The 115,343-nt window shown below is 53.0% G+C and carries 104 protein-coding genes, 12 tRNA genes, 1 other RNA gene and 1 pseudogene (1 of these 118 only partly in view); 55 read left to right on the forward strand and 63 right to left on the reverse strand.

What is annotated here, in order from left to right; all coding sequences use genetic code 11:
* Positions 1–315: 315 nt before the first annotated feature.
* On the forward strand, positions 316–1,038 hold the full coding sequence (locus HV261_RS18440) for an ABC transporter ATP-binding protein (RefSeq protein WP_202039085.1): 723 nt from the start codon (positions 316–318) through the stop codon (positions 1,036–1,038).
* On the opposite strand, the gene bioD is transcribed toward HV261_RS18440, so the two are convergent.
* The 4 genes from bioD to bioB are packed head-to-tail and all read right to left on the reverse strand — an operon-like array spanning position 1,004 to position 4,628.
* Positions 1,004–1,702: a dethiobiotin synthase gene (gene bioD / locus HV261_RS18445; protein WP_202039086.1), complete on the reverse strand. Its 699-nt coding sequence runs from the start codon at positions 1,700–1,702 to the stop codon at positions 1,004–1,006. The genes HV261_RS18440 and bioD overlap by 35 nt on opposite strands.
* Positions 1,665–2,450, reverse strand: coding sequence for a malonyl-ACP O-methyltransferase BioC (gene bioC / locus HV261_RS18450; protein ID WP_202039087.1), 786 nt, complete (start codon positions 2,448–2,450; stop codon positions 1,665–1,667). The genes bioD and bioC overlap by 38 nt, the downstream gene beginning before the upstream one ends.
* The gene (bioF, locus tag HV261_RS18455) at positions 2,434–3,591 is read right to left on the reverse strand and encodes an 8-amino-7-oxononanoate synthase (protein WP_202039088.1); all 1,158 of its coding nucleotides are present in this window, start codon (positions 3,589–3,591) and stop codon (positions 2,434–2,436) included. The genes bioC and bioF overlap by 17 nt, the downstream gene beginning before the upstream one ends.
* Positions 3,588–4,628, reverse strand: coding sequence for a biotin synthase BioB (gene bioB, locus HV261_RS18460; RefSeq protein ID WP_202039089.1), 1,041 nt, complete (start codon positions 4,626–4,628; stop codon positions 3,588–3,590). Before bioB ends, bioF begins: the two co-directional genes overlap by 4 nt.
* 76 nt (positions 4,629–4,704) lie before the next feature.
* On the opposite strand from bioB, the gene bioA reads away from it, so the two are divergent.
* Both bioA and HV261_RS18470 read left to right on the forward strand, forming a co-directional pair.
* Entirely contained in the window at positions 4,705–5,994 is a 1,290-nt protein-coding gene (gene bioA, locus HV261_RS18465; RefSeq protein WP_202039090.1) for an adenosylmethionine--8-amino-7-oxononanoate transaminase, read from the forward strand.
* Positions 5,995–6,051: 57 nt separating this feature from the next.
* Positions 6,052–6,528: a kinase inhibitor gene (locus HV261_RS18470; protein ID WP_202039091.1), complete on the forward strand. Its 477-nt coding sequence runs from the start codon at positions 6,052–6,054 to the stop codon at positions 6,526–6,528.
* Positions 6,529–6,620: 92 nt separating this feature from the next.
* On the opposite strand, the gene hutH is transcribed toward HV261_RS18470, so the two are convergent.
* The 5 genes from hutH to hutI all read right to left on the reverse strand — a co-directional run bounded on the left by hutH (position 6,621) and on the right by hutI (position 12,939).
* A complete protein-coding gene (hutH, locus tag HV261_RS18475; RefSeq protein ID WP_202039092.1) occupies positions 6,621–8,141 on the reverse strand; it encodes a histidine ammonia-lyase in 1,521 nt (506 codons plus the stop codon).
* A 1-nt stretch (position 8,142) separates the two neighbouring features.
* Positions 8,143–9,828 (reverse strand): urocanate hydratase, encoded by a 1,686-nt coding sequence (gene hutU / locus HV261_RS18480; RefSeq protein WP_202039093.1) that lies wholly within the window; start codon positions 9,826–9,828, stop codon positions 8,143–8,145.
* 136 nt (positions 9,829–9,964) lie between these two features.
* A complete protein-coding gene (locus HV261_RS18485) occupies positions 9,965–10,690 on the reverse strand; it encodes a histidine utilization repressor (protein ID WP_137384354.1) in 726 nt (241 codons plus the stop codon).
* Positions 10,691–10,777: 87 nt separating this feature from the next.
* The gene (gene hutG / locus HV261_RS18490) at positions 10,778–11,719 is read right to left on the reverse strand and encodes a formimidoylglutamase (protein WP_202039094.1); all 942 of its coding nucleotides are present in this window, start codon (positions 11,717–11,719) and stop codon (positions 10,778–10,780) included.
* On the reverse strand, positions 11,716–12,939 hold the full coding sequence (gene hutI / locus HV261_RS18495) for an imidazolonepropionase (protein ID WP_202039095.1): 1,224 nt from the start codon (positions 12,937–12,939) through the stop codon (positions 11,716–11,718). Before hutI ends, hutG begins: the two co-directional genes overlap by 4 nt.
* Positions 12,940–13,163: 224 nt before the next feature.
* Here hutI and HV261_RS18500 point away from each other — a divergent pair, with 224 nt between their 5' ends.
* A complete protein-coding gene (locus HV261_RS18500) occupies positions 13,164–14,447 on the forward strand; it encodes a putative acyl-CoA thioester hydrolase (protein ID WP_202039096.1) in 1,284 nt (427 codons plus the stop codon).
* Positions 14,448–14,542: 95 nt separating this feature from the next.
* On the opposite strand, the gene pgl is transcribed toward HV261_RS18500, so the two are convergent.
* Positions 14,543–15,538, reverse strand: a complete 996-nt coding sequence (gene pgl, locus HV261_RS18505; protein ID WP_202039097.1) for a 6-phosphogluconolactonase — start codon at positions 15,536–15,538, stop codon at positions 14,543–14,545.
* Between the two features lie 164 nt (positions 15,539–15,702).
* Here pgl and HV261_RS18510 point away from each other — a divergent pair, with 164 nt between their 5' ends.
* Complete coding sequence (locus HV261_RS18510; protein ID WP_137384360.1) at positions 15,703–16,521, forward strand: pyridoxal phosphatase; 819 nt, start codon at positions 15,703–15,705, stop codon at positions 16,519–16,521.
* On the opposite strand, the gene modC is transcribed toward HV261_RS18510, so the two are convergent.
* The 4 genes from modC to HV261_RS18530 form a co-directional block, all read right to left on the reverse strand.
* Positions 16,522–17,580: a molybdenum ABC transporter ATP-binding protein ModC gene (gene modC, locus HV261_RS18515; RefSeq protein ID WP_202039098.1), complete on the reverse strand. Its 1,059-nt coding sequence runs from the start codon at positions 17,578–17,580 to the stop codon at positions 16,522–16,524.
* Between the two features lie 2 nt (positions 17,581–17,582).
* A complete protein-coding gene (gene modB, locus HV261_RS18520; RefSeq protein WP_008784169.1) occupies positions 17,583–18,272 on the reverse strand; it encodes a molybdate ABC transporter permease subunit in 690 nt (229 codons plus the stop codon).
* Positions 18,272–19,045: a molybdate ABC transporter substrate-binding protein gene (gene modA, locus HV261_RS18525; protein ID WP_202039099.1), complete on the reverse strand. Its 774-nt coding sequence runs from the start codon at positions 19,043–19,045 to the stop codon at positions 18,272–18,274. The genes modB and modA overlap by 1 nt, the downstream gene beginning before the upstream one ends.
* Positions 19,046–19,234: 189 nt before the next feature.
* Positions 19,235–19,384 (reverse strand): AcrZ family multidrug efflux pump-associated protein, encoded by a 150-nt coding sequence (locus HV261_RS18530; RefSeq protein ID WP_003023026.1) that lies wholly within the window; start codon positions 19,382–19,384, stop codon positions 19,235–19,237.
* A 130-nt stretch (positions 19,385–19,514) separates the two neighbouring features.
* Here HV261_RS18530 and modE point away from each other — a divergent pair, with 130 nt between their 5' ends.
* The 7 genes from modE to gpmA all read left to right on the forward strand — a co-directional run bounded on the left by modE (position 19,515) and on the right by gpmA (position 27,384).
* Positions 19,515–20,303, forward strand: coding sequence for a molybdenum-dependent transcriptional regulator ModE (gene modE, locus HV261_RS18535; protein ID WP_137384363.1), 789 nt, complete (start codon positions 19,515–19,517; stop codon positions 20,301–20,303).
* A 157-nt stretch (positions 20,304–20,460) separates the two neighbouring features.
* Positions 20,461–21,933 carry a molybdate ABC transporter ATP-binding protein ModF gene (modF, locus tag HV261_RS18540; protein WP_202039100.1) on the forward strand — a complete coding sequence of 491 codons (1,473 nt, stop codon included), beginning with the start codon at positions 20,461–20,463 and terminating at the stop codon, positions 21,931–21,933.
* 219 nt (positions 21,934–22,152) lie between these two features.
* The gene (gene galE, locus HV261_RS18545; RefSeq protein WP_040232497.1) at positions 22,153–23,169 is read left to right on the forward strand and encodes a UDP-glucose 4-epimerase GalE; all 1,017 of its coding nucleotides are present in this window, start codon (positions 22,153–22,155) and stop codon (positions 23,167–23,169) included.
* A gap of 9 nt (positions 23,170–23,178) precedes the next feature.
* Entirely contained in the window at positions 23,179–24,225 is a 1,047-nt protein-coding gene (gene galT, locus HV261_RS18550) for a galactose-1-phosphate uridylyltransferase (protein WP_202039101.1), read from the forward strand.
* A gap of 3 nt (positions 24,226–24,228) precedes the next feature.
* Positions 24,229–25,377: a galactokinase gene (gene galK, locus HV261_RS18555; protein ID WP_202039102.1), complete on the forward strand. Its 1,149-nt coding sequence runs from the start codon at positions 24,229–24,231 to the stop codon at positions 25,375–25,377.
* Positions 25,371–26,411 (forward strand): galactose-1-epimerase, encoded by a 1,041-nt coding sequence (galM, locus tag HV261_RS18560; RefSeq protein WP_202039103.1) that lies wholly within the window; start codon positions 25,371–25,373, stop codon positions 26,409–26,411. The genes galK and galM overlap by 7 nt, the downstream gene beginning before the upstream one ends.
* 220 nt (positions 26,412–26,631) lie before the next feature.
* Complete coding sequence (gene gpmA, locus HV261_RS18565; RefSeq protein ID WP_003022999.1) at positions 26,632–27,384, forward strand: 2,3-diphosphoglycerate-dependent phosphoglycerate mutase; 753 nt, start codon at positions 26,632–26,634, stop codon at positions 27,382–27,384.
* 112 nt (positions 27,385–27,496) lie between these two features.
* On the opposite strand, the gene aroG is transcribed toward gpmA, so the two are convergent.
* The gene (aroG, locus tag HV261_RS18570; RefSeq protein ID WP_202039104.1) at positions 27,497–28,549 is read right to left on the reverse strand and encodes a 3-deoxy-7-phosphoheptulonate synthase AroG; all 1,053 of its coding nucleotides are present in this window, start codon (positions 28,547–28,549) and stop codon (positions 27,497–27,499) included.
* Positions 28,550–28,924: 375 nt separating this feature from the next.
* On the opposite strand from aroG, the gene zitB reads away from it, so the two are divergent.
* Complete coding sequence (zitB, locus tag HV261_RS18575; RefSeq protein WP_202039105.1) at positions 28,925–29,866, forward strand: CDF family zinc transporter ZitB; 942 nt, start codon at positions 28,925–28,927, stop codon at positions 29,864–29,866.
* On the opposite strand, the gene pnuC is transcribed toward zitB, so the two are convergent.
* From pnuC to cydA, 19 genes are all read right to left on the reverse strand, one after another.
* Positions 29,863–30,582, reverse strand: a complete 720-nt coding sequence (gene pnuC / locus HV261_RS18580) for a nicotinamide riboside transporter PnuC (RefSeq protein WP_137383136.1) — start codon at positions 30,580–30,582, stop codon at positions 29,863–29,865. The genes zitB and pnuC overlap by 4 nt on opposite strands.
* 27 nt (positions 30,583–30,609) lie before the next feature.
* Complete coding sequence (gene nadA, locus HV261_RS18585; RefSeq protein ID WP_202039106.1) at positions 30,610–31,653, reverse strand: quinolinate synthase NadA; 1,044 nt, start codon at positions 31,651–31,653, stop codon at positions 30,610–30,612.
* Between the two features lie 280 nt (positions 31,654–31,933).
* A non-coding RNA gene (locus HV261_RS18590) (RtT sRNA) lies at positions 31,934–32,059 on the reverse strand.
* Positions 32,060–32,088: 29 nt separating this feature from the next.
* A tRNA-Lys gene (locus HV261_RS18595) sits at positions 32,089–32,164 on the reverse strand.
* A 47-nt stretch (positions 32,165–32,211) separates the two neighbouring features.
* Positions 32,212–32,287 (reverse strand) — tRNA-Lys (locus HV261_RS18600).
* Between the two features lie 47 nt (positions 32,288–32,334).
* A tRNA-Lys gene (locus tag HV261_RS18605) sits at positions 32,335–32,410 on the reverse strand.
* A 3-nt stretch (positions 32,411–32,413) separates the two neighbouring features.
* Positions 32,414–32,489: transfer RNA gene (locus HV261_RS18610), tRNA-Val, on the reverse strand.
* Positions 32,490–32,534: 45 nt separating this feature from the next.
* A tRNA-Lys gene (locus tag HV261_RS18615) sits at positions 32,535–32,610 on the reverse strand.
* A gap of 167 nt (positions 32,611–32,777) precedes the next feature.
* Complete coding sequence (gene cpoB, locus HV261_RS18620; RefSeq protein ID WP_048212240.1) at positions 32,778–33,566, reverse strand: cell division protein CpoB; 789 nt, start codon at positions 33,564–33,566, stop codon at positions 32,778–32,780.
* Positions 33,567–33,575: 9 nt separating this feature from the next.
* On the reverse strand, positions 33,576–34,094 hold the full coding sequence (gene pal, locus HV261_RS18625) for a peptidoglycan-associated lipoprotein Pal (protein WP_003022983.1): 519 nt from the start codon (positions 34,092–34,094) through the stop codon (positions 33,576–33,578).
* A 34-nt stretch (positions 34,095–34,128) separates the two neighbouring features.
* Positions 34,129–35,421 carry a Tol-Pal system beta propeller repeat protein TolB gene (gene tolB, locus HV261_RS18630; protein ID WP_003022981.1) on the reverse strand — a complete coding sequence of 431 codons (1,293 nt, stop codon included), beginning with the start codon at positions 35,419–35,421 and terminating at the stop codon, positions 34,129–34,131.
* A gap of 128 nt (positions 35,422–35,549) precedes the next feature.
* Entirely contained in the window at positions 35,550–36,818 is a 1,269-nt protein-coding gene (gene tolA / locus HV261_RS18635) for a cell envelope integrity protein TolA (protein ID WP_202039107.1), read from the reverse strand.
* Between the two features lie 64 nt (positions 36,819–36,882).
* Positions 36,883–37,311, reverse strand: coding sequence for a colicin uptake protein TolR (tolR, locus tag HV261_RS18640; RefSeq protein ID WP_137381327.1), 429 nt, complete (start codon positions 37,309–37,311; stop codon positions 36,883–36,885).
* A 3-nt stretch (positions 37,312–37,314) separates the two neighbouring features.
* Positions 37,315–38,007: a Tol-Pal system protein TolQ gene (tolQ, locus tag HV261_RS18645; protein ID WP_166514889.1), complete on the reverse strand. Its 693-nt coding sequence runs from the start codon at positions 38,005–38,007 to the stop codon at positions 37,315–37,317.
* Positions 38,004–38,408, reverse strand: coding sequence for a tol-pal system-associated acyl-CoA thioesterase (gene ybgC, locus HV261_RS18650; RefSeq protein ID WP_005125439.1), 405 nt, complete (start codon positions 38,406–38,408; stop codon positions 38,004–38,006). Before ybgC ends, tolQ begins: the two co-directional genes overlap by 4 nt.
* 265 nt (positions 38,409–38,673) lie before the next feature.
* Entirely contained in the window at positions 38,674–38,967 is a 294-nt protein-coding gene (gene ybgE, locus HV261_RS18655) for a cyd operon protein YbgE (RefSeq protein WP_202039108.1), read from the reverse strand.
* Complete coding sequence (gene cydX, locus HV261_RS18660; RefSeq protein ID WP_003022970.1) at positions 38,967–39,080, reverse strand: cytochrome bd-I oxidase subunit CydX; 114 nt, start codon at positions 39,078–39,080, stop codon at positions 38,967–38,969. The genes ybgE and cydX overlap by 1 nt, the downstream gene beginning before the upstream one ends.
* A gap of 14 nt (positions 39,081–39,094) precedes the next feature.
* A complete protein-coding gene (cydB, locus tag HV261_RS18665; RefSeq protein WP_202039109.1) occupies positions 39,095–40,234 on the reverse strand; it encodes a cytochrome d ubiquinol oxidase subunit II in 1,140 nt (379 codons plus the stop codon).
* 15 nt (positions 40,235–40,249) lie between these two features.
* Positions 40,250–41,818, reverse strand: coding sequence for a cytochrome ubiquinol oxidase subunit I (gene cydA / locus HV261_RS18670; RefSeq protein WP_137381347.1), 1,569 nt, complete (start codon positions 41,816–41,818; stop codon positions 40,250–40,252).
* 1,218 nt (positions 41,819–43,036) lie between these two features.
* Between cydA and glmS the strand changes: the two genes are divergently transcribed.
* The 10 genes from glmS to cobO all read left to right on the forward strand — a co-directional run bounded on the left by glmS (position 43,037) and on the right by cobO (position 54,225).
* Positions 43,037–43,486 carry a methylaspartate mutase subunit S gene (glmS, locus tag HV261_RS18675; protein WP_137381330.1) on the forward strand — a complete coding sequence of 150 codons (450 nt, stop codon included), beginning with the start codon at positions 43,037–43,039 and terminating at the stop codon, positions 43,484–43,486.
* Positions 43,486–44,880, forward strand: a complete 1,395-nt coding sequence (gene glmL / locus HV261_RS18680; protein WP_202039110.1) for a methylaspartate mutase accessory protein GlmL — start codon at positions 43,486–43,488, stop codon at positions 44,878–44,880. Before glmS ends, glmL begins: the two co-directional genes overlap by 1 nt.
* 12 nt (positions 44,881–44,892) lie before the next feature.
* The gene (locus HV261_RS18685; protein ID WP_137381332.1) at positions 44,893–46,338 is read left to right on the forward strand and encodes a methylaspartate mutase subunit E; all 1,446 of its coding nucleotides are present in this window, start codon (positions 44,893–44,895) and stop codon (positions 46,336–46,338) included.
* Positions 46,338–47,579 carry a methylaspartate ammonia-lyase gene (locus tag HV261_RS18690; RefSeq protein ID WP_202039111.1) on the forward strand — a complete coding sequence of 414 codons (1,242 nt, stop codon included), beginning with the start codon at positions 46,338–46,340 and terminating at the stop codon, positions 47,577–47,579. Before HV261_RS18685 ends, HV261_RS18690 begins: the two co-directional genes overlap by 1 nt.
* A gap of 3 nt (positions 47,580–47,582) precedes the next feature.
* On the forward strand, positions 47,583–48,953 hold the full coding sequence (locus HV261_RS18695) for an acyclic terpene utilization AtuA family protein (RefSeq protein WP_202039112.1): 1,371 nt from the start codon (positions 47,583–47,585) through the stop codon (positions 48,951–48,953).
* Complete coding sequence (locus tag HV261_RS18700) at positions 48,950–49,267, forward strand: DUF4387 domain-containing protein (RefSeq protein WP_005122536.1); 318 nt, start codon at positions 48,950–48,952, stop codon at positions 49,265–49,267. Before HV261_RS18695 ends, HV261_RS18700 begins: the two co-directional genes overlap by 4 nt.
* 168 nt (positions 49,268–49,435) lie before the next feature.
* Positions 49,436–50,740: a dicarboxylate/amino acid:cation symporter gene (locus HV261_RS18705; protein WP_137381335.1), complete on the forward strand. Its 1,305-nt coding sequence runs from the start codon at positions 49,436–49,438 to the stop codon at positions 50,738–50,740.
* 125 nt (positions 50,741–50,865) lie between these two features.
* A complete protein-coding gene (gene glsA, locus HV261_RS18710; RefSeq protein ID WP_137381336.1) occupies positions 50,866–51,867 on the forward strand; it encodes a glutaminase A in 1,002 nt (333 codons plus the stop codon).
* Positions 51,868–51,960: 93 nt separating this feature from the next.
* Positions 51,961–53,613 (forward strand): class I fumarate hydratase, encoded by a 1,653-nt coding sequence (locus HV261_RS18715; RefSeq protein WP_202039113.1) that lies wholly within the window; start codon positions 51,961–51,963, stop codon positions 53,611–53,613.
* Between the two features lie 9 nt (positions 53,614–53,622).
* Positions 53,623–54,225: a cob(I)yrinic acid a,c-diamide adenosyltransferase gene (gene cobO / locus HV261_RS18720; protein WP_202039114.1), complete on the forward strand. Its 603-nt coding sequence runs from the start codon at positions 53,623–53,625 to the stop codon at positions 54,223–54,225.
* A 70-nt stretch (positions 54,226–54,295) separates the two neighbouring features.
* On the opposite strand, the gene HV261_RS18725 is transcribed toward cobO, so the two are convergent.
* Positions 54,296–55,198 carry a LysR family transcriptional regulator gene (locus HV261_RS18725; protein WP_137381339.1) on the reverse strand — a complete coding sequence of 301 codons (903 nt, stop codon included), beginning with the start codon at positions 55,196–55,198 and terminating at the stop codon, positions 54,296–54,298.
* A 404-nt stretch (positions 55,199–55,602) separates the two neighbouring features.
* Between HV261_RS18725 and cobA the strand changes: the two genes are divergently transcribed.
* A complete protein-coding gene (gene cobA, locus HV261_RS18730) occupies positions 55,603–56,391 on the forward strand; it encodes a uroporphyrinogen-III C-methyltransferase (protein ID WP_202039115.1) in 789 nt (262 codons plus the stop codon).
* Here cobA and HV261_RS18735 read toward each other — a convergent pair.
* From HV261_RS18735 to sdhC, 9 genes are all read right to left on the reverse strand, one after another.
* Positions 56,370–57,263 carry a PocR ligand-binding domain-containing protein gene (locus tag HV261_RS18735; RefSeq protein ID WP_202039116.1) on the reverse strand — a complete coding sequence of 298 codons (894 nt, stop codon included), beginning with the start codon at positions 57,261–57,263 and terminating at the stop codon, positions 56,370–56,372. The two genes, cobA and HV261_RS18735, sit on opposite strands and share 22 nt — an antisense overlap.
* A gap of 257 nt (positions 57,264–57,520) precedes the next feature.
* Positions 57,521–58,390 carry a succinate--CoA ligase subunit alpha gene (sucD, locus tag HV261_RS18740; RefSeq protein WP_005122544.1) on the reverse strand — a complete coding sequence of 290 codons (870 nt, stop codon included), beginning with the start codon at positions 58,388–58,390 and terminating at the stop codon, positions 57,521–57,523.
* Entirely contained in the window at positions 58,390–59,556 is a 1,167-nt protein-coding gene (gene sucC / locus HV261_RS18745) for an ADP-forming succinate--CoA ligase subunit beta (protein WP_202039117.1), read from the reverse strand. The genes sucD and sucC overlap by 1 nt, the downstream gene beginning before the upstream one ends.
* Positions 59,557–59,647: 91 nt before the next feature.
* Positions 59,648–60,871: a 2-oxoglutarate dehydrogenase complex dihydrolipoyllysine-residue succinyltransferase gene (odhB, locus tag HV261_RS18750; protein ID WP_003022925.1), complete on the reverse strand. Its 1,224-nt coding sequence runs from the start codon at positions 60,869–60,871 to the stop codon at positions 59,648–59,650.
* A gap of 14 nt (positions 60,872–60,885) precedes the next feature.
* Entirely contained in the window at positions 60,886–63,687 is a 2,802-nt protein-coding gene (gene sucA / locus HV261_RS18755) for a 2-oxoglutarate dehydrogenase E1 component (RefSeq protein ID WP_202039118.1), read from the reverse strand.
* 328 nt (positions 63,688–64,015) lie between these two features.
* A complete protein-coding gene (gene sdhB / locus HV261_RS18760) occupies positions 64,016–64,732 on the reverse strand; it encodes a succinate dehydrogenase iron-sulfur subunit SdhB (RefSeq protein WP_202039119.1) in 717 nt (238 codons plus the stop codon).
* Between the two features lie 15 nt (positions 64,733–64,747).
* Positions 64,748–66,514 (reverse strand): succinate dehydrogenase flavoprotein subunit, encoded by a 1,767-nt coding sequence (gene sdhA / locus HV261_RS18765; protein WP_202039120.1) that lies wholly within the window; start codon positions 66,512–66,514, stop codon positions 64,748–64,750.
* Positions 66,514–66,861 (reverse strand): succinate dehydrogenase membrane anchor subunit, encoded by a 348-nt coding sequence (gene sdhD / locus HV261_RS18770; RefSeq protein ID WP_005122550.1) that lies wholly within the window; start codon positions 66,859–66,861, stop codon positions 66,514–66,516. The genes sdhA and sdhD overlap by 1 nt, the downstream gene beginning before the upstream one ends.
* Complete coding sequence (gene sdhC, locus HV261_RS18775; RefSeq protein ID WP_016152282.1) at positions 66,855–67,259, reverse strand: succinate dehydrogenase cytochrome b556 subunit; 405 nt, start codon at positions 67,257–67,259, stop codon at positions 66,855–66,857. Before sdhC ends, sdhD begins: the two co-directional genes overlap by 7 nt.
* Positions 67,260–67,684: 425 nt before the next feature.
* Here sdhC and HV261_RS28015 point away from each other — a divergent pair.
* From HV261_RS28015 to HV261_RS18785, 3 genes and pseudogenes are all read left to right on the forward strand, one after another.
* Positions 67,685–67,765: pseudogene (locus HV261_RS28015) on the forward strand (hypothetical protein); the annotation flags it as partial.
* A 188-nt stretch (positions 67,766–67,953) separates the two neighbouring features.
* On the forward strand, positions 67,954–69,237 hold the full coding sequence (locus HV261_RS18780; RefSeq protein ID WP_043015622.1) for a citrate synthase: 1,284 nt from the start codon (positions 67,954–67,956) through the stop codon (positions 69,235–69,237).
* Between the two features lie 184 nt (positions 69,238–69,421).
* The gene (locus tag HV261_RS18785) at positions 69,422–70,468 is read left to right on the forward strand and encodes an AbrB family protein (protein WP_202039121.1); all 1,047 of its coding nucleotides are present in this window, start codon (positions 69,422–69,424) and stop codon (positions 70,466–70,468) included.
* Here the strand turns inward: HV261_RS18785 and nei are convergent.
* The 8 genes from nei to ybgI are packed head-to-tail and all read right to left on the reverse strand — an operon-like array spanning position 70,465 to position 76,758.
* Positions 70,465–71,256, reverse strand: coding sequence for an endonuclease VIII (gene nei, locus HV261_RS18790; protein WP_137384470.1), 792 nt, complete (start codon positions 71,254–71,256; stop codon positions 70,465–70,467). The two genes, HV261_RS18785 and nei, sit on opposite strands and share 4 nt — an antisense overlap.
* A 14-nt stretch (positions 71,257–71,270) precedes the next feature.
* Positions 71,271–71,915 (reverse strand): pyroglutamyl-peptidase I, encoded by a 645-nt coding sequence (gene pcp / locus HV261_RS18795; protein ID WP_202039122.1) that lies wholly within the window; start codon positions 71,913–71,915, stop codon positions 71,271–71,273.
* Positions 71,916–71,924: 9 nt separating this feature from the next.
* Positions 71,925–72,920 carry a DUF979 domain-containing protein gene (locus tag HV261_RS18800; RefSeq protein WP_202039123.1) on the reverse strand — a complete coding sequence of 332 codons (996 nt, stop codon included), beginning with the start codon at positions 72,918–72,920 and terminating at the stop codon, positions 71,925–71,927.
* Entirely contained in the window at positions 72,917–73,639 is a 723-nt protein-coding gene (locus tag HV261_RS18805; protein WP_005122560.1) for a DUF969 domain-containing protein, read from the reverse strand. The genes HV261_RS18800 and HV261_RS18805 overlap by 4 nt, the downstream gene beginning before the upstream one ends.
* Before the next feature lie 53 nt (positions 73,640–73,692).
* Positions 73,693–74,427: a 5-oxoprolinase subunit PxpA gene (gene pxpA, locus HV261_RS18810; protein WP_202039124.1), complete on the reverse strand. Its 735-nt coding sequence runs from the start codon at positions 74,425–74,427 to the stop codon at positions 73,693–73,695.
* Positions 74,417–75,349, reverse strand: a complete 933-nt coding sequence (gene pxpC, locus HV261_RS18815; protein WP_202039125.1) for a 5-oxoprolinase subunit PxpC — start codon at positions 75,347–75,349, stop codon at positions 74,417–74,419. The genes pxpA and pxpC overlap by 11 nt, the downstream gene beginning before the upstream one ends.
* On the reverse strand, positions 75,343–75,999 hold the full coding sequence (pxpB, locus tag HV261_RS18820) for a 5-oxoprolinase subunit PxpB (RefSeq protein WP_061067534.1): 657 nt from the start codon (positions 75,997–75,999) through the stop codon (positions 75,343–75,345). Before pxpB ends, pxpC begins: the two co-directional genes overlap by 7 nt.
* Before the next feature lie 15 nt (positions 76,000–76,014).
* The gene (gene ybgI / locus HV261_RS18825) at positions 76,015–76,758 is read right to left on the reverse strand and encodes a radiation resistance protein YbgI (RefSeq protein ID WP_101742420.1); all 744 of its coding nucleotides are present in this window, start codon (positions 76,756–76,758) and stop codon (positions 76,015–76,017) included.
* Positions 76,759–77,047: 289 nt separating this feature from the next.
* Between ybgI and HV261_RS18830 the strand changes: the two genes are divergently transcribed.
* Positions 77,048–78,529: a dipeptide permease DtpD gene (locus HV261_RS18830; RefSeq protein ID WP_202039126.1), complete on the forward strand. Its 1,482-nt coding sequence runs from the start codon at positions 77,048–77,050 to the stop codon at positions 78,527–78,529.
* Positions 78,530–78,581: 52 nt separating this feature from the next.
* Here HV261_RS18830 and HV261_RS18835 read toward each other — a convergent pair whose 3' ends face one another.
* The 4 genes from HV261_RS18835 to HV261_RS18850 form a co-directional block, all read right to left on the reverse strand.
* Positions 78,582–79,496: an Rpn family recombination-promoting nuclease/putative transposase gene (locus HV261_RS18835; protein WP_202039127.1), complete on the reverse strand. Its 915-nt coding sequence runs from the start codon at positions 79,494–79,496 to the stop codon at positions 78,582–78,584.
* 161 nt (positions 79,497–79,657) lie between these two features.
* Positions 79,658–81,076 (reverse strand): deoxyribodipyrimidine photo-lyase, encoded by a 1,419-nt coding sequence (phrB, locus tag HV261_RS18840; protein ID WP_202039128.1) that lies wholly within the window; start codon positions 81,074–81,076, stop codon positions 79,658–79,660.
* Positions 81,077–81,094: 18 nt separating this feature from the next.
* Complete coding sequence (locus tag HV261_RS18845; RefSeq protein ID WP_202039129.1) at positions 81,095–81,649, reverse strand: DUF1722 domain-containing protein; 555 nt, start codon at positions 81,647–81,649, stop codon at positions 81,095–81,097.
* 837 nt (positions 81,650–82,486) lie between these two features.
* On the reverse strand, positions 82,487–82,693 hold the full coding sequence (locus HV261_RS18850) for a YbfA family protein (protein WP_003022870.1): 207 nt from the start codon (positions 82,691–82,693) through the stop codon (positions 82,487–82,489).
* Positions 82,694–83,001: 308 nt separating this feature from the next.
* On the opposite strand from HV261_RS18850, the gene kdpF reads away from it, so the two are divergent.
* The 6 genes from kdpF to kdpE are packed head-to-tail and all read left to right on the forward strand — an operon-like array spanning position 83,002 to position 90,783.
* The gene (gene kdpF, locus HV261_RS18855; RefSeq protein WP_001670793.1) at positions 83,002–83,091 is read left to right on the forward strand and encodes a K(+)-transporting ATPase subunit F; all 90 of its coding nucleotides are present in this window, start codon (positions 83,002–83,004) and stop codon (positions 83,089–83,091) included.
* On the forward strand, positions 83,091–84,770 hold the full coding sequence (kdpA, locus tag HV261_RS18860; protein WP_202039130.1) for a potassium-transporting ATPase subunit KdpA: 1,680 nt from the start codon (positions 83,091–83,093) through the stop codon (positions 84,768–84,770). Before kdpF ends, kdpA begins: the two co-directional genes overlap by 1 nt.
* Before the next feature lie 20 nt (positions 84,771–84,790).
* Complete coding sequence (gene kdpB / locus HV261_RS18865) at positions 84,791–86,839, forward strand: potassium-transporting ATPase subunit KdpB (protein ID WP_202039131.1); 2,049 nt, start codon at positions 84,791–84,793, stop codon at positions 86,837–86,839.
* Between the two features lie 8 nt (positions 86,840–86,847).
* A complete protein-coding gene (kdpC, locus tag HV261_RS18870) occupies positions 86,848–87,414 on the forward strand; it encodes a potassium-transporting ATPase subunit KdpC (protein WP_202039132.1) in 567 nt (188 codons plus the stop codon).
* Between the two features lie 10 nt (positions 87,415–87,424).
* The gene (kdpD, locus tag HV261_RS18875; RefSeq protein ID WP_202039133.1) at positions 87,425–90,109 is read left to right on the forward strand and encodes a two-component system sensor histidine kinase KdpD; all 2,685 of its coding nucleotides are present in this window, start codon (positions 87,425–87,427) and stop codon (positions 90,107–90,109) included.
* A complete protein-coding gene (gene kdpE / locus HV261_RS18880; RefSeq protein WP_202039134.1) occupies positions 90,106–90,783 on the forward strand; it encodes a two-component system response regulator KdpE in 678 nt (225 codons plus the stop codon). Before kdpD ends, kdpE begins: the two co-directional genes overlap by 4 nt.
* A gap of 99 nt (positions 90,784–90,882) precedes the next feature.
* Here kdpE and pgm read toward each other — a convergent pair whose 3' ends face one another.
* A complete protein-coding gene (pgm, locus tag HV261_RS18885; protein WP_101742411.1) occupies positions 90,883–92,523 on the reverse strand; it encodes a phosphoglucomutase (alpha-D-glucose-1,6-bisphosphate-dependent) in 1,641 nt (546 codons plus the stop codon).
* A 24-nt stretch (positions 92,524–92,547) separates the two neighbouring features.
* Positions 92,548–93,090, reverse strand: coding sequence for a replication initiation negative regulator SeqA (gene seqA / locus HV261_RS18890; protein ID WP_137384485.1), 543 nt, complete (start codon positions 93,088–93,090; stop codon positions 92,548–92,550).
* A 196-nt stretch (positions 93,091–93,286) separates the two neighbouring features.
* Here seqA and ybfF point away from each other — a divergent pair, with 196 nt between their 5' ends.
* The 8 genes from ybfF (at position 93,287) to tcuB (ending at position 99,685) form a co-directional block, all read left to right on the forward strand.
* Positions 93,287–94,060 (forward strand): esterase, encoded by a 774-nt coding sequence (gene ybfF, locus HV261_RS18895; protein ID WP_202039135.1) that lies wholly within the window; start codon positions 93,287–93,289, stop codon positions 94,058–94,060.
* 128 nt (positions 94,061–94,188) lie between these two features.
* Positions 94,189–94,476 (forward strand): LexA regulated protein, encoded by a 288-nt coding sequence (ybfE, locus tag HV261_RS18900; protein WP_005121400.1) that lies wholly within the window; start codon positions 94,189–94,191, stop codon positions 94,474–94,476.
* Positions 94,477–94,756: 280 nt separating this feature from the next.
* Positions 94,757–95,287 (forward strand): flavodoxin FldA, encoded by a 531-nt coding sequence (gene fldA, locus HV261_RS18905; protein WP_003022839.1) that lies wholly within the window; start codon positions 94,757–94,759, stop codon positions 95,285–95,287.
* A gap of 210 nt (positions 95,288–95,497) precedes the next feature.
* Entirely contained in the window at positions 95,498–95,584 is an 87-nt protein-coding gene (locus HV261_RS18910) for a ryhB-regulated fur leader peptide (protein WP_100247215.1), read from the forward strand.
* Positions 95,577–96,023, forward strand: coding sequence for a ferric iron uptake transcriptional regulator (gene fur, locus HV261_RS18915; protein ID WP_003022836.1), 447 nt, complete (start codon positions 95,577–95,579; stop codon positions 96,021–96,023). Before HV261_RS18910 ends, fur begins: the two co-directional genes overlap by 8 nt.
* Before the next feature lie 135 nt (positions 96,024–96,158).
* Positions 96,159–97,085 carry a tricarballylate utilization LysR family transcriptional regulator TcuR gene (gene tcuR, locus HV261_RS18920; protein ID WP_202039136.1) on the forward strand — a complete coding sequence of 309 codons (927 nt, stop codon included), beginning with the start codon at positions 96,159–96,161 and terminating at the stop codon, positions 97,083–97,085.
* 97 nt (positions 97,086–97,182) lie between these two features.
* Positions 97,183–98,586 carry an FAD-dependent tricarballylate dehydrogenase TcuA gene (gene tcuA / locus HV261_RS18925; protein WP_202039137.1) on the forward strand — a complete coding sequence of 468 codons (1,404 nt, stop codon included), beginning with the start codon at positions 97,183–97,185 and terminating at the stop codon, positions 98,584–98,586.
* A complete protein-coding gene (gene tcuB / locus HV261_RS18930; RefSeq protein ID WP_202039138.1) occupies positions 98,573–99,685 on the forward strand; it encodes a tricarballylate utilization 4Fe-4S protein TcuB in 1,113 nt (370 codons plus the stop codon). The genes tcuA and tcuB overlap by 14 nt, the downstream gene beginning before the upstream one ends.
* A gap of 51 nt (positions 99,686–99,736) precedes the next feature.
* Here tcuB and chiQ read toward each other — a convergent pair whose 3' ends face one another.
* The 4 genes from chiQ to nagE all read right to left on the reverse strand — a co-directional run bounded on the left by chiQ (position 99,737) and on the right by nagE (position 105,916).
* Positions 99,737–100,069, reverse strand: a complete 333-nt coding sequence (gene chiQ, locus HV261_RS18935; RefSeq protein WP_005121405.1) for a ChiQ/YbfN family lipoprotein — start codon at positions 100,067–100,069, stop codon at positions 99,737–99,739.
* A gap of 49 nt (positions 100,070–100,118) precedes the next feature.
* Positions 100,119–101,525 (reverse strand): chitoporin ChiP, encoded by a 1,407-nt coding sequence (gene chiP, locus HV261_RS18940; protein ID WP_137384491.1) that lies wholly within the window; start codon positions 101,523–101,525, stop codon positions 100,119–100,121.
* A 560-nt stretch (positions 101,526–102,085) separates the two neighbouring features.
* Positions 102,086–103,753, reverse strand: coding sequence for a glutamine--tRNA ligase (glnS, locus tag HV261_RS18945; RefSeq protein ID WP_202039139.1), 1,668 nt, complete (start codon positions 103,751–103,753; stop codon positions 102,086–102,088).
* 213 nt (positions 103,754–103,966) lie between these two features.
* The gene (gene nagE, locus HV261_RS18950) at positions 103,967–105,916 is read right to left on the reverse strand and encodes a PTS N-acetyl glucosamine transporter subunit IIABC (protein ID WP_202039140.1); all 1,950 of its coding nucleotides are present in this window, start codon (positions 105,914–105,916) and stop codon (positions 103,967–103,969) included.
* A gap of 350 nt (positions 105,917–106,266) precedes the next feature.
* Between nagE and nagB the strand changes: the two genes are divergently transcribed.
* From nagB to HV261_RS19010, 12 genes are all read left to right on the forward strand, one after another.
* Positions 106,267–107,067 (forward strand): glucosamine-6-phosphate deaminase, encoded by an 801-nt coding sequence (nagB, locus tag HV261_RS18955; RefSeq protein WP_003022803.1) that lies wholly within the window; start codon positions 106,267–106,269, stop codon positions 107,065–107,067.
* 61 nt (positions 107,068–107,128) lie between these two features.
* Positions 107,129–108,277: an N-acetylglucosamine-6-phosphate deacetylase gene (nagA, locus tag HV261_RS18960; protein ID WP_202039141.1), complete on the forward strand. Its 1,149-nt coding sequence runs from the start codon at positions 107,129–107,131 to the stop codon at positions 108,275–108,277.
* A gap of 8 nt (positions 108,278–108,285) precedes the next feature.
* A complete protein-coding gene (gene nagC, locus HV261_RS18965; RefSeq protein WP_137384495.1) occupies positions 108,286–109,506 on the forward strand; it encodes a DNA-binding transcriptional regulator NagC in 1,221 nt (406 codons plus the stop codon).
* Positions 109,507–109,688: 182 nt separating this feature from the next.
* The gene (gene nagD / locus HV261_RS18970) at positions 109,689–110,441 is read left to right on the forward strand and encodes a ribonucleotide monophosphatase NagD (protein WP_137345352.1); all 753 of its coding nucleotides are present in this window, start codon (positions 109,689–109,691) and stop codon (positions 110,439–110,441) included.
* Positions 110,442–110,741: 300 nt separating this feature from the next.
* Complete coding sequence (gene asnB, locus HV261_RS18975; protein ID WP_202039142.1) at positions 110,742–112,406, forward strand: asparagine synthase B; 1,665 nt, start codon at positions 110,742–110,744, stop codon at positions 112,404–112,406.
* A 223-nt stretch (positions 112,407–112,629) separates the two neighbouring features.
* Positions 112,630–112,706: transfer RNA gene (locus HV261_RS18980), tRNA-Met, on the forward strand.
* A gap of 8 nt (positions 112,707–112,714) precedes the next feature.
* Positions 112,715–112,799: transfer RNA gene (locus HV261_RS18985), tRNA-Leu, on the forward strand.
* A 23-nt stretch (positions 112,800–112,822) separates the two neighbouring features.
* A tRNA-Gln gene (locus HV261_RS18990) sits at positions 112,823–112,897 on the forward strand.
* A gap of 37 nt (positions 112,898–112,934) precedes the next feature.
* Positions 112,935–113,009: transfer RNA gene (locus HV261_RS18995), tRNA-Gln, on the forward strand.
* Positions 113,010–113,030: 21 nt separating this feature from the next.
* Positions 113,031–113,107: transfer RNA gene (locus tag HV261_RS19000), tRNA-Met, on the forward strand.
* Positions 113,108–113,150: 43 nt separating this feature from the next.
* Positions 113,151–113,225, forward strand: a tRNA-Gln gene (locus tag HV261_RS19005).
* Between the two features lie 36 nt (positions 113,226–113,261).
* A tRNA-Gln gene (locus HV261_RS19010) sits at positions 113,262–113,336 on the forward strand.
* Between the two features lie 120 nt (positions 113,337–113,456).
* Here HV261_RS19010 and ubiF read toward each other — a convergent pair.
* Entirely contained in the window at positions 113,457–114,632 is a 1,176-nt protein-coding gene (ubiF, locus tag HV261_RS19015; RefSeq protein ID WP_202039143.1) for a 3-demethoxyubiquinol 3-hydroxylase, read from the reverse strand.
* A gap of 145 nt (positions 114,633–114,777) precedes the next feature.
* On the opposite strand from ubiF, the gene miaB reads away from it, so the two are divergent.
* Positions 114,778–115,343, forward strand: the 5' portion of a protein-coding gene (miaB, locus tag HV261_RS19020) for a tRNA (N6-isopentenyl adenosine(37)-C2)-methylthiotransferase MiaB (RefSeq protein ID WP_202039144.1). The gene runs 865 nt beyond the window's last position; only the first 566 of its 1,431 coding nucleotides appear in the window; its start codon is at positions 114,778–114,780; its stop codon lies beyond the right edge, outside the window.

Consider the following 115,343-nt stretch of genomic DNA (forward strand, 5'->3'; position numbering starts at 1 on the left):
AACACCGACTTGCCCTTTTCAGGTGGGATAAAAAAAAATTATCGCCATTTTTTTATATTTATCAGCCAACGAAGCCCGGGAGGCGGTCGAGATCTTGCTCGCATTTTCACCATTTACCTGCCTGCACCATCCCGACGCGACCAGGCACTGGCAGTGTGCGCAAAATTAACCCGGATCGTTAAAATCCAGACATCGTTGCCGGTGGATCACGCTATCCCGCTGTTTTTCGCGTACTTCCCTTTTCTGGCAAGAGATTTGCAATTTTCTTCTGCTCCCCGGCCAGTCGGGCGAATAACTTCATGATGGAGAAAATCTATGTTGAGTCTTCGCGCAGTGAATCACTATTACGGTAACCAGCACACGCTATGGGATGTGGATCTCGACCTGCAGCCCGGCAAGTGTACCGGCGTGCTGGGACTTCCGGGGATGGGGAAAACGACGCTGGCCAATTGCATCATCGGCAATTTGCCTATCGAAAGCGGTACGATGGTCTGGCATCAGGCTGGCGCGCCACCGTGCGATCTGGGTCCGATCCCGGCGGCAAATCGCATTGCGCTGGGTATTAACGCCGTTTCACAAGAGAGACGGATTTTTTCGCAGCTGACGGTCGAGGAAAATCTGCATATTGCGCGCCAGGCGGTTGAAGAAAGCGAAACGATGAACAGCAGCGATATATACCGCCTCTTCCCACAGTTATACAGTCTGCGTCAGACTAAAGGGGGCGTCTTATCAGAGGATGATCAGCACCAGCTCGCGCTCGCCAGCGCGCTGGTGACACGCCCACGCCTGCTGATCCTCGATGAGCCTACGCGAGGCACGGGCCAGGCGTATATCCACAAGCTGGGGAACCTGATTGTGAGGCTAAGCCAGGAGTTGGGTATCGCCATTATGCTCGCAGAGCAAAGCCTGCCGTTTATTCGTCGGGTCGCTGATTGCTATTGCCTGTTACATCGCGGACGCAATGTGGCTCAGGGACAACTGGCGCAGCGCAACGACCCGTTTCTTAACGACTGGATGGCGCCAGAGGCAAAACGCTAAGGTCGAGATAGTGCCCTGTCGTTGCGCGTTCTGGCTCGTCTTCTAGCCAGGGGATCTCCCCCAGTAGCGGGGCCGGAATCGCGCGCTTCAGCGTTGCCATATATTCAGCATGGCGTTTTCCTGGCGGGGTCACATCATTGGCGACCCACCCCGCCAGCGTCAACCCAGCCTGTTGTACCGCTTGCGCAGTCAGAATGGCATGGTTGATGCAGCCAAGCTTGACGCCAACCACCAGAATCACCGGCAGTTGTTCCGTTTGTACCCAGTCAGAATAACTCAGCGTGGGAGAAAGCGGCGTAAACCAACCGCCAGCACCTTCCACCAGCACCCAGTCGGCCTGCATTCGCAGCGACTGTAAACCCGCAGACATCACTGAAGCCAGAATCGGTCGCCCTTCATCAGCGCTGATGATATGCGGTGACGTGGGTTCGGCAAAGGTATAGGGATTAATTGCCGTATAGCTCACTGCCACAGCGCTGTTGCGCTGCAGGGCAAGGGCGTCGGAGTTTCTCAGACCATCTGCCGTCATTTCACTCCCAGAGGCGACGGGCTTATAGCCGACCGTTCGATAACCTAATTGCCCCGCAGCCTGCAGGAGCGCACAGCTGGCAATGGTTTTACCGACCTCAGTGTCCGTCCCGGTGACAAAATATGTTCTGGTCACGTTGAATTACTCCTAAAAAAAGTTGATACGTTAGCGGGTATTTTCCCTGCACAGAGGGCCAGGCTAACTGTAACTGCTGCAGCTGTGAACGGGTCAGTACGCGCTGCTCGCGTCCATCATGAAGATGCGTCGCACCGATCCCTTTGAGCGAGCGCATGGCGCTCAACGCATCGTCAAACCACAGTGTCACCGTATGAAGCTGATACTCGACGTCCCAGCCATGCAGCGCCTTTTCAAGTTGCTCCACGGGCAAAAAACGGTTGGTGTGCTCCCGGTCATCTACCGCTTGCCACGCCTGACGAAGTTCCGGCATCGACCCTTGCGCCAGCGTACTAAACGCCACCGCCCCGCCAGGACGCACCACCCGGTAAAGTTCGTTTAACGCACCACGGAGATCGCTGCACCACTGTACGGCCAGATTGCTCCAGGCCAGGTCAAAAGTGGCGGCGTTTTGTGGGATGGCTTCAATATCCGCCAGCAGATAGTGGTGGGCGGCATTTTGCCGCTGTGCCTCTGCCAGCATTTGTTCAGAAAGATCCAGTGCGCTGACTTCGCTTCCCTGCTCACGCCAGTAGCGACTCATGCGCCCAGGGCCGCACCCCGCATCCAGTACCCGTGCATAATCCCGTTCACCAAGCAGCGCCAGCAAAGCGTCGGCGCTTTGCCACTGTAGCCCGGCATGTTGTTCATAGTGGGAAGCGGCGCGTCCAAATGCGGCAGCAATGGCCTGTTTATTGACCTGCGCCATGCAGCACCTCCAGTAAACGGTCGATATCCTGGCATTCATGCGCCTGCGTCAGCGTCAGCCGTAATCTGGCTGTGCCGACCGGTACCGTAGGAGGCCGGATGGCGGTCACCCAACAACCCTGAGCGCGTAAAGCCTCCGCCAGTTGCAACGCTTTATGGTTATCGCCCACGATCAATGGCTGGATGGCACTGTCTGAATTTGCCAGCGTGAAATCCGGAATATCCAGGCCAGCACGAAAACGTTGGATCAACATAGCCAGTTTTTCCCGGCGTTCATCACCCTCACGACTGCGGATCACTGCCAGCGCAGCACGCAAGGCCTGCGCCTGCGCTGGCGGCATACTGGTGCTGTAAATCAGATGGCGGGCAAACTGCAGCAAATAATCGGCCACGCTGTCAGAACACAGGATTGCCGCACCGCTGACGCCAAATCCTTTACCAAACGTCACCACCAGCAGTTCAGGTTTGACCTGCGAGTGCCAGCACGACCCGCGACCTTCTTCACCAGTGACACCGATACCGTGCGCATCATCCACCAGCAACCAGGCTCCCTGACGTTGCGCTGCGGCATGGATATCCGCCAGCGGCGCGCTGTCGCCATCCATGCTGAACACGCCTTCGGTAACCACTAACTGCTGCCCCGGACAGGGGGCAGACAGCAGACGAGCCAGATGTTGCGGGTCGTTATGGGTAAAACGGCGTAACACGGCGGGACTCAGGCTGGCCGCTTCCAGCAACGACGCATGGCTGAGACGGTCGGCGACAATCCGATCCTCTTTTCCCATCAACGCGGTGATCACCGCCTGGTTGGCAGCAAAGCCGGAGATGAACAGCAATGCTCGTGAATAACCCAGCCATTGCGCCAGTTCGTCTTCCAGCGCCTGATGCGCGATGGAATAGCCGCTAACATGGCCAGATCCCCCGCTACCGACGCCAAAACGTTCAGCCCCCTGCTGCCAGGCGCAGACTATCTGCGGATGGTGACTCAACCCCAGATAATCATTGCTGGAAAAATTCAGATACTGACGCCCCTCGGCCAACAACCAGCGCCCAGCCCCCTGCGTCACCGCATAACGGCGGCGCAGGGCATCAGCACAACGACGCGCCGTTAGCGCATCGTCAATTTTTTGCTGCCAGGTCATACGGTTGCCGCGTTGTAGTAGTCGTCGGTATCCGGGGTGCGCAACGCCTGCTCCAGACGTTGCTGCTGTTCGTTATCCCCCGCCAGCACCGCCGTTTGCTGCGGATTCAGACCGAGTTTGCGGAATAAAAGCAGATCTTTATCTTCGTTCGGGTTCGGCGTGGTCAGCAGTTTGCAGCCGTAGAAAATCGAGTTGGCCCCGGCCATAAAACACATTGCCTGGGTCTGTTCGTTCATCTGCTCGCGCCCGGCGGACAGACGCACGTACGAGGTCGGCATCATGATGCGCGCCACGGCGATGGTGCGAATAAAATCAAACGCATCGACATCGTCGTTATCCGCCAGCGGCGTGCCTTTTACTTTCACCAGCATGTTGATCGGCACGCTTTCCGGCGGCGTTGGCAGATTCGCCAACTGCAGCAATAAACCAGCGCGATCGGTCACCGTTTCACCTAACCCGACGATACCGCCAGAGCAGACTTTAATCCCCGCCTCGCGCACTTTGTCCAGCGTATCAAGTCGCTCCTGGTAGGAACGGGTGGTGATGATATTGCCGTAGAACTCCGGCGAGGTGTCGAGGTTATGGTTGTAGTAGTCGAGTCCCGCACTGGCCAGACGCTGAGCCTGCGTTTCATCCAGCGTGCCCAGCGTCATACAGGCTTCCAGGCCCAGCGCTTTTACACCCTGGACCATCTGTTCCAGATAAGGCATATCACGCTCATGCGGATTCTTCCACGCCGCCCCCATGCAAAACCGCGTTGAACCGGCCTGTTTCGCCTTACGCGCAGAATCCAGAACCTGCTCAACTTCCATCAGACGCTCGGTTTCCAGACCGGTTTTATAGCGTGAACTTTGCGGGCAGTATTTGCAGTCTTCCGGACAGGCACCGGTTTTAATCGACAGCAGCGTACTCACCTGTACCTGCCGCGGATCAAAATGCTGACGGTGCACTTGTTGCGCTTCAAACAGCAGATCCAGCAGGGGTATTTCAAATAATTCGGTGACTTGCGACATTGTCCAGCGAGAAGTGTGAGCCATATTGATATACGTTTCGTTGTAAGTTTGGTGTAGACTCGTAAACCTAAATCTTTTTAATTTGGTTTACAAGTCGATTATGACAACGGACGATCTTGCTTTTGACCAACGCCATATCTGGCATCCATACACCTCTATGACTTCCCCTTTGCCGGTTTACCCGGTGGCGCGCGCCGAAGGTTGCGAACTGATTTTAGCCAGCGGCGAGAGGCTGATTGACGGCATGTCATCCTGGTGGGCGGCGATCCACGGCTACAATCACCCGCAGTTGAACGCCGCGATGAAAACGCAGATTGATGCCATGTCGCATGTGATGTTTGGCGGTATTACCCATGCCCCGGCCATTACATTGTGTCGCCAGTTGGTGGACATGACACCCAAGGCGCTGGAGTGCGTTTTTCTCGCGGATTCAGGTTCGGTTGCTGTCGAAGTGGCAATGAAAATGGCGCTGCAATACTGGCAGGCAAAAGGCGAAGCGCGTCAGCGTTTCCTGACGTTTCGTAACGGCTATCACGGTGACACCTTCGGCGCCATGTCGGTCTGCGATCCCGACAACTCAATGCACAGCCTGTGGAAGGGTTATCTGCCAGAAAACCTGTTTGCGCCCGCCCCGCAAAGCCGCATGGGCGGCGAGTGGGACGAACTGGATATGGTACCGTTCGCCCGCCTGATGGCCGCGCATCGTCACGAGATAGCGGCGGTGATCCTTGAGCCAATCGTACAGGGCGCTGGCGGTATGCGCATGTATCATCCCGAATGGCTGAAGCGTATTCGTAAGATGTGTGACCGTGAAGGTATCCTGTTGATTGCCGATGAAATTGCCACCGGATTTGGTCGTACAGGTAAACTGTTTGCCTGTGAACATGCGGGTATTACGCCGGATATACTGTGCCTCGGCAAAGCGTTAACCGGCGGCACGATGACCCTTTCCGCGACCTTGACCACCCGCCTGGTCGCAGAAACCATCAGCAACGGTGATGCTGGCTGCTTTATGCACGGCCCGACCTTTATGGGTAATCCGCTGGCCTGTGCCGTCGCCTCGGCCAGCCTGTCGCTACTCAACACCGGCGAGTGGCGCTCGCAGGTCGCGGCCATTGAAGCGCAGTTGCGTGAAGAACTGGCACCTGCGGCGGATTCCGACTATGTCGCCGACGTGCGCGTACTTGGCGCCATTGGCGTGATAGAAACCACCCAGCCGGTAAATATGGCGGCACTACAGAAGTTCTTCGTTGAACGGGGCGTATGGGTAAGACCGTTCGGCAAACTCATTTATCTGATGCCGCCGTACATCATCCAGCCCGATCAATTGCAACGTCTGACACAGGCTGTGAACGATGCTGTGCGCGATGCAACATTTTTTAGCGAATAATCAGCGGTAAGCTCTACGGTTTCTGGCTACACTTTTTGGCTAACGAGAGGAGTCAGCATGAAACTAATCAGTAACGATCTGCGCGATGGGGAAAAGCTACCACATCGCCACGTCTTTAACGGTATAGGGTATGACGGGGATAATCTTTCGCCACATCTGGCATGGGATGATGTGCCCGCCGGAGCTAAAAGTTTTGTCGTGACCTGCTATGATCCTGATGCGCCAACCGGCTCCGGCTGGTGGCATTGGGTGGTGGTCAATCTGCCGGCTAATACCCGCGCACTACCGCAAGGGTATGGCTCCGGACGGGTTGCCCTGCCGGATGGGGTCATTCAAACCCGAACAGATTTCGGCAAAGCGGGCTACGGCGGTGCGGCGCCACCGAAAGGCGAAACCCATCGCTATATCTTTACGGTTCACGCGCTGGATGTCGAACGTCTTGATGTCGATGAGAGCGCCAGCGGCGCAATGGTTGGATTTAACGTCCATTTTCATTCGCTCGCCAGCGCATCGATTACTGCGATGTTCAGTTAAGCGCAGCGCCGGATGTCGGCTTCGCCTCATCCGGCCTACAAAGCAGACCGTAGGCCTGATAAGACGCGTCAGCGTCGCCATCAGGCAATTTTCTACAGAAACTCAGGCAACAATTTTAACAACGCACCCTGCGCTAACAGTTCGGTCGCACATTCAATATCCGGGGCGAAAAAACGGTCCTGCGTATAGTGCGCAACCTGCTCACGCAGCGTCTGGCGCGCCTGCTCCAGTAGCGGGCTTGAGGTTAAGCCTTCACGCAGGTCGATCCCCTGACAGGCCGCCAGCCACTCTACAGCAATCACGCCACGCGTATTCGCCGCCATCTCCCACAATCTACGACCTGCTGCCGGTGCCATTGAGACATGATCTTCCTGATTTGCCGACGTCGGTAAACTGTCCACGCTGTGCGGGTGCGCGAGTGCTTTATTCTCGCTCGCCAGCGCAGCTGCAGTCACCTGGGCAATCATAAAACCGGAGTTAACCCCGCCATTTTTCACCAGGAAAGGCGGCAGTTGCGACATATGTTTATCCATCATCAACGCAATACGTCGCTCGGATAACGCCCCGATTTCGGCAATCGCCAGCGCCAGATTATCCGCGGCCATTGCCACCGGTTCCGCATGGAAGTTACCACCAGAAATCACATCGCCTTCTTCGGCAAACACCAGCGGGTTGTCCGAAACGGCATTGGCTTCCACCAGCAACACCTCCATGACCTGACGCATTTGTGTCAGACAGGCTCCCATAACCTGAGGCTGGCAGCGCAGAGAATAGGGGTCCTGCACTTTTTCACAGTTATGATGCGACTGTGCAAGTGCGCTGGAATCGGTCAGCACATGGCGATACAGCGTCGCGGCATCAATCTGCCCGCGCTGTCCTCGTGCCGCATGAATACGGGCATCAAACGGACGACGCGAGCCTAATACCGCTTCAGTGGTCAGCGCCCCGCACACCGTCGCGGAAGCAAACAGCTCCTGCGCCTCAATCAACCCACGTAATGCAAAGGCGGTGGAAGCCTGGGTGCCGTTGAGCAGCGCCAGCCCTTCCTTCGCTTCCAGAGTAATTGGCTCCAGTCCGGCCTTCTTCAGCGCGTCTGTCGCTGGGAGCCATTCTCCCTGCCAGCGCGCCTTGCCTTCTCCCAACAGCGTCAGGGACATATGCGCCAGCGGCGCCAGGTCGCCCGATGCCCCTACCGATCCTTTCGCCGGAATGCGCGGATATACCCCGGCGTTGACCAGCGCAATCAGCGCTTCAATGACGCTCAGGCGAATACCGGAAAAACCACGCGCCAGGCTGTTAATTTTCAGCACCATAATCAGGCGCACCATCGCATCATCTAACGCTTCGCCTACGCCTGCAGCATGAGACAATACCAGCGAACGCTGTAAATTTTGCAGATCGTCAGTCGCGATACGTGTCTGAGCCAGCAGCCCAAACCCGGTATTAATGCCATACGCCGTGCGGCCTTCCGCGACAATGCTATTGACGCAGGCGACGCTGGCATTGATAGCGTCAATCGCACTGGCATCGAGGCTCAGTTGAACCGGCTGCTGCCAGATATCGTGCAACTGCGCAAAGCTAAGGTGGCCAGGCGTTAAGGTAATCGTGTTCATATCAGCGTTTCCCCTGCGTGGCGGCAATCATCGGCAAATTCAGCCCTTCTTCGACGGCGCATTCCACAGCAATGTCATACCCGGCATCAGCATGGCGCATCACGCCTGTCGCCGGATCGTTATGCAATACCCGGGCAATACGTGCAGCTGCTTCATCAGAGCCATCACAAACAATCACCATTCCGGCGTGTTGAGAGAATCCCATCCCAACGCCACCACCGTGGTGCAGTGATACCCAGGTCGCACCGCTGGCGGTATTAAGCAGCGCATTCAGCAACGGCCAGTCGGATACGGCGTCAGACCCGTCGCGCATCGCTTCGGTTTCACGGTTCGGGCTGGCAACAGAGCCTGAATCCAGATGGTCACGACCGATGACGATAGGTGCAGACACTTCACCGCTGCGCACCATCTCATTAAATGCCAGCCCCAGCTTTTGTCGCCATTCCAGACCAACCCAACAGATACGCGCCGGTAAGCCCTGGAAATTGATCCGCTCACGAGCCATGTCCAGCCAGTGGTGCAGATGCTTATCATCAGCCACGATCTCTTTCACTTTGGCATCGGTTTTATAAATATCCTGCGGATCGCCGGAAAGCGCCACCCAGCGGAACGGACCAATGCCGCGGCAGAACAACGGACGAATATAAGCCGGCACAAACCCTGGGAAATCAAAGGCGTTTTCCACGCCCATCTCTTTGGCCATCTGGCGAATGTTATTGCCGTAATCAAACGTCGGTACGCCCATTTTGCTAAACGCCAGCATCGCTTCGACATGCGTTGCCATTGAACGTTTCGCCGCCTGCACCGTGCCCTGCGGATCGGATACCGCTTTCGCCTGATACTCTTCCCAGCTCCAGCCGGACGGCAGATAACCGTGCAGCGGATCGTGGGCGCTGGTCTGGTCAGTGACCATATCCGGGCGTACGCCGCGCTTAACCAGCTCCAGCACAACATCGGCGGCGTTCGCGCACAGCGCAATGGACACCGCTTTACCTTCGCGGGTGTATTTGTCGATACGCGCCAGCGCATCGTCCAGTGAGGTGGCCTGCTCGTCCACGTAACGGGTACGCAGGCGGAAATCAATGCGGCTTTGCTGGCATTCAATATTCAGAGAACACGCGCCCGCAAGCGTTGCAGCGAGCGGTTGCGCACCGCCCATGCCGCCCAGCCCGGCGGTCAGAACCCAGCGTCCACTCAGGTTGCCCTGATAATGCTGACGTCCGGCCTCAACGAAGGTTTCATACGTCCCCTGCACGATGCCCTGACTGCCGATGTAGATCCAGCTCCCGGCGGTCATCTGGCCATACATCGCCAGACCTTTGGCGTCCAGCTCGTTAAAGTGTTCCCAGGTCGCCCAGTGCGGCACCAGGTTGGAGTTGGCAATCAGCACGCGGGGCGCATTGTCATGAGTTTTGAACACGCCGACCGGTTTCCCGGACTGAACCAGCAGGGTTTCATCGGATTCAAGTTCGGTCAGTGCCTTGACGATGGCGTCATAGCACTCCCAGTCCCGCGCTGCGCGGCCAATCCCACCGTACACCACCAACTCATGCGGATTTTCCGCCACATCAGGGTCCAGATTGTTCATTAACATGCGCAGCGGCGCTTCGGTCAGCCAGCTTTTGGCCGTTAAGGTGGTACCGCGTGGGGCACGAATATCCTGCTGACGATATTTGCTATGGGACATGACAGAAAACTCCTCGCGAACGTCGGATAGATAAGTAACATATACTTGTCTATACAAGCTGCCGCAAGGGTGATTTTAACAATTAAGATACATTTTTATTATATTGCGTCAGCAATCACGGTTTTCATATCCTGTATCAGGACATGAACCGCCCTTGCAGACGATAGCGGGAGCCTGGGAAAAGTAAGCGGGCATGAGAGACAATAGAAGACGCCGACCAGGTTTTGCGGCGGATCAACAGGCAGGGATCGTGCTCTTTGATATGCAACAGCGCACACTCTTCCGCGCTGGCGCGTACCGCTTCGACAATATGTTCTCCTTCCGTCAAAGGGGCGATGAGCGACAGATAAGCGTGCGGTGTGGTCTGGCTGTAATCCTGCAACAGATACTCCGGCACAATCTCCGCATTCACGCAGCGATCTTCAATCTGCACCGGCAGCTCGTTCTCGTAGTGCACCATGATGGAGTGAAAAATGGGGGTGCCTTCTTTGACGTTTAACACCAAAGCCTGCTGCGCGCTTGCCCGGGTTCTTTCCAGCGTCAGGACCTCACAGCGGTGCTGATGCTGGCGCGCATTAATTTCATCCGCGATGCTACGAATTTCAAACAGCGCGGACTGGCCTTTCGGTTCGGCGACAAACGTCCCCACCCCCTGTAAACGCACCAGTAAACCTTCATCCGCTAATTCACGCAGCGCCCGGTTGATGGTCATACGGCTAAAACCATACTGCGCCACCAGCTCCGCCTCCGATGGGATACGATCGTGAGGTTGCCAGATACCGCTGGCAATCTTTTCACTGATCTCCTGTTTGACCTTTTCGTAAAAAGGAGCCGGAGCAGTTTGGGGGCGGGTTCGGTGCATTCGTGAGCCTTCCTTAAGCTGAGAATTTTAATAGGTGCAGTTTACAGATATAACCTGGACCTGATAAGCGCAATTCCCTCAGGCCTGTCAGTGCCACCAGTGTGCAATTTGCCAGCCTAAACGCGCCGCAACGCGTGCTGCCCTGCCATCGTCATCAAAACGCGGGTTAAACTCAACCATATCCACCGCCTGGAGTTTACCGCTGCGACAAAGGGGTTCAATCAGCCCCAACAACGTCGCCAGCGGGACCCCCAACGCGGCAGGCGCGGATACGGCCGGCATTTCCCAAACCGGCAGCACGTCAAGATCGATAGTCAGATAGATGACGTCCATGTTGGCAACAAATTGCGCCAGCTGCGCCTGCGCCGTATGACAATGCAGATCTTCCACCACGGTCACCCCCAGCCGTTGCGCCTCATCCCACAGCGCCTGGGTATTCGCTGCCCGACTGACGCCCACGCAGGCGTAATGAAATTCACGCTGCTGTTGCTCACAGAGGTGCGCCAGTTGACGAAACGGCGTACCGGAAGTGGGTTGTTCGGCGTAGCGTAGGTCCAGGTGCGCATCGAGGTTAACAATCCCCACTTTTGCCTGCGGGAAGGCATCCAACACCCCTGCACCATGCGCAAATGCCGTTTCGTGTCCCCCGCCCAACACGAAGGTACGCATATCCGCCTGCAGGCAACGCTGCACCGCCGTGCGCAGCGCCTGCTGAGCACCTTCAAGGTCGGGCGCCTGGGCCACAATGTTTCCCAAATCGACCAACCGTTGATGGCCCGCGTGACTGGCTAAATTGGCCAGTGCTTTACGCAGCGCGTCCGGCGCTCCGGCGGCTCCCGTGCGTCCCTGATTACGTTTAACGCCTTCATCACAGGCAAAACCAAGCAGTGCAATCTGCTCAGAGTACATTTCCGGTGTAAATGCCGGGCTAAGCGAAATGGTCTGAAACAGGCGCAGCGCCGTCGGCGACTCGGCGCGGTCATCTCGCCCCTGCCAGAGCGCAGGAGAAGCAGGTTGCCAGTTAGTCATGCTGGTTGTCCTTTTAATACACGTTGGTAGAGCGGGTTACGCCCTGGCTCATAGAGGATTTCGACCGGGAGCTCGGCATCCCACACCACAAAATCGGCCACAAATCCGGCTTTCAGTTGTCCGTGAGTGGTATGACGCCCCAGCGCCCGGGCCGCATGACGGGTTACGCCCGCCCATGCCTCTTCCGGCGTTAAGCCAAACTGTACACAGGCCATATTCATCGCCCAGTGCAGGCTAATAAACGGGCTGGTGCCTGGATTGTAGTCGGTCGCCACCGCCATCGGAACCTGATACTGACGTAACAATTCGACTGGCGGACGCTGTTTCTCTTTGAGGAAATAAAAAGCGCCGGGCAATAGCACACCGACCGTACCGTTTTGGCTCATCGCCGCTACGCCCGCTTCATCCAGATATTCAATGTGATCGGCTGATAATCCGTGGTAGCGGCTAACCAGTTGCGCCCCGCCCAGTAATGACAGTTGTTCGACATGACCTTTAACCGGGATGCCCAACGCCTGCGCGGCCTGAAATACGCGTTCGCTCTGCGCCAGCGTAAAGCCCACGGTTTCACAGAACAGGTCTACGGTTTCAAACAAACCCTGTTCCCACAACTGCGGCAAAATCGTCTCGCACACCAGCGTAATATAGCTATCGGGATCATCGCGATACTGCGCCGGTGTGGCATGTGCAGCTAACAGCGTTGGGCTTATTTCGACGGTGTTTTCTGCCGCCAGCGCAACCACGACGCGTAAAATTTTCTCTTCTGTCGTCAAATCCAGGCCGTAGCCCGATTTGATTTCCAGCAACGTAACACCTTCTTTTATTAGCCGCTCCATTCGCTGATGCGCTATATGAAGAAGTTGTTCATCAGTGGCGCTACGGGTCGCCGACACGGTGGCATTAATACCGCCTCCCTGAGCACTGATCTGTTGGTAGGAAACGCCGTTTAGCCGCTGTTCCCATTCACCTGCACGATTGCCCCCAAACACCAGGTGCGTATGGCAGTCAATCAGACCCGGCGTAATCAATCGTCCTTGCATATCAAGGGTATTATCGTGTGTAAGGTATAACGACGACTCAGGCACAATGTCCCGAATCTTACCCTGACGGACGATCAGCGCATGGCCATCCACCAGCCCATACGGAGTATCACGTTCAGGATCCATGGTCGCCAGGCGGACATTACGCCAGATAGCATCATCAGGAAAAAATTGCTGCATTCGACTCACCACTTGTCATAGGTTGTATAGACATTTATTTTGCATCCTGTGGATGTTGTCAACCTGAAGGACCAAAATTGTTATCTAATTGTGATATAAGGACTCTCTACACCCGACATTGCTGCTATAAAAAACAACTTTTTACCTTTTCGCCTTCCCGTTTCGCTCAACTTAGTATAAAAAAGCAGGCTTCAATGGATAACTTTCAAAGCCCGGAGCAACCTGTGAACATTTCATCAGTTTCCCGTCTGGCGCTGGCAATGGCTTTTGGCGTGACGCTGACAGCCTGTAGCTCTACACCGCCCGATCAACGTCCTTCCGATCAGACCGCGCCTGGCACGTCTATGCGCCCGATTCTGTCGGCCAATGAAGCGAAAAATTTTGTCGCTGCACACTATTTCTCAGCTCTGACGCCAAACACTGCGCCATGGAGTCCTTCCGCTATTTCTCTGCCCGCCCAGCCTGACTTTGTCGTCGGCCCGGCAGGAACTCAAGGCGTTACCCATACCAGTATTCAGGCAGCAGTTGATGCGGCAATCATTAAACGCACCAATAAACGTCAGTACATCGCGATCATGCCTGGCGAGTATCAGGGTACTGTCTATATCCCGGCGGCGACAGGAAGCCTGACGCTCTACGGTACTGGCGAAAAACCGCTGGATGTGAAAATTGGCCAGGCTATTGATGGCGAAATGAGCACCGCAGACTGGCGTCGTACGGTGAACCCGGGCGGTAAATATATGCCGGGTAAACCTGCGTGGTATATGTATGATAATTGCCAGAATAAACGCGGCACAAACATCGGCGTGATGTGTTCTGCGGTTGTCTGGTCACAAAACAATGGTCTGCAGTTGCAGAACCTGACCATCGAAAACAACCTCGGTGACAGCGTGGATGCGGGTAACCACCCGGCCGTCGCACTGCGTACCGATGGCGATAAAGTGCAGATCGACAAGGTGAACATTCTGGGACGTCAGAACACCTTCTTCGTGACCAACAGCGGCGTACAAAACCGTCTGGAAAACGATCGTCAGCCGCGTACGCTGGTGACGAACAGCTACATTGAAGGTGATGTGGATATGGTTTCTGGTCGTGGCGCGGTGGTATTCGATAACACCGATTTCCGCGTAGTGAACTCCCGCACCCAGCAGGAAGCCTACGTTTTTGCACCGGCAACCCTGTCGAACATTTACTACGGTTTCCTCGCCACCAATAGCCGCTTTACCGCAGCAGGCGATGGCGTCGCGCAGTTGGGCCGCTCGCTGGATGTCGATTCCAACACCAATGGTCAGGTGGTTATTCGCGACAGCGTGATCAACGAAGGCTTTAACATGGCAAAGCCCTGGGCTGACAGCGTTATCTCAAAACGCCCGTTTGCCGGGAACACCGGTGCGGAAGATGACAAAGGTGAAATTCAGCGCAACCTGAACGACACCAACTTCAACCGCATGTGGGAATACAACAACCGCGGTGTAGGTAGCAAAGTGGTTGCAGTACCTAAGCAGTAAACGTCATTCACTTAGGTAGGCCCGGTAAGCGCATGCGCCGACCAGGCAGTGTGCCGGACAGTGGTTTACATGCCCTGTCCGGCCTGCAAAACGAATTAGTACGCGTTAACCACCACCCACATTGGGCCCTGACCTACCGCATAGCGGCCTTTTTCAGTCAGCAGTCCTTGGGCGCCTGCTATCTCGTACACCGCGATGTGATGAGATTTTTGCCCGGCGGCAATCAGGTATTTCCCACTGTGGTCGATATTAAAACCGCGCGGCTGTGTTTCAGTAGGCTGGAAGCCTTCTTTCGTCAGCACACTGCCATCTTCTGATACGCTGAATACTGTAATCAGGCTGGCAGTACGGTCACAGGCATACAGATGGCGACCATCCGGCGTAATATGGATATCTGCCGCCCAGCGGGTATCAGAGAAATCAGCAGGCATCATATCCAGCGTCTGTACACACTCAATTTTGCCGTACGGATCTTTCAGTTCCCAAACATCGACTGAACTGTTCAACTCATTCACGCAGTAGGTATATTGCTGATTCGGATGGAACACCATATGACGCGGACCCGCACCTTCAACGGTAGTCACTTCCGCGGGTTCCTGTGCAACCAAATGGCCATCATCACTGACGGTGAACAGGCAGATACGATCCTGTTTCAACGCCGGAACCCACAGGGTCCGGTTATCCGGAGAGATGTTGGCTGAGTGGCAACCATCCAGACCGTCAACCACGTCAACCAGTTCCACCGGCAGGCCATCTTCCAGACGCGTGACGCTCACACTACCCGCGTTATAAGAGCCGACGAATACGAAACGCCCTTGATGATCGGTCGAAATATGCGTCGGACTCCCCGGCAGTGCAGATTCCGCAGCGAATGTCAGTGCACCGTCATCAGGTGCGATACGGTATGCCAGCACGCGAAACTCCGGGCGCACGCCAACATAGAGGTAACGCTTATCCGGGCTGACGACCATCGGCTGTACCTGACCCGGTACATCAACCACCTGCGTCAGCGTCAGAGAACCATCGTGATTCAGGCCCCAGACGTGAATTTGCTGACTCTCAGGGCTGGCGGTATAAACGGTTTGCTTCATGAAAACTCCTTTGCTTTTGGCAGGTGGCTGCAATGGCCTGACACACGCCTAAGGTAGACGCTTTTAACGGTGAATGCTTAATTAAGGCTCAGAATTTTGTCCGGCCCCCGACTCGGTGTACCATTCTGACAGACAAAATTCTCAACCTTCATCTGGAAAAACCTATGACCGCACGCGTGATTGCCCTGGATTTAGACGGTACGTTGCTGACCCCGAAAAAAACCTTGCTGCCATCCTCTCTCGAGGCGCTCTCTCGCGCCAGAGAAGCAGGCTACCAACTTATCATTGTCACGGGTCGCCATCACGTTGCTATTCATCCTTTTTATCAGGCACTGGCGCTGGATACACCTGCAATTTGCTGCAACGGCACCTATTTGTATGATTATCAGGCGAAAAAGGTACTGGAATCCGATCCCCTTCCGGTTAACCAGGCGTTGCAGTTGATTGATATGCTGAATGAACATCAGATCCACGGGCTGATGTATGTTGACGAGGCCATGCTGTATGAACGCCCGACCGGGCATGTCGTGCGTACCGCAAACTGGGCGCAAACGCTGCCGCCGGAACAGCGCCCGACCTTCACCCAGGTTCCTTCGCTGGCACAGGCCGCACATGACGTTAATGCCGTGTGGAAATTTGCCCTGACTGACGAAGATATTCCAAAGCTGCAGCAGTTTGGTAAACATGTTGAACAGCAGCTGGGGCTGGAGTGTGAGTGGTCCTGGCACGATCAGGTTGACGTGGCCCGTAAAGGCAATAGCAAAGGAAGACGCCTTGCCCAGTGGATTGAAGCGCAGGGTGGCTCAATGGAAAACGTGATCGCTTTTGGCGACAACTTCAATGATATCAGTATGCTGGAAGCCGCGGGTACCGGCGTGGCGATGGGCAATGCCGATGATGCAGTCAAAGCCCGCGCCAACATCGTGATAGGTGACAACACCACCGACAGCATCGCCAAATTTATCTATTCTCAGTTGCTGTAATCAGGCGGTAATCGACACGCTCTTAATTTGTGCGTACAGCCACAGGCCAGGTTTGATGCCCAGCTCATCCCTGGCCCACGGGCTGATCCTTGCCCACAGCGTTTTCCCGCCGACCTCAAGCTGCACTTCCACCTGCCCGTTGTCGTCATAGCACTGCGCAACCTTGGCGCGCAACACGTTACGAATACTGGTCTGCTGCGGCGGTTGTAATACCAGTGAAACATCCGACGCCTGAATACGAATGCGCAGTGCAGTTTGCAGCGGTTGATCCAGCTTATTGACCCACAGATGCTGATCGCCCAGCGCCAGCGCTGTCATCGCATAATGCGGGTGATGTTCCAGTACGTTAACTTTCAGTATGCTGCTCTGCTGCTCTTTCGGTAGCCAGGGATGCATCACACTGCTCCCCCAGACATCCTCCAGTGAGCCAAACGCTTTGACCTGCCCGTTTTCCAACACCATCACTTTATCGGCCAGATGCAAAATCTCATCAAGCGAGTGGCTGACATACAACATGGGAATATTAATTTCACGCGCCAGCCGTTGCAGATAAGGCAGCAGTTCGCGTTTGCGCGGAATATCCAGTGAGGCTAACGGTTCATCAAGCAGCAATAACTCTGGTGCGGTAAGTAGCGCCCGACCAATAGCAACACGCTGCTTTTCACCACCGGAAAGGCCGCCGGGTAGACGGTCAAGCAAAGGCTCAATGCCCAGCAATGCCACCAGCTTATCAAACTGCCCGGCCATGCTTTTCGCCATACCATAGCGCAGATTACCGCGCACTTTGTAATGCGGGAACAGACGCGCATCCTGAAAAACATAGCCCACCCGGCGTTTTTCAGGCGTCAGGCAGATACCGTTTTCAACGTCATTCAATACCCGACCGTTGAGCACAATGCGCCCGGACTGGGGTTGGGTCAGACCACTGATAGCATTAATCAGCGACGTTTTGCCCGCGCCAGAGACACCAAAAATAGCGGTAATACCGCTGGCTGGCAGCGTTTCGTTGAGCGTCAGACAGTGGGTTCCCAGCGTCTGGGAGAAATTAAGTTCCAGCATAATTATCGCCCCGTCCGTTCACGGCTAATACGCGCCAGCCATTCAGAAATCAGTAGCGAAATCAGCGCTAACACAATAGAGATGATACATAACCTTGCCGCCGCGCTTTCGCCGCCGGGGGTCTGGATGAGGGTGTACATTGCCGAAGGAATGGTGCGGGTTTCACCCGGAATATTGGAGACAAAAGTAATGGTTGCGCCGAATTCACCGAGGGAACGCGCGAACGCCAGCACCGTGCCGACAATAATGCCAGGCAGCATCAACGGTAAGGTAATGGTCATAAATACGCGCCAACGCCCGGCCCCCAGCGTGCGGGCCGCTTGCTCCAGCTTGACGTCAACACCTTCCAGCGCCAGACGAATAGCCCTTACCATCAGAGGAAAAGACATCACCGCCGCGGCCAGCACCGCACCACGCCAGCTAAACGCAAACGTGATACCGAACCAGTCATATAGCCACTCGCCAATAAATCCGCGCCGCCCCATGGCGACTAACAGCAGATACCCCACCACCACCGGTGGCAGCACCAGCGGCAAATGCAGTACGCTGTCGAGCAGCGCTTTGCCTGGGAACTTACAGCGTACCAGTAGCCAGGCAAAGAAGATCCCAAACGGCAGGCTAAACAACACGGCCAGGGAAGAAACTTTCAGGCTCAGTATGACGGCCTGCCATTCAGGATCGGTCAGTATCATTACTTGGTCGTAAATCCATAACGTTTGAAGATTTCAGAGGCCTGCGGTCCTTTCAGGTAATCATAGAACGCGCTGACCGTTGCGTTGGCGTGCCCATCAACAACCGCGATGGGGTATTCCACTTTTTTATGTGAGTCTTCCGGGAAGGTCGCCACAACTTTTACGCCTTTGCTGGCGACGGCATCAGAACCATAGACAATGCCCAGCGGGGCTTCGTTACGTTCAACCAGCGCCAATGCGCCACGAACATCTTCAGCCGGAGCCAGTTTCGGCGCCAGGGTATCCCATGCTCCCAGTTTTTGCAGCGCTTCTTTCGCGTAAATACCCGCCGGAACATGTTCAGGATCGCCGACAGCCAGACGACCACCGTTCAACAGGCTGGTCCAGTTGGTTTTGCTGTCGATGGTGAAGTCTTTCTGTGCGCTGGCTTTCGGCGCGACAACGACCAGACTGTTACCGAGCAGCGTTTTGCGCGTTGCGGTATCGATAGACTTTTTGTCTACCGCGTAATCCATCCATTTCTGATCGGCAGAAATAAACAGATCGGCCGGTGCACCGGCTTCAATCTGGCGTGCCAGCGTAGAAGAAGAGGCAAAAGAGGAGACAACATCAACATTCTTCTCTTTTTTATATTCTGCGGCAATGTCCTGCATCGCGTTCGTTAACGACGCCGCTGCAAACACTGTGATTTTACCGTCATCCGCCAGTGCATGTCCGGCAACAGAAAGAGAAAGTGTTGCCCCTGCAAACAAGCGTAACCATGTACGTGCCATCTGTAACTCCTTTGAGTTTCGTTATGTAGGCGCAAATATAACGATTAAATCAGGATTTTCCCAGTGGTTATTACTACCAATTAGAGGTTACACAAAGAAAATATCGGCAGGGAAAGCGGGATCTTGAGGAACTAACGCAGTTGGATAATGAGCAATAAAAAACGCCCGGCTAAGCGGGCGTTCGGGGAATCAATGGTTCTGTCTGGATTGGTCTTTCTGACCGATACCGGAAAAAATGTTGAACACTTCACCCAGTCCGTAAATCAGTCCCAGAATGATGGCCATTACCACAGGTACCATGATTACGGCGAATACCAGACTTTTCAATAACTCTAACATGGTCAACTCCAGATATAGTCCTTAGTTGTATTCTAACCACATAACACAGAAAAGCACTCCCCTTTTGTGCGGTCGGCTTTGCTCAGGCGCTGTTTTCCGTCACAATACCCTTTTTTGCCAGGAGCTTGTTATGCAGGCCGAAATCCTTCTTACACTGAAACTTCAGCAAAAACTGTTTGCCGATCCCCGCCGCATTTCTCTGCTTAAGCACATTGCGCTTTCCGGCTCCATCAGTCAGGGCGCGAAGGATGCAGGTATCAGTTATAAAAGCGCCTGGGACGCGATTAACGAAATGAACCAGCTGAGTGAGCAGACGCTGGTAGAGCGCGCCACCGGTGGCAAAGGCGGCGGCGGTGCAGTGTTAACCCGCTACGGCCAGCGCCTGATTCAGTTATACGATCTGCTGGCGCAAATTCAGCAAAAAGCCTTCGATGTCCTGAGCGATGACGATGCGGTTCCACTTAATAGCCTGCTGGCGGCCATCTCCCGCTTCTCACTGCAAACCAGTGCGCGTAACCAATGGTTTGGCACCATCACCGCACGCGACCACGACCAGGTTCAACAGCATGTTGACGTCCTGCTGGCCGATGGCGAAACACGGTTGAAAGTGGCGATTACCGCGCAGAGCGGTGAACGTCTGGGGCTTGATGAAGGCAAAGAAGTCTTGATCCTGTTGAAAGCGCCGTGGGTGGGGATCACCCAGGATGATGCTATCGCTCAGGCCGCCGATAACCAATTGCAAGGCACCATCAGCCATATTGAACGTGGAAGCGAGCAGTGTGAAGTGTTAATGACCTTGCCGGATGGACAGACGCTGTGCGCCACCGTTCCGACTGACGATGCGTTATCACTGCAAGAAGGCGCGAATGTCACTGCCTATTTCAACGCGGACAGAGTGATTATCGCCACGTTGTGCTAAATCTTTAAGCCCGCTTCGCCTGATGGCGCTGCGCTTATCAGGCCTACGTTCAGGCCGGATAAGGTACCCGCGCCGCCATCCGGCAACAAACTGCATTGACATTCCCGCCCGGACAACGTATCCCTGTCATTCATCGCTGCAAAAAATGGGATGCAAAATGTCATCATTGCAAATTTCGCAAGGCACGTTTCGTCTGAGTGATACCAAAACGCTTCAGTTGAATTCGTTGACGTTGAACGCGGGTGATAGCTGGGCGTTTGTGGGGTCTAACGGCAGCGGAAAATCCGCACTGGCGCGTGCGCTGGCCGGAGAATTGCCGTTACTCAAAGGCGAACGCCACAGCCAGTTCATGCGTATCACCCGTCTCTCCTTTGAGCAGCTACAAAAGCTGGTCAGCGACGAATGGCAGCGTAACAACACCGATCTTCTGAGCCCAGGCGAAGACGATACCGGGCGCACCACCGCGGAAATTATTCAGGATGAGGTCAGCGATCCTGCTCGCTGTGCCGCCCTGGCGCAGCAGTTTGGCATTTCTGCCCTACTCAACAGGCGTTTCAAATACCTTTCCACTGGTGAAACGCGGAAAACGCTGCTCTGTCAGGCGCTGATGTCTGAACCCGATTTGCTGATCCTTGATGAACCGTTTGACGGGCTGGATGTGGCTTCACGTCGCCAGTTGGCAGAGCTGCTCGCGGCGTTACATCAGGCCGGTTTTACGTTAGTGCTGGTGCTAAACCGCTTTGATGAGATCCCCGATTTTGTGCAATATGCTGGCGTACTCGCCGATTGCACATTGACAGAAACCGGTGAAAAAACGGCCCTTCTGCAACAAGCGTTAATCGCCCAACTTGCGCATAGTGAACGGCTTGATGGTATTACCCTCCCCGAACCGGATGAACCTTCCGTACGCCGCATTTTGTCTGAGAACGAGCCGCGGATTGTGCTCAACAACGGGGTCGTTTCCTATAACGATCGCCCCATTCTTCATCATCTGAGCTGGCGGGTAAACACAGGGGAACACTGGCAGATTGTCGGTCCCAACGGGGCGGGAAAATCAACGCTACTCAGTTTAATCACCGGCGATCATCCGCAGGGTTATAGCAATGATTTGACGCTGTTTGGCCGTCGTCGGGGTAGCGGCGAAACCATCTGGGATATTAAAATGCACATTGGCTACGTCAGCAGCAGCCTGCATCTGGACTACCGGGTGAGCACCACGGTGCGTAACGTTATTCTTTCCGGCTACTTCGATTCAATCGGTATTTATCAGGCCGTATCAGACAGACAACACAAGCTGGTGCAACAGTGGCTGGATATTCTGGGAATGGATAAACGCACTGCAGACGCCCCTTTCCACAGCCTTTCCTGGGGGCAGCAGCGCCTGGCGCTGATCGTCCGCGCGTTAGTGAAACACCCTACGCTATTGATCCTTGATGAACCCTTGCAAGGCCTGGACCCGCTAAACCGCCAGTTGATCCGCCGCTTCGTTGATGTTCTGATCGGTGAAGGTGAAACCCAATTACTGTTTGTTTCTCACCATGCTGAAGATGCCCCCGCCTGCATTACCCACCGACTGGAGTTCGTACCAGAAAACGATATCTACACCTATCGGCAATCATCCCTGCGTTAGTTTTCATACCGGGGCGCGCTAATGCGCCCTTTTTTAGGCCTGATTTTTCAGATAAAATCCGCAATCATTAAATAACATAATGATTTAAAATCAAAAAACACAGTTCAGGCATTAAGAATCCGCACGTGTAAACGATTCCACTAATTTATTCCATGTCACACTTTTCACAACTTTGTTATGCTATCTTCATTACATGATATAGGCATAACGGAGCGAATTATGAGAGTATTGGTTACAGGTGGTAGCGGTTACATTGGGAGCCACACTTGTGTGCAGTTGCTTAAGAATGGCCACGACGTCGTGATCCTTGATAACCTCTGCAACAGTAAGCGCAGCGTACTGCCCGTTATTGAGCGTTTAGGTGGAAAACATCCGACCTTCGTCGAAGGTGATATCCGTAACGAAGCGCTGATCACCGAAATCCTGCACGATCATGCCATCGATACGGTCATCCACTTTGCCGGTCTGAAGGCCGTCGGCGAATCCGTTGCTAAGCCGCTGGAGTACTATGACAACAACGTCAACGGCACTCTGCGTCTGGTCAATGCGATGCGCGCCGCCAACGTGAAAAACTTCATATTCAGCTCCTCCGCCACAGTCTACGGCGATCAGCCGCAAATTCCTTACGTTGAAAGCTTCCCCACCGGCACACCACAAAGTCCGTACGGCAAAAGTAAGCTGATGGTCGAGCAGATCCTGACCGATCTGCAAAAAGCACAACCTGAGTGGAGCATCGCGTTGCTGCGCTATTTCAATCCGGTTGGCGCACATCCGTCAGGAGACATGGGCGAAGACCCGCAAGGCATCCCTAACAATCTGATGCCTTACATCGCGCAGGTTGCCGTGGGCCGCCGTGAGTCTCTGGCCATATTTGGTAATGACTACCCGACCGAAGACGGTACCGGTGTTCGCGATTACATCCACGTGATGGATCTTGCCGACGGCCACGTTGTCGCCATGGAAAAACTGGCAGGCAAGCAAGGGGTACATATTTACAACCTTGGCGCTGGCGTTGGTAGCAGCGTACTCGATGTGGTCAATGCCTTCAGCAAAGCCTGTGGTAAGCCAGTGAACTACCATTTTGCTCCGCGCCGCGACGGCGATCTGCCTGCCTACTGGGCCGATGCCAGCAAAGCAGACCGCGAACTTAACTGGCGCGTGACGCGTACACTGGATGAAATGGCACAAGATACCTGGCACTGGCAATCACGCCATCCACAGGGATATTCGGATTAAGGACACGTTATGACGCAATTCAACCCTGTCGATCATCCACACCGCCGCTTTAATCCGCTCACCGGACAGTGGATCCTCGTTTCGCCACATCGTGCAAAACGCCCCTGGCAGGGGGCGCAGGAAACGCCATCTAAACAGGTACTGCCCGCGCATGATCCGGACTGCTTCCTGTGTGCAGGCAATACACGCGTTACCGGTGATAAAAACCCCGATTACACGGGAACCTACGTTTTTACCAACGATTTTGCCGCGCTGATGTCTGATACCCCGGATGCTCCCGACAGCCACGACCCATTAATGCGTTGCCAGAGCGCACGCGGTACCAGCCGCGTGATCTGCTTCTCGCCCGATCACAGCAAAACGCTGCCGGAACTCAGCGTACCCGCGCTGACCGAAATCGTGAAAACGTGGCAGGAACAAACCGCAGATTTAGAGAAAACCTATCCCTGGGTGCAGGTATTTGAAAATAAAGGCGCGGCGATGGGGTGCTCGAATCCACACCCACACGGTCAAATTTGGGCCAACAGCTTTTTGCCCAACGAAGCCGAACGTGAAGATCGCCTGCAGAAAGCGTACTTCGCTGAACAGGGCACGCCGATGCTCGTTGATTACGTCCAGCGCGAACAGGCAGACGGCAGCCGTACGGTTGTAGAAACCGAGCACTGGCTGGCAGTCGTGCCCTATTGGGCGGCATGGCCGTTCGAAACGCTGCTGCTGCCAAAAGCACATGTGCTGCGAATTACCGATTTGACCGACGAACAGCGAACTGACCTGGCGCTGGCGTTGAAAAAACTGACCAGTCGTTATGACAACCTGTTCCAGTGCTCTTTCCCCTACTCTATGGGCTGGCACGGCGCACCGTTTAACGGCGAAGAGAATGATCACTGGCAGTTGCACGCACACTTTTATCCACCGCTGCTACGTTCCGCGACCGTACGTAAGTTTATGGTTGGTTACGAAATGCTGGCGGAAACCCAACGCGATCTGACAGCAGAACAAGCGGCAGACCGTCTGCGTGCGGTCAGCGACACCCATTTTCGCGAATCCGGAGTTTAAATAATGAGTCTGAAAGAAAAAACACAATCTCTGTTTGCTGAAACGTTTGGCTACCCTGCCACCCATACCATTCAGGCACCCGGCCGTGTAAACCTGATCGGCGAACACACTGATTATAATGACGGCTTCGTCCTGCCGTGCGCCATCGACTATCAAACGGTTATCAGCTGCGCGGCCCGCGATGATCGCACCGTTCGTGTGATTGCGGCGGATTACGACAATCAAATAGATGAGTTCTCTCTTGATGCGCCGATTATCGCCCACGAAACCCAACAGTGGTCAAACTACGTGCGCGGCGTCGTGAAGCATCTGCAAAAGCGCAATAACGCCTTTGGCGGCGTGGATCTGGTGATTAGCGGTAACGTCCCACAGGGTGCGGGATTAAGCTCTTCCGCCTCGCTGGAAGTCGCCGTTGGTACCGTGTTCCAGCAACTCTATCATCTGCCGCTCGACGGCGCGCAGATTGCCCTGAATGGCCAGGAAGCGGAAAACCAGTTTGTCGGCTGCAACTGCGGCATTATGGACCAGCTCATCTCGGCGCTGGGCAAGAAAGATCATGCGCTACTGATCGACTGCCGTACGCTGGGCACCAAAGCGGTTTCCATGCCGGAAGGTGTGGCGGTGGTGATCATCAACAGCAATTTTAAACGTACGCTGGTTGGTAGTGAGTACAACACCCGTCGCGAACAGTGCGAAACCGGTGCGCGCTTCTTCCAACAACCCGCGCTGCGTGATGTCAGCCTTGAGGCCTTTAACGCAGTCGCCCACGAGCTGGATCCGATTGTCGCCAAACGCGTTCGTCACGTGATCACGGAAAATGCGCGTACCGTTGAAGCCGCGCAGGCGCTGGAAAAAGGCGACCTGCTACGTATGGGCCAACTGATGGCGGAATCTCACGTTTCAATGCGCGATGACTTCGAAATCACCGTGCCGCAAATTGATACGCTGGTCGAGATTGTTAAAGCGACCATTGGCGATAAAGGCGGTGTACGTATGACCGGCGGCGGCTTCGGCGGCTGCATCGTGGCGCTGATCCCACAAGATTTGGTTCCTGCCGTACAGCAGGCTGTCGCTGAACAGTACGAAGCGAAAACCGGTATCAAGGAAACCTTTTACGTCTGCAAACCGTCACAAGGAGCCGGACAGTGCTAAACGAAATTCCCGTAATGGCGCCCGACAGCCAGCCGTTTCGCCTGCTCACCCTGCGTAATGACGCGGGGATGGTAGTCACGCTGATGGACTGGGGCGCGACGCTGCTGTCTGCCCGTATCCCGCTTAGCGATGGTAGCGTGCGCGAAGCATTACTCGGCTGCGCCAGCCCGGAGCAGTACCCACACCAGGCCGCATTTTTAGGCGCATCCATCGGCCGCTACGCTAACCGTATCGCCGACAGCCGTTATACCTTTGCCGGTGAGACCGTCGAATTAATACCCAGTCAGGGTGACAACCAACTGCACGGTGGGCCGGACGGCTTCGACAAACGCCGCTGGCAGATAGTCAATCAGAATGACCGTCAGGTGCTGTTTGCCTTAACCTCTGACGATGGCGACCAGGGTTTTCCGGGTCACCTCTGCGCCACCGCGCAATATCGCCTGACCGATGATAACCGTATTTCGATTACCTACCGTGCGACGGTGGATAAGCCCTGCCCGGTAAATTTGACAAATCACGTCTACTTTAATCTCGACGGCGATAAAACGGATGTGCGCCAGCACAAGCTGCAAATTCTGGCGGACGAGTATTTACCCGTAGACGAAATGGGCATCCCGCATGACGGGCTGAAATCCGTCGCCGGAAGCACTTTTGACTTCCGTTCCCCGAAAATCATCGCCAGCGAATTTCTGGCCGATGACGATCAGCGCAAGGTGAAAGGTTACGATCACGCTTTCTTGTTGCAGGCGCAAGGCGATGCCCGCAAACCGGTCGCTATGGTCTGGTCCCAGGATGAAAAACTGCAAATGGAGGTCTATACATCGGCCCCGGCTTTGCAGTTCTATTCCGGTAACTTCCTCGGCGGTACGCCATCCCGTGGGCCTGAAGTCTATGCCGACTGGCAAGGACTGGCGCTGGAAAGTGAATTTCTGCCTGACAGCCCAAATCATCCGGAATGGCCGCAGCCAGACTGCTTCCTGCGACCGGGTGAAGAGTATTCCAGCCTGACCGAATACCGGTTTATTCCTGCCTGACAGTTAGCCGTGACGAGCCGATACCCGGCTCGTCATTTATTCCCATGCGGAATCCGCGCAAAACCACACCACTCAAAGACAAAATCGCAACCTTGAGTTCACAAGAACCTTACACTGCGCCGCTATTTTCGCTATGGTTATGCGTAAGCATTGCCGCTGGTGCATTACGGCAATATAATGATAATTATTATCATTCAATATGATTTATAGGAGTGAGTGTATGGCTGTAACTAAGCTGGTTCTGGTACGTCACGGTGAAAGTCAGTGGAACAACGAAAACCGTTTTACCGGTTGGTATGATGTTGACCTGTCTGAAAAAGGCGTGGGCGAAGCAAAAGCGGCAGGTAAACTGCTGAAAGAGGAAGGCTACAGCTTCGATTTTGCTTATACCTCTGTGCTGAAACGTGCCATCCACACCCTGTGGAATGTCCTGGACGAACTGGATCAGGCCTGGCTGCCGGTTGAGAAATCCTGGAAACTGAACGAACGTCATTACGGCGCGCTGCAGGGGCTGAACAAAGCCGAAACGGCTGAGAAATACGGTGACGAGCAGGTTAAGCAATGGCGTCGCGGCTTTGCGGTCACCCCGCCGGAACTGACTAAAGATGACGAGCGTTATCCGGGTCACGATCCACGTTATGCCAAACTGACGGACAAAGAACTGCCGGTTACCGAAAGCCTGGCGCTGACTATCGATCGCGTTATCCCTTACTGGAATGAAACCATTCTGCCGCGCATGAAAAGCGGTGAGCGTGTGATTATCGCCGCTCACGGTAACTCCCTGCGTGCGCTGGTGAAATACCTGGATAACATGGGCGAAGATGAAATTCTTGAACTGAACATCCCGACCGGCGTCCCGCTGGTGTATGAGTTCGACGAAAACTTCAAGCCGATCAAACATTACTATCTGGGTAATGCTGACGAGATCGCAGCAAAAGCGGCAGCGGTAGCCAACCAGGGTAAAGCGAAATAATTTTCATCCCGGGTTAAACGAAAAAAGCGTGGAATGCTCCACGCTTTTTTTATTGCCGGATGGCTGCGTTGCCTTATCCGGCGGCCTACCGAGCGTAGCCCGGATAAGTTTTTTACCCGCGACGCGCTTTAACCGCATTCGCTAGCTGGCGCAGTACCGCATCGGTATCTTCCCAACCAATGCAGGCATCAGTGATGCTCTTGCCGTAGGTCAGCGGTTCACCGCTATCCGGATTCTGATTACCTTCCACCAGATGACTTTCGATCATCGCGCCAATAATCGCTTTCTCACCACCGGCTACCTGCCCGCAAACGTCTGTAGCTACATCCATCTGCTTTTTGAACTGCTTGCTGGAGTTAGCATGGCTGAAGTCGATCATCACCTGTGGAGACAGACCCGCTTTGACCAGACCTTCTTTTACGTCTGCGACGTGCTGGGCGCTGTAGTTCGGCTCTTTGCCGCCACGCAGAATGATATGGCAGTCGCCATTACCGCTGGTATTCACAATGGCGGAGTGACCCCATTTAGTCACCGACAGGAAACAGTGCGGCGCGCCTGCGGCGTTAATGGCATCAATGGCAACTTTGATGGTGCCATCGGTACCGTTTTTAAAGCCAACCGGACAGGAAAGACCAGACGCCAGCTCACGGTGCACCTGAGACTCAGTGGTCCGCGCGCCAATCGCCCCCCAGCTCATCAGATCCGCAAGATATTGCGGGGTGATCATATCGAGGAATTCACCCGCTGCCGGCAATCCGCTGTCATTAATATCCAGCAGCAGTTTACGTGCAATGCGCAGGCCGTCGTTGATCTGGAAACTGTTGTCCATATGCGGATCGTTGATAAGCCCTTTCCAGCCAACCGTGGTACGCGGTTTTTCAAAGTAAACGCGCATGACAATTTCAAGCTCGCCTTTTAACTCTTCGCGTAGCGCCAGCAGGCGAGCGGCATACTCTTTGGCGGCAGCCGGATCATGAATTGAGCACGGTCCAATAACGACTAACAGGCGATCGTCATTCCCTTTCAGAATTTTATGAATCGCCTTACGGGCATGCGCAACCGTATTTGCGGCATTTTCAGTAGCGGGGAATTTTTCCAGCAGTGCAACCGGGGGTAATAACTCGTTGATCTCTTTAATGCGTAAATCGTCGTTCTGATAATTCATGATTATTCCAGCGTAGCCATACTTATATAAATGAATGCAATCCCCCCAATCTATATCTTCAGTCATAAAGTGTAAACGGGGTTTTACAGTACGAACCGTGTTATCCCGGGATTAAGCAAAAAAACGCAAGAATATAGCGAATAATGAGATCTAAACCGCAAATACAGGCTGTAATTGCGGATTTTATTATTATTTTCAAAATTCTGTGCTGACTATCAATGCATATTCTGGATCTTCGCCCACTGCGCTGTAGGGCAACCGCCAATATTTACGTGGCTGATAACGGGAGAATAGAAGCTCTCCTTTTTAATTTTATCCCCCCAAAAACGGTATGATGTCATACAGTAAAGGTGAGAATAACAAAGGGATGGCACAATGGCGCACTCACATACTCATACTTCCCCCGACCAGCCAAAGGATAATAACGCCCGTCGACTGCTGTTCGCCTTCTGCATTACAGCGGGATTCATGCTGGTCGAAGTGGTGGGAGGGATACTTTCAGGCTCGCTGGCGCTGCTGGCTGATGCCGGACATATGCTCACTGACGCCGCAGCGCTGCTTTTTGCTCTGCTGGCCGTACAATTTTCCCGTCGACCGCCAACCATCCGACACACTTTCGGTTGGCTGAGGCTCACGACGCTGGCCGCATTTGTTAACGCTATTGCGTTGGTGGTGATCACGATTTTAATCGTCTGGGAAGCGATTGAGCGCTTCCATACGCCCCGTCCAGTCGCCGGCGGGATGATGATGGTCATCGCCGTGGCGGGTTTACTGGCTAACGTCCTCGCCTTCTGGGTTTTACATCGCGGCAGCGAAGAGAAAAACCTCAACGTTCGTGCCGCTGCGCTGCACGTGATGGGCGATTTACTGGGTTCGGTCGGCGCGATCATTGCGGCACTGATCATTATCTGGACGGGCTGGACCCCTGCGGACCCTATTCTCTCTATTCTGGTTTCTGTTCTGGTGTTGCGTAGCGCCTGGCGCTTACTGAAAGACAGTGTGAATGAATTACTCGAGGGCGCGCCCCATGCGCTGGATATCGCCGCTCTACAGCGACATCTCAGCCGGGATATCCCCGAAGTTCGCAATGTACACCATGTTCACGTCTGGATGGTGGGTGAAAAACCGGTCATGACGCTGCATGTTCAGGTCGTCCCGCCGCACGATCACGATGCGTTGCTGGAACGCATTCAGCACTTTCTTATTCATCACTATCAGATTGAACACGCGACGATTCAGATGGAATATCAGCCGTGCAATGGGCCGGACTGTCACCTGTATGAGGGACTGTCCGGCCATTCACATCACCATCACTAATGGGAAAACGCGCGTGAACCCCGTTCGCGCGCGCTGTTAATCCACATCCTGCTGCCATTCAGAGCGATAACCGTCAGAATCATGTATTCCAGCGACATGGCATACACCCCTTGCAGGGCAAAGATCACGACGCTGATAATGTTAATGATCACCCACAATAGCCAGTTCTCGACGTATTTGCGCGTCATCAGGATCATCGCCACAATCGATAGCACCATCATGCAGGAATCCCAAAACGGGAACGCATCCGGTTGCAATTCAGGTAATGCAACCTGTAATCCCAGTCCTTGCATGATAGTCACCGCAATGCGGGTGAGGAACGCAAACACCGGATCGATGTATACCGTCATCAGTCCAATTGCCACCACACAAGCCGCCAGCCAGCCCAACGCTTTCGGTAACGGCAGCCAGCGAATTTTAAGTTCAGCCTCATGCTGGCTGGTTTGCCGCGACCAGGCGTACCAGCCATAGATATTGGCGGCAAAAAAGAACACCTGCAGCAACAGGCTGGCGTAGAGTTGGATCTGAAAGAAGATAATCGCAAACAGCGTGACGTTTATCAGACCAAAGAAGTAATTACTGATTTTCTCCATACTGGCGAGGCCAATACACAGTAACCCGGCGATAGTCCCCACCGCTTCAATCCACGACAGATCGTACCCGCCCGCACCGATTGGAATATGTACCAGAATGTTCTGCGTGCTAAAAAAATCCATCTTTTCCCCCAGAGCGAAACGCCGTAATTAAGCTCGTAGTGTAGCCGCAAATTCCAGCATGCGGTTTAACGGCAGCAATGCGCCTTCTCGCAGCGCGGCATCAACATGTATCTCATGAGCCACACCCCCTTGATCAAGTCCCTCAGCAATCGCTTTAAGGCCGTTCATTGCCATCCACGGACAGTGCGCACAGCTACGACACGTTGCACCTTCACCCGCCGTCGGGGCTTCAAGCAGCTCTTTATCCGGAACAGCTTGCTGCATTTTGTAAAAAATACCCCGATCGGTCGCCACAATCAGTTGCTTGTGCGGTAACGATTTAGCGGCGCTGATTAACTGGCTGGTTGAGCCCACCGCATCGGCCATATCAACGATAGACTGAGGAGATTCAGGGTGTACAAGTACGGCAGCGTCAGGATACAGTCCTTTCATGCGGGTTAATGCCTGGGTTTTAAACTCATCGTGAACGATACAAGCCCCCTGCCAACAAAGAACGTCTGCACCGGTCTGTTTTTGCACGTAGTTGCCCAGGTGCTTGTCCGGGGCCCAGATGATTTTTTCACCTAAACTATCAAGATGCTCAATAAGTTCTACCGCGATACTGGAGGTGACGACCCAGTCCGCACGTGCTTTAACGGCGGCTGAAGTATTGGCGTAAACCACCACGGTACGGTCCGGATGCGTGTCGCAAAATGCGCTGAACGCGTCAATCGGACAGCCCAGATCTAATGAACATTCCGCCTGTAAGGTTGGCATCAGGATAGTCTTTTCCGGGCTGAGAATTTTGGCGGTTTCGCCCATAAACCTCACGCCTGCTACCAGCAACGTAGAGGCCGGATGTTTTGATCCGAAGCGCGCCATCTCCAGCGAATCAGAGATACAGCCGCCGGTTTCTTCAGCCAACTGCTGAATTTCAGGATCGGTGTAATAGTGCGCGACCATGACGGCATCACGTTCTTTCAGCAGGCGCTTGATTTTCTCACGATAAAATTGTTTTTCATCCGCACTCAGCGGCGCTGGCTTCGGCGGAAACGGATAAATTGCTGCTTCTGGATCAAACATCACGCTCATCTTGCTTTCTCGTTTTACTGGCTTAACGAAATAACCGATTAAAAGCGTGACGTACGCCATATTCGGTTAGAATTGTTTTGTATGCTAAACAAGATAGCGGATTGGTGTAGAAAAGTCACAAGAATTGCGAGTGATGAATGCCGGATGGCGACTGGCGTCTTATCCGGCCTACATAAGTCGTGTCGTCAGTAGGCCTGATAAGCGAAGCGCATCAGGCAGGCAGGTTCGAATCTTATAAATCGCAGATAGCAAAAGGCGCCGCCAGCGCCCTCTTTTACACTGGTGGGGCGTGCAGGATGACTCGCTTTGCTCGCCCTCCGGGCCGTCGCCGTAAACGGCTCCGTTGTCTCACTACGTGAGACCCGAACCTGCTGCAGGTTCGAATCTTATAAATCGCAGATAGCAAAAAGGCGCCTTTAGGGCGCCTTTTTACACTGGTGGGGCGTGCAGGATTCGAACCTGCGACCAATTGATTAAAAGTCAACTGCTCTACCAACTGAGCTAACGCCCCCATATGGGGTTTACTGCTTTACTCTTTTCAGGAACCCACCGCAATATTGGTGGGGCGTGCAGGATTCGAACCTGCGACCAATTGATTAAAAGTCAACTGCTCTACCAACTGAGCTAACGCCCCATACGGGTGTTGCCTGAAAGATTTTTTACTCGGAGCCACCAAAATAATGGTGGGGCGTGCAGGATTCGAACCTGCGACCAATTGATTAAAAGTCAACTGCTCTACCAACTGAGCTAACGCCCCGAGTGGTGGGTGATGACGGGATCGAACCGCCGACCCCCTCCTTGTAAGGGAGGTGCTCTCCCAGCTGAGCTAATCACCCGATACTACGCTGGATACTGCTTACTTACGTTTCCGCCGAAACGGTTGGTGGGGCGTGCAGGATTCGAACCTGCGACCAATTGATTAAAAGTCAACTGCTCTACCAACTGAGCTAACGCCCCCCACTTTTCTCGCTGCTTTCGGGCTGTTTGATATCCCTTGGCAACGGCGGCATATATTACTGATTTCAGATTTTAGCGCAACAAAAATTTCGATGTAAATGACTCAACTGCTTAGGAATCACACGACGCGACCAGAAATAACACGATTTCTGGTCGCATGGTGTGCATTACATCGCGCCAAGACGTTTTTGCGCTTGTTTCGCGCCATCAGTACCAGGGTATTTAGTGATAACCTGCTGATAAACGGCTTTCGCTTTTGCTGTGTCACCTTTGTCCTGCATGATGACGCCGACTTTATACATCGCGTCTGCAGCCTTTGGTGATTTTGGGAAATTTTTAACTACGGATGCAAAATAGAACGCTGCATCATCTTTTTTACCCTTGTTGTAATTCAACTGACCGAGCCAGTAATTCGCATTTGGCAGGTAAGTAGAATCCGGGTACTTTTTGATGAAGTTCTGAAATGCAACGATCGCATCATCCTGGCGGGATTTATCCTGCACCAGAGCGATTGCCGCATTGTAATCAGTATTCGCATCGCCAGTTTGCGCCGGAGCGCCTGACGACGCGGCAGCACCCGCATCGGGTGCCGGGGTTGCCGCCCCACTCTGATCGCCTGCCGCAGATTGCGCCGCAGGCGCGCTACCGCTGCCAAGATTATTCATCTGCAGCAATATCTGTTTTTGGCGTTCAACAACCTGATTCAGTTGATACTGACTTTCCTGAATTTGACCACGCAGGGCATCAATATCGGACTGATTATCGGAGAGTTGTTGCTGGAGTTGGGTTAAAAGCTGACTGTGAGCGTTAGAAATACGCTCGAGTTGAGTGACGCGGTCTTCGACCGAGCCAGAGCCGACACTACTGATTGGCGCCTGAGCAAAAGCGGCCCAGGGGGCCGCTATGCCAACCAGTAACGACAGACTCAACAGATGATGTCTGAAGTTACTGCTCATGCAATTCTCTTAGTAAACCAGTACGGCGCGACGGTTTTTGGCGTAAGCCGCTTCGTCATGACCCAGTACTGCAGGTTTTTCTTTACCGTAAGAAACGATGGAGATCTGGTCCGCAGAAACGCCTTTACCCTGCAGGTACATCTTAACGGCGTTAGCACGACGTTCACCCAGGGAGATGTTGTACTCAGGAGTACCACGTTCGTCCGCATGACCTTCTACGGTGACTTTGTAAGACGGGTTGCTACGCAGGAAGTTAGCATGCGCATCCAGCATTGCAGCGAAGTCAGAACGGATATCGTACTTATCCAGATCGAAGTAAACGATATTGTTCTGCTGCAGCTGTTGCATCTGCAGACGCGCTTGCTCTTCGGAGGACATGTTGCCGCTACCGTTTGCATCCATACCAGTGCCGGCACCCAGCATGCCTTCGCTGCCGTCATTGCTGGCGTTCTTGTTAGAAGAACATGCCGCAATAGCCATAACAGGCAGAGCAATCATCAGCCCTTTCAGCACTTTGTTCAGTTGCATTTCAATGATTCCTTTATTAATCAATTATTTATTATCACAGATACGGCGACCAGGCAGGGAATTTAACCTGTCCATCAGTTGCCGGAAGACGCGCTTTGAAACGCCCATCTGTAGAAACCAAATTCAGCACGGATCCCATCCCCTGAGAAGAGCTGTAGATTACCATAGTGCCGTTAGGTGCCAGACTTGGCGTTTCGTCCAGGAACGTTGACGACAGAACTTGTACGCCACCCGCTACCAGATCTTGTTTGGCAATGTGCTGCTGACCATTAGCCGAGCTTACCATTACCATAAACTTACCGTCGCTGCTGACATCAGCATCCTGGTTTTGCGAACCTTCCCAGGTAATACGCTGCGGAGCACCGCCGTTGACGTTAACTTTATACACCTGCGGACGACCGGCCTGGTCAGACGTAAAGGCCAGATTTTGGCTGTCCGGGAACCAGGTAGGTTCCGTGTTGTTGCTACGACCATCAGTGACCTGACGGATCTGACCGGAACCGATGTCCATAACGTACAGGTTCAGGCTACCGGTTTTAGACAGGGCAAACGCCAGTTTGCTGCCATCCGGTGAAAAGGCAGGTGCACCGTTGTGACGCGGGAACGAAGCAACCTGACGCACTGCGCCGTTGGACAACGTCTGAATAACCAGCGCTGAACGACCGCTTTCGAAGGTAACGTAGGCCAGTTTAGAACCGTCCGGAGACCACGCCGGGGACATCAACGGCTGCGGAGAGCGGTGAACGACAAACTGGTTGTAACCATCGTAGTCAGACACACGTAATTCGTAAGGGAACTGACCACCGTTCGTCTGAACAACATACGCGATACGGGTACGGAATGCGCCCTTAATACCGGTCAGTTTTTCAAATACTTCGTCACTTGCAGTATGGCCCGCATAACGCAGCCACTGCTTGTTCACTTTATAGGTGTTCTGTGCCAGTACGGTACCTGGTGCGCCACCGGTATCAACCAGTTGATAGGCAACGCTATAGGAACCATCCGGGTTTGGCGTAACCTGGCCTACCACGACGGCATCAATACCCAGCGCGGACCATGCCGCAGGTTGAACTTCCTGCGCGGTACCGGGCTGCTGAGGCAGACGAGAACGGTCTAACGGGTTAAATTTACCGCTGTTACGCAGGTCAGCACCTACGATACCACCGATATCTTCAGGTGCAGCACCCGGTCCTGCCCACTGGAAGGGGACAACACCAATCGGGCGCGCCGAGTCCACCCCCTGGGTGATCTCGATACGTACTTCTGCGTGCAGCACCGCTGCCCACAGCATCAAAAAACCAAATGCTACTCGTAATGCCTGCTTCATCATATCTCCCTTATCTGGACGGAAAGCCCACGATAATTTAGCAGAATGTTAACAAACTCAAATACACAAAACTACCAGAACTCTGTCTCAACCTTAGACCGTTTCCCCTGATTTCTCAGGGGTCGTTATTACAGTTTGAAGTCCAGTTTGGCATCTTTTACTTTTTCATAAACTGCCTGGCTAGGCGGTTTAGGAATTCTGGCGGTTTTCGCAGCCGTCAGCGCAGCCTGACACAGTGCCGGATCCCCGCCCTCTTCGGTCACATCCAGTAAAAGACCATCGGGTGCTAACTTGATATGTAATACGCAAGATTTACCTGCATACAAATCTGCACCATACAGACGGCTCTGGATCGCATTACGAATTTGAGATGCGTAAGCACTGATATCCGCGCCAGAAGCACCACCATTGGCACCACTTGTACCACTATCTTTCGCCGGTTGGCCGTTTCCTTTCGCTCCACCGCCCGATTTCGGTGCATTCTTACCGGAGCTCAGGTCACCCAACAAGTCATCAACACCCGAAGCGGCAGCAGCTTTTTCAGCGGCCGCTTTTTTCGCAGCGGCGGCTTTATCTGCTGCGGCTTTCTTATCGGCTGCGGCTTTTTCAGCGGCAGCTTTCTTATCTGCAGCGGCTTTTTCGGCGGCGGCTTTCTTCTCTGCAGCCGCTTTTTCAGCAGCGGCAGCTTTCGCGGCAGCCGCTTTTTCGGCAGCAGCAGCGGCTTTCTCAGCGGCAGCTTTTTCAGCCGCAGCTTGTTTAGCAGCTTCAGCCTGCGCTTTCTTCGCGGCGTCTGCGGCAGCTTTGGCAGCCTGCGCCTCAGCAACCTTCTTAGCATCGGCAGCCGCTTTTGCAGCTTCAGCTTCAGCTTTCTTCTGGGCATCAGCAGCGGCTTTCTTCGCAGCATCTGCCGCTTGTTTCGCCTGAGCATCTGCTTTGGCTTTCGCGTCTGCAGCAGTCTTCGCCGCAGCCTCTTCAGCCTGCTTTTGTTGCTCCTGTGCTTTCGCCGCAGCGGCTTCAGCCTGTTTCTGCTGTTCCGCCTGCTCGCGCACTTTTTCCTGCGCCGCTAAACGTTCTTTCTCCAGCTGTTTCAGACGCTCTTGCTCTGCCGCCTGCTTCTCACGAAGCTCCTCGGCCTGCTGCTGCGCCTGCTTCTCACGCTGTTCTTCTGCACGTTTCGCACTTGCCTGCTGTTGCTGCTGCCTGTCGTACTGTTGAACAACAGCACCAGGATCGACCATAACGGCGTCGATGGACGAGCCACCACCACCGCCGGCTGAAGCATCAATGTGCTCATCGAACGAACTCCAGATCAGTGCCGCAAATAAAATGACATGCAGCACCGCTGAAATAATTATCGCCCTTTTGAGCTTATCGTTTTGTTCGGTTGCCTTTGACACTCTCGGTTCCCAAAAAACTGTTCGCCTGTTACGTGCTATCTTTCAAGCCAGCAAAACGCAGTCATCAGATTGGCTGCGTCATCAAGCCAACCGATTTTACGCCTGCACTGTGTAACAAGTTCAGCGCTTTAATTATTTCATCATAAGGCACGTCTTTCGCACCACCGATTAAAAAGACCGTTTTCGGGTTGGCCTGCAGGCGGCTCTTCGCTTCCGCGATAACCTGCTCTGGCGGCAGCTGATCCATCCTGTCTTTTTCAACCACCACGCTGTATTGCCCAACACCGGAAACTTCAATAATGACCGGTGGTTCGTCGTTGCTACTGACGGCTTGCGACTCAGTCGCATCCGGCAGGTCGACTTCCACGCTCTGTGTAATGATTGGCGCGGTTGCCATAAAGATCAGCAGCAACACCAGCAGTACGTCGAGCAACGGTACAATATTGATTTCGGACTTAAGTTCGCGACGACCTCGTCCACGCGTTCTGGCCATGGTTTACCCCTTGTTGCTCTCGCTAACGGTAAACGCCTGGCGGTGCAGAATCGCGGTGAACTCTTCCATAAAGTTGTCGTAATTCAGTTCCAGCTTGTTCACGCGCTGATTCAGTCGGTTATAAGCCATAACCGCCGGGATTGCCGCAAACAGGCCGATGGCCGTTGCAATCAACGCTTCCGCAATACCCGGTGCAACCATTTGCAGGGTTGCCTGTTTTACCGCACCCAGCGCGATGAATGCGTGCATGATCCCCCAAACGGTACCGAACAGGCCGATATACGGGCTGATGGAACCGACGGTGCCGAGGAACGGAATATGTGTTTCCAGCGTTTCCAGTTCGCGGTTCATAGAGATACGCATCGCACGGGATGCCCCCTCAACCACCGCTTCCGGCGCATGGCTATTGGCCCGATGCAGTCGCGCAAATTCTTTGAATCCGCTGTAGAAAATTTGTTCAGAACCCGCCAGGTTATCACGACGCCCCTGACTTTCCTGATACAGGCGCGATAATTCGATGCCGGACCAAAACTTGTCTTCAAACGCTTCTGCTTCACGTGTGGCAGCATTTAAAATACGGGTCCGCTGGATAATAATGGCCCAGGATGCGATTGAGAAACCAATCAAAATCAACATGATAAGTTTAACCAGAAGGCTTGCCTTCAGGAACAAATCAAGGATATTCATGTCAGTCACTGCTTAAACTCCGCGACAATAGACTTGGGAAGCGCACGAGGCTTCATTTTGAGTGGATCAACGCAAACAATCAGAACTTCGGCTTCATTCAGCACAACGTTCTCTGCGTTGACAATGCGTTGCGTGAAAACCAATGAGGTGCCACGCATTGACGTAATTTCGGTTTGGACTTCGAGCATATCGTCGAGCCGGGCTGGCGCAAAATATTCCAGGGTCATCTTGCGCACCACAAAGGCAACACGTTCTGCCAACAGCACCTGCTGGCTGAAATGATGATGACGCAGCATCTCTGTGCGTGCTCGCTCATAAAAAGCGACATAGCTGGCGTGGTAAACCACCCCACCGGCATCGGTGTCTTCATAATAGACACGAACCGGCCATCGAAATATATACTTATTCATTCTTACTGCCTCTTTGTTGGCTTCGTCCACTCACACCGGTCGCTTACGCTTATCTTTGTAAACGCCTGGTGACTTGCGTTCTTGCCGCCGCGATGCATCAAGAATGTCGTTGTATATCGCGCTGTCTTCACTGTACATCCCGGTAGTGCTTTCAAACTTCGCTACTATACTCGCGGGAATGGTGCTTTGGAATGGGGGAAAGTAAACGGAGAGTAAAAAATTATGGGCTTATGCAAGCCCATAAATATTTAAGGATGTTTCTTATTCAAAAGAAGAAGAAAATCAGACCAACGACGAGGACGATATCTGCGATCAGCGGGCAGAAGATGCCCTGCCAGTGCACCGCGCGAGGACGGAATCCAACGCCATGAATGACGCCAGTGCAGACCGCCCACATCAGCAGGAAGCCATGCCAGATCTCAAGCTCGCTGGTTTTAGCCGCGAAACGTGACGGATCCCAGAATATGCAGCCAGCCAACACGATTGCCAGCGCAAAGGAAAGCGCCCGCAAGGGGCGCTTATCCATCGCGTTGTATACCATCGCGATAATGTTGGTCATCAGCTATCTTCTTGTCCGGCTTTGCCTGATTCAACGTGCTCAAGCGCCAGCGCTGTGATTATCCCAAATGCACAGGCAAGAAGCGTTCCCAAAATCCATGCGAAATACCACATTCTTAGCTCCTTACTTAGTACAGAGAGTGGGTGTTGCTTTCAATATCTTCTTTAGTGATGCGACCGAACATTTTCCAGTAACACCAGCTGGTGTAGAGCAGGATAATCGGTACAAACACCGCCGCAACCCAGGTCATCAGGTTCAATGTTCTCTGGCTGGAGGTGGCATCCCACATAGTCAGACTTGCGTTCATCATCGTGCTGGACGGCATCACAAACGGGAACATTGCGATACCGGCAGTCAGGATGATGCAGGCTAACGTCAGTGAGGAGAAGATGAACGCCCAGGCCCCTTTCTCCATACGAGAAGTCAGAATGGTCAGCAGCGGCAGAACCACGCCCAATGCCGGAACCAGCCACAGGATAGGTGCATTGTTAAAGTTCACCATCCATGCGCCCGCTTCACGTGCCACTTCTTTGGTCATCGGGTTAGAGGCCGCGTGGTGATCCAGTGCGGAAGTCACCACATAACCATCAATACCGTAAATCACCCAAACACCGGCCAGTGCGAAGCAAACCAGAGTCACCAGCGCCGCAACCTGTGAGGTGGTACGTGCACGCAGGTGTAGTTCGCCTACGGTACGCATCTGCAGATAGGTTGCGCCCTGAGTGATGATCATCCCTACGCTCACAACCCCTGCCAGCAGACCAAACGGATTCAGCAACTGGAAGAAGTTACCGGTGTAGTACAAGCGCATGTACTCATCCATGTGGAACGGAACACCTTGCAGCAGGTTGCCAAACGCAACGCCGATAACCAGCGGCGGAACGAAGCTACCAATGAAGATGCCCCAGTCCCACATGTTGCGCCAGCGCATATCTTCAATCTTGGAGCGGTAATCGAAACCGACCGGACGGAAGAACAATGACGCCAGTACCAGGATCATCGCCACGTAGAAACCGGAGAACGCAGCAGCGTACACCATCGGCCATGCAGCGAACAGAGCGCCACCCGCGGTGATAAGCCATACCTGGTTACCGTCCCAGTGCGGGGCGATGGAGTTAATCATAATTCGACGCTCGGTATCATTACGACCGAGGAAACGGGTGAGCATGCCCACCCCCATGTCGAAGCCATCAGTGACCGCAAAACCAATCAGCAGAATGCCAACCAGCAGCCACCAGATAAAACGCAATACTTCATAATCGATCATTTGACGACTCCTGTCTTAGCGTGCCGGCTGAGTAGTCACAGTAGACTGCTCGTAGTGATAACGACCGGTTTTCAGGCTACTCGGCCCAAGGCGTGCGAACTTGAACATCAGGTACAGTTCAGCCACCAGGAACAGGGTATACAGGCCGCAAATCAACAGCATCGAGAAGATGAGATCACCCGCAGTCAGCGAAGAGTTCGCCACGGCTGTCGGTAACACTTCACCTATCGCCCACGGTTGACGGCCATATTCTGCGACAAACCAGCCAGATTCAATGGCAATCCACGGCAGCGGAATCGCATACAGCGCAGTGCGCAGCAGCCATTTTTTCTCGCCGATACGATTACGAATCACGGTCCAGAAGGACACAGCAATGATAGCCAGCATCAGGATGCCGCACGCCACCATAATACGGAATGCGAAGTACAGCGGAGCAACACGAGGGATAGAGTCTTTCGTGGCTTGCTGGATTTGCGCTTCAGTCGCATCGGTCACTTTATCTGTATAACGTTTCAGCAGCAGACCATATCCCAGATCTTTCTTCATGCTGTTGAACTGGTCGCGAACAGCCTGATCGGTAGAGCCTGCACGCAGTTCTTCCAGCAGCTGATACGCTTTCATCCCGTTACGGATACGCTCTTCGTGCTGCACCATCAGATCTTTCAGACCAATGACCGGTGTATCAACAGAGCGGGTAGCAATGATGCCCAGGGCATAAGGAATTTGAATCGCAAAATGGTTTTCCTGCGCATCCTGGTCCGGAATACCGAACAGCGTAAAGGATGCCGGTGCAGGTTGGGTTTCCCACTCGGCTTCAATAGCAGCAAGTTTGGTTTTCTGCACGTCGCCCATTTCGTAACCAGATTCATCACCCAGAACAATAACAGACAGAATGGCAGCCATACCAAAGCTGGCAGCGATAGCAAAAGAACGTTTAGCAAACGCGAAGTCACGGCCGCGCAGCATATAGTAGGAGCTGATACCCAGAACGAACATCGCGCCACAAACATAACCAGAAGCCACAGTGTGAACAAATTTCACCTGAGCAACCGGGTTGAGCACCAGTTCAGAGAAGCTCAGCATCTCCATACGCATGGTTTCAAAGTTGAAATCCGCAGCGATTGGGTTTTGCATCCAGCCGTTCGCAACCAGAATCCACAGTGCGGACAGGTTAGAACCCAGCGCCACCAGCCAGGTGACACACATATGCTGGACTTTACCCAAACGGTCCCAGCCGAAGAAGAACAGACCTACAAAGGTGGATTCGAGGAAGAAGGCCATCAAACCTTCAATCGCCAGCGGCGCACCGAAAATATCCCCGACATAGTGGGAATAGTAAGACCAGTTAGTCCCGAACTGGAACTCCATGGTCAGACCGGTTGCCACACCCAGAGCGAAGTTGATACCAAACAACTTGCCCCAGAATTTGGTCATATCTTTATAAATCTGTTTGCCGGAAAGGACGTAGACCGTTTCCATGATGGCCAACAAGAACGCCATACCGAGCGTCAGTGGCACAAACAGGAAGTGGTACATCGCGGTCAAGGCAAACTGTAAGCGCGACAGTTCGACTATATCTAACATCATGACTCCTTGCTCATCGCATGAAGACTCCGAGAGTGAACCCCGTTAGAAAGGGTCACACGCATGCCCCAATACAAATTTATTTGCTTCCTTCCCCCGCTGCTCTTTCTTCTCATTTGAAGAAAGGACAAGGATGAAAAGTTACAAACATGTTAATAAAACACTCAAATTGATCCCGCAATTATATTACGCCGTAAAATCCTTACAATAAACAGGTTTTTATCGAGGTAAATTTGCATTTTTCGATAGTGATCAATTTATAGCTAATTTATCACTTTCAGACCAATTTGATCTGCAGCAATTTAACCTCATTTGATGATGTTTACCAAGTTTTAAACATTGATTTAAATCAATTTTCAATTTTAATGTTAATAGTGTTTATCGCTAGTGCGACTAGTGAACACCATGTTAACGATATGTTTTTCAATGAGTAATTGCCGTTACTACAAATGATAGGATATTTATTTAAATCTACACGATCTTTTAACCAGTCGGCGGGACAAAATTATGGACAGATAAAGAGTCACTATTGCTGGGTAGCTCACAGTTTTTTGTTTAGCAAGTCCTGTAATCATTATTTAATACAAATTATTCATTTTAATTTTACTTATAATTAACACCGCGATGTAACTATCTCAACTGAAAGCGAAGCGGCAAACATTGACCGGTGCCCTGAGGCTTGGCGATCGCCCCGCAGAGACCCACCGTTTCGCTTAAAACATCACTATAAGTTATCACTCCCGCCACAACATCACCTCTACGCCAAAGAATAAATATATTCCGAACAATTCATTATCATTTTTATCTTAAATTTAACAAAAAATATTTACGACATATAAGATTAATAAATAAAAAACCGTTATGTCGTTCACAAGTTATTTAGCGAATGCCATTTTCTAAATTATTAAAAACGCCCCTGATAAAGCCGGTAGCACAAAATAAGATTTCGATCACAAACATGGCAAGTGGTTTATTACGCAATTCGCTAATAAATAAAATAACCAATAGAAACTAATTTATAAGATATTGATTTAAATGCATTTTTATAAAAAGACAATATAACAATCGTTTTGTGCAGGATATTTTGAAAATAGATCAATTGCTTCCTTTTTCGCTTCCACAGAAACTCCAACCCTATTAAGAGGTTGTCACAATCCATGTTCTAAATATTAGAAATATTTTTTACTTATTGACCATCAGCCCTACAGAGGATTACCCATGAAGAAATCTACACTTGTTATTGGCGTCATCGGTGCTGACTGCCATGCAGTAGGCAATAAAGTTCTGGATCGCGTTTTTACTGCTCATGATTTTCACGTAATCAACCTCGGGGTGATGGTGAGCCAGGATGAATATATTGATGCCGCAATTGAAACAGGCGCCGATGCCATCGTGGTGTCCTCCATCTACGGCCACGGCGACATTGACTGCCTCGGCTTGCGTGAGCGCTGCATTGAACGTGGCCTCGGCGACATTCTACTGTATGTCGGCGGTAACCTTGTTGTGGGCAAACACGATTTTGCCGATGTCGAAGTGAAGTTTAAAGAAATGGGCTTCAACCGCGTTTTCGCCCCCAGCCACGACCTGGAAGATGTCTGCTCGCTTATCACTAACGATATTCACCAACACAATGGCCTCGAACAGCGTTGCCTGGAAGAGGCTATCTGATGCAAACAGTTTCTGTCGATATCGGCTCGACATGGACCAAGGCAGCCCTCTTCGCACAGGAAGGAGAGGAGTTAACGCTGGTCAATCATGTCCTGACCCCAACCACCACACATCATCTGGCAGACGGTTTTTTTGCCAGCCTGAATCAGGTGCTGAATGTTGCCGATGCTCGCCCGTTACTGAAAAGTGGTGAAGTGCAGTTGAAGTACTCCTCCTCAGCCAAAGGTGGACTCGCCGTTGCAGCAATGGGGCTGGTGCCTTCCATTACGCTAGAATCGGCGAAAGTTACCGCTCACTCGGCAGGAGCGAAAATCGCGCAATATTATTCGTACAAGCTCAACCGTCATGACATCCAGGAGCTGGAATCCGTCCCGCCAGATATCCTGTTGTTTACAGGCGGTACAGATGGCGGTGAAGAAAGCTATGGCCTGGCCAATGCGCGTGCACTGGCGGATTCGAAGCTTGATTGCGCCATCATCTATGCCGGAAACCGTGATATTCAGGACGAAATACAAACGATTCTGGGCCACAAAGATCTGACCACGGTAGACAACATCCTGCCGGATCTCGATCACCCGAATCCGTTTGCCGCTCGCCAGGCCATTTGCGATGTGTTCTTGTCACGCATCGTAAAAGGTAAAGGTCTTGACGTCATCGTGGGGGAAACTGGCGAAGACCCCATGCCGACGCCGTGGACGGTGTATGAACTGGTAAAAGCGATTAGCGATTACGACAGCGCATGGAAGGAATTCATGCTGATCGATATGGGTGGCGCCACCACGGATGTCTATTCAGCCAGCGCGAATACCCTCTCCCCCGATACTGTCCTGCATGGTGTCCCTGAACCTTTCGTCAAACGTACCGTTGAAGGTGATTTGGGCATGCGCGTTTCCGCCGTCGTGGTGGGAGAAAGCACGCAGGATATGGTGAAAGTTGTTTTTGCCCAACAGCCACAACGTGAGGAGGCGTTTTATCGCTACCTGCGCCATCTGGTTGGGCAGCCGGACTACCTGCCGGTCAACGAGGAAGAGAAATATTTCGACACTCTGTTAGCCGGTTTGTGCGTGGGCTATGCCACTGAGCGCCACGCGGGCACTAAGAAGCAGGTTTGCACCTGCGTCGGTAACGTGGATTTACAGATGGGTCGCGATCTCACCACCGTACGGAAAGTTGTCGGTTCAGGTGGGTGGCTCTCTCGCGCCAGCCAGTTCGATATCCATAACTGGCTCAAATACCGGGAGCTGGACGACCAGGGTAAAAGAATTCTGTTACCGAATCAGTTTGAGTATTACCGCGATTCATATGGCCTGCTCCCTCTACTGGCAAACGTCGCCAGGCTGCACCCGCAAGCCGCTGCTCGCACCAGCATTCAGTGTTTAACCCTACAAAACTAAAGGCAGCTACGAATGGAACTTCGAAATAAAAAATTGACCCACGACGAATTCATGACCGAAAGGCACCAGGTGTTGCAAACCTGGGAAACCGGCAAAGACGTTGAGAACTTCGAAGATGGCGTGAAGTACCAGCAATCAATTCCAGATTCAAAACGCTTCTCCCTCGCGCTGTTGAAGGCCGATCAAGAAGGTAAAACGCTGAGCCAGCCGCGTGCAGGCGTCGCACTCATGGATGAACACATTGAGCTGCTTAAAACATTGCAGGAAGAATGTGACCTCCTGCCAAGTACAATCGATGCCTATACCCGTCTGAACCGCTATGAAGAAGCGGCTGTCGGGATCCAAAAATCTATCGAGGCGGGCACCTCCAAACTGAATGGTTTACCCGTCGTCAATCATGGGGTTGCTGCCTGCCGCCGTATGACTGAGTCGCTGGAAAAACCAATCCAGGTCCGCCACGGTACGCCAGATGCACGTCTGCTGGCAGAAATCGCCATGGCCAGTGGCTTTACCAGCTACGAAGGGGGCGGGATCTCCTACAACATCCCTTACGCCAAACGCGTCACCCTGGAAAAATCCATTCGTGACTGGCAGTACTGCGATCGCCTGATGGGACTGTACGAAGAAAATGGTATTCGCATCAACCGTGAACCGTTTGGTCCGTTGACTGGCACCCTGATCCCGCCGTTTATGTCCCACTCGGTGGCGATTATCGAAGGTCTGCTGGCACTGGAACAAGGCGTGAAGTCCATTACCGTCGGTTACGGTCAGGTCGGTAGTTTGACGCAGGATATCGCCGCCATTCAGGCGCTGCGTGAACTGTCCCACGAATACTTCCATAACCACGGCTTCGATGATTATGAGCTGAGTACCGTATTCCACCAGTGGATGGGCGGATTCCCGGAAGATGAAGCAAAAGCCTTCTCCGTTATCGCCTGGGGTGCTGCGGTTGCTGGCATGTCCGGTGCCACAAAAGTCATTACCAAGAGCCCGCATGAAGCCTTCGGCATCCCAACTGCCGCGGCGAACGCTCAGGGCCTTAAAGCGTCACGCCAAATGCTTAACATGGTCAGCGACCAGAAGTTCCCGCAGTGCGCTGCCGTGGAACAGGAAGTCGAACTGATTAAGAGTGAAGTCCGCGCAGTACTGAAAAAAGTCTTCGAGATGGGTAATGGCGACATTGCACGCGGTACGGTACTGGCTTTTGAAGCCGGTGTTCTGGATGTCCCCTTCGCCCCAGCCGCCTGCAACGCAGGCAAAATTCTGCCGGTGCGCGATAACACCGGCGCTATCCGTATTCTCGAAGCCGGTGCGGTTCCACTGCCAAAAGACATTCTCGCGCTGCACCACGACTACGTTGCAGAGCGCGCACATTTTGAAGGTCGCAAACCTTCTTTCCAGATGGTCATTGATGACATCAACGCCGTATCCCACAGTAAATTAATAGGAAGACCATAATGAAAATTAAACAGGCCCTTTTCACCGCTGGCTACTCCTCATTTTATTTTGACGATCAGCAGGCCATCAAAAACGGCGCAGGTCATGACGGTTTTATCTATACCGGCGATCCGGTAACGCCTGGCTTTACCTCCGTGCGCCAGGCAGGTGAATGCGTATCGGTCCAGCTGGTTCTGGAAAACGGCGCGGTCGCAGTGGGTGATTGCGCTGCGGTGCAATATTCAGGTGCCGGCGGCCGTGATCCGCTGTTCCTGGCTGAGAACTTCATTCCGTTCCTCAACGATCACATCAAACCGCTGCTGGAAGGCCGTGACGTTGATGCATTCCTGCCAAATGCCCGTTTCTTTGACCAACTGCGTATTGACGGCCATCTGCTGCATACCGCCGTTCGTTACGGTCTTTCTCAGGCACTGCTTGACGCGGCGGCGCTGGCTACCGGTCGTCTGAAAACTGAAGTGGTATGCGACGAGTGGCAGCTGCCGTGTGTACCGGAAGCCATTCCGTTATTTGGTCAGAGTGGTGACGACCGCTATATCGCCGTCGACAAAATGATCCTCAAAGGTGTGGATGTCCTGCCGCATGCGCTGATCAACAACGTTGAAGAGAAGCTGGGCTTTAAAGGCGAAAAACTGCGTGAGTATGTGCGTTGGTTGTCCGACCGTATCTTAAGCCTGCGCACCAGCGAGCGTTATCACCCGACGCTGCATATCGATGTGTACGGCACGATCGGCCTGATTTTTGATATGGACCCGGTGCGCTGCGCCGAATACATCGCCAGCCTGGAAGCCGAAGCGCAAGGTCTGCCGCTGTACATTGAAGGTCCGGTTGATGCCGGCAACAAACAGGATCAGATCCGCATGTTGACCGCCATCACCAAAGAGCTGACCCGTCTGGGCTCCGGCGTGAAAATCGTGGCTGATGAATGGTGTAACACCTATCAGGACATCGTGGACTTCACCGATGCGGGCAGCTGCCACATGGTGCAGATCAAGACTCCGGATCTGGGCGGTATTCACAACATCGTTGATGCGGTGCTGTATTGCAACAAACACGCTATGGAAGCCTATCAGGGCGGTACCTGTAACGAAACCGAGATCAGTGCCCGCACCTGCGTACACGTGGCACTGGCCGCACGTCCAATGCGCATGCTGGTAAAACCGGGTATGGGATTCGATGAAGGTCTCAACATCGTGTTTAACGAAATGAACCGCACCATCGCGCTGTTGCAAACTAAGGATTAAGAGATGGCACGCACATTTAAGATCTTATCGCCTACGGCTATCCTGGGTTATGGCTTCCCGGAAGAGAGTTTTCGTAAAGCCATGGAAGAGTCACCGGATCTTATTGCTGTTGACGCAGGTTCCTCCGATCCGGGCCCCCACTACCTGGGGGCAGGTAAACCCTTCACTGACCGGGCCGGGGTAAAACGCGATCTGCGCTATATGATCGTGGCGGGCGTTAAGAACAACATCCCAGTGGTCATCGGCACCGCCGGTGGTTCCGGTGCTGCTCCGCATCTGGAGTGGTGTCGCCAGATAGTCCATGAGATTGCCCAGGAAGAAAAACTGTCTTTCTCCATGGCGCTGATCCCGTCTGATGTTGATAAAGACGTGGTTCACCAGGCACTGGATAACGGCAAAATCACCGCGCTGGATTTCGTGCCTGAGTTAACGCACGAAGCCATCGAAGACAGCACCTACATCGTCGCGCAGATGGGTGTCGAACCTTTCCAGCGTGCGCTGAAAGCGGGGGCACAGGTTGTTCTGGGCGGACGCGCTTACGATCCAGCCTGCTTCGCGGCGCTGCCGATTATGCAAGGCTTTGATGAAGGTCTGGCGCTGCACTGCGGTAAGATCCTTGAGTGTGCTGCCATTGCAGCAACCCCTGGCTCCGGCTCGGATTGCGCAATGGGGATCATCGACGACAACGGCTTTACGCTGAAAGCGTTCAATCCAAAGCGTAAGTTCACTGAAACCTCCGCTGCGGCGCATACCTTGTACGAGAAGTCCGACCCGTACTTCCTGCCGGGACCGGGCGGCGTACTGAACCTGAAGGCCTGTACTTTCACCGCGGTTAACGAAGGTGAAGTGTATGTCAGCGGTTCGCATCATGAAGAAACGCCGTATGCACTGAAACTGGAAGGCGCACGTCAGGTTGGCTTCCGCTGCCTGACTATCGCCGGGACGCGCGACCCGATAATGATTGCCGGTATCGACACCATTCTCGAAGAAGTACAGGCAAGCGTGGCACGTAACCTCTCACTGAATGATGACAGTATCCGCATGACGTTCCACCTTTACGGTAAGAATGGCGTGATGGGCAATCATGAACCGATGAAAACCGCCGGTCATGAACTGGGCATTTTACTGGACGTCGTCGCGCCCACGCAGGATATCGCCAACAGCGTTTGCTCGCTGGTGCGCTCTACCCTACTGCACTACGGCTATGAAAATCGTATTGCGACCGCGGGCAACCTCGCTTTCCCATTCTCGCCATCTGATATTCAGAGTGGGCCGGTGTATGAGTTCTCGATCTATCACCTGATTGAAGCCAGCGACGCACTGCGGTTTGATTTCCACATTGAGCAGGTGACGCCAGAAGGAGTTCAGGCATGAAACAGTCAATTTGTTCACTGGCGCAGGTCATTCGCTCCAAAAATGCCGGACCGTACGAACTGGTTTTAGATATTTTGTTTAAAACCCGGGAAGACTATCAGCGAGTAAAACGTTCGGAGCAATTAACTCCGCAACTTATTGCTGGGTTATATAATGTCGAACCTGACTTTATTCACAATATTGTCTGGTTTGATCCCGCTAACGCAGTAAAAATTGTCATGCCGCGCGATATTATTTCCGGCAATGTCGGTGACAATGATGTTTATGGCGCGCAGCAACACGCACCATTATTAAGTATTGAATTCGATCTGTAACAAAAAAACACAATAACAGCCATTGGAGCACAGAGTTCAGCTGTATCACAGTGCTTCGAATATTCATGCGGTTGGTCACAACAGGCGTGCGTCTGAGCTGCTGTCCGGGCTCAGGCACACGCCACCCTACATTATTCCAATTACCAGCCTTTATCCGATGGAGTACACATGAAGAAAATTAGTTTAACGAAGATGATCATATTAGGCCTGATACTCGGCATGATTGCCGGGGTGGCCATTAATAATATGGCCGCGGCTGAAACAGCAAAATCATATGCACAGGATATTTCCATTTTCACCACTATATTCTTACGCATGGTGAAGATGATTATTGCGCCATTGGTTATTTCAACTCTGGTTGTCGGTATTGCCAAGATGGGCGATGCCAAAACGCTGGGTCGTATATTTTCTAAAACCTTTTTCCTGTTTATTTGTGCCTCACTGCTGTCGATCGCATTGGGTCTGGTTATCGTTAATATCTTCCAGCCGGGCGCGGGCATCAACTTTGTTGCGCATGACGCAGGCGCTGTTGCCGCTGTTAAGTCAGAGCCGTTCACGCTGAAAGTCTTTATCTCACATGCCGTACCAACCAGTATCGTTGACGCGATGGCGCGTAACGAAATCCTGCAGATCGTGGTGTTCTCCATTTTCCTCGGTTGCAGCCTAGCCGCCATCGGTGAAAAAGCCGAGCCTATCGTTAAGGTTCTGGATTCGCTGGTACACGTCATGCTGAAGCTGACAGGCTACGTCATGCTGTTTGCCCCACTGACCGTTTTCGCGGCTATTTCCGGCCTGATTGCCGAGCGTGGTCTGGGTGTAATGGTTAGCGCCGGTATCTTTATGGGCGAGTTCTACCTGACACTGGGCATGCTGTGGGCAATTCTGATTGGCCTGTCGACACTCATTGTTGGTCCTTGCATCAGCCGTCTCACCAAATCAATCTTCGAACCGGCGCTGCTGGCCTTTACCACGTCCAGTTCTGAAGCGGCCTTCCCTGGCACGCTGGATAAGCTGGAAAAATTCGGCGTCTCGTCAAAAATTGCCAGCTTCGTTCTGCCGATCGGTTACTCCTTTAACCTCGTCGGTTCCATGGCCTATTGCTCCTTTGCCACCGTCTTTATTGCCCAGGCGTGCAACATTGAGCTGAGCATGGGCGAGCAAATCACCATGCTGCTAATTCTGATGCTGACCTCAAAAGGGATGGCGGGTGTGCCACGTGCATCCATGGTAGTTATCGCCGCAACCCTGAACCAATTCAACATTCCGGAAGCCGGTCTGATCCTGCTGATGGGCGTCGATCCGTTCCTCGATATGGGTCGTTCAGCCACTAACGTCATGAGTAATGCCATGGGTGCTGCCATTGTGGGTCGTTGGGAAGGTGAACACTTTGGTTCAGGCTGCCGCGGAACCGCGCCAGTCAAAACACCGGAGCAAGACCGCCCGGTTACCGAAACAGAGGTTGCGTTGTCCTGATACCTCGTTATTGCCGGATGGCGCTTGCGCTTATCCGGCCTACATAACGTTTAACTATCCGTAGGCCGGATAAGGCGGTACGCCGCCATCCGGCACCATGATGAGTACCCCAACAGGAAAGCACCATGACTAAAACTCTTCTCGGCGTGAGTCTCTTTGCTTTCAGCGTCTTGTTTAGCTCTGCCTCATTCGCGCAAACCACGCCGGACTACGCAAAGTTAATAGAGCAGGCACATCAGAAATACAAAAGTAACCATGATGGCAAAGTCGCCGACTATATCCCTGCCCTGGCGAGCTACAGTCCCAATAATTTTGCCATCACCGTTGCCACAGTAGACGGAAAAATCTACCAGGTAGGTGATGTTAACAAGCCCTTCCCGATGGAATCCCTGAGTAAAGTCTTCACCATGGCGCTCGCCATGGAACAGCATGGCCCTCAGGTAGTTCTGGATAAACTCGGGGCCAATGCCACCGGCATGCCATTCAATTCAGGTTTAGCCGTTGAACTCACGAAAGGCGCGCCGGAAAACCCACTGGTGAATGCAGGTGCAATGAGCACCGTCAGCCTGATTGAGGCCAAAGACAAAACCGATCGCTGGAACAAAATCCTCGACAACCTGAATGTCTGGGCGGATGCCAAACTCACGGTCAACGAACCGGTATTCAAGTCCGAGATGGAAACCAATCAGCACAACCAGGCACTGGCGAAGCTGATGGAGTCCTATAACAGTTTCTACGGCAACACAGAGGAAGCGGTCGAAATATATACCCGCCAGTGCTCAGTGGACATCACCGTTGAGCAACTGGCCAAAATGGGTGCCGTTCTCGCGAACAAAGGCAAATCGCCCTTCAACGGTAAGCAGTTGCTGAATGAACGCTATGTGCCGCAGGTGCTGGCTGAAATGGCAATTGCCGGACTGTACGACGGCAGCGGCAAGTGGCTGTACAGCGTCGGTATTCCGGCGAAAAGCGGCGTTGGCGGCGGAATGGTTGCGGTAGTGCCCGGTAAATATGCGATTGCCGTCTATTCTCCGCCATTGGACGAAGCCGGTAACAGCGTTCGTGCTCAGAGAACTATCGAATATGTCGCTGACGCGACGCAGGCCAATGTCTTTTTAGCAAAATAACTTGATGCCGGATAGCGCTTCGCTCATCCGGCCTACGATTAGCACATTTATTTACGCCGTCATCCGGCAAAAATGAAGAGGTGAGAAGTAAACATGTCTAAACCATTTGTCTGGCAGGAACTCTTTGTTCAGAGTAAAGATAATACCGAATATGAATTGCTCAGTAATCAACACATTACGGTGACGGAGTTAGACGGAGAGGAAGTTATTAAGGTTGCGCCGGAAGCGTTAACCTTGTTAGCACAGCAGGCATTTTATGAGGCTTCATTTTTCCTGCGCGCCGGACATTTGAAACAGATTGCCAGCATTTTGCACGATCCACAGGCCAGCAGTAATGACAAGTACGTTGCGTTACAGCTGCTGCGCAATGCCGAAGTCTCAGCCAAAGGCGTACTCCCCAACTGCCAGGACACCGGGACCGCCACCATTGTCGCCAGCAAAGGCCAGCAGGTCTGGACCGGTGGCGATGATGCCGAAGCATTAAGCAAGGGTGTATATACCACCTTTACGGAAAGTAACCTGCGTTATTCACAAAATGCCCCGCTGGACATGTATAACGAGGTCAATACCCAGACCAACCTGCCTGCACAAATCGACATCAGCGCGACGCCGGGTAGCGAATACCGTTTCTTGTTCGTCAACAAAGGCGGTGGCTCAGCGAACAAAGCCGCGCTGTTCCAGGAAACCAAATCTATTCTGCAGCCGGAGAAATTGACGGCTTTCCTGATCGAAAAAATGAAATCGCTGGGTACTGCCGCTTGTCCGCCGTACCACATCGCCTTTGTGGTTGGTGGATTATCTGCCGATCAGTCGCTAAAAGTTGCGAAGCTGGCATCGACCAAATATTACGATAACCTGCCCACCAGCGGGAATGAACTGGGCCAGGCATTCCGCGATACAGCACTGGAAACCGAACTGCTCAATGCCAGCCGCGAATTTGGCATCGGCGCGCAGTTTGGTGGCAAATACTTTGCCCACGACATTCGCGTTATTCGTTTGCCGCGCCACGGTGGCTCCTGCCCTATCGCCATGGCGCTCTCCTGCTCGGCTGACCGCAACATCAAGGCTAAAATTAATAAACACGGGATCTGGCTGGAGAAACTCGAACATAACCCAGGTAAGTTTATTCCCGACTCTCACCGCGTTGAAAACACCGCCCAGACGGTAGAGCTCAACCTCGATCGCCCGTTGCGTGAGATTCTTAATGATTTGTCGGCTCTGCCCATTGGTACACGCCTGTCGCTCAGCGGCCCGATTGTTGTCGCTCGCGATATCGCCCACGCAAACATCAAAGCGCGTCTGGATAACGGCGAACCGATGCCGGAATACATGAAAAAGCATATCGTTTATTACGCAGGTCCCGCCAAAACCCCGGAAAATCAGGCCTGTGGCTCAATGGGTCCGACCACCGGCGGGCGTATGGATGGGTATGTCGATGCCTTCCAGGCACAAGGCGGCAGCCTCATTATGCTCACCAAGGGTAACCGCAGCCAGCAGGTCACTGATGCCTGCCACAAACACGGTGGATTTAGCCTCGGCAGCATCGGCGGCGCAGCGGCCCTGCTGGCACAGCAATATGTGAAGAGCCTGCACTGCCTTGAGTATCCCGAATTGGGCATGGAAGCGGTCTGGATGATGGAAGTTAAAAATATGCCAGCCTTCGTCTTAGTGGATGACAAAGGCAATAACTTCTTCAGTCAGTTTGAACAGCAGCATCGCTGCGCAACCTGCCCGGCAGGACATTAAGGAGCGACCATGGAAGCGCGAGCCAACAATGACCGACATCGCCAGCGCCAGCAGAAGCTGAAAGCGCAGGTCGATACCCGCGTGGCGGCAGCAACGGAGAAAAAAGGGATTCTGATTGTCTTCACCGGCAATGGCAAAGGGAAATCCACCGCAGCCTTCGGCACGGCGACGCGCGCGGTTGGTCACGGAAAAACCGTTGGCGTCGCACAGTTTATCAAAGGCCAGTGGGATAATGGCGAGTACAACACACTGCACCCTCTCGGCGTGGAGTTTCATATTATGGGTACCGGTTTTACCTGGGAAACCCAGAGCCGGGAAGCCGATATCGAGGCGGCCACGGCAGTGTGGCAGGAAAGTAAGCGCATGCTAGCCGATGCGCATTACGATCTGGTCGTACTGGACGAACTCACCTATATGTTGGCATATCACTATCTGGATACGCAGGAGGTTATCAACGCCATCGAAAATCGCCCTGCCGACCAGAGCGTCATTGTCACCGGGCGCGGTTGCCATGCGCTGTTACTTGAACTTGCCGATACGGTCAGCGAGCTTCGCCCGGTTAAACACGCTTTTGATAGCGGCATTCAGGCACAGCCTGGGATCGACTGGTAATCGCTCTTTTGCCCGATACCGATACGCGTATCGGGCAAATACCTGTAGGCCTGATCAAGCGCAGCCGCCATCAGGCAGCTGACACCACGGATTTATTTAGCAACCAGTTGCGGAAGATCTCCAAATGCAGGGACTCTGATTTCTCCTCCCGCCACGTCATGATAAATCGATTCCCGGTACGCATTGGAACATCGCAAGGAATCACCATATCCCCGCTATCCAGATCGTGCTGAATGGCAAAACGGGGTAGCAATGCGACGCCAAGGTTGGAACGTACCGCCGCAATCAACATCGACAAGAGATCAAATCGCGGACCTTTATTCACCAGCGGACTGCTGACATCGGACAGCGCAAACCATTCCTGCCAGCCTTTGATGCGGGTGCTTTGATGCAAAAGCGGGTATTCGTTCAGCAGTTCATCGACAGACAGCTTCCGGTCCGGTTCGGCAAGCAGGCAACGGCTGCACACGGGCAGAATTTCCTCTTCGAACAGGTACTCGACCCCCGACCACGGAGAGTAAAAATCTTCCCGCATGATCGCTGCGTCATATTCCCGGTTAAGAAAATCGCCAATATTCGCCAGAGAATGAATGTTAACGATAATATCCGGATTGAGTTTATTGAACTCACGCAGGTTTGGGATCAGCCAGTGCGTACTGAACGTCGGGTTAACCGCCAGTTCGATCACTTGTACGGTCGGCTGCCATGTCATGATCGTCGTCGTGTCTCGTTCAAGCTTGTTCAGTGTTTCTTTAACGATAGTTAAATAGTGTTTGCCTGCCGCATTTAAAAAAATGCGCTTCTTGGCATGATTAAATAGCGCAGTATTAAGAAAATCCTCTAGCGCATTCACCTGGCGGAAAACAGCACTTTGTGTTAAAGCCAGCTCTTCAGCTGCCCGGGTATAACTTTCGTGACGCGCAACCACTTCAAAAGTTACCAGCAACTCCGTTTTGGGTATTTTTCCTCTCATAACCTCTTCCATATGCAGCGTACAAAAATAGTTTAATTTATAAAAAATAATTCATGTCACCCGAGTAAACATCGAGTGTTATATTTTATTTCAGGCATTGATGTCATTGATCCAATCCATGATTTGTTCATACTGATGGCGGATAAATATTAACCAATAATACTCAAGCACAACAATAAACACAATTTAATTAAGGTTAAATTCAGACACATAGCGCCAATAAGTTCTTAATAATTTTTCAAGTCATCTTGTTTATTGTGGAAAAAACTTTGCGAGATTAATCAATATTATCCTTGTGATAATTTAGGAAAATTTAGCGTTATAACTTACAGGCAAACGACTGCTTTTAATCATTCTCCGGGGTGGTTCTGCCTTTTTTTGTTAGACGTGATAAAGGACACAATGTGAAAACTTTCGGAAAGGTCTGGCTCGTTGGCGCAGGTCCCGGTGATATTTCATTACTCACCCTCAAAGCAGTGATGTGCATTAAACAAGCAGATGTCATTATTTACGACAGGTTGGTCAATCCTAAGATTCTGGAATGGGCATCCGCTGACTGTGAGCTTATCAATGTCGGTAAGAATCCAGGATTTCATTGCGTGCCACAGGATGAAATCAACGCGCTTCTCGTTCAGTATGCCCAGACGCATCACAATATCGTGCGCTTAAAAGGTGGCGATCCCTACGTATTTGGTCGTGGGGCCGAAGAAGCTGAAGGGCTTATCGAGCCGGGGATACCTTTTGAAGTCGTCCCCGGTATCAGTTCAACCATTGGGGGATTAACCTGTGCCGGGATCCCGGTAACACATCGCGATTACGCCTCTGGTTTTCACGTGGTGACCGGCCATACACGCGAAGGTAACCAACAACAGGACTGGCGCCAGCTGGCCAAACTGAACGGTACATTGGTTATCGTCATGGGTATTGCGAATCTGGCATTCATCTGTGAAGAGCTACTGATGGGCGGAAAACCGGCGGAAACACCCGCGGCCATTATCATGTCCGCGACCCGGGAGAATCAGCGCCGACTAACCTGTACCCTCGGATCGTTACTGAGCAATGCGCAGGAAGCCAACATTACGCCACCTGCACTGGTCGTCATTGGCGATGTCGTCACGCTGAGCGATCGTCTGTCTTTCATTCCTGCCGCTATCGACCTCCCTGAACATCTTTACTGCGAGAGTCTGGCGTGACGAAAAGACTGGGGTGATGTTTGATGCGCCGCCCGGAAAACGCGACAAAAATAGCTGGTTTGCGCGTACTGAAGTTTCCGGGCAATACTGTCTATTGAATGAACAGGATCATGTAATAGCTCCCCCGCCTTTTGCATTTTTTTCTGATTTACCCAGGTTTTAAAATTAACGCCCTGGCGTTTCTTAAAAAATCGACTGAAATAATTTGCACTTAAACAGACATGTGCTGCCACAGACTCCAGGGATAAGTCACTATACAAGTTATCATCAATATAACGCAGTGCCGCCAGTAGTTTTTTCTCATGACGAGAAAGCTCCGTTAAATAGTGCCGGACGCTACTTAGCGGTTTATCGAATACCACTTCAGATTGCTTTTCTTGTCTCTCAAAATTGTTGACAATAAAATGTAATAAATTAGCCGATGCCACCAATGTATTATTATCAACCGCAACGAGCTGTTCCCACTCGGCTTTTATTTGAGGATCGCCCATCCACCGTAACTCATCTTCAACGATGATGGTTTTATATTCCTGGTACTTAGCCCGAACCTGACCACAGATAATAAAACCATGCAGATTCCCCTCATAAATTAATGGCATGGAGAATAAACTTAACCCTGCATGGCAGCTGAATATTCTGGGTTTACACTGTTTCAGTGCCTCAAAAGCACACTGTTTATCGCACGCCTGGCAACCAACACTGTAGCGTTTATTCGCTCTCATCAGCTTACAGAATGAATTAAAATTATGGCAATCAGAGAGTACTCTGCCTGTAACATCAACGACTACCGTTGCTAACCCCGTCGCATTGGAGAAGACTTCTGCTATAGAGAAAAAACATGGTAAGTAATCATCCTGAATTTTCAGCGACACGCCATCCTCCAACCTTAATATGACTAAAGGCGGTAATATGCAAAATCCAGGCACAAGAAAGAATGATGTTCGCCGCAAAAAATAATCTCATTTGTGAAGATGGTTGTGATCAAATTGCATGATGCGGGATGACAGAAAATAAAAAAGGCCATCAATAGATGGCCAACCATGTCGAAAACGAATCAGTCTTGCTTCCTTCGCGTAACCGCTGTTTTCTGCTACGCGAAAGAGTCAGACCTTATACTGCTTTTTGAGAATTACTTAATTACCGCTTTCAGCGCTTCGCCGATATCGGCCAGACTACGAACTGTTTTCACGCCTGCGGCTTCCAGCGCAGCGAATTTCTCATCCGCTGTACCTTTACCACCCGCGATGATCGCACCCGCGTGACCCATACGCTTACCTTTCGGCGCAGTCACACCCGCGATGTAACCCACAACAGGCTTGGTCACATGATCTTTGATGTAAGCAGCCGCTTCTTCTTCCGCGCTGCCGCCGATCTCACCGATCATGACGATCGCTTCGGTTTGCGGATCTTCCTGGAACAGCTTCAGAATGTCGATAAAGTTAGAACCAGGGATTGGATCCCCACCGATGCCCACACAGGTGGACTGGCCGAAACCGTAGTCAGTGGTCTGCTTAACCGCTTCATAGGTCAGCGTACCGGAACGGGAAACGATGCCCACTTTACCCGGCTTGTGAATGTGGCCCGGCATGATACCGATTTTACATTCACCCGGAGTGATAACGCCTGGGCAGTTCGGGCCGATCATACGTACGCCAGCTTCATCCAGCTTCACTTTCACGGTCAGCATATCCAGCGTTGGGATACCTTCGGTGATGGTGATGATAAGCTTGATGCCTGCATCGATAGCTTCCAGGATGGAGTCTTTGCAGAACGGCGCCGGAACGTAGATAACGGTGGCGGTTGCGCCGGTCGCTTCTACCGCTTCACGTACGGTGTTGAACACTGGCAGACCCAGATGCGTGGTGCCGCCTTTACCCGGCGTAACGCCACCGACCATTTGCGTACCGTAAGCGATCGCTTGTTCAGAGTGGAATGTCCCCTGGCTACCGGTGAAGCCCTGGCAGATAACCTTGGTATCTTTATTAATTAAAACTGACATTATTTCCCCTCCACTGCGGCAACAACCTGCTGAGCTGCATCCGTCAGACTTTTCGCTGCAATAATATTCAGGCCGCTATCAGCCAGTTTTTTCGCGCCGAGTTCAGCGTTGTTACCTTCCAGACGTACCACGACCGGAACGTTTACACCCACTTCCGCTACCGCGCCGATGATACCGTCAGCGATCAGGTCGCAACGAACGATACCGCCGAAGATGTTAACCAGAACGGCTTTAACATTGTCGTCAGAGAGGATGATTTTGAATGCTTCGGTTACACGTTCTTTGGTCGCGCCGCCGCCAACGTCGAGGAAGTTAGCCGGTTCGCCGCCGTGCAGCTTAACGATGTCCATGGTGCCCATTGCCAGGCCCGCACCGTTAACCATACAACCGATGTTACCGTCCAGTGCGACGTAGTTCAGTTCCCACTGTGCAGCCTGCGCTTCACGCGGATCTTCCTGAGACTGGTCGCGCATTTCGCGCAGGTCAGCCTGGCGGAACAGCGCGTTGCCGTCAGCCCCCAGTTTGCCGTCGAGGCAGATCAGGTCACCCTGCTTGGTCACCACCAGCGGGTTGATTTCGATCAGCGCCAGATCGCGATCCAGGAAGATAGTCGCCAGACCCATGAAGATCTTGGTGAACTGCTGAACCTGTTTACCTTCCAGACCCAGTTTGAACGCCAGTTCACGACCCTGGTAAGGCATCGGACCTGCCAGCGGATCGAGCGCCACTTTGTGGATCAGGTGCGGAGTTTCTTCCGCTACTTTTTCGATTTCCACGCCGCCTTCGGTAGAGGCCATGAAGACCACGCGACGGGAGCTACGGTCAACAACTGCGCCGAGGTAAAGTTCTTTACCAATGTCGGTCGCGGCTTCAACCAGAATTTGATTTACCGGTTGGCCATGAGCGTCTGTCTGGTAAGTAACCAGACGTTTACCCAGCCAGTGTTCAGCAAAAGCGCGAATGTCTTCTTTGCTGTTAACAACCTTCACACCGCCCGCTTTACCACGGCCACCAGCGTGAACCTGACATTTCACTACCCACGGGCCAGCGCCGATTTTAGATGCGGCTTCTTCGGCTTCACGCGGAGTAGTACAGGCATAACCCACCGGTGCCGGTAAGCCATAGCGGGCAAAAAGTTGTTTTGCCTGATATTCATGTAAGTTCATGTGTTCTGTCCATCCTTCAGGTAATCGTTATCTTTTACCCGTAGGTCTGATAAGGCGTCCAGACCTACGGGGCAGGTGATACTCTTATTAACTACACGTCCAGCAGCAGACGTGTTGGATCTTCCAGCAACTCTTTAATGGTTACCAGGAAGCCCACTGACTCACGACCATCGATCAGACGGTGGTCATAAGACAGCGCCAGATACATCATCGGCAGGATTTCAACCTTGCCGTCTACTGCCATCGGCCTGTCTTTGATGGCATGCATACCCAGGATGGCGCTCTGCGGCGGGTTGATGATAGGCGTAGACATCAGGGAACCGAACACACCACCGTTAGTGATGGTGAAGTTACCGCCCGTCAGATCTTCAACCGTCAACTTGCCGTCGCGACCTTTTACCGCCAGTTCTTTAATATTCTTCTCGATGTCGGCCATACCCAGCAGATCAACATCACGCAGTACCGGGGTAACCAGACCACGCGGCGTGGAGACCGCCATGCTGACATCAAAGTAGTTGTGATAAACCACGTCATCACCATCGATAGACGCGTTCACTTCCGGATAGCGTTTCAGCGCTTCAACAACCGCTTTCACATAGAAAGACATAAAGCCCAGACGGATACCGTGGCGTTTCTCGAACGCATCACCGTATTGCTTACGCAGGTCCATGATTGGCTTCATGTTGACTTCGTTGAAGGTCGTCAGCATCGCGGTGGAGTTTTTCGCTTCCAGCAGACGCTCGGCTACGCGTTTGCGCAGACGGGTCATCGGAACACGTTTTTCGCCACGCGCGCCCAGTTGAGCCTGTGGTGCAGGTGCTGCTGCCGGCGCTTTTGCTTCGGCTTTCGCCGCCGGCGCTTTAGCCAGATGTTTTTCAACATCTTCACGCGTAATACGTCCACCGACACCGGTGCCGTTGATAGCGCTGGCTTCGAGGTTATGCTCACCCAACAGGCGACGGATCGCCGGGCTCAGGGCATCGTTATTCTGCTCGGCGAGAGACGCCTGCTGGCGCTGTGCCGGAGTAGAATCTTTCTCTTCAGACTTAGCACTGGTTTCTTTACCGGTGCTGTTGCCTTCACGCAGGCGACCGAGGATCTGGCGAGAAGTGACGGTTGTCCCTTCATCTTCCAGAACCGCATCAAGAATACCGTCCGCTGATGCCGGTACTTCCAGTACCACTTTGTCAGTTTCGATTTCTACCAGTACTTCATCACGACGTACTGCATCGCCCGGTTTTTTGTGCCAGGTTGCAACCGTTGCATCCGCTACGGATTCAGGCAGGTCGGGAACAAGAATATCTACGCTACTCATTATTTATCCTTTATTTAATCGACGTTCAGCGCGTCATTGACCAGATCTTGTTGCTGTTTCTGGTGAACGGACATATATCCTACTGCCGGAGAGGCAGAGGCCGGGCGACCTGCATAACGCAGAGCTGACCCAAATGGAATTACTTCACGGAAATGATGCTGGCTGCAGTACCATGCGCCCTGGTTGAGCGGCTCTTCCTGGCACCAGACAAAATCATGTACATGAGCAAACGGTTTCAGCGCTTCCTGCACCGCTTTATGCGGGAATGGATAGAGCTGTTCGATGCGCACAATGGCAACATCTTTTTGGCCATTCTTACGGCGTTGTTCCAGCAGGTCGTAATAAACCTTACCAGAACACATTACGACACGCTTCACGCCTTTCGGATCCAGTTCATCGACTTCACCAATGGCTGGCAGGAAGGTGCCGTTTGCCAGTTCGTCCAGCGTAGACACCGCCAGCGGATGACGCAGCAGCGACTTCGGTGACATCACTACCAGCGGACGACGCATACCGCGCAGCGCCTGACGACGCAGCATGTGGTAGACCTGTGCCGGGGTAGACGGGACGCAAACCTGCATGTTTTGCTCAGCGCAAAGTTGCAGATAACGTTCCAGACGCGCGGAGGAGTGCTCCGGACCCTGACCTTCGTAGCCGTGCGGCAGCAGCATCACCAGACCGCACATACGGCCCCATTTCTGCTCGCCGGAAGAGATGAACTGGTCAATAACCACCTGTGCACCGTTGGCGAAGTCGCCGAACTGCGCTTCCCAAATGGTCAGAGTGCGCGGTTCTGCCGTGGCATAACCGTACTCGAACGCCAGCACAGCTTCTTCAGACAGCACGGAGTCCCATACGCGGAACGTGCCCTGGCCGTTATGCACATGCTGCAGCGGCGTGTAGGTTGAACCGTTGGCCTGGTTATGAATCACCGCGTGACGGTGGAAGAAGGTACCGCGGCCGGAGTCTTCACCCGACAGACGTACCGGAATGCCTTCGTCAACCAGCGTGGCGTAAGCCAGATTCTCTGCGCCACCCCAGTCAAACAGCTTCTCGCCTGCGGCCATCGCCTGACGATCGCCATAAATCTTGGCAACACGCGACTGCATTTCAACCGCTTCAGGTACGGTGCTGATGCGTTTGGCCAGTTCCTGCAAACGCTTCATTTCAACCTTGCTAGGGTAGTTTTCATCCCACTCGTGGTTGAGGTACGGTGACCAGGTGAAGGAGTGCATGTTCATTGGGCGCCACTCTTTCACCACGCATTCGCCCGCATCCAGCGCATCACGATAGAGGTTGACCATTTCGGTCGCATCTTCCAGCGTGGCAACTTTATCCGCTTCCAGCTTGTCAGCGTAGATTTTGCGCGGGGTCGGATGCTTTTTGATTTTCTGATACATCAGCGGCTGGGTTGCGCTCGGCTCATCGGCTTCGTTATGGCCGTGACGGCGGTAGCACACCAGATCAATGAAGACATCACGTTTAAATGTATTACGGAAATCCAGCGCCAGACGGGTAACGAAAGCAACCGCTTCCGGGTCATCCGCGTTCACGTGGAAAATCGGCGCCTGAACCATCTTACCGATGTCGGTGCAGTACGGTGTAGAACGCGCATCCAGCGGGTTAGAGGTGGTGAAGCCTACCTGGTTGTTGATAACGATGCGAACGGTACCGCCCACTTCGTAACCACGCGCTTTGGACATGTTCAGGGTTTCCTGAACCACGCCCTGTCCGGTCACTGCCGCATCACCGTGAATCGTAATCGGCAATACTTTATTGCTGCTTGGCTCATCCAGCCTGTCCAGACGCGCACGTACCGACCCGATAACCACCGGGCTAACGATTTCCAGGTGCGACGGGTTAAACGCCAGCGCCAGGTGTACCAGACCGCCTTCGGTTTCGATATCAGACGAGAAGCCCATGTGGTACTTCACGTCACCGGTGCCGAGGTGTTCTTTATGTTTGCCCGCAAATTCGTCGAACAGTTCCTGCGGGCGTTTACCCAGCACGTTAACCAGTACGTTCAGACGACCACGGTGCGCCATACCCAGCACCACTTCACGGGTTCCGCTGTTACCGGCGTGGCGGATCATTTCTTTAAGCATCGGGATTAACGCATCACCGCCTTCCAGCGAGAAGCGTTTTGCACCCGGGAACTTCGCACCCAGGTAGCGTTCCAGACCTTCTGCTGCGGTCAGTTCGCTAAGGAAGCGTTTCTTCTCTTCACTACTGAATGCGGCACGACCGGACTCAATACGCTGCTGGAGCCAACGTTTCTCTTCGGTGCTGGTGATGTGCATATACTCGGCGCCAATCGGGCCGCAGTAGGTTTGTTTCAGCGCGACAACCAGGTCGCTCAACTTCATCGTGTCTTTGCCGCCGGCAAAAGAACCTACGTTAAAGCTTTCCTGAAAATCCGCATCGGTCAGATCGTGGAAAGACGGGTCCAGATCGGCCACATTTTCTTGTTGCCACAGCCCCAGCGGATCGAGGTTCGCATGCTGGTGACCGCGGAAACGATAGGCGTTAATGAGCTGCAGGACTTTAACCTGCTTCACATTGGCATCAGGGTCGGAAATAGAAGAAGAGTAACGTGGGGTAATCAACGCCTGTCGACGGAAATAATCACGTGTTTTTGAGTGGAGTTGATCCGGTTTGACTCCGGTACCAGGTAACTGCTGGAACGTCGAACGCCAGTTAGCATCTACCGAGTCAGGGTCGGTTAAGAAGTCTTCATAGAGCTGTTCTATCCAACTCTGGTTAGAACCGGAGAGGTAAGAAGAGTCCAACCAGGCTTTCAAAGCGCTGTTCTGCATCGTGATCCCTTAAGCATTTGTATGCTTACTTCGCCGTGGATACTACCACGCACACTGATGTGCGTGCCGGGGTTCACTTGTTGCGGACTGTCGTGTTTTCTGCGTCCGCTAAGGAACCTTTAAAAACTGTCTAATAATCGTCGCTGTTCAGGCTGCGACTGCGTTGCAACCTTCACTCACTCCGGTCACATAGTTAACTATGCTCCCGAAAATTCGTTCCGTTCGCGCCTTGTCTCGCGCTGAACATCTCGATTATTGCTATCAATGTGGCAGTTTTTAGAGGTTTCCTGCACTACCGGGGAATCACTTCCCCGGCAACTACAACAACTTACGCACTACGTTTGAGCAGCATCGACTTAATATGGCCGATGGCGCGCGTCGGGTTCAACCCTTTCGGACATACGCTGACGCAGTTCATGATGCTATGGCAGCGGAATACGCTGAAAGCGTCACTTAAACCGTCCAGGCGGCTGTCGGTCTCGGTATCGCGACTGTCGATCAGGAAACGATACGCGGCCAGCAGGCCTGCCGGGCCAATAAACTTGTCCGGATTCCACCAGAATGATGGGCAAGACGTTGAGCAGCATGCACATAAAATACATTCATACAGCCCATCGAGCTTCTCACGCTGCTCTGGCATTTGTAAATGCTCACGAGCCGGTGGATTTTTCCCATTATTCAACAAGTAAGGTTTAATCTTCTCATACTGTGCGTAGAATTGCCCCATGTCTACCACCAAATCGCGCACCACCGGTAAACCCGGCAGCGGGCGAATGACAATCTTCTTGCCCGGCTGATTCAGCGCAGAAATAGGTGTGATACAGGCCAGACCATTTTTACCGTTCATGTTCAGGCCGTCGGAGCCACAGACTCCTTCACGGCAGGAACGGCGGAACGATAGCGACGGATCTTTTTCTTTCAGCTGCATCAGTGCATCCAGCAGCATCATGTCGCGCCCTTCTTCCGCTTCCAGGGTGTAATCCTGCATATGCGGAGCATCATCAACATCCGGGTTATAGCGATAAATTGAAAACTCGAGTCTCATTTTCCTGTCTCCGCATTAGTAAGTACGAATCTTCGGCGGGAATGCCGGGCGCAGTTTCGGTTCCATGTTGACTTGACGTCGGGTCATGGATTCCGACTCTGGCAGATACAGGGAATGGCACAGCCAGTTTTCATCATCACGTTCCGGGAAGTCGAAGCGACTATGCGCGCCACGGCTTTCGGTACGGAAGTTGGCGGATACCGCCGTTGCGTACGCGGTTTCCATCAGGTTATCCAACTCCAGGCACTCAACGCGCTGGGTGTTGAACTCGCTGGAGGTATCATCCAGACGGGCATTTTTCAGGCGCTCACGAATGGCTTTCAGCTCTTCGAGACCTTTCGCCATCGCGTCACCTTCGCGGAATACCGAGAAGTTATGCTGCATACATTCCTGCAGCGCTTTGCGGATAACCACCGGGTCTTCACCGTCGCGGTTACCGTTCCAGCGATTCAGACGCGCCAGAGAAGCATCGATCTCTTCTTCCGTCGCATCCTGCAGGTCACCCTGCTCAGCGATAGATTCCTGCAGATGTAGACCGACTGCGCGACCAAACACTACCAGATCCAGCAATGAGTTGCCGCCCAGACGGTTGGCGCCGTGAACCGATACGCACGCGATCTCGCCCACTGCAAACAGTCCAGGAATCACCACATCTTCGCCCTGCTCGTTCACAGTCAGCGCCTGACCGGTCACCTTGGTCGGAATACCGCCCATCATATAGTGGCAGGTTGGGATAACCGGAATCGGCTCTTTCACCGGATCAACGTGGGCAAAGGTACGCGAAAGCTCCAGGATGCCCGGCAGACGGGATTCCAGAACTTCTTTACCGAGGTGGTCGAGTTTCAGCTTGGCGTGCGGACCCCATGGGCCGTCGCAGCCGCGGCCTTCACGGATTTCGATCATGATGGAACGCGCCACCACGTCACGACCCGCCAGGTCTTTCGCATTCGGGGCATAACGCTCCATGAAGCGCTCGCCGTGTTTATTCAGCAGGTAACCGCCTTCACCACGGCAGCCTTCTGTCACCAGCACGCCCGCGCCGGCGATACCGGTTGGGTGGAACTGCCACATTTCCATATCCTGCACCGGGACACCGGCACGGATTGCCATACCTACGCCATCACCGGTGTTGATGTGGGCGTTAGTTGTTGACTGGTAAATACGGCCAGCACCGCCGGTCGCCAGCACGGTTGCGCGGGCTTTGAAGTAAACCACTTCACCGGTTTCGATACACAGTGCGGTACAACCGACAACTGCGCCATCAGCATTTTTCACCAGATCTAACGCATACCACTCGGAGAAAATCGTGGTGTGGTTTTTCAGGTTTTGCTGATACAGCGTGTGCAACAGCGCGTGGCCGGTACGGTCAGCCGCCGCGGCGGTACGTGCCGCCTGTTCACCGCCGAAGTTTTTCGACTGGCCGCCAAACGGACGTTGATAGATGGTGCCATCGTCGAGACGCGAGAACGGCAGTCCCATGTGGTCCAGCTCCAGAATCGCTTCCGGACCGGTTTTACACATATATTCAATCGCGTCCTGGTCACCAATGTAGTCCGACCCTTTAACGGTGTCGTACATGTGCCATTCCCAGTTATCTTCATGGGTATTACCAAGCGCAACGGTGATGCCACCCTGCGCGGATACGGTATGGGAACGGGTCGGGAAGACTTTGGAGAGCAGCGCACAGGTCTGGCCGCTCTGGGAAATTTGCAGCGCCGCGCGCATACCTGCGCCGCCGGCACCAATCACAACAGCATCAAATTCTCTGACTGGCAGTTTCATTACACACCCCACACCACAACAAATCCATAAATGACGTAAACCACCAGCGCAACGACAATGGCCAGTTGCAGAATCAGGCGTACAGCCAGCGGTTTAACGTAGTCGGTCAACACCTGCCACATGCCAATCCAGGCATGAATCAAGATGGAGAAAAGTGCCAGCAGGGTGAAGACTTTGGTGAATGCCGATGAGAAGAAACCGGTCCAGACTTCAAACGTCAGCTCGCCGCTGGTGGCGAAGAAGCCGACCATATAGATGATGTATAACGTCAGAACGATAGCGGTAGCACGGACCAGAATGAAGTCATGTACGCCGTTGCGTCCTAATGCGGAGGCGTTGCTTACCATACGAGGACTCCTGCAAGAAGTGAAAGCACGACAATGATAACGAAACAAATTTTGGCGGAGCGTGTCCCTGCTTCGAGGGTTTCTTCGATATAGCCAAAATCCATCAACAGATGGCGAATGCCCATGACGGCGTGATAGGCCAGCGCAATCAGGATCCCCCACAGAATTAACTCCACAAAGAAGTTATTCATAATGGATGACGCGGCGAGGAAACCTTCAGGGGAGGACAAGCTGGTACCCAATAACCACAACAGGATCCCGACCGCTACGAAGGTGATCACTCCAGATACGCGATGGAGAATGGACGCTATCGCCGTGATTGGGAATCGGATCGTTTGCAGATCCAGATTGACAGGTCTTTGTTTTTTCACATTTCTTATCATGAATAACGCCCACATGCTGTTCTTATTATTCCCTTTGGACTTCGGGCACAGAAGATAAAGACTTCTGTAGTCTGAAAGACGCCGGGATTTCCTTCCTCCGGTCTGCTTGCGGGTCAGACAGCGTCCTTACTATAACTACGCGTCATATAAAACACTGCTTCCAGTTGCTAAAACGACACGTTACAACGCTGGTTGGCTCGGGATTGCAGGGTATTCCGGAGACCTGGCGGCAGTATAGGACGTTCACAAAATCATTACAATTAACCTACATATAGTTTGTCGGGTTTTATCCCGAACAGTGACATAGGTCACGATAACAACATTATTTTAATTTTTAATCATCTGATTTGACAATCATTAAACAAACTTGTTACAAACGACACCAGAAAAAGCATATAATGCGTAAAAGTTATGGGGTCACTCTTTCACCGGAGATTTAGTTATGTAACAGTGTGGAAGTATTGACCAATACCTTCAGGACAGTTATTAGTGTAGACAGGTTTAATAATTCGGATTGCTAAGTTGTTGATTTGTTGCTAATTCACCATGAGTTAACTGATTTACCTGCAAGCGCCCATTGCTCTGTACCCTGGTTTTCTCCTCTTCGCAGAGCGGCGAGCCGAATAACAAAGTGGTAACGGTTAATTGATGAGTTGAAACAGATCTCACCTGAGTAGTCTTAAGCAACAAGGCGCTAAGGAGACCGTAAATGGCTGATACTAAAGCAAAACTCACTCTAAACGGTGATGCTGCTATCGAACTGGATGTGCTGAAGGGCACGCTCGGTCAGGACGTTATTGATATTCGTAGCCTTGGCTCAAAAGGCATGTTTACTTTTGACCCAGGTTTCACCTCTACCGCATCCTGCGAATCCAAAATTACGTTCATCGACGGTGACGAAGGTATTTTGCTGCATCGCGGCTTCCCGATTGACCAGTTGGCGACCGAGTCCAACTATCTGGAAGTGTGTTATATCCTGCTGTACGGTGAAAAACCGACGCAGGAAGAGTACGACGAGTTCAAAACCACGGTCACTCGCCATACCATGATCCACGAGCAGATCACCCGTCTGTTCCACGGTTTCCGCCGCGACTCTCACCCGATGGCCGTCATGTGCGGTGTTACCGGGGCGCTGGCTGCGTTCTACCACGATTCGCTGGATGTCAATAATCCGCGCCATCGTGAAATCGCCGCCTTCCGTCTGCTATCCAAAATGCCGACCATGGCCGCGATGTGCTACAAATACTCCATTGGTCAGCCGTTTGTTTACCCGCGCAATGACTTGTCTTACGCCGGTAACTTCCTGAACATGATGTTCTCCACGCCGTGCGAAAAATACGAAGTAAACCCCATTCTGGAACGCGCCATGGATCGTATTCTGATCCTGCATGCTGACCACGAACAAAACGCTTCAACGTCAACCGTACGTACCGCAGGCTCTTCTGGTGCGAACCCGTTTGCCTGCATCGCGGCCGGTATTGCCTCCCTGTGGGGACCGGCACACGGCGGCGCCAACGAAGCTGCGCTGAAAATGCTGGAAGAAATCAGCTCGGTTAAACACATTCCGGAATTTGTTCGCCGTGCTAAAGACAAGAATGATTCTTTCCGCCTGATGGGCTTTGGTCACCGTGTTTACAAAAACTATGACCCACGCGCCACCGTGATGCGTGAAACCTGCCATGAAGTGCTGAAAGAACTCGGCACCAAAGATGACCTGCTGGAAGTGGCAATGGAGCTTGAGCACATTGCGCTCAACGACCCGTACTTCATCGAGAAGAAACTCTACCCGAACGTAGATTTCTACTCCGGCATCATCCTGAAAGCGATGGGCATTCCGTCCTCCATGTTCACCGTGATCTTCGCGATGGCGCGTACCGTTGGCTGGATTGCACACTGGAACGAAATGCACACCGACGGCATGAAAATCGCCCGTCCACGTCAGCTGTATACCGGCTACGACAAGCGCGATTTTAAGTCTGATATTAAGCGTTAATTTATCGTGCCGGATGGCGCTCATGCATATCCGGCCTACAAAACGTTCCAGACATAGGCCGGATATGCGGCATGACGTTGCTATCCGGCACATTTCTGCTTTTTATTGCCCCTCGTAGTTTTATTCTTATCGCGCTTTCTCTATGATTTATTAAGAGTTACTTAATTTCATTCAGGAGCATGGGATGCATGTGTTGCGGTGGGGTTTACTGTTTTTACTGTCGCTCCTTCTTTCCCTGTTCTTTCTGTTGATACATCTTCCTGGCGCATTGCTGCTCGGCTCTATGATCGTCGGTATCATTTTCAGTATGCGCGGGATCTCCCTGCACCCTCCCCGCTGCACATTTCTTGCCGCTCAGGCCATTCTCGGCTGCATGATTGCGCAAAACCTCACTGGCTCTATTTTAACCACGCTTGCGGCACACTGGCCGATGGTGATTGTCATCCTGCTGGCGACGCTGATTAGCAGCGCGGTCATCGGCTGGCTGCTGGTTCGCTACAGCAATTTACCAGGGAACACCGGCGCGTGGGGTTCATCACCTGGCGGGGCAGCCGCAATGGTTGCGATGGCGCAGGATTATGGCGCTGACATCCGCCTGGTAGCCTTTATGCAGTATCTGCGGGTACTGTTGGTAGTCGGCGCGGCCGCGCTGGTAACCCGATTAGTCATGGGCGATCAGGCGCAAGCGGTCGGTCAGCAACTCGTCTGGTTTCCGCCGCTGAGTATGAATCTGTTGAGTACCGTACTACTGGCCGCCGTTGCCGGTATAGCCGGGCGCTTACTGCGCATCCCCTCTGGCGTGATGTTGCTGCCCATGCTGGCAGGCGCATTGCTGAACGCAGGCGGTGTGATAGTCATTGAACTGCCGGAATGGCTGTTGGCAATGGCGTATATGGCCATCGGCTGGCAAATCGGTCTTGGCTTTGACAAGCAGATATTTTTGATGGCACTGCGTCCGTTGCCACAAATTTTACTGTCTATTTTTTCACTGATGGCGATTTGTGCCGCTATGGCCTGGGGTCTGGCACATTACATGCAAATCGACTTTCTCACCGCCTATCTGGCGACCAGCCCTGGCGGGGTGGATTCCGTCGCGGTAATTGCCGCAGGCAGCCACGCCGATATGGCGCTCATCATGGCGATGCAAACCCTGCGGTTGTTCAGTATCTTATTGACCGGCCCTGCGGTGGCGCGTTTTATTTCAGCGCATGCGCCAAGACAGCCCACCTAATGCTGGCAGCCCGGACACCAGTAAAAGGGGCGTGAGGAAAGTGTTGTTTTCTCGATGATTCCACCACAGCGCTCACAGGCTTCGCCGTCCCGATGGAACACCTTAAAGCGAAACAGTGCGCCGTGGTGCTTATTGTCATCGACCTGGCCACGCGTGTTATACGACAGACGAGGAATATCAAGCAGCGCTTGCGCCAGCGTATCCAACTGTTCATCGCTAAGCTGTGACGCTTTATGTTGCCCGGTCAACCCCACCTGCCAGAGAATCTCTACCCGTAGATAGTTACCTAACCCCGCCAGAAACGCCTGATCCAGCAACAAACCGGAAAACTGACGATTGCGAAAACGGGGTGACAGCAGACGCGTTTTTACCTCTGCGGGCGTTAAACGCAAATCAAGGACGTCCGGTCCAACCCGTTGCAGAAATGGATGGGTGGTGAGCTGCTCTGGCGTCAGCATTTCGATATCAGACGCGCTATACAGCAGGATAGTTTTATCCTCTGTTTGCAGCCTGACGCGCAGCACCCGCGTGGTTTGCGGAATGTTGCCGGTATCGACGACTCGCCACACGCCGTAAAGCTGATTGTGGCTGTACAGCGTCAGACCATTGGAAAAATGGGTCAGCAAGGCTTTACCCCGCGTTTCAAGCTGGGTAACACGCTGCCCGATGAGTTGGGATTGATACGGTTTTAACTGCTCAAAGGCAAACCAGACATCCGTCAGGGGTTTGCCTTTGACTGCCGCCTCCAGGTTATCCGCCGCGCGGCGGATCTCCGGGCCTTCAGGCATAATACTGTCCTTTGTTAGTGTGTTGCACCGCCCGTCACGGCAATATCGCTGTCCACCTGCAATGCAGTGTCAATGGCAATTTCCAGCGCCCGTCGCACCGTTTCGCTCGCCATACTTGGCGCTCCGGGGTGCGCGGCGGCCTGTTGTGGCAGATAAGGAATATGGATAAAACCGCCCTTCACTGCCGGTGTGTCGCGTAACGTATGCAGCAGGCCATACATCACATGATTACAAACAAAGGTACCTGCTGTTTGGGAAACGGAGGCTGGGATACCCGCATTGCGCATGGCCATCACCATCGCTTTGATTGGCAGCGTGCTAAACCATGCTGCCGGACCCTCGGCGACAATCGGCACATCAACGGGCTGCTGACCGTGGTTATCCGCAATACGCGCATCGTCCACGTTGATCGCCACTCGCTCAACGGTAATATCGGTACGACCTCCTGCCTGCCCCACCGCCAGCACCAACGACGGTGACAGCGCGTCAATCGCGGCATTAAGTACGGTTAGAGACTCGCCAAACACACACGGTAGCTGACGCGCAACGACACGGCATCCGGCGATGATAGCATTGTCGAGCCCGGAGACCACTTCCCAGGAAGGGTTAACCGACTCTCCGCCAAAGGGTTCAAATCCGGTGATTAAGACCGTTTTCATCCTTCCTCCTTACAGGAACATCAGGAAATACATCAGCAACACGTTAACCAGCAACAGCAGTATGCCGGTTGGCACCTGCGCTTTAATCACGGCGTTTTTATCCGGTAACTCCAGCAGGGCTGCAGGCACGATGTTAAAGTTCGCTGCCATCGGCGTCATTAAGGTTCCGCAATAACCAGAGAACATTCCAATGGCCGCCATCACTGCGGGGTTACCACCATGCTGCAACACAAGAATTGGAATACCGATCCCGGCGGTCACAATCGGGAAAGCAGCAAATGCATTCCCCATGACCATCGTCAACAGCGCCATTCCGATGGTATACACCGCTACGGCGATAAAGCGGCTATCTACCGCGAGGTATTCCTGGGTCAGATACGATATACCACTGCCCACCCCTGCCGCCGTAAACAGCAACCCGAGCGTCGCCAGAATTTGCGGCAGGATGAACGCCCAGCCGATGGAGTCCAGCAGGCGACGGGCTTCCTGAATGGGCTGATGGACGCGCTCATGGGTCATTTTTACCGCCATTGCCAGGCCAATCAGCGAGCCTGCCGTCATAGAAAAGAGCGTGACCAGCGTGGCGTGATTCCCCGGCCCAAACAGCGCATCCTGCAAACCCGGAATGTGGTTAAACATCAGTACACCGATAACGGTCACCACCGGAATAGCCAGCGCCGGAAAAAACAGGCGATTACCCAGTCGACTGGCGCTTTCTTCACGCTGCTGCTGGGTGCGTTGATGGTAGCTTCCCAGTTTCACACCGCCAAACCCGGCAATCAGCGCCAGTACGACCACCGCAATACCGACCGCGATATGTACCGTACGTTTGTCGCCAAACAGTGAGTACGTCCAGTCGCCCAGCAGGAACAGCACACCATACAGCCCCCAAAACAGGCCTGTGGTTAAGCGACGCGGGTTCGCTTTGTCCTGCCAGGACATCACCGCCACAATCAACAGTACCGCCCCCGCCAGCCAGTAGAGATAGCTTTGCTGAAAATTCATTGCGCTGCTCCTTTCGCTGCCGCATTGGCTTTCGCCACCTCACGCTGCAGATAGTTATCCAGACGCCACAAGCGCGTACCGTGGATCAAGAAGGCGCAAATTGCCGTTGGGATACCCCACAAAGCGATATGCAACGGTTCGGTCTGGATCCCACCGGACTCCAGCATAAAGTTGTGCATGAAAATGATCGCCCCAAAGGCAACGAAGATGTCTTCGCCGAAAAACAGACCAACGTTGTCAGTCGCCGCAGACATTGCACGCAGGCGATAACGTACGGCCCCCGGCAATTCACCGTGGTTTTTCTCCGCAGCCCCTTCAGCCATCGGGGCTAATAACGGGCGTACCATCTGAGGATGCCCACCCAGGCTGGTCAAGCCCAGCGCGGCGGTCGCTTCACGAATAAACAGATAGACAATGAGCAGACGACCACTGGTGGCACTGCGGATTTTCGCGATCCACGCCTGGGCGCGCTCTTTCAGTCCGTGACGTTCCAGCAGACCAATGACTGCCAGCGGGATCAGCAGGATAAACGGCAGGTTGCGGGTGTTGAGAAAGCCTTCACCCAGCTTTTCGAGAATAGTGGCGATTGGCATATGCGCTGCCAGCCCGGTGACGATCCCGGCAACGATAACCACCAATACCGGGTTAAAACGTAAAAGAAATCCGACCACAATGACGGCGATCCCCGTCAATGGCCAGAGAGAAATAGCCTCTCCCATAATTAAATCCCTTATGTTGTTGTGTTGTATATTATTGTTTTGTATTAAAAAATTTATGCGCCAATTTGAATATTGCAGGCACCGAACGCGCTGCGCAAACGGCGGGCAAAAGCGAGTGCGTGCTCACCATCCCCGTGAATGCATACCGTCTGCGCGGTTACGTTTGCCCATGTTCCACTCTGACTTTTTACTCTCCCGGACTGCACCATTTCTAACGTTTGCGCCAGCGCCTGCTCTTCGTCTTCGATCAGTGCACCTGGCTGACTACGCGGAACCAGACTACCATCAGCCTGATACCCCCGATCTGCAAAAACCTCCTGACGCGTCGCCAGGCCATAATGTTCACCGGCACGGATCAATTCGCTCCCCGCCAGCCCTACCAGTATCAATGACGAATCGCAGGCATAAACCGCTCTGGCTATCGCATCGGCCAGCACAGGATCTTTTGCGGCCTGGTTATAGAGCATGCCGTGCGGTTTCACGTGGCGCATCACGCCCCCTTCTGCGCGGGTAATGACTGCCAGTGCACCAATTTGATACAGCGTTTGCGCATAAACCGTTTCGGCAGGCAGATTCATAGCACTACGACCAAAATTTTCCCGGTCCGGAAAGCCAGGATGTGCCCCCACGGCCACGCCGTTTTTCAGCGCTTCCCGCACACTTGCCAGCATGGTTTGTGCGTCTCCGGCATGAAATCCACAGGCAATATTGGCCGATGACACCAGCTGAAGCAGCGTCGCGTCGTTCGCACAGCCTTCGCCGAGGTCGGCATTCAAATCAATTTTCATCGTTAAGTCGCCATGTTAGCTGTTCCAGATAGCGCTGCTGATCGTGACGCGCCTTCAACGCCTCTTCCAGCGAGCACTGAACAAAGTGAATCGGTTGTCCAAGAGGGATCTGCGCAAGGTGATACATATCCGCCTCGATGATACAGGCGATACGCGGATATCCGCCCGTGGTCTGGGCATCGTTCATCAGTACAATTGGCTGCCCGTTATGCGGGACCTGTACCACGCCGGGGAGCAAACCGTGTGACAACATCTCGCGGTCTGTCGTGCGTGTCAGTGGCTGCCCCTGCAGGCGATACCCCATACGGTTACTCTGTGGGCTCAGTCGCCACGGCGCGCGCCAGAACGATGCCTGCGATGCCTCGTCAAATTCCTGATATTCGGGTCCAGGTAACGCACGAATGTGGTTGCCCCACATCAACTGCTTTACCCCTTGTGGGCCATTAAATTGTCGTGTTGAAACGCCAATTGCCAACTTATCGCCATCGCGTAACAAACGTCCTTCAAACCCGCCAATACCGACTTTCAAATCGGTACTGCGCGATCCCATAACGTCGGGAACATCAATACCGCCCGCCACCGCCAGGTAACTGCGCATACCATGATGCGGGTGTTTTAATGACAGGCGTTGTCCGGCTTTAACTGGCAACCGCCAACCGCTCCATACCGGAGTACGATCCAGATGCGCCTCGCATCCGGCACCGGTCAGGGCAAACCAGCCATCGGCTTCAAACTCCACCACCAGTTGCCCCAGCGTGATTTCCAGCGCTGCGGCATTCGCATCATTACCCACCAGCAGGTTGGCGACGTTCAGCGCCGGTTTATCCAGCGCGCCGCAGTGGCTTATCCCTGACTGACGAAAGCCATGACGCCCCCCATCCTGTACGGAGGTGTACAGGCCAGCACGAATGATGTTTAACATACGCCCTCCTTCTGCGGGACAAAACGTACAGTATCTCCAGCCCGTAACAGGATCGGCTCCTCACGCTGCGGATCAAAAAGCTTAACGGCGGTACGTCCTATCAGTTGCCACCCGCCGGGCGTTGCAATCGGGTAGATACCGGTTTGTGAACCGCCGATCCCCACCGACCCTGCCGGAACAAGTAAGCGCGGTTCGGCTCGTCTTGGCGTATGCAATGGTTCCGGCAAGCTCCCAAGATAGGGAAATCCTGGCTGAAACCCTAAAAACCAGACGACATAATCAACGGACGCATGCAATTCAACGACCTGCTTGTCGCTCAAACCACTGTGCCGGGCGACTTCGGCCAGATCGGGACCATATTCGCCGCCATAGATAACGGGTATTTCGACAAAGCGCGAATCCGGCTCCATCGCCTCACTCTCTTCCCACCAACGTTGCAGGCGTTCAATTGCATCCAGCGCCAGCGTCTGCGGGGAATTCAGGATCACCGTGATATTGTTCATTCCCGGAATGGCTTCAAGTACATTCGGAGCATCAGCCAGACGCTGGGCCAGACGCCAGATGCGTTTCTGAGTTGCCAGCGTAATCGGCGGTTCCAGCTCCAGAACCACCGCGGTTTCACCTAACAGATAACAACGCGCTCGCTGCACTTTCGTCCCTCTTTATCAGGCTGGGTTAGGGATGTCGACAAACGTCACATCCAGATCGGTGTTTTCATTCAGCCATTCGCTCAAGGCACGAATACCGCCGCGTTCGGTAGCATGGTGACCGGCAGCATAGAAATGCAGTCCCTGCTCGCGGGCAGAGTGAATGGTTTGTTCAGAAACTTCCCCGGTAATAAAGGCATCAACACCAAAGCGGGCCGCGCTATCAATGAAACTTTGACCGCCCCCCGTACACCAGGCAACACGCTGAACGTTTTCAGGCCCGGTATCGCCGCACCATAACGGTTTACGTCCCAGACGCGCTTCAATCCAGGATGCCAGTTCCAGCCCAGGAACCGGCATGGAGAGTTCCCCCCACGGTACCAGAGGCTCTATCTCCCCCATCACCGTGATACCCAACAGCGCGGCCAGCTGTGCGTTATTCCCCAGTTCGGGGTGGGCATCCAGCGGCAGATGCCAGCCATACAGGTTGATGTCATTTTCCAGCAGCGTTTTCAGACGCCGGCGCTTCATGCCGCGAATAACCGGAGATTCGCCCTTCCAGAAATAACCATGATGAACGATGACCGCATCGGCCCCAAGGCGAACTGCCTCATCCAGTAATGCCTGGCTTGCGGTTACGCCGGTCACGATTTTTTGCACCGTTTCTTTGCCCTCAACCTGCAAACCATTCGGTGCATAGTCGCTTATGGCTGCGCTGTTCAGCTTGTCGTTAATCAGTTGTTCCAGCTCGGTGTTTTTCATCATCGTCCTCGTTGTCATAAATTCTGCCTGCTCAATCAGCAACACAGCTTCAGTTAAAATAGCGTCCTCACCTCCGTTCGTCGATAGCCATTTCGCTGACACATCAAGAAACAATCACGCGGCCTGTAAACGTAAATTGCTTACCACCACGAGATCGTATTCATGTATATTTATGCAATCAGACAGCATATTGCAAAAATAATCAGATCTGTATCAAAGTTACAACTTTAAGGAAACACACTCACACGGCACGTTCCTTCCGTCGTGAGGCATTTACTTCGAGAAAATAATGAATAAACAAGCATCTCAGCCACGCGCGATTTATTACGTCGTCGCGCTGCAAATTTGGGAATACTTCAGTTTTTATGGCATGCGTGCACTGCTGATCCTGTATCTCACTAACCAGCTTAAGTACAACGATAATCACGCGTATGAACTGTTCAGTTCTTACTGTTCGCTGGTGTATGTCACGCCGATTCTCGGAGGATACCTGGCGGATAAAGTGCTCGGTAACCGTATGGCGGTAATGATTGGCGCATTTCTGATGGCAGTGGGACATCTGGTCCTGGGCGCCAGTGAAATGGCTCCGGCGTTTCTCTACTTATCTCTGGCCATTATTGTCTGTGGCTACGGTTTGTTTAAATCCAACATCAGTTGCCTGCTGGGTGAATTGTATAAACCAGAAGATCCGCGCCGTGACGGCGGATTCTCTCTGCTCTATGCCGCCGGTAACATTGGTTCAATTATTGCTCCTATCGCCTGCGGCTACGTGCAGGAAGAGTACAGTTGGGCAATGGGCTTTGCGCTGGCCGCTATCGGTATGCTGGCCGGGCTGGTCATTTTCTTATGCGGGAATCGTCATTTTGCTCACACCAGCGGCGTCAACAAAGCCGTGCTGTGTGCCAAATCGTTCATTCTGCCGAACTGGGCCTGGCTGCTGGTTCTGCTGGTCGCCGCACCACTTTTAATTACTGTCCTGTTCTGGAAAGAGTGGTCCGTGTACGCGCTGATTGTCACCACCGTCATTGGTCTGGCCGTTCTGGCAAAAATCTACCGTCAGGCGCAAACGCAGAAACAGCGTAAAGAGCTGGGGCTTATCGTCACGCTGACCTTCTTCAGCTTGTTGTTCTGGGCCTTTGCACAGCAGGGTGGTAGTTCCATCAGCTTGTATATCGACCGCTTTGTTAATCGCGACGTGATGGGATATTCAGTCCCTACTGCCATGTTCCAGTCAGTAAACGCCTTCGCCGTCATGTTGTGCGGCATCGTGCTGGCCTGGGTGGTCAAAGAAAGCGTGAGTGGCAATCGTACCGTTCGTATCTGGGGTAAGTTTGCTCTCGGTCTGGGGTTAATGAGTGCTGGTTTCTGTATTCTGACCTTAAGCGCCCGCTGGTCCGCCGCATACGGGCACTCCTCCATGCCGCTGATGGTTTTAGGGCTGGCCGTTATGGGATTCGCCGAGCTGTTTATCGACCCTGTCGCCATGTCACAAATTACACGCATTGAGATCCCAGGGGTAACCGGCGTATTAACCGGTATCTATATGCTGCTTTCCGGGGCCATTGCCAACTACCTGGCAGGCGTGATTGCCGACCAGACATCACAGAGCGCGTTTGATGCTTCCGGTGCCATCAACTATTCCATCAACGCCTATATTGATGTCTTTAGCGAAATTACCTGGGGCGCGCTGGCCTGTGTGGCGCTGGTGCTGTTGATTTGGTTATATCAATCACTCAAATTTAAAAACCGTCCGCTCGCGGTAGAGTCCTGAGTTTACGGGCCCGACGATGTAATATCACTCGGGCCCGTTATTGATCAGCAGGTTACGAATTCTTTGCCGCTAAATCCTCTTCAGACAGACCTGTAACCAGTAACACCATTTCGCGATCTATTCCCTGCGCCAGCATAGTTTGCGCTATACGCAATGCGGCTTCGTGTTTACCTTGTTGTAACCCCTGTTGTAATCCTTCCTGTAATCCATCTAACCTTAACCGTTCTGCAATAGTCATCAGCCTCTCCTTGTGTTGGGGGATCCGTTGCGCCATCTCTTGCAAAAACTCACTGAAGCGAGATTCATCACCGGATTGCAGAATGTAATTAAACATCGCCTGGAGCTGCGTGTCATTAGCACATCCAGTAAGGATCAGTGAGGCCAGCTGTTCTACCAACCCTATCAAATCCCGCTGACGGATATGCTTTTGCATCAGTTCCAACAACGCCATTCGCCTGTGCGCCATGATTTCGTCATCCGGCACCACCGTGATATCCACCAGCGGAAATGTGTTGGCATAAAGTTGCCGGGCCGCCACAGGATCGGCGAACGTATCCAACCAGCATAGTGAATACGGGTACGGGCTTCGACAGCCATGATAAAACAGCATCGGTATTACCAGCGGCAGTTCCTTGTGCCCGGCATCCAGATGGCGCTGCATGGCTGCTATCGCATAACGCAGCAGCCGAAAAGCCATATGCGGGTCGGCTGAACTTTGGTGCTCGATTACGACATAGACATAGCCATCGCCGTCGCGTGTGCGCAGCGACCAGAGCACATCGGAGTAGCGGGAACGCAAATCTGCTTCAATAAAGCTCTCGGACTCTAACTTCAGCGTATCCAAATCGCAAAGTGTTCGCAAAGAAGCAGGAAGATGTATGTCGAGGAAATCCCGCGCAGTTTCGGGATGGTATAAAAACGTTTTAAATACCGCATCATGCGGTGTGGAAGTCGTCGGCGTTATCATCGTGTTCCGTCACCTGAAAAGAAGATAACGGAACTTTACTGCCCGGGGAGCACCCCGCACATCCAGCCATTAGCAGACTTGCGCGCCCTCTTCAGCGCTAAATGTGTACAACTGCAACATATTCATTCTGCTGGAAGGCATTACACAGAAATCTGCTACCCTCACGCCTTACGCGCGGCCTCATAGGCAGCCAGCGTGGCTAACCTTGCCTGCTTATGATCGACAATCGGACGAGGATAATTGAGTGTCACCTGCATTTTCTCCGCCCACCTCCACGGTTCGTGAATGGCTTTTCCCGGTACATCGCGTAATTCCGGTACCCATTGGCGGATAAAATCACCGTCACGGTCGAATTTCTCCCCCTGAGTGGTGGGATTAAAAATACGGAAATACGGCGCAGCATCCGTTCCGGTAGAAGCAGCCCACTGCCAGCCACCATTATTCGCCGCCAGATCGCCGTCGATCAGTTGCGACATGAAATATTGCTCACCTTTTCGCCAGTCGATCAGCAGGTCTTTCACCAAACAACTGGCCGTAATCATGCGTAATCGATTATGCATCCACCCCGTGCCGTTGAGCTGGCGCATCGCCGCATCGACGATTGGATACCCTGTATTCCCCGTCTGCCAGGCCTGAAAATGCGCCACGTTATTTTGCCATTGCACACGATCTGTCCAGCGAATAAAGGGCTGATACCGACACAGTGCGGGATAGTACGTCAGTAGATGGCGGTAAAATTCACGCCAGATGAGCTCGTTTAACCAAACGCTCCCGGCGCCTCCCTCTAGCGCCTGAGGCTGCTCGACTAACAAACGGTGCAGACACTGGCGCGGTGATAACCCGCCGGTGGCAAGGCTTGCCGACAACCGACTGGTACCTTCGCTTGCCGGAAAATCACGTTGTTGCTCGTATTCCGCCGCGCCCTGCTGGCAAAACTGACGTAATTGCGCGATAACCGATTTTTCTTCTACCGGGAAAAGCGCCACATCAAAATCCTGCTGCGGATAGTTGAGCGTAATTGGCGTTGATGGGGAGGGAATTGCGCCGCTTTCGCGGGCTTTTGGTGCCGCAACACACTCCGGGATACTGTCTTTTAACCGCTTCAGCCAGGCATTTTTAAACGGCGTAAAGACTTTATACATCTCATGATTCCCGGTCATTACCGCGCCCGGTGCCAGGATTACGCTATCGTCAAAGCCCTCACACAGCACCTGCGGTAATGATTTTTCTACCTGAGCATCGCGCTGGCGTTCGTTAATTTCGTACTGATAGTTATAAAACAGTCGGCTAACGTCATGCTGTGCGCAGACATTTTTGACTATCTCTACGCTGGCGGTGAAATCCCCGACGTCATAAACCAGCAGCGGGATGCCTTTTTCTGCCAGCGCCGTTTGCAGCGCATTCAACTGCTTGCCGACAAACGCCGCCTGACGCGGTGACATATCATGCGCTTTCCACTGTGCCGGCGTGGCAATATATAACGCCAATATCCGTGCCGAACGATCCCGACATGCCGCTGCCAGCGCAAGATTGTCATGCAGACGTAAATCGCGCCGAAACCAGACCAGATGAGTGGTCATAAAACTCCCGAATAAAAATTAAGCTTTGCCGTGTAAACGCAGAATCGCAGGCCAGAGTTCAAAGTAACGTTGCCCGGACAACCAGCTGTTCGGGTGTTCCGTCATATAGTGTTGGAGGAGCATCAATGGCGCAAGCAGCGGCTGCATCTCACGTCGATAGTTATCGATTATTGAGGTCAGTTCCTGACGTTGACGAAGATTAAGCTGGTTACGGAAATAGCCCTGCACATGCATCAGGACATTAGTATGGTTGCGTCGGGTCGCGTTATTAAACAGCAGATGAATCAACCGCAAACGGTACTCCGTATAAAAAGCATCGAGGCTTGCCCATTCGTGGATTGCGGCAACAAAAGGGCCGAGCTCACGATACTCCGGTTGGGAGTGTGCCAGTAACACCAGCTTGTAACGGGTGTGAAAATCAATCAATGCGCCACGTGATAATCCGCTCTGGCGCAGTCGGTACAATTCATGCAAGGCATAAATACGTACCAGCGTATTCTCATCAAACAGAAATTTATCGTTCGCTTCTGTGGTCAGACAGGCGCGGACACCAACAGGAACTCTCTTGCTCATCGCCACTCCTTATCCGTTACACAGGTAAGTGTAGACTGCGACGTATAAAAAAACCGCCACATTGCTGTTGTAATGCCAGTCAGTTAAGCATGTCTGGAGAACGTTTTACTCTGAATAAGTTTCCGTTCACCTTATGTTCATCGCTTCTCTGATATCGCTATACACGTGAACGTGCAAGGGATGCTCACCGCCGCCTCCCTTGCATCCCAGGCTCCCGGCGGGAAAATCGTCGCTGCGCGAGTTATTCGTCTTATGCCGTCTGCCTGTCGGGTCGGGGCCGAGCCTGCGTCCCTGCAGGCCGTCCTCTCTGCCCGCATCCCTGCGGGCAGCCCCGGTCAGCCGTCAACACCTCATCGATTTTCAGCCGGACCGGAGACATCGCTTCAACTCTCTGATTTTCAGTTAAATTTGTTTTGCTGTTCAAACATATTCAAATAAAAATACAGGTGGTCAGGCGTGGCGGGTCCGGCTGAAAATTGCCGACGTGTTTTCGTAAGGCCGGGAGAACCCGCAGGGATGCGGGTTCAGGGTGCGTGTGACAGGGACGTTGCATCGCGCCCGGCCCGGTAGCCTGGAGGAATAAGCGGAGGGGATTGCGCAGCAACAATTTTCCTGCCGGGAGCCGGGATTGTTAAGGGTGCGGCGATAGCACCCTTAACACGTTCACTGGCGTTCAGTGTACAGAGAAGCGATGAACATGAGGTGAACGGAATCCTTTCTCTGAGAGAGCATGTTCATTACCCCGCCAACACATGTTGATGCTTTCTGAAACTGAAATGTTAACTGAACAGCATTACCACATTGCTGTTGGCGGTTTTTTTGAGCCTGAACGGTAACTTAGTAGAAATCGCAGGTGGCTTTTTCAGCCTGCTCCATCCACACCGGCTTATCACTGGTTTTCGACCAGACGCGATGCAGGTAGCTGTAAAAACGGGCACGGTCTTTCCAGAACAGCATGACCGGCAGCGCCAGAACACCAGCCACTACGGCAAAGGTACGGCGCAAGAAAACAATGTGTGCTGGATATTCTTTATAAAAGTCCATAATCCTCTCCCATATATCTGTTCGGTGAATCGCACCGGAAAAATAAACTTGGTTAACTGGTGAAAATAATACCGCCTTGTGCGTAATTTTACTACTCATCCGACCACTTATTTTTATCTATTGATGCTCCGTTTAACCTAAATCTGTAAGTAAGTTACATAAAAGTTAAATTAATACTAACCATTAGTTAAATAATGGTCTTTGCCATTTTTATACTTTTTTTACACCCCGCCCGCAGATTTTTGCGAAATCTTTGCAACCAAAAACCTACGCTCTGGTTATCACATTTATGCCACTGGAGGTGCACTGTGAGTGCAGGCGTGATAACCGGCATTGTGCTGGTCTTTTTGTTACTGGGTTATCTGGTGTATGCCTTGATTAATGCGGAGGCGTTCTGATGGCAGCGCAAGGATTTTTACTCATCGCCAGTTTCCTGCTGGTGCTGTTTGTTATCGCCAGGCCGCTGGGCTTTGGGCTGGCACGTCTTATCAACAACACATCCTTACCCGGCCTTGCAGGCGTTGAGCGTGTGCTGTGGCGTGGGCTGGGTATTTCGCAGCAGGAAATGACCTGGCTGCACTATTTGCTGGCGATCCTCGCACTGAATATCCTCGGTCTGCTGATACTGTTTGCGATGTTGATGGCGCAAAACCTGCTGCCGCTGAATCCGCAACAGTTGCCAGGGCTATCGTGGGATCTCGCGCTCAATACCGCTGTTAGTTTTGTAACCAACACCAACTGGCAGTCCTATGCGGGTGAAACCACGTTAAGCTACTTCAGCCAGATGGCCGGCCTGACCGTGCAGAATTTCCTGTCTGCGGCGACAGGTATTGCGGTGATCTTTGCCCTGGCTCGCGCCTTTACGCGACAAAGTATGAACACGCTGGGGAATGCCTGGGTGGACCTGATCCGCATTACGCTGTGGATATTACTGCCGATTTCTCTGCTCATCGCGCTGTTTTTCATCCAGCAAGGTGCGCTGCAAAACCTGCTGCCTTATCAGGCGATTACCACGCTTGAAGGGGCAAAACAACTGCTGCCGATGGGACCTGTCGCCTCACAAGAGGCCATTAAGATGCTCGGTACCAACGGCGGCGGCTTTTTTAATGCCAACTCCTCACATCCGTTTGAAAACCCGACCGCGCTGACCAACATGGTACAGATGCTGGCAATCTTCTTAATTCCCACGGCGCTGTGCTTCGCCTTCGGCGACGTCGTGGGCGATCGCCGACAGGGACGCACTCTGCTCTGGGCTATGTCGCTTATTTTTGTCGTTTGCGTGGCGGTTGTGATGTGGGCCGAAGTGCAGGGTAACCCGCATCTGATGGCGTTTGGCGCAGATAGCAATATTAATATGGAAGGTAAAGAGAGCCGCTTTGGCGTGCTGATCAGTAGCCTGTTTGCGGTCGTCACGACGGCCGCATCCTGTGGCGCAGTTATTGCTATGCACGACTCCTTCACTGCGCTGGGCGGCATGGTACCGATGTGGTTGATGCAGATTGGCGAAGTGGTGTTCGGCGGTGTGGGGTCAGGGTTGTACGGCATGCTGCTGTTCGTACTGCTGGCGGTCTTTATTGCCGGACTGATGATTGGCCGCACTCCGGAATATCTGGGTAAAAAAATCGATGTCCGCGAAATGAAAATGACCGCGCTGGCGATTCTGGTTACCCCTGCGTTGGTGCTGCTTGGGACCGCGATAGCCATGATGAGCGATGCCGGGCGTAGCGCCATGCTCAATCCTGGGCCGCATGGTTTTAGCGAGGTGCTGTACGCGGTCTCGTCTGCCGCCAATAACAATGGGAGCGCCTTTGCCGGATTAAGTGCCAACAGCCCATTCTGGAACAGCCTGCTGGCCGCGTGCATGTTCTTCGGCCGCTTCGGCGTCATTATCCCGGTGATGGCGATTGCCGGTTCACTTGTCGGTAAAAAGAGTCAACCCGCAAGTCCCGGCACGCTACCCACCCACGGTGCGCTGTTTGTTGGATTGTTGATCGGTACGGTGTTGCTGGTTGGCGCCCTCACCTTTGTTCCTGCGCTGGCGCTTGGCCCGGTAGCAGAATACCTCTCTTTACGTTGAGTGATGCGGAGCACATGACTATGAGTCGCAAGCAACTGGCGCTGTTCGAACCTTCTCTGGTCGCACAAGCGCTAATGGACGCAGTGAAAAAATTAAGTCCACATACTCAGTGGCGTAACCCGGTGATGTTTATCGTCTGGCTGGGCAGTCTGCTGACCACCCTGTTAACGGTAGCGATGACGACAGGCCATATGTCAGGTAATCCACTGTTTACCGGCGCGATAAGCCTCTGGCTGTGGGTGACCGTTCTGTTCGCTAACTTTGCGGAAGCGCTGGCTGAAGGGCGTAGTAAAGCGCAGGCCAACAGCCTGAAAGGAGTCAAAAAAACCGCCTTTGCCCGCAAACTTCGTGAACCAAAATATGGCGCGCCAATGGATCACGTGCCAGCCGAAGAGTTACGCAAAGGGGATATCGTGCTGGTGGAAGCTGGCGATATTATCCCTTGTGACGGCGAAGTTATCGAAGGCGGCGCCTCGGTGGATGAAAGCGCCATTACCGGTGAATCCGCGCCAGTAATCCGTGAATCCGGCGGCGATTTTGCCTCCGTCACTGGCGGGACACGCATTCTCTCGGACTGGCTGGTGATCGCGTGTAGCGTCAACCCCGGAGAAACATTCCTCGATCGAATGATTGCCATGGTCGAAGGCGCACAGCGACGTAAAACGCCAAATGAAATCGCGCTGACGATCCTGCTGATTGCCCTGACTATCGTCTTTCTGCTGGCCACCGCCACGCTGTGGCCGTTCTCTGCCTGGGGCGGCAGTGCGGTCAGCATCACGGTACTGGTTGCCCTGCTGGTCTGTCTGATCCCCACCACGATCGGTGGACTGCTCTCCGCGATTGGCGTCGCCGGGATGAGCCGCATGCTGGGTGCGAACGTTATCGCCACCAGCGGACGTGCGGTAGAAGCGGCCGGCGACGTCGATGTCCTGCTGTTGGATAAAACCGGTACCATCACGCTGGGTAACCGTCAGGCCTCTGATTTTCTGCCCGCCCAGGGCGTGGACGAAAAAACACTGGCCGACGCAGCACAGCTTTCATCACTGGCCGACGAAACGCCGGAAGGCCGCAGCATCGTTGTCCTGGCTAAACAGCGTTTTAACCTGCGCATTCGTGACGTACAGTCGCTCCATGCCACTTTTGTGCCGTTTACCGCGCAGAGTCGGATGAGCGGTATCAACATCGACAACCGAATGATCCGCAAAGGCTCCGTAGATGCTATTCGTCGTCACGTCGAAGCTAACGGCGGCCACTTCCCTGCCGATGTGGAGCAGAAAGTCGAAAACGTTGCTCGCCTTGGCGCGACGCCACTGGTCGTTGCTGAAGGTCCACGGGTGCTGGGCGTGATAGCCCTGAAAGATATTGTCAAAGGTGGGATTAAAGAACGTTTTGCTCAGCTGCGCAAAATGGGCATCAAAACGGTGATGATCACCGGCGACAACCGCCTGACTGCTGCAGCAATCGCCGCAGAGGCGGGAGTGGATGACTTTTTAGCCGAAGCGACACCGGAAGCCAAGCTGGCACTGATCCGTCAGTATCAGGCGGAAGGTCGTTTGGTGGCGATGACTGGCGACGGAACCAACGACGCCCCGGCACTGGCGCAGGCCGATGTCGCGGTCGCCATGAACTCCGGGACCCAGGCCGCGAAGGAAGCGGGCAACATGGTGGATCTCGACTCTAACCCCACCAAGCTGATTGAAGTGGTGCACATTGGTAAACAGATGCTGATGACGCGCGGGTCGCTGACCACCTTTAGTATCGCCAACGACGTGGCGAAATATTTCGCCATCATCCCGGCTGCGTTCGCCGCAACTTACCCGCAGCTTAACGCACTGAACGTCATGCGACTGCATTCGCCGGATTCGGCAATCCTGAGCGCCGTCATCTTCAATGCGTTGGTGATTGTCTTCCTGATCCCACTGGCGCTGAAGGGCGTGAGCTATAAGCCGTTATCCGCTTCCGCCATGCTGCGCCGCAATCTGTGGATCTACGGTCTTGGCGGCCTGGTTGTGCCGTTTATCGGTATCAAAGTGATTGATTTACTGCTGACCCTGCTGGGTCTGGTGTGAGGTTTCAGATGAGTGGATTACGTCCTGCATTATCAACATTGCTTTTCCTGATGCTTATCACCGGCGGTGTTTATCCGCTGCTGACCACCGCGCTGGGGCAGTGGTGGTTTCCCCACCAGGCTAACGGCTCGCTTCTGCGTGAAGGTCAGATAATTCGCGGCTCTGAACTGATCGGGCAAAATTTTACCGCCGCGGGTTATTTTCATGGACGCCCGTCGGCAACGGCAGAAGTACCCTATAATCCAATGGCTTCGGGTGGCAGCAACCTGGCAGCAAGCAACCCTGAGTTGGATAAGCAACTACAAAGCAGGATTGCCGCATTGCGTGCTGCTAATCCACAGGCTAACCCTGTTGTGCCCGTGGAACTGGTCACAGCGTCCGCCAGCGGTCTGGACAATAACCTGACCCCCGATGCGGTCGCCTGGCAAATTCCCCGCGTGGCGCAAGCCCGCAACCTCAGCGTTGAAGAGGTTACGCAGTTGGTTGCACACTATACGCAAAAGCCGCTGGTCAGTTTCATCGGTCAGCCGGTAGTGAACCTGGTGGAACTTAATTTAGCGCTGGATAAGCACTGAGAAAAAGGACATGCATAGCGAACCCCTACGTCCCGACCCCGATCGCCTGCTGGAGCAGACCACCGCGCCGCACCGGGGAAAACTGAAAATTTTCTTTGGCGCCTGTGCGGGCGTAGGGAAAACCTGGGCCATGCTGGCGGAGGCACAACGGCTACGGTCGCAGGGGTTGGATGTGCTGATTGGCGTGGTGGAAACCCACGGGCGCAAGGAGACCGCCGCACTGCTGGACGGTCTCACCGTGCTACCGCTGAAACGTCAGGCACACCGTGGGCGGCATATCAGCGAGTTCGATCTTGATGCCGCCCTCGCCCGCCGCCCGGCGCTGATTTTGATGGACGAACTGGCGCATAGCAATGCGCCAGGCTCACGCCACCCCCGCCGCTGGCAGGATATTGAAGAACTGCTGGAAGCCGGGATTGATGTTTTTACCACCGTTAACGTTCAGCATCTGGAAAGCCTGAATGATGTGGTCAGCGGCGTTACCGGTATTCAGGTGCGCGAAACCGTTCCTGACCCGTTTTTCGATGCCGCTGACGATGTGGTCCTGGTCGATCTCCCACCCGACGATTTGCGCCAGCGCCTGAACGAAGGCAAGGTCTATATTGCCGGTCAGGCAGAGCGTGCTATTGAGCATTTCTTCCGCAAAGGTAATTTGATAGCGCTGCGCGAACTTGCTCTGCGACGCACCGCCGATCGGGTAGACGATCAGATGCGAGCCTGGCGGGGGCGTCCAGGAGAAGAAAAAGTCTGGCATACCCGCGATGCCATTTTACTGTGTATTGGACACAACACCGGCAGCGAGAAACTGGTGCGAGCCGCCGCGCGCCTGGCGGCGCGTCTCGGCAGCGTCTGGCATGCGGTCTATGTTGAAACACCGGCGCTACACCGGCTACCCGAAAAACAGCGGCGGGCAATCTTAAGCGCGCTGCGACTGGCGCAGGAACTGGGGGCGGAAACCGCCACCCTCTCCGACCCTGCCGAAGATAAAGCCGTTGTCCGTTATGCCCGGGAACACAACCTGGGGAAAATTGTGCTCGGACGTCCGACAACCCGTCGCTGGTGGCGCAGCGATTCCTTTGCAGACAAGCTGGCTCATCGCGCACCGGATCTCGACCTGATGATTGTCGCACTGGACGATCCCCCTTCTCGTCAGACATTACAAACCACGGATAACCGCACCTTTAAGGATAAATGGCGGGTACAAATCCAGGGTTGCGTGGTCGCCGCTGCATTGTGTGCTGTTACCACATTGATTGCCATGCAGTGGCTGGTCGCATTTGACGCAGCCAACCTGGTGATGCTCTATTTACTGGGCGTGGTGGTGATCGCCCTGTTCTACGGGCGCTGGCCGTCGGTGGTGGCCACGTTTATCAACGTCGCCAGCTTTGATCTCTTCTTTATTGCTCCACGCGGCACGCTTGCCGTGTCTGACGTCCAGTACCTGCTTACCTTTGCCGTGATGCTAACGGTCGGTTTGGTTATCGGTAATCTGACCGCGGGGGTGCGTTATCAGGCCCGGGTTGCACGCTATCGTGAGCAACGAACGCGGCACCTGTATGAGATGTCGAAAGCACTGGCTGTAGGGCGCAGCCAACAGGATATCGCGGCTACCAGCGAACAGTTTATTGCCTCAACGTTTCAGGCCCGTAGCCGGGTGTTATTGCCAGACGAAAACGGTAAGTTGGTTCCCCTGACGCATCAGCAGGGTATGACGCCGTGGGATGATGCCATTGCCCAGTGGAGTTTTGACAAGGGGCAGATGGCCGGTGCCGGCACCGACACATTACCCGGCGTTCCCTATCAAATTTTGCCGTTAAAAAGCGCCGATAAAACCTATGGGCTACTGGTGGTGGAGCCAGGAAACCTGCGTCAGCTGATGATCCCGGAACAGCAACGTCTGCTGGAAACCTTCACCCTGCTGGTAGCCAGTGCGCTGGAGCGCCTGACTCTGACGGCCAGTGAAGAGCAGGCGCGCTTTGCCAGCGAGCGAGAAAGTATTCGCAATGCGCTGCTCGCCGCCCTGTCCCACGATTTACGCACGCCGCTGACGGTGCTGTTCGGTCAGGCGGAGATATTAACGTTGGATCTGGCCAGTGAAGGTTCGCCACACGCTCGCCAGGCCAGCGAGATCCGCCAGCACGTGCTTAATACCACCAGACTGGTCAATAATCTGCTGGATATGGCGCGAATCCAGTCTGGCGGCTTTAATCTTAAGAAAGAGTGGCTAACGCTGGAAGAAGTGGTAGGCAGCGCCCTGCAAATGTTGGAGCCTGGGCTGGCAACACCCATTAACCTGTCACTTCCGGAGCCGTTGACGCTGATACACGTTGATGGACCACTCTTTGAGCGGGTGCTGATTAATCTACTGGAAAATGCCGTCAAATATGCCGGTCCGCAGGCGCAAATCGGTATCGACGCCCAGGTCGACGGTGAGCATCTGCTGCTGGATGTTTGGGACAATGGGCCCGGTATTCCTGCCGGCCTGGAGCAGCGTATTTTCGACAAGTTTTCCCGTGGAAACAAAGAATCATCGGTACCGGGTGTTGGGCTGGGGCTGGCAATTTGTCAGGCGATTGTCGACGTGCACGGTGGCACGATTTCTGCGCATAATCGTCCGCAGGGAGGGGCGTGTTTCCGTGTTACACTGACGCAGGAAGCCCCCCCTGAACTTGAAGATTTTCATGAGGATATGTGACAAACGTACTGATTGTTGAAGATGAACAAGCCATTCGTCGTTTTCTGCGCACCGCGCTGGAAGCTGATGGCCTGCGTGTGTATGAAGCAGAAACGTTGCAACGTGGTCTGCTGGAAGCCGCCACACGAAAACCCGATCTCATCATTCTCGACCTCGGTCTTCCGGACGGTGACGGTATTGATTTTATCCGCGACCTGCGGCAGTGGAGCGCGATCCCGGTGATCGTACTGTCAGCCCGCAGCGAAGAGAGCGATAAAATCGCCGCGCTGGATGCCGGTGCCGATGACTATCTCAGCAAGCCATTCGGCATTGGCGAGCTGCAGGCTCGTTTACGTGTTGCACTGCGCCGCCACGCTACCGGCCCCTCCCCTGATCCCGTGGTGCAATTTTCTGATGTAAAGGTGGATATTGCCGCGCGTCTGGTTCATCGCGGGGCTGAGGAGGTTCATCTGACGCCAATTGAGTTTCGCCTGCTGGCCATACTGCTCAATAATGCCGGAAAAGTGCTGACCCAACGCCAGTTATTGAATCAGGTGTGGGGACCGAATGCCGTTGAGCACAGCCATTACTTACGTATCTATATGGGTCATCTGCGCCAGAAACTGGAGCTGGACCCGGCTCGTCCACGCCATTTTTTGACCGAAACCGGGATTGGCTACCGGTTCATGCCGTGAATATGCACTGAATAAAAAAGCCGGATCAGCACCCAGGCTATCCGGCTTTGTTGTTATTCATGCTGGATAGCGACGCAAGCGTCTTATCCGGCAGAGGATTTACGCGTTCTTCAGCACTTCGCTGACAATCTCAACCGCTTCTTTCTCAATCTGCTTGCGATGTTCTTCACCGAGGAAGCTTTCGCAGTAGATCTTGTAAGCGTCTTCAGTGCCTGACGGACGTGCGGCAAACCAACCGTTGTCAGTCATCACTTTCAGGCCGCCAATCGATGCGCCGTTGCCTGGCGCTGCCGTCAGACGCGCCGTGATCGGGTCGCCCGCCAGCGTGCTGGCGCTCACCATTTCCGGAGAGAGCTTAGACAACGCCGCTTTCTGCGCGGAGGTGGCTCCAGCCTGAATTCGGTTATAGCTCGGTGCACCAAAGCGCGCCGCCAGTTCGTTGTAATGCTCTTGCGGGTTCTTGCCTGTCACTGCCGTAATTTCCGCTGCCAGCAGGCACATGATGATGCCATCTTTGTCAGTGGACCACGGTGTACCGTCGAAACGCAGGAAAGATGCCCCCGCACTTTCTTCGCCGCCGAAACCAAAGCTACCGTCGAACAGACCGTCAACGAACCATTTGAAACCCACCGGCACTTCGACCAGTTTACGTCCCAGGTCGTTCACCACACGATCGATCATCGCGGAGGACACCAGTGTTTTACCCACAGCGACATCTTTGCCCCACTGTGGGCGATGCTGGAACAGGTAGTTGATCGCGACCGCCAGATAGTGGTTCGGATTCATCAGTCCAGCCGGCGTTACGATACCGTGACGGTCATAGTCCGGGTCATTGGCAAACGCCAAATCGAACTTGTCACGCAGCGCCAGCAGACCGGCCATCGCGCACTCGGAGGAGCAGTCCATACGAATGGCGCCGTCTTTATCAAGATGCATAAAGCGGAAAGTCTGGTCGACCTGATCGTTAACGAGGGTCAGATTCAGGTTGTAGTGCTGAGCGATACGTTTCCAGTATTCGATACCGGAACCCCCCAGTGGATCAACGCCCAGCGTCAGACCCGCTTTCTGGATTGCCGCCATATCGACGATATCTGCCAGCCCTTCCACGAAGGGTTGAACCAGGTCTTGTTCTTTAACATGACCGGATGCCAGTGCGGCATCCAGCGGGATACGCTTCACGCCTTTCAGACCATCAGCCAACAGTGCATTTGCCCTGTCTTCTACGACTTTAGTGACGTTAGTATCTGCCGGGCCACCGTTTGGCGGGTTGTATTTAATTCCGCCGTCTTCTGGTGGGTTATGGGACGGCGTGATCACAATACCGTCAGCCAGCGGACCGCCTTTTTTATTGTGGACCAGGATAGCATTCGACACGGCAGGTGTTGGCGTAAAGCCGTTGTTTTCCTGCACGATGACATCAACACCGTTCGCCGCCAGCACTTCCAGTACAGAGATAAATGCCGGTTCAGACAACGCGTGGGTATCCTTGCCCACATAGCACGGGCCAGTAATCCCGTTTTTCGCACGTTCCTCGGCAATCGCCTGAGCGATAGCCAGAATATGCGGCTCATTAAAACTATGACGACCCGCACTACCGCGATGTCCGGATGTACCGAACTTCACCGCGTGCTCCGCATTCCCTGCCGTCGGTTTTAGTACATAGTATTGCGCCGTTAACTGGGCGACGTTAATCAAATCACTCTGTTGCGCAGGTTGACCTGCGCGGTTGTGGATTGCCATTGCCTGGTCCTTCTAATGCAAGGATTAAATTGTTCCGCAAACCTTTTCAATCAACTCCGCGGGGAATTGCATTGACTGCATGATGTGTTCAACCATGCTGCATTTACGGCCGGTATTGGTATTGGTGATCACCCAATATGGCGTGCCTGGCACGTGTTTCGGTTTGGTTTGATTACCATTTTTCAGCAACGTCTGTTCATCCGCTGCGAAATAGACGCGCGTGCGGCCATGCAACGATTCTGTTGCTTGTGCAAACGCGTGTTGATCCAGTGAGTACAGTGTAGACAGCACCAGCATAAAGCGATTCACTGCTTTTTTCTGTTCCGCATATTCATCGGAAAGCAGCAGTTCACGCATGGCGCGCACTTTGTCTTTCGCGGGGTTAACCGGCTTGGCTTCCACGACAGGTTGCACGGCGCGGACTTCTTTTACTACCGGAGAGACAGGCTGTGATGCGGCGGAAAACTTCAACATACGCCGTAAAATGTCGGATGCGCTCTCGCCAATATGCTTGGTGTGGCTGGCAATATAGCTATAGAGTTCATCATCAACTTCAATCGTTTTCATCTTAATCCAGTGCAATGTTTGGCTGAATACAAGTTGTCAGGACTTTACACGCTGTAGTGTAAAGGCAAATCCTAACAGCGGATAGCGTCGAGCCTGGTGACCAGCAAAACTCGGAGTAACCGTAGTTGTTGCAGCCATGTGGCAGAATGGTCAACATGATACCCTAACCCGTGAGTGTGAAAAAAAGAACTTTGCCATGAAATTGAATATCCGAGCGCAATCTGCGCAAAACCCGCACAATAATTCTCCCATCGTCCTGGTTCACGGTCTGTTTGGCAGTCTGGATAATCTGGGCATACTGGCGCGCTCCCTGGTAGCCGATCACGATATCATCCAGGTCGATATGCGAAACCATGGCCTTTCGCCCCGCTCACCAGAGATGAATTATCCGGCCATGGCGCAGGATCTGTTGGATACGCTGGACGATCAACAGATCGAAAAAGCGACCTTTATTGGGCACTCCATGGGGGGCAAAGCCGTCATGGCACTGACCGCACTGGCGCCGGAACGCATCGATCAACTGGTCGCTATCGATATTGCACCGGTTGACTATCACGTACGCCGCCACGATGAGATTTTTGCCGCCATTAACGCGGTAACAGATGCCCAGGCGTCCTCGCGCCAGCAGGCCGCGAGCGTCATGCGCCAGCATTTGCAAGAAGAAGGCGTGATCCAGTTTCTGCTGAAATCCTTTGTTGACGGCGAGTGGCGCTTTAACGTCCCTGTGTTGTGGGATCAATATCCCCATATCGTGGGATGGGAAACCATTCCCGCCTGGGAACATCCGGCGTTGTTTATCCCTGGCGGTAATTCACCTTATGTGACCGCAGCGTATCGCGAGCAACTACTGGCGCAATTCCCGCAGGCCCGCGCCCACGTTATTGCCGGCGCAGGCCATTGGGTACATGCAGAAAAACCAGAAGCGGTGCTGCGTGCTATCCGTCGTTATCTGAGTGAGAAGGTTAACTGATTAAAAACTCAGCGTCTGCGCGCGATTACGTGCGTGGGCGTTGGCGCGCCTCCCCTGCTGATGTATTATGGCGCGCTATCCATCCGGGCAGACGCCTGGCTGATTGTTTCCCCGAAGTCACCAAGATCATGGCCAAAGAACAAACGGACCGTACGACATTAGATCTGTTCGCGCAGGAGCGTCGCCCGGGACGACCCAAAACCAATCCGCTTTCGCGTGATGAACAGTTACGTATTAACAAACGTAATCAGCTGAAACGCGATAAAGTTCGCGGGCTTAAGCGTGTCGAACTGAAACTGAACGCGGATGCCGTTGACGCTCTGAATGAGCTGGCGGAAGCGCGCAACATGAGTCGCAGTGAACTCATCGAAGAGATGCTGATGAACCAACTCACCGCATTGCGCGGTCAGGCATAGTCTGAATTTCTGCTCTATACCCCAAATAATTCGAGTTACAGGAAGGCGGCAAATGAACGAATCCCGGTGAGCTTACTGTAGTAAGTGATTCGGGTGAGTGAGCGCAGCCAACGCACCTGAAACTTGAAGTATGACGGGTATAAATCATAAATCGTGTAGCACAGAGTGCAGTCCTGCGTGTTTGCTGTTTCCGCATGCCGGACTGTTCTGCTATGATTGCCCTTATCCGTGGGCAATGCGCCACCACCATTTCAATAAGTTTCAAGAGGTTATTTTACTCATGGCAATCACTGGCATCTTTTTCGGCAGCGACACCGGTAATACCGAAAATATCGCAAAAATGATTCAAAAACAGCTTGGTAAAGACGTTGCCGATGTACATGACATTGCAAAAAGCAGCAAAGAAGACCTGGAAGGGTATGACATTCTGCTGCTCGGCATCCCAACCTGGTACTACGGTGAAGCGCAGTGCGACTGGGACGACTTCTTCCCTACTCTCGAAGACATTGATTTTAACGGTAAACTGGTGGCATTGTTCGGCTGTGGCGACCAGGAAGATTACGCAGAATATTTTTGTGATGCGTTAGGCACCATCCGCGACATCATCGAGCCGCGCGGCGCCACCATTGTCGGCCACTGGCCAACGGCGGGTTACCATTTTGAAGCGTCCAAAGGTCTGGCAGATGACGACCACTTTGTCGGTCTGGCTATCGATGAAGATCGCCAGCCGGAACTGACCGCAGAACGCGTAGAAAAATGGGTTAAGCAGATCTCTGAAGAGTTGCACCTCGACGAAATCATCAATGCCTGATTTCGTGCGGCGTAGATATTCATCTGCGCCGCATCAATAGATAAAACCAATCAAAATAATTGCTACAAATTTGTAACTTTTTCGCCTGACCCTGTACAATGGCTGGATGCCAATCGGGTATTGCACAGTGTGTTTGTCGGTGATACCACGTTTTGATTAACAATATTTGCCAGAGACTTGCAGTTTTCATTTAGGCGTGGCAGTTCTATAATGATCCGCATTATCTCAAGTGCAATTTCTGTCACTTCTGTTAATGAAGTGAACCGTTTAGCTACAGGACAGATTCCGCATGACTGACAACAATACCGCATTAAAGAAGGCTGGCCTGAAAGTAACGCTTCCTCGTTTAAAGATTCTGGAAGTTCTTCAGGAACCGGATAACCATCACGTCAGTGCGGAAGACTTATACAAACGCCTGATCGACATGGGTGAAGAAATTGGTCTGGCGACCGTGTATCGCGTGCTGAACCAATTTGATGATGCCGGTATCGTGACCCGCCACAATTTCGAAGGGGGAAAATCCGTCTTCGAACTGACCCAGCAACATCACCACGATCACCTGATTTGCCTTGACTGCGGCAAAGTGGTCGAGTTCAGCGATGACTCCATCGAAGCGCGTCAACGTGAGATTGCGGCTAAACATGGCATTCGTTTAACTAACCATAGCCTCTATCTGTACGGTCACTGCGCTGAAGGCGATTGCCGCGAAGATGAGCACGCCCACGACGGCAAATAATGTAATGCTTTCTGAAAAGCCAACCCTCCGGTTGGCTTTTTTTATGGGCGTTACCTGCCCCTTTCCCCTTTCCCCTTCCCACCGCTCCTGTGTTGCTTTAATGTAAAAATCAATTGCCTTCATCGGAGAGTCGAAATGGAACTTCGCCAGTTACGCTATTTTGTGCGCATTGTTGAAACCGGCAGCATGGGCAGCGCGGCGCTCGATCTCAATATCGGTGTCTCGGCGCTCAGTCAGCAAATGACCCGCCTGGAAAACGAACTCGCCATACGTCTGCTGCAACGAACCTCTCGTGGCGTGACGCCCACCAGCGCTGGACTGGCTTTTTACTCTCAGGCGCAACTGGCGCTCCGTCACGCAGACGATGCGATCCTCGCCGCACGGGAGGCCAGACTTTCCGGGCACGTCAGCGTCGGCATGGCACCCAGCACCGCTTCCGTGCTCGGGATGCCTTTCATCAACGCCATGCGGGAAAGCTATGCCGATGTCCGCCTGCATGTAGTGGAAAGTCTCTCTGGCAATCTGGAACGAATGATTAATACCCGTCAAATTGATTTGGCCGTGGTCTTTCAGAAGGAAAAAATCCTGCGCTGGAGCGCCAGAGCGATTCTTGAGGAACGGTTATTTTTGATTGGTACTCATACCTTGCTGGCAGGTATTGCGGATGACACTATTGCGCCAGCCGAACTGGTTAATATTCCATTGATAATGCCAAGCCCAGGTCATGGTCTGCGCGGCAGACTGGATGCTATCAGCCAGGAGCATGCGCTGAACATTGAGATCGCCACAGAAATTGACGGCCTGACGCTACTGATGCACGCCGTTCGCAGCGGAATCGGTGCCACACTTCAGCCCGGCGCGGCGATTTCCCATCTCGATCAAGAGACATTAAGAGTGGTCGGCATCCATAATCCCATACTTAGCCGCCCCAACTTTTTAGTCAGCCTTTCTGACGATGAACTCACCCCAGCAGGTCTCGCTGCCCGTGTGGTACTCACCAAAGTGATGCATCAACTGGTGGAATCTGGACGCTGGCCAGGTGCTACCCTTTATAATAATTAAAGGGCTGTTTAGCATTACGTCATAGCGTCCCCACAACTTACTCGTATACATTTTAATTACAAACTTAACAATTGGTTAAGTAGTAATGGAGTATGCGATGGTTGATGTTCTGGTGATTGGCGGCGGCAATGCTGCATTATGTGCCGCTTTAACCGCCCGGGAGCAAGGCGCTTCGGTACTGCTGCTTGAGGCGGCCCCGCGTGAATGGCGCGGAGGAAACTCCCAGCACACGCGTAATTTACGCTGTATGCATGATGCGCCACAGGATGTACTGGTGGAAAGCTATCCGGAAGAGGAGTTCTGGCAAGATCTGCAGCGCGTAACAGAGGGAAACACCAACGAAGCCCTGGCACGCCTGGTGATCCGAACCTCATCACATTGCCGCGACTGGATGCGCCAGCACGGCGTGAATTTTCAACCTCCACTCTCTGGCGCTTTACACGTGGCGCGAACCAACGCCTTTTTTATGGGGGGCGGGAAAGCTCTCGTCAATGCCTATTATCGCAGCGCGGAAAAGCTGGGCGTGCAAATCCGCTATAACACACCGGTGCAGGCGCTTGAACTGCATAATGGCGAGTTCGTGGCGGCGCTGGCAGGCAAAGAGCGCATTCCGGCAAAGACCTGCGTGCTTGCTGCTGGCGGGTTTGAATCTAACCGCGAATGGCTGCGAGAAGCCTGGGGTGAGAACGCCCGTGGTGAATGGCCTGCGGATAACTTCCTCATTCGCGGCACGCGCTTTAATCAGGGCGTACTACTCAAATTTATGATCGATGCCGGCGCGGACATTATTGGCGAACCCTCCCAGTCACACTGCGTAGCTATTGACGCCAGAGCGCCATTATATGACGGCGGGATTTGTACCCGCGTGGACTGCGTTTCACTCGGCATAGTCGTCAACCGTGACGCTGATCGTTTTTATGATGAAGGCGAAGATTTCTGGCCCAAACGCTACGCCATCTGGGGACGTCTGGTCGCCCAGCAGCCAGGACAGATTGGCTACTCCATTATCGACAGTAAAGCCATCGGCCACTTCATGCCTCCAGTTTTTCCTGGCGCACAGGCCAATACACTGGCGGAACTGGCTCATCAGTTGGGGCTGAATGGCGAACACTTTACCCACACCGTGACGGAATACAACAACGCCTGTCAGCCCGGCCAGTTCAACCATACCATTCTGGATAACTGCACGACAAAAGCGTTAACCCCCGCGAAGACACACTGGGCGCGACCGCTGGACCAGCCGCCTTACTACGGCTATGCCTTACGTCCGGGGATCACCTTCACCTACCTGGGGTTAAAGGTGAATGAACACGCCGCGGTGCATTTTGCCGGGCAGCCAAGCCGTAACCTGTTCGTCGCCGGAGAGATGATGGCGGGCAACGTGCTGGGAAAAGGCTACACCGCAGGTGTAGGCATGTCGATAGGGACCACCTTTGGCCGTATTGCCGGAAAAGAAGCCGCGCTGGCAGCACGTGAGGAGGCACATCATGCAACCGCTTGAAAAATTAATTATCGAAGCGAAAATGCTAACCGAGCCGGAAGCAGAAGTTGAACGAGTCATGCAAGTCTGCAATGCCTGCCGCTATTGTGAGGGTTTTTGCGCCGTTTTCCCGGCGATGACTCAGCGTCTGGAATTCGCTAAAGCGGATATCAACTATCTGGCGAACTTGTGCCATAACTGCGGTGCCTGCCTGCACGCGTGTCAATACGCGCCGCCCCATGAATTTGCTATCAATGTACCGAAAGCAATGGCAGAAGTAAGGCTGGAAACCTATCAACACTATACGCAACCCGCCGCCTTTGGCGCGCTTTACCGCCGGGCTGGCATGACCGTAACGCTGTCGCTGGTTTTTGGCCTGATCCTGTTTTTACTTCTTGCCATGGGGTTAAAAGGTTCCCTGTTCCATCCTCCGCTGGCTGGAGATTTTTATCAAATTTTCCCGCATAACCTGCTGGCATGGATGTTTGGTTCAGTCTTTATTCTGGCGATGGGGCTGCTGATGGCGGGCGTTATCCGCTTCTGGCGGGAAATTTCTCCGGGGATGCCGCGTTCTGCTGACATTGCTGAAGCCTCACACAATGCGCTGACGCTGAAATATCTCGATGGTGGGCACGGTAAAGGGTGTAACGAAGCGGATGATGCTTTCACCCTGATGCGCCGCCGGTTTCATCACGCCACTTTCTACGGTTTTATGCTCTGTTTTGCCGCCACCGTCGTGGCGACAGGCTACCACTACTTTGCCGGCATAGAAGCCCCCTACCCGTTTTTCAGCATCCCGGTCATCCTTGGCATCTTGGGCGGGATTGGTCTGATTATAGGGCCAGCAGGCTTGCTATGGCTGAATTTTAAACGCTCACCGCTACAGGGTGACGCAAGGCAAAAGCCGATGGACCGCGGTTTTATCCTGTTGCTGCTACTGACGAGTCTGACGGGCTTAGCGCTGTTGGCAGGCAGAGATACCTCATGGATGGCTATTTTGCTTGCTATTCATCTTGGTGTTGTGATGGCGCTATTTCTGACCATCCCATACGGAAAATTCGCCCATGGATTTTACCGTTGTGCGGCATTACTCAAGTGGACAATTGAAAAACGACGCTAAAATGCAAACGGGCGAAGATATCTCTCCGCCCGTTCTTGTTCATACCACGTTTTATTTCGCCGTATTATTACTGCGAATTTCCTGCCAGACCTTATCACAATCCGCCTTAACGGATTGATCGTTACCCGTACGCGTTGCCTGGATACACTGCTGGTAATCCAGTACGCGCACGCTTTCTTCATTCGCAAACTGCTGGTGTTGTTTTTCTTTCTTCAGCACATTCAACACGCTTTGGCAGGCTTCGATTTTCTCCGGCGAGCCCTGCGCGGTATTGATACACGCGCTGTAGGCTTCCTTAAGACGGCTATCTTCTTTCGGCGCGGGTGATTGCGCGCAGGCAACCAGCCCTGATGCCATGACGGCGATGAGTATCAGCTTTTTCATAACACACTCCTCAACAAAACGGCAGGCTTGCGGCCTGCCGCTGTCGGCATTAGAAGATGGTGAAAGGAGCAATAACGATGAATTTCACGTCACGCTCATCCTGGAAGATGTTACCGTAACCACCGCCCCAGCTCGGAATATCCGAATGGTTGTCGTACTGGGTGAAGTGCAGTTTAAACATAGTGCCCTTCGCACGGCCGTCCTGCAGGGTATAGACCGCATCCAGGCTGTAAGACGACTCTTCAATAGTACGGTTTTTGTCGTAGTACGCATCCGGGTTGAGCTGCCAGGTTGCCGGTTTAGCATCCCACGCGTAAACGTATGATGCACCCACAGCCCAGCCAGGCAGGTTCCAGTTCTTCAGGTCATACATCGCGCCAAAGAACACGGCCTTTTCACCGTTGGCGTTGAAGTCAGAGCGGTTATCCCACCAAACGTCCAGACGACCGTTTGAAGACGCATAGGTCGGGGTCATACGCTGCAGGAAGTAGCCCTGCTGCCCGTCAGCTTTAACCCAGGTCCCTTCCAGTCGCAGATCAACGACTTCTGCCACTTTGTAGCCGAAGGTCAGTGCCTGCAGCCAGGCCGTGCCATCATAAATGTCGTTAACCGTGCGGTCATCAACCTTATCGCGGGCACCGTAGAACTGGTAGCTGGTGGTAAACGGGTTACCGCCTAAATCAAATTTGTAGCTGGCTTTGGCGAAATACTGATCGACATAGCCTTCAGACTGACCGAATGCGGCTTCCAGCAACAGGTTATTTTTGAAGTCATACTTGGCGCCGATTGAATGGAGGTAATCAACTTTGGTCTTTTTATCGGCCTGATAGAATTTATCGACTTCGGTGTGCCACGGTGCTTTATATTCGTTGGCCCACATATAGGAGAAGCTCAGCGCACCCGCATCGCCATAATCGAAGTTGGCACCGGCTTCAGCACCCTGATAGGTACCTGGCATAAAGCTCCAGTGTGGTGCCAGCAGAGTTTGTCCGGTTGGCTGAATATAACCCGCGCGCGCCCAGGTTGGGCCAAATTTAAATTTGGCGGCCGCTTTATACAGGCTAATCCCGCTCTTATCGCCGGAGTAATCTTCGTCATAGCCTTTATTTTTTGAAGAGAATGCGATTTCGTTTGGATGGCCACTTTCGCTACTTTCGTTCATTTCGATAGCGGTAAATGCTGCGACATCAATACCAAACATATCAGCCGCATAACCGGACTGGAAGTCGAGGTTAGCGTTCCAGGTGGAGTGAGAAAGGTTAGTCTTGTATTTGTCATGATCGGTCACATCTTTACGGTCACGCTCACGCTGCCAGTAATAAATGCCACCCGTTAAGGTAGAGTCATCAATAAAACCTTCGGCGTGAACCTGGGGAGCGACAACAAAACCCGACATTGCTGTGATACCGGCGATAGCCAGCGCCAGCGTACTACGTTTGCCACTAAACGTACGCATATGTTAATCCTCTTTGACGTATAACCCTTCGTCTTTCAAGCCGCATCTGCGTTGGCTTTCCTCGCTCATCCCCGTCACGTACTGATGTACGCTCCAGGGAATTCACGGCGTCGCCGCCTTGATGCAACTCGAAATTCATTGGGTATAAAATGCTGCCGATAAAAGCGGTCAGCGAAAAAGCAAAAATAAAAAAGTAGCGCTGAGAAAACCTCATTGACTACAATGAATAGACTATTTTTCGCGACGCGAATTATCAATCTCTTTTTGTAACCAGTATGTAAGAACATGAGCAACCGCACATATTTCATTGCTTTCTGTTACATTTTCATTGGAAGATAAAAAAGCGTTGAATAATTGAAAAAAGGCTTGTTTTCCATAAAGATGAAATCGGTTTCAGTCCAGAGTGACTGATAACACAAGGTTTTTGTTAGAAAAATATAAACGACAAAAATCATTCCTGAATAACAATTATTTCGCTGCGCAAATAGAGTCTGCTAACCATTTTCAGGCGAAAAAAAACGCCGCAGAGTGCGGCGTTTGAAAGGATGCGTAACGACGGTTTATTCGCCTACTTTAGCCCATGTATCGCGCAGACCCACGGTGCGGTTAAACACCAGTTTGTCAGCTGTTGCATAGCGGCTGTCGAGGCAGAAGTACCCTTCACGCTCGAACTGGAATGCTTTACCAGCAACCGCGGCCTGTAGCGAAGGCTCACCATAGCCCTGTTTAATCACCAGCGACTCTGGGTTAATCACGGACAGGAAGTCTTCCGCAGCCCCCGGGTTAGGTACGCTGAACAGACGATCGTACAGACGGATTTCAATCGGCAGCGCATGAGCCGCACTTACCCAATGAATAACGCCTTTTACTTTACGCCCATCAGCCGGGTCTTTACTCAGCGTGTCAGCATCGTAGGTGCAGAAAATAGTCGTGATATTCCCTTCCGCATCTTTCTCTACGCGCTCAGCTTTAATGACGTAAGCATTACGCAGACGGACTTCTTTACCCATCACCAGACGCTTGTACTGTTTGTTGGCTTCTTCGCGGAAATCGGCTCTGTCGATCCAGATTTCACCGCTGAACGGCACTTCACGGCTGCCCATTTCCGGCTTGCTCGGATGGTTAGGCATCGTGACCAACTCGCTTTCGCCCTGTGGGTAGTTTTCGATAACCAGTTTCACCGGATCGATAACCGCCATTGCGCGCGGTGCGTTTTCGTTCAGATCTTCACGGATGCAGGATTCCAGAGAAGCGATTTCAATGGTGTTATCCTGTTTGGTCACACCGATACGTTTGCAGAATTCACGAATTGCAGCAGCGGTGTAACCACGACGGCGCAGACCCGAGATAGTCGGCATACGCGGATCGTCCCAGCCTTCAACGTGCTTATCAGTCACCAGCAGGTTCAGCTTACGCTTGGACATCACGGTGTATTCCAGATTCAGGCGCGAGAACTCGTACTGGCGCGGGTGAACCGGAATGGTGATGTTATCCAGCACCCAGTCGTACAGACGACGGTTATCCTGGAATTCCAGCGTACACAGTGAATGTGTGATGCCTTCCAGCGCATCGCTGATGCAATGGGTGAAGTCGTACATCGGATAGATGCACCACTTGTTGCCCGTCTGATGGTGTTCAGCAAACTTAATGCGGTACAGCACCGGGTCACGCATCACGATAAACGGCGAAGCCATATCGATTTTCGCACGCAGGCAGGCTTTACCTTCTTCAAAACCACCGGTACGCATTTTTTCAAACAGCGCGAGGTTTTCTTCAACGCTGCGATCGCGGAACGGGCTGTTTTTACCCGGCTGCGTCAGCGTGCCACGGTATTCGCGAATTTCGTCAGCAGACAGTTCGTCGACATACGCCAGGCCTTTGTTAATAAGCTCTACCGCGTAAGCATGTAGCTGATCGAAGTAATCCGAAGAGTAGCGAATGTCGCCAGTCCAGTGGAAACCTAACCATTCAACGTCGTTTTTAATCGATTCAACGTACTCGATATCTTCTTTAACCGGGTTCGTATCATCAAAACGCAGGTTGCACTGGCCATGGTAATCTTGCGCAATACCAAAGTTCAGACAAATGGATTTCGCGTGGCCAATGTGCAGATAGCCATTTGGCTCTGGCGGAAAACGGGTATGGATAGTGGTGTGCTTACCACTGGCCAGATCTTCATCGATGATCTGACGAATAAAGTTACTCGGGCGGGCTTCAGCCTCACTCATCGTGGATTCCTCAAAGCGTAAACAACGTATAACGGCATATGATCTTATAAGCCGGACGTAGTGACAACCCTTAGTTACGGAAAATACGTACCAGATGAAAATAATAAGGACATTTGCTGCAAAAAAAAGCGGCGGAGGAATATCCCCCGCCGCGTTTAATCCATCTCATCGTGCCGGATGGCGGCGCTTACGCCTTATCCAGCCTACGAGCAATTACTTACCTTTAATCTCATACAGTGGTGTTTGACCGGCAACGACATGACCTTCGGCTTTAATAACCAGACCACCGAAATCATCGCTATTGCTGCAAACAACCGGGCTAATCATGGAACGTGCGTTCGCATTCAGGTATTCCAGATCCATTTCCAGAATCGGTTGGCCTGCTGCAACAACCGCACCTTCTTCAACCAGACGTTTAAAGCCTTTACCTTCCAGTGCCACGGTATCGATACCCATATGGACCACGATTTCCGCGCCTTTTTCCGTTTCCAGACAGAACGCATGGTTGGTGTTGAAGATTTTCACAATAGTACCCGCTGCCGGAGAAACCACGATTTTATCCGTTGGTTTTACCGCCACGCCGTCACCCACTGCTTTGCTGGCGAAGGCTTCATCAGGCACCTGCTCCAGTGCAACCACATCACCGGTAATCGGGGAAACCAGCGCTTCAATGGTGGCTGCATTCGCTACTGCCTGCGGTTTTGCAACCGGGGCAGCCGCTGCCGGGGCTTTGTCAGTAGACGCTGCCGCAACCGGACCACGAGCCACAACTTTCTTCATTTCGTCGCCGATAGATTCAGCTTTCGCACCCACGATGACCTGAATAGTTTGTTTGTTCAGTTTCACCACACCTGATGCACCTAAGCGTTTGCACATCGCATCATTTACGCGGGCAGAATCACCAACGGTCAGACGCAGACGGGTGATACAGGCATCAATCGCTTTCAGGTTATCGGTACCGCCAACCGCTGCAATGTAGCTGGTAGCCAGTTGAGCTAAACCTTCTTCGGTATTGCTGTTCGCTTCGTCAGTAACAATCTCGTCTTCTTTATCTTCGCGGCCCGGCGTTTTCAGGTTAAACATACGAATAACCGCGCTGAACAGGACGAAGTAGATAACGAAGAACACCAGACCCATGACGACCAGCATCCAGACGTTCTTACTTGCAGCCGGCAGGTTGTACATCAACACGTAGTCGATAGCACCTGCGGAGAAGGAGAAGCCCGCGTGGATCCCCAACAGCGTCGCAACGAACAGGCTGATACCTGTCAGAACGGCGTGCAGGAGGTACAGCAACGGCGCCAGGAACATAAACAGGAATTCCAGCGGCTCGGTAACACCGGTCAGGAATGCGGTGATAGCAACGGACAGCAGCATACCGCCGACCATCGGACGACGCGCTTTCGGCGCAGCGAAGTACATCGCCAGTGCCGCACCCGGCAGACCAAACATCATGATCGGGAAGAAGCCAGACATGAACATACCCGCAGTGCCGTCACCCGCGTAGAAGCGGTTGATATCACCGTGGAATACGGTACCTGCAGCGTTAGTGAATTCGCCAATCTGGAACCAGGCGATGGTGTTCAGCACCTGATGCAGACCGGTTGGGATCAGCAGACGGTTGATGAAACCAAAAATACCAGAGCCCAGCGCGCCAGCGCCCACGATCCACTCACCACCCGCATGGATGGCGTTCTGCACCGGCGGCCACACGTAGCCGAAGATAGCAGCCAGTATTAAACAGAAGAAGCCAGTGGCGATGGGTACAAAACGTTTGCCGCCGAAGAAGCTCAGGAAATCAGGCAGTTTGATGCCAGACCAACGGTTATACACGGCACCGCCGACCAGACCGGTGATGATACCCGCCAGGACGCCCATGTTGATCGCCGGGTTAATGGTAACCATTGCTTTGGTCAATATGAAATAACCAACCGCACCTGCCAGCGCTGCCGCACCCGCGCTGTCTTTAGACCAGCTGGAAGCCACACCGATAGCAAAAATTAACGCGAGGTTATCAAAGATAGCCCCACCCGCTTGCGCGATGAAGGGTACGTTCAGTAAATCTGGTTGGCCGAATCGCAGCAACAGTGCCGCGACTGGCAGCACCGCGATGGGGAGCTGTAACGCCCTACCCAGCCGCTGGAAAAAACCTAAAATATTCATTTTATTCCCCCTACGAGACCCCGATTAGGCTCCTTTGAAGCCATATTTTTATTGTGCGACCATTCCTAACTGCAACAGCAAGAGATTTTGGAACAACAACATTAACCATTCATCTACATTCAGAGTGTGTGAAAAATTAATTCGTATCGCAAATTAAAAGCGTGTTTTTTGTGATTCCAATCACCAAATATCGTTATTAACCCTCCCTTACACTGGCTAACTACGAAAACTTATTTTATCATTCAAAAAATCGAAACGGATTGATCCTTACCGATGCAAAACCAGGTTACGCTTAATACTGCACAGAGACTCAATCCGCCAACTGCTTACATTTACTTTTGAGGTGAAGAATGAGACTGATCCCCCTGAATACCGCTGAACAAGTCGGCAAATGGGCTGCTCGCCATATCGTTAACCGTATTAACGCGTTCAAACCAACGGCAGATCGTCCGTTCGTTCTGGGCCTGCCGACTGGCGGCACTCCGCTGACTGCCTATAAAGCATTAGTCGAAATGCACAAAGCGGGCCAGGTGAGCTTCAAACATGTTGTCACTTTCAACATGGACGAATATGTTGGCCTGCCGAAAGAGCATCCGGAAAGCTATCACAGCTTTATGCACCGTAACTTCTTTGATCATGTTGATATTCCAGCAGAAAACATCAACCTCCTCAATGGTAACGCGCCGGATATTGATGCAGAATGCCGTCAGTATGAAGAGAAAATCCGTTCTTACGGTAAAATCCATCTGTTTATGGGCGGCGTAGGTAACGATGGGCACATTGCGTTCAACGAACCCGCTTCTTCTTTAGCTTCCCGTACTCGTATCAAAACGCTGACCCACGACACCCGTGTAGCAAACTCACGCTTCTTTGACGGCGACGTAAGCCAGGTGCCTAAATATGCACTGACCGTAGGCGTGGGCACCCTGTTGGATGCTGAAGAAGTAATGATCCTGGTGCTGGGTCACCAGAAAGCCCAGGCGCTGCAGGCGGCTGTTGAAGGTAACGTTAACCACATGTGGACTATCAGCTGTCTGCAACTGCATCCGAAAGCGGTTGTGGTCTGCGATGAGCCTTCCACTATGGAACTGAAAGTGAAAACGCTGAAATACTTTAACGAGTTAGAAGCGGAAAATATTAAAGGTCTGTAATTGTTGTCTCCGCCCTGTCGACTTGTTGCAGGGCGGCATTTTTTTGAAATCGGGGGTCGGAATGTATGCTTTAACCCAGGGCCGGATTTTTACCGGTCACGAAATTCTTGATGACCATGCGATTGTTGTCGCCAATGGCCTGATCGATAGCGTTTGCCCACTGTCTGAATTGCCGTCAGGGATTGAACAGCGCTCGCTGAATGGGGCCATTGTCTCCCCCGGTTTTATTGATGTGCAGTTAAACGGCTGCGGCGGTGTACAGTTTAACGATACGGCAGAGGCCGTTACCGTTGAAACGCTGGAAATCATGCAGAAAGCCAATGAAAAATCTGGCTGCACCAACTATCTGCCAACGCTAATCACCACCAGCGATGACCTGATGAAACAGGGCGTTCGCGTTATGCGTGAATACCTCGCTAAGCATCCAAATCAGGCATTAGGGCTACACCTTGAAGGTCCGTGGCTGAATCTGGTGAAAAAAGGTACGCATAATCCGAGCTTTGTCCGCCAGCCAGACGCTGCGCTGGTCGATTTCCTGTGCGATAATGCGGATGTCATCACCAAAGTGACGCTGGCGCCTGAAATGGTTCCTGTCGACGTGATCACCCAACTGGTGAATGCAGGTATCGTGGTGTCTGCGGGCCACTCTAACGCGACGCTGAAGGAAGCAAAAATCGGTTTCCGTGCAGGCATTTCCTTTGCAACACATCTGTTCAATGCGATGCCTTATATTACCGGTCGCGAACCAGGTCTGGCAGGCGCAATTCTGGATGAGGCCGATATTTATTGCGGTATCATCGCCGATGGCATGCATGTTGACTATGCCAACATTCGCAATGCCAAACGCCTGAAAGGTGACAAACTGTGCCTGGTAACCGACGCAACTGCGCCGGCGGGTGCAAACATTGAGCAGTTCATTTTCGCTGGTAAAACAATATACTACCGCAATGGACTGTGTGTTGATGAGAACGGCACGCTGAGCGGTTCATCATTAACCATGATCGAAGGTGTACGCAATCTGGTTGAACATTGCGGTATCGCACTGGACGAAGTCCTGCGTATGGCAACGCTCTACCCTGCTCGCGCCATTGGCGTCGACAAACAACTCGGCAGTATCGCGCCAGGCAAAGTAGCCAACCTGACCGCGTTCACGCACGACTTTAAAATTATCAAGACCATCGTTAATGGCAACGAGGTCGTTACTGAGTAAGAAAAAGAATGACACCAGGCGGACAAGCTCAAATAGGTAATGTTGATCTCGTAAAACAGCTTAACAGCGCGGCAGTTTATCGCCTGATTGACCAGCATGGGCCAATCTCGCGAATTCAGATTGCCGAGCAAAGCCAGCTTGCTCCCGCCAGCGTAACCAAAATTACGCGTCAACTGATTGAACGCGGGCTGATCAAAGAAGTCGATCAGCAGGCCTCCACCGGGGGCCGCCGCGCCATCTCTATCGTCACCGAAACCCGTAATTTCCACGCCATTGGCGTTCGCCTTGGCCGCCACGACACCACGCTGACGCTCTATGATATGAGCAGCAAAGTGGTTGCCGAAGAGCATTATCCGCTACCCGAGCGCACCCAGGAAACCCTGGAGCACGCGCTGCTCAATACGATTGCCACCTTTATTGACAGCTGCCAGCGGAAAATCCGTGAGCTGATTGCAATCTCCGTTATCCTGCCAGGCCTCGTTGACCCCGAAAGTGGCGTCATTCGCTATATGCCCCATATTCAGGTTGAAAACTGGGGACTGGTCGACGCGCTGGAAAAACGTTTTCAGGTCACCTGTTTTGTCGGCCATGATATCCGCAGTCTGGCACTTGCCGAGCACTATTTTGGGGCAAGTCAGGACTGCGAAGACTCCATTCTGGTGCGTGTCCATCGCGGAACCGGCGCAGGGATAATCTCCAATGGGCGTATTTTCATCGGACGCAACGGCAACGTAGGTGAAATTGGCCATATCCAGGTTGAACCGCTGGGCGAACGCTGCCATTGCGGTAACTTTGGTTGCCTGGAAACGATCGCTGCCAATGCGTCCATTGAACATCGCGTACAAAATTTACTGAAGCAAGGCTATCCGAGTCGCCTCACGCTGGACGATTGCAGCATCAAAGCTATCTGTAAGGCAGCCAACAAAGGTGACAATCTGGCAGCAGAAGTTATCGAGCACGTGGGTCGCCACCTGGGTAAAACCATCGCGATTGCGATTAACCTGTTTAATCCGCAAAAAGTCGTCATTGCCGGTGAGATTACCGAAGCAGATAAAGTCCTGCTTCCGGCAATAGAAAGCTGCATTAATAATCAGGCACTGAAGGCGTTTCGCCACAATTTACCGGTGGTTCGTTCCACGCTGGATCACCGTTCAGCGATTGGTGCATTTGCGCTGGTGAAGCGCGCCATGCTCAATGGTTCATTGCTGCAACGTTTGCTGGAAAGCTAATGCTCTCATATAGTAGTGGATTACTATACCCTAAATAATTCGAGTTACAGGAAGGCGGCGACGCAGCGAATCCCCTGGAGGGTACACCAGTACGTGACTGGGGTGAGCGAGGAAAGCCGACGCACATGCAACTTGAAGTATGACGGGTATATAAGACTCATAACGAATTCCCTGGGTAGTTCATGACTATTAAGAATGTAATTTGTGATATCGACGGCGTGCTGATGCACGATAATGTTGCCGTACCCGGTGCAGCAGAATTTCTGACCGGCATTCTGGAGAAAGGTTTACCGTTAGTCCTGCTGACGAACTACCCTTCGCAGACCGGGCAAGATCTGGCAAACCGCTTCGCCACCGCGGGTGTGAATGTCCCCGATAGCGTCTTTTATACTTCCGCCATGGCTACTGCTGATTTTCTCCGTCGCCAGGAAGGGAAAAAAGCCTACGTGGTGGGTGAAGGCGCGTTAATCCATGAGCTGTATAAAGCTGGCTTTACTATTACCGACGTTAACCCTGATTTTGTCATTGTCGGAGAGACCCGTTCGTACAACTGGGACATGATGCATAAAGCGGCTTACTTTGTGGCTAACGGCGCACGTTTTATCGCCACTAACCCGGATACCCACGGTCGCGGCTTTTACCCTGCCTGTGGTGCGCTCTGCGCCGGTATTGAGAAGATCTCCGGCCGTAAACCGTTTTATGTCGGCAAACCCAGCCCGTGGATTATTCGCGCAGCACTCAACAAAATGCAGGCGCACTCAGAAGAAACGGTCATTGTTGGCGACAACCTGCGCACCGATATTCTGGCAGGTTTCCAAGCGGGTCTGGAAACTATCCTGGTACTGTCTGGCGTATCCAAGCTTGACGATATTGACAACATGCCGTTCAGACCAAGCTGGATCTATCCCTCCGTTGCAGAGATTGATGTGATTTGATCCCAGGCCGGATAAGACGCTCGCGCGTTATCATCCGGCAATGTTGTGGCGTGGATGCCGGATGATGGCGTAAGCGCCTTATTCGGCCCACAGAAATTCCTCCATCTAATAAAATCGCCATTTTATTGATGATTCATCAATAAATGCGCTTATTACGTAATCTTTTTTCACCATTCAACAATCATCATTGAGTTTTTTATTTTCAGCCCACCAAACTCCTTGCGCCCCCAGCGGCTTTGCGGCATTTTCTTTATCAAGCAAACATAAAAAGCATCACGCAACAGGTTAACGGAGAAGGTTATGTGTTCTATTTTTGGCGTATTCGATATTAAAACTGACGCAGTTGAACTGCGTAAAAAGGCTCTGGAATTGTCCCGTCTGATGCGCCACCGCGGCCCGGACTGGTCTGGTATTTACGCCAGCGATAACGCTATTCTGGCGCACGAACGTCTGTCTATTGTCGACGTCAACGCCGGTGCTCAGCCGCTGTATAACGTGAAGAAAACACATATCCTGGCCGTTAACGGTGAGATTTATAACCATCAGGCGCTGCGTGCCGAATACGGCGATCGCTATCAGTTCCAGACCGGTTCTGACTGCGAAGTTATCCTTGCGCTGTATCAGGAAAAAGGCCCAGAGTTTCTGGATGACCTGCAAGGCATGTTTGCCTTCGCACTGTACGACAGCGAGCAGGATGCTTACCTGATTGGCCGCGATCACATCGGCATCATCCCACTGTATATGGGCTACGACGAACACGGTAACTTCTATGTTGCGTCTGAAATGAAGGCGCTGGTCCCTGTTTGCCGTACGATTAAAGAATTCCCGGCGGGTAGCTATCTGTGGAGTAAAGACGGCGAAATTCGTCAGTATTACCAGCGTGACTGGTTTGATTACGATGCAGTAAAAGACAACGTTACGGATAAAAACGAGCTGCGCCAGGCGCTGGAAGATGCCGTGAAAAGTCACCTGATGTCCGATGTTCCTTACGGCGTGCTGTTATCCGGCGGTCTGGACTCCTCCGTGATTTCCGCCATCACGAAAAAGTATGCGGCGCGTCGTGTAGAAGATCAGGAGCGCAGTGAAGCGTGGTGGCCGCAACTGCACTCTTTCGCGGTTGGCCTCGAAGGCGCACCGGACCTGAAAGCCGCGCAGGAAGTGGCAAACCACCTTGGTACTGTCCACCATGAGATCCATTTCACCGTGCAGGAAGGTCTGGATGCTATTCGCGACGTGATTTATCACATTGAAACTTATGATGTCACCACCATCCGCGCCTCCACGCCGATGTACTTAATGTCGCGTAAAATTAAAGCGATGGGCATTAAAATGGTGTTATCGGGCGAAGGGTCAGACGAAGTGTTTGGCGGCTATCTCTACTTCCACAAAGCGCCAGACGCGAAAGAGTTGCATGAAGAAACCGTGCGTAAACTGCAGGCGCTGCACATGTTCGACTGCGCCCGTGCCAACAAAGCAATGTCTGCTTGGGGTGTCGAAGCCCGTGTGCCTTTCCTGGACAAAAAATTCCTTGATGTGGCAATGCGCATCAACCCACAGGACAAAATGTGCGGCAACGGAAAAATGGAAAAACATGTCCTGCGCGAGTGTTTTGAATCGTATCTGCCGGCAAGCGTAGCGTGGCGTCAGAAAGAGCAGTTCTCTGACGGCGTCGGTTACAGCTGGATTGACACGCTGAAAGAAGTCGCTGCAGAGCAAGTTTCCGATCAACAACTGGAAACCGCCAGCTTCCGCTTCCCGTATAACACGCCATCATCTAAAGAAGCGTATTTGTATCGTGAGATTTTTGAGGAACTGTTCCCGGTTGCCAGCGCGGCTGAATGTGTTCCTGGTGGCCCTTCTGTTGCCTGTTCCTCAGCAAAAGCCATTGAATGGGATGAAGCGTTCAAAACCATGAACGATCCGTCTGGTCGCGCTGTTGGTGTGCATCAGTCAGCCTATAAGTAAGCGAATCATCAGCAAAGAGCCCTGCGGGGCTCTTTTTTTATGTCGATTTAGCGCGTGAAAAAACAATTAATAACTAATAATTGCCGAATATTGCGTCATGCTGTTCGCAACCTAACCAAACAGTCACATTCCAGCTATTTTCAATGAAAAAGGGGTTGACGCTTCAAGGCTCAATACGCATAATGCGCCCCGCAACGCCGATAAGGTTACGCGAAAAAAAGATGGCTACGTAGCTCAGCTGGTTAGAGCACATCACTCATAATGATGGGGTCACAGGTTCGAATCCCGTCGTAGCCACCATCTTTTTTGCGGGAGTGGCGAAATTGGTAGACGCACCAGATTTAGGTTCTGGCGCCGCAAGGTGTGCGAGTTCAAGTCTCGCCTCCCGCACCATTCACCCGTAAGCGTTGCACGGATGGGGTATCGCCAAGCGGTAAGGCACCGGTTTTTGATACCGGCATTCCCTGGTTCGAATCCAGGTACCCCAGCCATTTTTTCTTCGATATAGCGGTTCACCGCGACGGTCATTGGGGTATCGCCAAGCGGTAAGGCACCGGTTTTTGATACCGGCATTCCCTGGTTCGAATCCAGGTACCCCAGCCATCGAAGAATATGTTAGTATTTGGCTACGTAGCTCAGCTGGTTAGAGCACATCACTCATAATGATGGGGTCACAGGTTCGAATCCCGTCGTAGCCACCATATTAAGGACGTATCGACTCGTTCGGTAAATCCAAAAAATTGTTGGGGTATCGCCAAGCGGTAAGGCTCTGGTTTCTGATACCAGCATTCCGAGGTTCGAATCCTCGTACCCCAGCCAATTTCAAAAAGTCGTCCACTCTGTGGGTGCACCCGTTGGGGTATCGCCAAGCGGTAAGGCTCTGGTTTCTGATACCAGCATTCCGAGGTTCGAATCCTCGTACCCCAGCCATATTAAAAAAGCTCGCTTCGGCGAGCTTTTTGCTTTTCTAACGTCGGGTGACGGCAAGCCTTACCTGGCCTACATGAACTGTAGGCCTGATAAGCGTAGCGCCATCAGGCACCACCCGAGCTACAACCCTAGCGCATACTTCAGCGCCTGGCGTTTCAGCACGCCTGCGCGCTCTGCAGCCATGAGTCCAAGATTACGCATGATGCGCAGCGGTTGCAGGTTATTACTGAACCCGGCGTAGAACAAATCCATGCCGCTCTGCATGATGAAATTATCGGTCATGCGGCGATTCTGATAGCGTTTCAGTACCGGCTGGCTGGCCCAGGACTCACCGTAGCTGCGGGCATTCACCAGCACGTCAATCAGCGCATCGACATCGCGAAATCCCAGATTTACGCCCTGCCCCGCCAAGGGATGAATGGTATGCGCTGCATCACCGACCAACGCCAGTCCCGGCTGGACATACTGCAACGCATGACGACGTGTCAGCGGAAATGCGCCTGCAGCCACAGGCAACACGTTACCCAGTCGCGATGGGAAATGTTTGCCTATCTCTGTCTGGAGTTGCGCCATGCTTAAGCTTTGTAACTGACGGATACGCGCCGGGGTGTCGTACCACACCAGCGAAGCCCAGTCGTCGAACAACGGTAAAAAGGCACGCGGACCGTCAGGGGTAAACTGCTGCCAGGTGCTGTCTCCGGGTGCGTTTTCACACTGGACAGTTATCAGCATACAAGATTGCGCGTATTGCCAGGCATGGATGCCAATCCCGGCCATTTTGCGTACCTGAGAGTTGGCACCATCAGCACCGATCACCAGCTTCGCAGTGATTTTTTCACCATCTGCCAGCTCAAGTTCATGCCGGTCATTATGTCGATGTAAAGAAACCAGCGATGTGGGCACGCGCAACGTCACTTTAGGATGAGCGTCCAGCGCCTGCCAGAGCGCTTGTTGCAGGACGGTATTCTCCACCATGTAACCCAACAACGGCAGCTTAAGCTCCGCAGCATCAAACACCACATGGGCATTTTCCCATTCCCACGTCTCCAGCCGACGATAAGGATGGCTGCGCATCCCCTGCACCGTATCCCAGACGCCCAGCCCTTTAAGCAGCGATACCGAGGCGGAACTGATGGCCGAAATTCGCACATCCGGCTGTCCGTCAGCCACAAACGGCGCGGGCACGGCATGCTCGATAACCGTTACCGTAAATCCGTGCTGCGCCAGCCCCAGCGCCAGCGCGCCACCGACCATCCCCCCGCCGACAATGGCAATTTCCGTTGGTTGATTTGTCATGGTCAATCATCCTGTTACCTGTATTGTGTAAGTTTACAGGATTTTTTACCCCTTGAGGCTGACATCCGTCATACTGGTCACAACCGCGCCAAAGCAGTACACTATGCGCCCTGCATTTCAGCCACAATTTCGCAAGAGCAAGTCGATGACCAAAAAACTCCATATTAAAACCTGGGGCTGTCAGATGAACGAATACGATTCATCGAAGATGGCCGATCTGCTGGATGCCACTCACGGGTATCAACTGACCGACGTGGCGGAAGAAGCGGATGTGCTGCTGCTGAATACCTGCTCAATCCGCGAGAAGGCTCAGGAAAAAGTCTTCCATCAATTAGGTCGCTGGAAGCTTTTAAAAGAGAAAAATCCCGATCTCATCATTGGTGTTGGTGGCTGCGTGGCATCTCAGGAAGGCGACCATATTCGCCAACGCGCACATTACGTCGATATTATTTTCGGGCCGCAAACTCTGCATCGTCTGCCGGAAATGATCAACAAAGTGCGCGGTAGCAATACCCGTAGCCCGGTGGTAGATATCAGCTTCCCGGAGATCGAAAAGTTCGATCGTCTGCCGGAACCGCGTGCCGAAGGACCAAGCGCGTTTGTGTCCATCATGGAAGGCTGCAATAAATATTGTACTTACTGCGTGGTGCCCTACACCCGTGGTGAAGAAGTCAGCCGCCCGGCGGATGATATCCTGTTTGAAATCGCCCA

The sequence above is a fragment of the Citrobacter sp. RHBSTW-00671 genome (assembly GCF_014103415.1).
GTDB lineage: Bacteria > Pseudomonadota > Gammaproteobacteria > Enterobacterales > Enterobacteriaceae > Citrobacter.

Excerpts from the sequence above, each read along its gene's own strand:
- hutI (WP_202039095.1), bottom strand. The coding sequence starts at position 12,939 with ATGCAGCAATTTTTTCCTGATGATGCTATCTGGCGTAATGTCCGCCTG.
- pxpC (WP_202039125.1), bottom strand. The coding sequence starts at position 75,349 with ATGTTAAACATCATTCGTGCTGGCCTGTACACCTCCGTACAGGATGGG.
- seqA (WP_137384485.1), bottom strand. The coding sequence starts at position 93,090 with ATGAAAACGATTGAAGTTGATGATGAACTCTATAGCTATATTGCCAGC.
- glsA (WP_137381336.1), top strand. The coding sequence starts at position 50,866 with ATGACTAAAACTCTTCTCGGCGTGAGTCTCTTTGCTTTCAGCGTCTTG.
- HV261_RS18690 (WP_202039111.1), top strand. The coding sequence starts at position 46,338 with ATGAAAATTAAACAGGCCCTTTTCACCGCTGGCTACTCCTCATTTTAT.
- ybfE (WP_005121400.1), top strand. The coding sequence starts at position 94,189 with ATGGCCAAAGAACAAACGGACCGTACGACATTAGATCTGTTCGCGCAG.
- odhB (WP_003022925.1), bottom strand. The coding sequence starts at position 60,871 with ATGAGTAGCGTAGATATTCTTGTTCCCGACCTGCCTGAATCCGTAGCG.
- modB (WP_008784169.1), bottom strand. The coding sequence starts at position 18,272 with ATGATACTGACCGATCCTGAATGGCAGGCCGTCATACTGAGCCTGAAA.
- HV261_RS18800 (WP_202039123.1), bottom strand. The coding sequence starts at position 72,920 with ATGAATTTTCAGCAAAGCTATCTCTACTGGCTGGCGGGGGCGGTACTG.
- cydX (WP_003022970.1), bottom strand. The coding sequence starts at position 39,080 with ATGTGGTATTTCGCATGGATTTTGGGAACGCTTCTTGCCTGTGCATTT.
- ybfF (WP_202039135.1), top strand. The coding sequence starts at position 93,287 with ATGAAATTGAATATCCGAGCGCAATCTGCGCAAAACCCGCACAATAAT.
- HV261_RS18510 (WP_137384360.1), top strand. The coding sequence starts at position 15,703 with ATGACCGCACGCGTGATTGCCCTGGATTTAGACGGTACGTTGCTGACC.
- nagC (WP_137384495.1), top strand. The coding sequence starts at position 108,286 with ATGACACCAGGCGGACAAGCTCAAATAGGTAATGTTGATCTCGTAAAA.
- HV261_RS18530 (WP_003023026.1), bottom strand. The coding sequence starts at position 19,384 with ATGTTAGAGTTATTGAAAAGTCTGGTATTCGCCGTAATCATGGTACCT.
- modA (WP_202039099.1), bottom strand. The coding sequence starts at position 19,045 with ATGGCACGTACATGGTTACGCTTGTTTGCAGGGGCAACACTTTCTCTT.
- sdhD (WP_005122550.1), bottom strand. The coding sequence starts at position 66,861 with ATGGTAAGCAACGCCTCCGCATTAGGACGCAACGGCGTACATGACTTC.
- tcuB (WP_202039138.1), top strand. The coding sequence starts at position 98,573 with ATGCAACCGCTTGAAAAATTAATTATCGAAGCGAAAATGCTAACCGAG.
- tolR (WP_137381327.1), bottom strand. The coding sequence starts at position 37,311 with ATGGCCAGAACGCGTGGACGAGGTCGTCGCGAACTTAAGTCCGAAATC.
- HV261_RS18715 (WP_202039113.1), top strand. The coding sequence starts at position 51,961 with ATGTCTAAACCATTTGTCTGGCAGGAACTCTTTGTTCAGAGTAAAGAT.
- HV261_RS18835 (WP_202039127.1), bottom strand. The coding sequence starts at position 79,496 with ATGATAACGCCGACGACTTCCACACCGCATGATGCGGTATTTAAAACG.
- asnB (WP_202039142.1), top strand. The coding sequence starts at position 110,742 with ATGTGTTCTATTTTTGGCGTATTCGATATTAAAACTGACGCAGTTGAA.
- pgm (WP_101742411.1), bottom strand. The coding sequence starts at position 92,523 with ATGGCAATCCACAACCGCGCAGGTCAACCTGCGCAACAGAGTGATTTG.
- modF (WP_202039100.1), top strand. The coding sequence starts at position 20,461 with ATGTCATCATTGCAAATTTCGCAAGGCACGTTTCGTCTGAGTGATACC.
- sucC (WP_202039117.1), bottom strand. The coding sequence starts at position 59,556 with ATGAACTTACATGAATATCAGGCAAAACAACTTTTTGCCCGCTATGGC.
- chiQ (WP_005121405.1), bottom strand. The coding sequence starts at position 100,069 with ATGAAAAAGCTGATACTCATCGCCGTCATGGCATCAGGGCTGGTTGCC.
- sdhA (WP_202039120.1), bottom strand. The coding sequence starts at position 66,514 with ATGAAACTGCCAGTCAGAGAATTTGATGCTGTTGTGATTGGTGCCGGC.
- sdhC (WP_016152282.1), bottom strand. The coding sequence starts at position 67,259 with ATGTGGGCGTTATTCATGATAAGAAATGTGAAAAAACAAAGACCTGTC.
- zitB (WP_202039105.1), top strand. The coding sequence starts at position 28,925 with ATGGCGCACTCACATACTCATACTTCCCCCGACCAGCCAAAGGATAAT.
- sucA (WP_202039118.1), bottom strand. The coding sequence starts at position 63,687 with ATGCAGAACAGCGCTTTGAAAGCCTGGTTGGACTCTTCTTACCTCTCC.
- pnuC (WP_137383136.1), bottom strand. The coding sequence starts at position 30,582 with ATGGATTTTTTTAGCACGCAGAACATTCTGGTACATATTCCAATCGGT.
- tcuR (WP_202039136.1), top strand. The coding sequence starts at position 96,159 with ATGGAACTTCGCCAGTTACGCTATTTTGTGCGCATTGTTGAAACCGGC.
- bioB (WP_202039089.1), bottom strand. The coding sequence starts at position 4,628 with ATGGCTCACACTTCTCGCTGGACAATGTCGCAAGTCACCGAATTATTT.
- modC (WP_202039098.1), bottom strand. The coding sequence starts at position 17,580 with ATGCTGGAACTTAATTTCTCCCAGACGCTGGGAACCCACTGTCTGACG.
- sdhB (WP_202039119.1), bottom strand. The coding sequence starts at position 64,732 with ATGAGACTCGAGTTTTCAATTTATCGCTATAACCCGGATGTTGATGAT.
- pxpA (WP_202039124.1), bottom strand. The coding sequence starts at position 74,427 with ATGAAAATTGATTTGAATGCCGACCTCGGCGAAGGCTGTGCGAACGAC.
- nagD (WP_137345352.1), top strand. The coding sequence starts at position 109,689 with ATGACTATTAAGAATGTAATTTGTGATATCGACGGCGTGCTGATGCAC.
- kdpA (WP_202039130.1), top strand. The coding sequence starts at position 83,091 with ATGGCAGCGCAAGGATTTTTACTCATCGCCAGTTTCCTGCTGGTGCTG.
- pgl (WP_202039097.1), bottom strand. The coding sequence starts at position 15,538 with ATGAAGCAAACCGTTTATACCGCCAGCCCTGAGAGTCAGCAAATTCAC.
- galE (WP_040232497.1), top strand. The coding sequence starts at position 22,153 with ATGAGAGTATTGGTTACAGGTGGTAGCGGTTACATTGGGAGCCACACT.
- cobO (WP_202039114.1), top strand. The coding sequence starts at position 53,623 with ATGGAAGCGCGAGCCAACAATGACCGACATCGCCAGCGCCAGCAGAAG.
- HV261_RS18700 (WP_005122536.1), top strand. The coding sequence starts at position 48,950 with ATGAAACAGTCAATTTGTTCACTGGCGCAGGTCATTCGCTCCAAAAAT.
- glmL (WP_202039110.1), top strand. The coding sequence starts at position 43,486 with ATGCAAACAGTTTCTGTCGATATCGGCTCGACATGGACCAAGGCAGCC.
- cpoB (WP_048212240.1), bottom strand. The coding sequence starts at position 33,566 with ATGAGCAGTAACTTCAGACATCATCTGTTGAGTCTGTCGTTACTGGTT.
- bioF (WP_202039088.1), bottom strand. The coding sequence starts at position 3,591 with ATGACCTGGCAGCAAAAAATTGACGATGCGCTAACGGCGCGTCGTTGT.
- cydB (WP_202039109.1), bottom strand. The coding sequence starts at position 40,234 with ATGATCGATTATGAAGTATTGCGTTTTATCTGGTGGCTGCTGGTTGGC.
- galK (WP_202039102.1), top strand. The coding sequence starts at position 24,229 with ATGAGTCTGAAAGAAAAAACACAATCTCTGTTTGCTGAAACGTTTGGC.
- chiP (WP_137384491.1), bottom strand. The coding sequence starts at position 101,525 with ATGCGTACGTTTAGTGGCAAACGTAGTACGCTGGCGCTGGCTATCGCC.
- fur (WP_003022836.1), top strand. The coding sequence starts at position 95,577 with ATGACTGACAACAATACCGCATTAAAGAAGGCTGGCCTGAAAGTAACG.
- HV261_RS18705 (WP_137381335.1), top strand. The coding sequence starts at position 49,436 with ATGAAGAAAATTAGTTTAACGAAGATGATCATATTAGGCCTGATACTC.
- fldA (WP_003022839.1), top strand. The coding sequence starts at position 94,757 with ATGGCAATCACTGGCATCTTTTTCGGCAGCGACACCGGTAATACCGAA.
- HV261_RS18785 (WP_202039121.1), top strand. The coding sequence starts at position 69,422 with ATGCATGTGTTGCGGTGGGGTTTACTGTTTTTACTGTCGCTCCTTCTT.
- nagA (WP_202039141.1), top strand. The coding sequence starts at position 107,129 with ATGTATGCTTTAACCCAGGGCCGGATTTTTACCGGTCACGAAATTCTT.
- ybgI (WP_101742420.1), bottom strand. The coding sequence starts at position 76,758 with ATGAAAAACACCGAGCTGGAACAACTGATTAACGACAAGCTGAACAGC.
- gpmA (WP_003022999.1), top strand. The coding sequence starts at position 26,632 with ATGGCTGTAACTAAGCTGGTTCTGGTACGTCACGGTGAAAGTCAGTGG.
- nei (WP_137384470.1), bottom strand. The coding sequence starts at position 71,256 with ATGCCTGAAGGCCCGGAGATCCGCCGCGCGGCGGATAACCTGGAGGCG.
- HV261_RS18725 (WP_137381339.1), bottom strand. The coding sequence starts at position 55,198 with ATGAGAGGAAAAATACCCAAAACGGAGTTGCTGGTAACTTTTGAAGTG.
- tolB (WP_003022981.1), bottom strand. The coding sequence starts at position 35,421 with ATGAAGCAGGCATTACGAGTAGCATTTGGTTTTTTGATGCTGTGGGCA.
- bioC (WP_202039087.1), bottom strand. The coding sequence starts at position 2,450 with ATGGCGCAGGTCAATAAACAGGCCATTGCTGCCGCATTTGGACGCGCC.
- aroG (WP_202039104.1), bottom strand. The coding sequence starts at position 28,549 with ATGAATTATCAGAACGACGATTTACGCATTAAAGAGATCAACGAGTTA.
- HV261_RS18805 (WP_005122560.1), bottom strand. The coding sequence starts at position 73,639 with ATGGGAGAGGCTATTTCTCTCTGGCCATTGACGGGGATCGCCGTCATT.
- HV261_RS18830 (WP_202039126.1), top strand. The coding sequence starts at position 77,048 with ATGAATAAACAAGCATCTCAGCCACGCGCGATTTATTACGTCGTCGCG.
- kdpB (WP_202039131.1), top strand. The coding sequence starts at position 84,791 with ATGAGTCGCAAGCAACTGGCGCTGTTCGAACCTTCTCTGGTCGCACAA.
- glmS (WP_137381330.1), top strand. The coding sequence starts at position 43,037 with ATGAAGAAATCTACACTTGTTATTGGCGTCATCGGTGCTGACTGCCAT.
- HV261_RS18695 (WP_202039112.1), top strand. The coding sequence starts at position 47,583 with ATGGCACGCACATTTAAGATCTTATCGCCTACGGCTATCCTGGGTTAT.
- nagB (WP_003022803.1), top strand. The coding sequence starts at position 106,267 with ATGAGACTGATCCCCCTGAATACCGCTGAACAAGTCGGCAAATGGGCT.
- HV261_RS18485 (WP_137384354.1), bottom strand. The coding sequence starts at position 10,690 with ATGCACCGAACCCGCCCCCAAACTGCTCCGGCTCCTTTTTACGAAAAG.
- HV261_RS18845 (WP_202039129.1), bottom strand. The coding sequence starts at position 81,649 with ATGAGCAAGAGAGTTCCTGTTGGTGTCCGCGCCTGTCTGACCACAGAA.
- galT (WP_202039101.1), top strand. The coding sequence starts at position 23,179 with ATGACGCAATTCAACCCTGTCGATCATCCACACCGCCGCTTTAATCCG.
- hutU (WP_202039093.1), bottom strand. The coding sequence starts at position 9,828 with ATGTCCCATAGCAAATATCGTCAGCAGGATATTCGTGCCCCACGCGGT.
- nagE (WP_202039140.1), bottom strand. The coding sequence starts at position 105,916 with ATGAATATTTTAGGTTTTTTCCAGCGGCTGGGTAGGGCGTTACAGCTC.
- pcp (WP_202039122.1), bottom strand. The coding sequence starts at position 71,915 with ATGAAAACGGTCTTAATCACCGGATTTGAACCCTTTGGCGGAGAGTCG.
- modE (WP_137384363.1), top strand. The coding sequence starts at position 19,515 with ATGCAGGCCGAAATCCTTCTTACACTGAAACTTCAGCAAAAACTGTTT.
- kdpC (WP_202039132.1), top strand. The coding sequence starts at position 86,848 with ATGAGTGGATTACGTCCTGCATTATCAACATTGCTTTTCCTGATGCTT.
- nadA (WP_202039106.1), bottom strand. The coding sequence starts at position 31,653 with ATGAGCGTGATGTTTGATCCAGAAGCAGCAATTTATCCGTTTCCGCCG.
- bioA (WP_202039090.1), top strand. The coding sequence starts at position 4,705 with ATGACAACGGACGATCTTGCTTTTGACCAACGCCATATCTGGCATCCA.
- hutG (WP_202039094.1), bottom strand. The coding sequence starts at position 11,719 with ATGACTAACTGGCAACCTGCTTCTCCTGCGCTCTGGCAGGGGCGAGAT.
- HV261_RS18440 (WP_202039085.1), top strand. The coding sequence starts at position 316 with ATGTTGAGTCTTCGCGCAGTGAATCACTATTACGGTAACCAGCACACG.
- HV261_RS18910 (WP_100247215.1), top strand. The coding sequence starts at position 95,498 with ATGATCCGCATTATCTCAAGTGCAATTTCTGTCACTTCTGTTAATGAA.
- ybgE (WP_202039108.1), bottom strand. The coding sequence starts at position 38,967 with ATGACCAACATTATCGCGATGGTATACAACGCGATGGATAAGCGCCCC.
- hutH (WP_202039092.1), bottom strand. The coding sequence starts at position 8,141 with ATGAACACGATTACCTTAACGCCTGGCCACCTTAGCTTTGCGCAGTTG.
- sucD (WP_005122544.1), bottom strand. The coding sequence starts at position 58,390 with ATGTCAGTTTTAATTAATAAAGATACCAAGGTTATCTGCCAGGGCTTC.
- ubiF (WP_202039143.1), bottom strand. The coding sequence starts at position 114,632 with ATGACAAATCAACCAACGGAAATTGCCATTGTCGGCGGGGGGATGGTC.
- phrB (WP_202039128.1), bottom strand. The coding sequence starts at position 81,076 with ATGACCACTCATCTGGTCTGGTTTCGGCGCGATTTACGTCTGCATGAC.
- HV261_RS18685 (WP_137381332.1), top strand. The coding sequence starts at position 44,893 with ATGGAACTTCGAAATAAAAAATTGACCCACGACGAATTCATGACCGAA.
- HV261_RS18780 (WP_043015622.1), top strand. The coding sequence starts at position 67,954 with ATGGCTGATACTAAAGCAAAACTCACTCTAAACGGTGATGCTGCTATC.
- pal (WP_003022983.1), bottom strand. The coding sequence starts at position 34,094 with ATGCAACTGAACAAAGTGCTGAAAGGGCTGATGATTGCTCTGCCTGTT.
- cydA (WP_137381347.1), bottom strand. The coding sequence starts at position 41,818 with ATGTTAGATATAGTCGAACTGTCGCGCTTACAGTTTGCCTTGACCGCG.
- HV261_RS18470 (WP_202039091.1), top strand. The coding sequence starts at position 6,052 with ATGAAACTAATCAGTAACGATCTGCGCGATGGGGAAAAGCTACCACAT.
- glnS (WP_202039139.1), bottom strand. The coding sequence starts at position 103,753 with ATGAGTGAGGCTGAAGCCCGCCCGAGTAACTTTATTCGTCAGATCATC.
- tcuA (WP_202039137.1), top strand. The coding sequence starts at position 97,183 with ATGGTTGATGTTCTGGTGATTGGCGGCGGCAATGCTGCATTATGTGCC.
- kdpD (WP_202039133.1), top strand. The coding sequence starts at position 87,425 with ATGCATAGCGAACCCCTACGTCCCGACCCCGATCGCCTGCTGGAGCAG.
- HV261_RS18850 (WP_003022870.1), bottom strand. The coding sequence starts at position 82,693 with ATGGACTTTTATAAAGAATATCCAGCACACATTGTTTTCTTGCGCCGT.
- ybgC (WP_005125439.1), bottom strand. The coding sequence starts at position 38,408 with ATGAATAAGTATATATTTCGATGGCCGGTTCGTGTCTATTATGAAGAC.